At 74.9% G+C, this 107,883-nt stretch carries 106 protein-coding genes, 1 pseudogene and 2 riboswitches (2 of these 109 only partly in view); of the genes and pseudogenes, 51 read left to right on the forward strand and 56 right to left on the reverse strand.

From position 1 onward, the window contains the following. From ET526_RS01225 to ET526_RS01240, 4 genes are all read right to left on the reverse strand, one after another. Nucleotides 1-32, reverse strand: a protein-coding gene (locus tag ET526_RS01225) for an IS5 family transposase (protein WP_240048199.1); it reaches 765 nt to the left of the window's first position. Within the gene, nt 1-32 belong to an annotated coding region that runs on past the window's edge; the region does not span the whole gene. Nucleotides 33-103: 71 nt separating this feature from the next. Further along, nucleotides 104-1,003: a hydroxymethylglutaryl-CoA lyase gene (locus ET526_RS01230; protein ID WP_135465832.1), complete on the reverse strand. Its 900-nt coding sequence runs from the start codon at nt 1,001-1,003 to the stop codon at nt 104-106. After that, nucleotides 1,000-2,187, reverse strand: coding sequence for a CaiB/BaiF CoA transferase family protein (locus ET526_RS01235; RefSeq protein ID WP_240048200.1), 1,188 nt, complete (start codon nt 2,185-2,187; stop codon nt 1,000-1,002). Before ET526_RS01235 ends, ET526_RS01230 begins: the two co-directional genes overlap by 4 nt. Before the next feature lie 59 nt (nt 2,188-2,246). Further along, nucleotides 2,247-2,981: a class I SAM-dependent methyltransferase gene (locus tag ET526_RS01240; protein ID WP_135465834.1), complete on the reverse strand. Its 735-nt coding sequence runs from the start codon at nt 2,979-2,981 to the stop codon at nt 2,247-2,249. 61 nt (nt 2,982-3,042) lie between these two features. On the opposite strand from ET526_RS01240, the gene gloB reads away from it, so the two are divergent. Together gloB and ET526_RS01250 are read left to right on the forward strand one after the other, a co-directional pair. Continuing rightward, the gene (gene gloB, locus ET526_RS01245; RefSeq protein WP_135465835.1) at nt 3,043-3,771 is read left to right on the forward strand and encodes a hydroxyacylglutathione hydrolase; all 729 of its coding nucleotides are present in this window, start codon (nt 3,043-3,045) and stop codon (nt 3,769-3,771) included. 238 nt (nt 3,772-4,009) lie between these two features. Then, entirely contained in the window at nt 4,010-4,798 is a 789-nt protein-coding gene (locus tag ET526_RS01250) for a bestrophin-like domain (RefSeq protein WP_135465836.1), read from the forward strand. 27 nt (nt 4,799-4,825) lie between these two features. Here the strand turns inward: ET526_RS01250 and ET526_RS01255 are convergent, their stop codons facing one another. The 8 genes and pseudogenes from ET526_RS01255 to ET526_RS01290 all read right to left on the reverse strand — a co-directional run bounded on the left by ET526_RS01255 (nt 4,826) and on the right by ET526_RS01290 (nt 13,094). After that, on the reverse strand, nt 4,826-5,827 hold the full coding sequence (locus ET526_RS01255; RefSeq protein WP_135465837.1) for an NAD(P)H-dependent flavin oxidoreductase: 1,002 nt from the start codon (nt 5,825-5,827) through the stop codon (nt 4,826-4,828). Nucleotides 5,828-5,835: 8 nt separating this feature from the next. After that, nucleotides 5,836-6,813, reverse strand: a complete 978-nt coding sequence (locus ET526_RS01260; protein ID WP_135465838.1) for a tripartite tricarboxylate transporter substrate binding protein — start codon at nt 6,811-6,813, stop codon at nt 5,836-5,838. Further along, nucleotides 6,806-7,993, reverse strand: a complete 1,188-nt coding sequence (locus ET526_RS01265; protein ID WP_135465839.1) for an acyl-CoA dehydrogenase family protein — start codon at nt 7,991-7,993, stop codon at nt 6,806-6,808. The genes ET526_RS01260 and ET526_RS01265 overlap by 8 nt, the downstream gene beginning before the upstream one ends. 117 nt (nt 7,994-8,110) lie before the next feature. Continuing rightward, the gene (gene typA / locus ET526_RS01270) at nt 8,111-9,940 is read right to left on the reverse strand and encodes a translational GTPase TypA (RefSeq protein ID WP_135465840.1); all 1,830 of its coding nucleotides are present in this window, start codon (nt 9,938-9,940) and stop codon (nt 8,111-8,113) included. A gap of 186 nt (nt 9,941-10,126) precedes the next feature. Then, nucleotides 10,127-11,053, reverse strand: a complete 927-nt coding sequence (locus ET526_RS01275; RefSeq protein ID WP_135465841.1) for a hypothetical protein — start codon at nt 11,051-11,053, stop codon at nt 10,127-10,129. A gap of 154 nt (nt 11,054-11,207) precedes the next feature. Continuing rightward, on the reverse strand, nt 11,208-11,594 hold the full coding sequence (locus tag ET526_RS01280) for a hypothetical protein (RefSeq protein WP_135465842.1): 387 nt from the start codon (nt 11,592-11,594) through the stop codon (nt 11,208-11,210). Between the two features lie 98 nt (nt 11,595-11,692). Then, a pseudogene (locus tag ET526_RS01285) lies at nt 11,693-12,076 on the reverse strand (YkvA family protein); the annotation flags it as partial. A gap of 4 nt (nt 12,077-12,080) precedes the next feature. Continuing rightward, entirely contained in the window at nt 12,081-13,094 is a 1,014-nt protein-coding gene (locus tag ET526_RS01290; RefSeq protein ID WP_135465844.1) for an adenosine kinase, read from the reverse strand. A gap of 110 nt (nt 13,095-13,204) precedes the next feature. Here ET526_RS01290 and ET526_RS01295 point away from each other — a divergent pair, with 110 nt between their 5' ends. The 4 genes from ET526_RS01295 to ET526_RS01310 all read left to right on the forward strand — a co-directional run bounded on the left by ET526_RS01295 (nt 13,205) and on the right by ET526_RS01310 (nt 16,220). Beyond that, nucleotides 13,205-13,879, forward strand: coding sequence for an EI24 domain-containing protein (locus ET526_RS01295; protein WP_135465845.1), 675 nt, complete (start codon nt 13,205-13,207; stop codon nt 13,877-13,879). A gap of 148 nt (nt 13,880-14,027) precedes the next feature. Then, nucleotides 14,028-14,663 carry a polymer-forming cytoskeletal protein gene (locus ET526_RS01300; protein WP_135465846.1) on the forward strand — a complete coding sequence of 212 codons (636 nt, stop codon included), beginning with the start codon at nt 14,028-14,030 and terminating at the stop codon, nt 14,661-14,663. A 98-nt stretch (nt 14,664-14,761) separates the two neighbouring features. Beyond that, nucleotides 14,762-15,283 carry a hypothetical protein gene (locus ET526_RS01305; RefSeq protein WP_192898638.1) on the forward strand — a complete coding sequence of 174 codons (522 nt, stop codon included), beginning with the start codon at nt 14,762-14,764 and terminating at the stop codon, nt 15,281-15,283. Between the two features lie 13 nt (nt 15,284-15,296). Then, the gene (locus tag ET526_RS01310; protein WP_135465847.1) at nt 15,297-16,220 is read left to right on the forward strand and encodes an AEC family transporter; all 924 of its coding nucleotides are present in this window, start codon (nt 15,297-15,299) and stop codon (nt 16,218-16,220) included. 144 nt (nt 16,221-16,364) lie between these two features. Here ET526_RS01310 and ET526_RS01315 read toward each other — a convergent pair whose 3' ends face one another. Further along, nucleotides 16,365-16,766 (reverse strand): hypothetical protein, encoded by a 402-nt coding sequence (locus ET526_RS01315; RefSeq protein WP_135465848.1) that lies wholly within the window; start codon nt 16,764-16,766, stop codon nt 16,365-16,367. 55 nt (nt 16,767-16,821) lie between these two features. Further along, nucleotides 16,822-19,008: a tetratricopeptide repeat protein gene (locus ET526_RS01320; RefSeq protein WP_135465849.1), complete on the reverse strand. Its 2,187-nt coding sequence runs from the start codon at nt 19,006-19,008 to the stop codon at nt 16,822-16,824. A 104-nt stretch (nt 19,009-19,112) separates the two neighbouring features. Between ET526_RS01320 and ET526_RS01325 the strand changes: the two genes are divergently transcribed. Both ET526_RS01325 and ET526_RS01330 read left to right on the forward strand, forming a co-directional pair. After that, complete coding sequence (locus tag ET526_RS01325) at nt 19,113-20,471, forward strand: tripartite tricarboxylate transporter substrate-binding protein (protein WP_240048201.1); 1,359 nt, start codon at nt 19,113-19,115, stop codon at nt 20,469-20,471. Beyond that, nucleotides 20,468-21,529, forward strand: coding sequence for an SAM-dependent methyltransferase (locus ET526_RS01330; protein ID WP_240048202.1), 1,062 nt, complete (start codon nt 20,468-20,470; stop codon nt 21,527-21,529). Before ET526_RS01325 ends, ET526_RS01330 begins: the two co-directional genes overlap by 4 nt. A gap of 239 nt (nt 21,530-21,768) precedes the next feature. Here the strand turns inward: ET526_RS01330 and ET526_RS01335 are convergent, their stop codons facing one another. Continuing rightward, nucleotides 21,769-22,059, reverse strand: coding sequence for a hypothetical protein (locus ET526_RS01335; RefSeq protein WP_135465851.1), 291 nt, complete (start codon nt 22,057-22,059; stop codon nt 21,769-21,771). Between the two features lie 298 nt (nt 22,060-22,357). Then, a complete protein-coding gene (locus ET526_RS01340; RefSeq protein WP_192898639.1) occupies nt 22,358-24,673 on the reverse strand; it encodes an NADP-dependent malic enzyme in 2,316 nt (771 codons plus the stop codon). A gap of 191 nt (nt 24,674-24,864) precedes the next feature. Here ET526_RS01340 and mutS point away from each other — a divergent pair, with 191 nt between their 5' ends. The 6 genes from mutS (at nt 24,865) to ET526_RS01370 (ending at nt 34,234) form a co-directional block, all read left to right on the forward strand. Then, a complete protein-coding gene (gene mutS / locus ET526_RS01345) occupies nt 24,865-27,645 on the forward strand; it encodes a DNA mismatch repair protein MutS (RefSeq protein WP_135465852.1) in 2,781 nt (926 codons plus the stop codon). A 107-nt stretch (nt 27,646-27,752) separates the two neighbouring features. After that, the gene (locus ET526_RS01350) at nt 27,753-30,452 is read left to right on the forward strand and encodes a [protein-PII] uridylyltransferase (RefSeq protein ID WP_240048217.1); all 2,700 of its coding nucleotides are present in this window, start codon (nt 27,753-27,755) and stop codon (nt 30,450-30,452) included. A gap of 55 nt (nt 30,453-30,507) precedes the next feature. After that, nucleotides 30,508-30,777, forward strand: coding sequence for a hypothetical protein (locus ET526_RS01355; protein ID WP_135465854.1), 270 nt, complete (start codon nt 30,508-30,510; stop codon nt 30,775-30,777). Between the two features lie 210 nt (nt 30,778-30,987). Further along, nucleotides 30,988-32,532: a murein biosynthesis integral membrane protein MurJ gene (gene murJ / locus ET526_RS01360; protein WP_192898641.1), complete on the forward strand. Its 1,545-nt coding sequence runs from the start codon at nt 30,988-30,990 to the stop codon at nt 32,530-32,532. 76 nt (nt 32,533-32,608) lie between these two features. After that, nucleotides 32,609-33,805 carry a pyridoxal-phosphate-dependent aminotransferase family protein gene (locus ET526_RS01365; protein ID WP_135465855.1) on the forward strand — a complete coding sequence of 399 codons (1,197 nt, stop codon included), beginning with the start codon at nt 32,609-32,611 and terminating at the stop codon, nt 33,803-33,805. Nucleotides 33,806-33,970: 165 nt separating this feature from the next. Further along, nucleotides 33,971-34,234, forward strand: a complete 264-nt coding sequence (locus ET526_RS01370; protein WP_135465856.1) for a hypothetical protein — start codon at nt 33,971-33,973, stop codon at nt 34,232-34,234. A gap of 17 nt (nt 34,235-34,251) precedes the next feature. Here the strand turns inward: ET526_RS01370 and ET526_RS01375 are convergent, their stop codons facing one another. Then, nucleotides 34,252-35,505 carry an MFS transporter gene (locus ET526_RS01375; RefSeq protein WP_135465857.1) on the reverse strand — a complete coding sequence of 418 codons (1,254 nt, stop codon included), beginning with the start codon at nt 35,503-35,505 and terminating at the stop codon, nt 34,252-34,254. A gap of 21 nt (nt 35,506-35,526) precedes the next feature. After that, nucleotides 35,527-36,138 carry a glutathione S-transferase family protein gene (locus tag ET526_RS01380; RefSeq protein ID WP_135465858.1) on the reverse strand — a complete coding sequence of 204 codons (612 nt, stop codon included), beginning with the start codon at nt 36,136-36,138 and terminating at the stop codon, nt 35,527-35,529. A gap of 138 nt (nt 36,139-36,276) precedes the next feature. On the opposite strand from ET526_RS01380, the gene ET526_RS01385 reads away from it, so the two are divergent. The 3 genes from ET526_RS01385 (at nt 36,277) to ET526_RS01395 (ending at nt 39,147) form a co-directional block, all read left to right on the forward strand. After that, entirely contained in the window at nt 36,277-36,603 is a 327-nt protein-coding gene (locus ET526_RS01385) for an NIPSNAP family protein (protein ID WP_135465859.1), read from the forward strand. A gap of 18 nt (nt 36,604-36,621) precedes the next feature. After that, entirely contained in the window at nt 36,622-37,527 is a 906-nt protein-coding gene (speB, locus tag ET526_RS01390) for an agmatinase (RefSeq protein ID WP_135465860.1), read from the forward strand. Nucleotides 37,528-37,914: 387 nt separating this feature from the next. After that, nucleotides 37,915-39,147, forward strand: a complete 1,233-nt coding sequence (locus ET526_RS01395; protein ID WP_135465861.1) for a type III PLP-dependent enzyme — start codon at nt 37,915-37,917, stop codon at nt 39,145-39,147. A 31-nt stretch (nt 39,148-39,178) separates the two neighbouring features. Here ET526_RS01395 and ET526_RS01400 read toward each other — a convergent pair whose 3' ends face one another. Beyond that, nucleotides 39,179-40,312 carry a zinc-dependent alcohol dehydrogenase family protein gene (locus tag ET526_RS01400; RefSeq protein ID WP_135465862.1) on the reverse strand — a complete coding sequence of 378 codons (1,134 nt, stop codon included), beginning with the start codon at nt 40,310-40,312 and terminating at the stop codon, nt 39,179-39,181. A 12-nt stretch (nt 40,313-40,324) separates the two neighbouring features. Further along, nucleotides 40,325-41,290, reverse strand: coding sequence for a Bug family tripartite tricarboxylate transporter substrate binding protein (locus ET526_RS01405; protein ID WP_158295452.1), 966 nt, complete (start codon nt 41,288-41,290; stop codon nt 40,325-40,327). Nucleotides 41,291-41,420: 130 nt separating this feature from the next. Here ET526_RS01405 and ET526_RS01410 point away from each other — a divergent pair, with 130 nt between their 5' ends. Continuing rightward, nucleotides 41,421-41,987: a type 1 glutamine amidotransferase domain-containing protein gene (locus ET526_RS01410; protein WP_135465864.1), complete on the forward strand. Its 567-nt coding sequence runs from the start codon at nt 41,421-41,423 to the stop codon at nt 41,985-41,987. A gap of 23 nt (nt 41,988-42,010) precedes the next feature. On the opposite strand, the gene ET526_RS01415 is transcribed toward ET526_RS01410, so the two are convergent. The 4 genes from ET526_RS01415 to ET526_RS01430 form a co-directional block, all read right to left on the reverse strand. After that, complete coding sequence (locus ET526_RS01415; protein ID WP_135465865.1) at nt 42,011-42,649, reverse strand: MBL fold metallo-hydrolase; 639 nt, start codon at nt 42,647-42,649, stop codon at nt 42,011-42,013. A gap of 112 nt (nt 42,650-42,761) precedes the next feature. Continuing rightward, nucleotides 42,762-43,499 carry an enoyl-CoA hydratase/isomerase family protein gene (locus ET526_RS01420; RefSeq protein ID WP_135465866.1) on the reverse strand — a complete coding sequence of 246 codons (738 nt, stop codon included), beginning with the start codon at nt 43,497-43,499 and terminating at the stop codon, nt 42,762-42,764. Between the two features lie 4 nt (nt 43,500-43,503). Beyond that, nucleotides 43,504-44,478, reverse strand: a complete 975-nt coding sequence (locus ET526_RS21170; protein ID WP_158295453.1) for a tripartite tricarboxylate transporter substrate binding protein — start codon at nt 44,476-44,478, stop codon at nt 43,504-43,506. After that, nucleotides 44,475-46,643, reverse strand: a complete 2,169-nt coding sequence (locus ET526_RS01430; RefSeq protein ID WP_135465867.1) for an acetate--CoA ligase family protein — start codon at nt 46,641-46,643, stop codon at nt 44,475-44,477. Before ET526_RS01430 ends, ET526_RS21170 begins: the two co-directional genes overlap by 4 nt. A 172-nt stretch (nt 46,644-46,815) precedes the next feature. Here ET526_RS01430 and phnD point away from each other — a divergent pair, with 172 nt between their 5' ends. The 4 genes from phnD to phnE (ET526_RS01450) are packed head-to-tail and all read left to right on the forward strand — an operon-like array spanning nt 46,816 to nt 50,273. Next, on the forward strand, nt 46,816-47,808 hold the full coding sequence (gene phnD, locus ET526_RS01435) for a phosphate/phosphite/phosphonate ABC transporter substrate-binding protein (RefSeq protein ID WP_135465868.1): 993 nt from the start codon (nt 46,816-46,818) through the stop codon (nt 47,806-47,808). A gap of 13 nt (nt 47,809-47,821) precedes the next feature. Beyond that, nucleotides 47,822-48,640 carry a phosphonate ABC transporter ATP-binding protein gene (gene phnC, locus ET526_RS01440; RefSeq protein ID WP_408869751.1) on the forward strand — a complete coding sequence of 273 codons (819 nt, stop codon included), beginning with the start codon at nt 47,822-47,824 and terminating at the stop codon, nt 48,638-48,640. Continuing rightward, nucleotides 48,637-49,455 (forward strand): phosphonate ABC transporter, permease protein PhnE, encoded by an 819-nt coding sequence (phnE, locus tag ET526_RS01445; RefSeq protein ID WP_135465869.1) that lies wholly within the window; start codon nt 48,637-48,639, stop codon nt 49,453-49,455. Before phnC ends, phnE (ET526_RS01445) begins: the two co-directional genes overlap by 4 nt. Beyond that, nucleotides 49,455-50,273 carry a phosphonate ABC transporter, permease protein PhnE gene (gene phnE / locus ET526_RS01450; protein ID WP_135465870.1) on the forward strand — a complete coding sequence of 273 codons (819 nt, stop codon included), beginning with the start codon at nt 49,455-49,457 and terminating at the stop codon, nt 50,271-50,273. Before phnE (ET526_RS01445) ends, phnE (ET526_RS01450) begins: the two co-directional genes overlap by 1 nt. A gap of 9 nt (nt 50,274-50,282) precedes the next feature. Here phnE (ET526_RS01450) and ET526_RS01455 read toward each other — a convergent pair whose 3' ends face one another. Together ET526_RS01455 and ET526_RS01460 are read right to left on the reverse strand one after the other, a co-directional pair. Continuing rightward, a complete protein-coding gene (locus tag ET526_RS01455; RefSeq protein WP_135465871.1) occupies nt 50,283-51,452 on the reverse strand; it encodes an acyl-CoA dehydrogenase family protein in 1,170 nt (389 codons plus the stop codon). A 117-nt stretch (nt 51,453-51,569) separates the two neighbouring features. Continuing rightward, on the reverse strand, nt 51,570-53,009 hold the full coding sequence (locus tag ET526_RS01460) for a DegQ family serine endoprotease (protein WP_158295454.1): 1,440 nt from the start codon (nt 53,007-53,009) through the stop codon (nt 51,570-51,572). A gap of 221 nt (nt 53,010-53,230) precedes the next feature. Between ET526_RS01460 and ET526_RS01465 the strand changes: the two genes are divergently transcribed. Genes ET526_RS01465 through ET526_RS01475 form a run of 3 tightly spaced genes read left to right on the forward strand, consistent with a single transcriptional unit; the run spans nt 53,231 to nt 56,796 of the window. Continuing rightward, nucleotides 53,231-54,445, forward strand: coding sequence for a cell surface protein (locus ET526_RS01465; protein WP_135465873.1), 1,215 nt, complete (start codon nt 53,231-53,233; stop codon nt 54,443-54,445). Then, entirely contained in the window at nt 54,438-55,379 is a 942-nt protein-coding gene (locus ET526_RS01470) for a DUF6384 family protein (RefSeq protein ID WP_135465874.1), read from the forward strand. Before ET526_RS01465 ends, ET526_RS01470 begins: the two co-directional genes overlap by 8 nt. 7 nt (nt 55,380-55,386) lie before the next feature. Beyond that, nucleotides 55,387-56,796: a hypothetical protein gene (locus ET526_RS01475; protein WP_135465875.1), complete on the forward strand. Its 1,410-nt coding sequence runs from the start codon at nt 55,387-55,389 to the stop codon at nt 56,794-56,796. Between the two features lie 104 nt (nt 56,797-56,900). Here ET526_RS01475 and ET526_RS01480 read toward each other — a convergent pair whose 3' ends face one another. Next, entirely contained in the window at nt 56,901-57,374 is a 474-nt protein-coding gene (locus tag ET526_RS01480) for an Lrp/AsnC family transcriptional regulator (RefSeq protein ID WP_135465876.1), read from the reverse strand. Nucleotides 57,375-57,491: 117 nt separating this feature from the next. On the opposite strand from ET526_RS01480, the gene phhA reads away from it, so the two are divergent. Together phhA and hppD are read left to right on the forward strand one after the other, a co-directional pair. Then, entirely contained in the window at nt 57,492-58,337 is an 846-nt protein-coding gene (gene phhA / locus ET526_RS01485) for a phenylalanine 4-monooxygenase (RefSeq protein WP_204623437.1), read from the forward strand. A gap of 13 nt (nt 58,338-58,350) precedes the next feature. Then, nucleotides 58,351-59,466 carry a 4-hydroxyphenylpyruvate dioxygenase gene (gene hppD, locus ET526_RS01490; protein WP_204623438.1) on the forward strand — a complete coding sequence of 372 codons (1,116 nt, stop codon included), beginning with the start codon at nt 58,351-58,353 and terminating at the stop codon, nt 59,464-59,466. Between the two features lie 12 nt (nt 59,467-59,478). On the opposite strand, the gene ET526_RS01495 is transcribed toward hppD, so the two are convergent. From ET526_RS01495 to ET526_RS01505, 3 genes are all read right to left on the reverse strand, one after another. Then, a complete protein-coding gene (locus tag ET526_RS01495; protein WP_135465878.1) occupies nt 59,479-59,745 on the reverse strand; it encodes a hypothetical protein in 267 nt (88 codons plus the stop codon). A 70-nt stretch (nt 59,746-59,815) separates the two neighbouring features. Beyond that, nucleotides 59,816-60,214 carry a hypothetical protein gene (locus tag ET526_RS01500; protein WP_135465879.1) on the reverse strand — a complete coding sequence of 133 codons (399 nt, stop codon included), beginning with the start codon at nt 60,212-60,214 and terminating at the stop codon, nt 59,816-59,818. After that, on the reverse strand, nt 60,204-61,559 hold the full coding sequence (locus ET526_RS01505; protein ID WP_135465880.1) for a FliI/YscN family ATPase: 1,356 nt from the start codon (nt 61,557-61,559) through the stop codon (nt 60,204-60,206). Before ET526_RS01505 ends, ET526_RS01500 begins: the two co-directional genes overlap by 11 nt. A gap of 139 nt (nt 61,560-61,698) precedes the next feature. Here ET526_RS01505 and ctrA point away from each other — a divergent pair, with 139 nt between their 5' ends. Continuing rightward, nucleotides 61,699-62,436, forward strand: coding sequence for a response regulator transcription factor CtrA (gene ctrA / locus ET526_RS01510; RefSeq protein WP_135465881.1), 738 nt, complete (start codon nt 61,699-61,701; stop codon nt 62,434-62,436). A 339-nt stretch (nt 62,437-62,775) separates the two neighbouring features. Here ctrA and ET526_RS01515 read toward each other — a convergent pair whose 3' ends face one another. From ET526_RS01515 to ET526_RS01540, 6 genes are all read right to left on the reverse strand, one after another. Further along, complete coding sequence (locus ET526_RS01515) at nt 62,776-63,603, reverse strand: CheR family methyltransferase (protein WP_135465882.1); 828 nt, start codon at nt 63,601-63,603, stop codon at nt 62,776-62,778. After that, entirely contained in the window at nt 63,600-64,679 is a 1,080-nt protein-coding gene (gene cheB, locus ET526_RS01520; protein WP_135465883.1) for a chemotaxis-specific protein-glutamate methyltransferase CheB, read from the reverse strand. The genes ET526_RS01515 and cheB overlap by 4 nt, the downstream gene beginning before the upstream one ends. Then, nucleotides 64,676-65,077: a response regulator gene (locus tag ET526_RS01525; protein ID WP_135465884.1), complete on the reverse strand. Its 402-nt coding sequence runs from the start codon at nt 65,075-65,077 to the stop codon at nt 64,676-64,678. Before ET526_RS01525 ends, cheB begins: the two co-directional genes overlap by 4 nt. A 5-nt stretch (nt 65,078-65,082) precedes the next feature. After that, nucleotides 65,083-65,556 (reverse strand): chemotaxis protein CheW, encoded by a 474-nt coding sequence (locus ET526_RS01530; RefSeq protein ID WP_135465885.1) that lies wholly within the window; start codon nt 65,554-65,556, stop codon nt 65,083-65,085. Between the two features lie 10 nt (nt 65,557-65,566). Beyond that, entirely contained in the window at nt 65,567-68,095 is a 2,529-nt protein-coding gene (locus tag ET526_RS01535; protein ID WP_135465886.1) for a hybrid sensor histidine kinase/response regulator, read from the reverse strand. Between the two features lie 82 nt (nt 68,096-68,177). After that, complete coding sequence (locus ET526_RS01540) at nt 68,178-68,798, reverse strand: histidine phosphotransferase family protein (protein WP_135465887.1); 621 nt, start codon at nt 68,796-68,798, stop codon at nt 68,178-68,180. Nucleotides 68,799-68,909: 111 nt separating this feature from the next. Between ET526_RS01540 and ET526_RS01545 the strand changes: the two genes are divergently transcribed. From ET526_RS01545 to ET526_RS01555, 3 genes are all read left to right on the forward strand, one after another. Continuing rightward, nucleotides 68,910-69,065, forward strand: a complete 156-nt coding sequence (locus tag ET526_RS01545; RefSeq protein WP_204623448.1) for a DUF3553 domain-containing protein — start codon at nt 68,910-68,912, stop codon at nt 69,063-69,065. Between the two features lie 95 nt (nt 69,066-69,160). Continuing rightward, nucleotides 69,161-70,153 (forward strand): GTP 3',8-cyclase MoaA, encoded by a 993-nt coding sequence (gene moaA, locus ET526_RS01550; protein ID WP_135465889.1) that lies wholly within the window; start codon nt 69,161-69,163, stop codon nt 70,151-70,153. A 9-nt stretch (nt 70,154-70,162) separates the two neighbouring features. Further along, nucleotides 70,163-70,555: a hypothetical protein gene (locus ET526_RS01555; protein WP_135465890.1), complete on the forward strand. Its 393-nt coding sequence runs from the start codon at nt 70,163-70,165 to the stop codon at nt 70,553-70,555. A 15-nt stretch (nt 70,556-70,570) separates the two neighbouring features. On the opposite strand, the gene ET526_RS01560 is transcribed toward ET526_RS01555, so the two are convergent. From ET526_RS01560 to ET526_RS01585, 6 genes are all read right to left on the reverse strand, one after another. Continuing rightward, a complete protein-coding gene (locus ET526_RS01560) occupies nt 70,571-71,500 on the reverse strand; it encodes a branched-chain amino acid ABC transporter permease (protein WP_135465891.1) in 930 nt (309 codons plus the stop codon). Further along, complete coding sequence (locus ET526_RS01565; protein ID WP_135465892.1) at nt 71,500-72,384, reverse strand: branched-chain amino acid ABC transporter permease; 885 nt, start codon at nt 72,382-72,384, stop codon at nt 71,500-71,502. The genes ET526_RS01560 and ET526_RS01565 overlap by 1 nt, the downstream gene beginning before the upstream one ends. A 6-nt stretch (nt 72,385-72,390) precedes the next feature. After that, on the reverse strand, nt 72,391-73,095 hold the full coding sequence (locus ET526_RS01570; protein ID WP_135465893.1) for an ABC transporter ATP-binding protein: 705 nt from the start codon (nt 73,093-73,095) through the stop codon (nt 72,391-72,393). Beyond that, a complete protein-coding gene (locus tag ET526_RS01575) occupies nt 73,092-73,892 on the reverse strand; it encodes an ABC transporter ATP-binding protein (RefSeq protein WP_135465894.1) in 801 nt (266 codons plus the stop codon). The genes ET526_RS01570 and ET526_RS01575 overlap by 4 nt, the downstream gene beginning before the upstream one ends. Further along, nucleotides 73,889-75,124: an ABC transporter substrate-binding protein gene (locus tag ET526_RS01580; RefSeq protein WP_135465895.1), complete on the reverse strand. Its 1,236-nt coding sequence runs from the start codon at nt 75,122-75,124 to the stop codon at nt 73,889-73,891. The genes ET526_RS01575 and ET526_RS01580 overlap by 4 nt, the downstream gene beginning before the upstream one ends. Nucleotides 75,125-75,287: 163 nt before the next feature. After that, nucleotides 75,288-75,599, reverse strand: coding sequence for an HU family DNA-binding protein (locus ET526_RS01585; RefSeq protein WP_135465896.1), 312 nt, complete (start codon nt 75,597-75,599; stop codon nt 75,288-75,290). A gap of 233 nt (nt 75,600-75,832) precedes the next feature. Between ET526_RS01585 and ET526_RS01590 the strand changes: the two genes are divergently transcribed. From ET526_RS01590 to ET526_RS01605, 4 genes are read left to right on the forward strand one after another with little or no spacing between them, the layout of a single operon-like run. Next, nucleotides 75,833-76,873 (forward strand): ABC transporter substrate-binding protein, encoded by a 1,041-nt coding sequence (locus ET526_RS01590; RefSeq protein WP_135465897.1) that lies wholly within the window; start codon nt 75,833-75,835, stop codon nt 76,871-76,873. Continuing rightward, nucleotides 76,870-77,640, forward strand: coding sequence for an ABC transporter ATP-binding protein (locus ET526_RS01595; protein ID WP_204623439.1), 771 nt, complete (start codon nt 76,870-76,872; stop codon nt 77,638-77,640). Before ET526_RS01590 ends, ET526_RS01595 begins: the two co-directional genes overlap by 4 nt. Next, nucleotides 77,640-78,401 carry an ABC transporter permease gene (locus ET526_RS01600; RefSeq protein WP_204623440.1) on the forward strand — a complete coding sequence of 254 codons (762 nt, stop codon included), beginning with the start codon at nt 77,640-77,642 and terminating at the stop codon, nt 78,399-78,401. The genes ET526_RS01595 and ET526_RS01600 overlap by 1 nt, the downstream gene beginning before the upstream one ends. After that, nucleotides 78,398-79,159 carry an alkylmercury lyase family protein gene (locus ET526_RS01605; protein WP_135465898.1) on the forward strand — a complete coding sequence of 254 codons (762 nt, stop codon included), beginning with the start codon at nt 78,398-78,400 and terminating at the stop codon, nt 79,157-79,159. Before ET526_RS01600 ends, ET526_RS01605 begins: the two co-directional genes overlap by 4 nt. Before the next feature lie 6 nt (nt 79,160-79,165). Here the strand turns inward: ET526_RS01605 and ET526_RS01610 are convergent, their stop codons facing one another. The 5 genes from ET526_RS01610 to ET526_RS01630 all read right to left on the reverse strand — a co-directional run bounded on the left by ET526_RS01610 (nt 79,166) and on the right by ET526_RS01630 (nt 84,590). Beyond that, nucleotides 79,166-79,921: an SIR2 family NAD-dependent protein deacylase gene (locus ET526_RS01610; RefSeq protein ID WP_135465899.1), complete on the reverse strand. Its 756-nt coding sequence runs from the start codon at nt 79,919-79,921 to the stop codon at nt 79,166-79,168. Nucleotides 79,922-79,945: 24 nt separating this feature from the next. Further along, on the reverse strand, nt 79,946-81,538 hold the full coding sequence (locus tag ET526_RS01615; RefSeq protein ID WP_135465900.1) for a GMC family oxidoreductase: 1,593 nt from the start codon (nt 81,536-81,538) through the stop codon (nt 79,946-79,948). Between the two features lie 14 nt (nt 81,539-81,552). Continuing rightward, nucleotides 81,553-81,864, reverse strand: coding sequence for a putative quinol monooxygenase (locus ET526_RS01620; RefSeq protein ID WP_135465901.1), 312 nt, complete (start codon nt 81,862-81,864; stop codon nt 81,553-81,555). A gap of 168 nt (nt 81,865-82,032) precedes the next feature. After that, entirely contained in the window at nt 82,033-82,794 is a 762-nt protein-coding gene (locus ET526_RS01625) for a lipase family protein (RefSeq protein WP_135465902.1), read from the reverse strand. A gap of 26 nt (nt 82,795-82,820) precedes the next feature. Then, on the reverse strand, nt 82,821-84,590 hold the full coding sequence (locus ET526_RS01630) for an aminopeptidase P family protein (protein WP_135465903.1): 1,770 nt from the start codon (nt 84,588-84,590) through the stop codon (nt 82,821-82,823). A gap of 226 nt (nt 84,591-84,816) precedes the next feature. Here ET526_RS01630 and ET526_RS21645 point away from each other — a divergent pair, with 226 nt between their 5' ends. Next, entirely contained in the window at nt 84,817-85,149 is a 333-nt protein-coding gene (locus ET526_RS21645) for a DUF1127 domain-containing protein (RefSeq protein WP_204623441.1), read from the forward strand. Nucleotides 85,150-85,289: 140 nt separating this feature from the next. After that, nucleotides 85,290-86,483 (forward strand): MFS transporter, encoded by a 1,194-nt coding sequence (locus ET526_RS01640; protein ID WP_158295455.1) that lies wholly within the window; start codon nt 85,290-85,292, stop codon nt 86,481-86,483. Nucleotides 86,484-86,506: 23 nt separating this feature from the next. Here ET526_RS01640 and ispH read toward each other — a convergent pair whose 3' ends face one another. Continuing rightward, nucleotides 86,507-87,478, reverse strand: coding sequence for a 4-hydroxy-3-methylbut-2-enyl diphosphate reductase (gene ispH / locus ET526_RS01645; RefSeq protein WP_135465905.1), 972 nt, complete (start codon nt 87,476-87,478; stop codon nt 86,507-86,509). A gap of 156 nt (nt 87,479-87,634) precedes the next feature. On the opposite strand from ispH, the gene ET526_RS01650 reads away from it, so the two are divergent. From ET526_RS01650 to ET526_RS01670, 5 genes are all read left to right on the forward strand, one after another. Continuing rightward, entirely contained in the window at nt 87,635-88,183 is a 549-nt protein-coding gene (locus ET526_RS01650) for a hypothetical protein (RefSeq protein WP_135465906.1), read from the forward strand. Nucleotides 88,184-88,245: 62 nt separating this feature from the next. Then, a riboswitch (glycine riboswitch) is annotated at nt 88,246-88,351 on the forward strand. Between the two features lie 3 nt (nt 88,352-88,354). After that, a riboswitch (glycine riboswitch) is annotated at nt 88,355-88,456 on the forward strand. 44 nt (nt 88,457-88,500) lie between these two features. After that, on the forward strand, nt 88,501-89,622 hold the full coding sequence (gene gcvT, locus ET526_RS01655) for a glycine cleavage system aminomethyltransferase GcvT (protein ID WP_275668624.1): 1,122 nt from the start codon (nt 88,501-88,503) through the stop codon (nt 89,620-89,622). Between the two features lie 16 nt (nt 89,623-89,638). Next, nucleotides 89,639-90,016, forward strand: a complete 378-nt coding sequence (gene gcvH / locus ET526_RS01660) for a glycine cleavage system protein GcvH (protein WP_135465907.1) — start codon at nt 89,639-89,641, stop codon at nt 90,014-90,016. After that, the gene (gcvP, locus tag ET526_RS01665) at nt 90,013-92,913 is read left to right on the forward strand and encodes an aminomethyl-transferring glycine dehydrogenase (protein WP_135465908.1); all 2,901 of its coding nucleotides are present in this window, start codon (nt 90,013-90,015) and stop codon (nt 92,911-92,913) included. Before gcvH ends, gcvP begins: the two co-directional genes overlap by 4 nt. After that, nucleotides 92,910-93,479 carry an NUDIX hydrolase gene (locus ET526_RS01670; protein ID WP_135465909.1) on the forward strand — a complete coding sequence of 190 codons (570 nt, stop codon included), beginning with the start codon at nt 92,910-92,912 and terminating at the stop codon, nt 93,477-93,479. The genes gcvP and ET526_RS01670 overlap by 4 nt, the downstream gene beginning before the upstream one ends. Nucleotides 93,480-93,518: 39 nt before the next feature. On the opposite strand, the gene ET526_RS01675 is transcribed toward ET526_RS01670, so the two are convergent. Beyond that, nucleotides 93,519-94,670: a PQQ-dependent sugar dehydrogenase gene (locus tag ET526_RS01675; RefSeq protein ID WP_204623443.1), complete on the reverse strand. Its 1,152-nt coding sequence runs from the start codon at nt 94,668-94,670 to the stop codon at nt 93,519-93,521. 151 nt (nt 94,671-94,821) lie between these two features. Here ET526_RS01675 and ET526_RS01680 point away from each other — a divergent pair, with 151 nt between their 5' ends. Further along, nucleotides 94,822-95,550, forward strand: a complete 729-nt coding sequence (locus tag ET526_RS01680) for a phosphatase PAP2 family protein (protein ID WP_135465911.1) — start codon at nt 94,822-94,824, stop codon at nt 95,548-95,550. A 71-nt stretch (nt 95,551-95,621) separates the two neighbouring features. Further along, entirely contained in the window at nt 95,622-96,179 is a 558-nt protein-coding gene (locus ET526_RS01685) for a peptidoglycan-binding domain-containing protein (RefSeq protein ID WP_158295456.1), read from the forward strand. A gap of 124 nt (nt 96,180-96,303) precedes the next feature. Here ET526_RS01685 and ET526_RS01690 read toward each other — a convergent pair whose 3' ends face one another. From ET526_RS01690 to sdhC, 4 genes are read right to left on the reverse strand one after another with little or no spacing between them, the layout of a single operon-like run. Beyond that, entirely contained in the window at nt 96,304-97,086 is a 783-nt protein-coding gene (locus ET526_RS01690) for a succinate dehydrogenase iron-sulfur subunit (RefSeq protein WP_135465913.1), read from the reverse strand. Nucleotides 97,087-97,100: 14 nt separating this feature from the next. Further along, complete coding sequence (gene sdhA / locus ET526_RS01695) at nt 97,101-98,912, reverse strand: succinate dehydrogenase flavoprotein subunit (RefSeq protein ID WP_135465914.1); 1,812 nt, start codon at nt 98,910-98,912, stop codon at nt 97,101-97,103. A 28-nt stretch (nt 98,913-98,940) separates the two neighbouring features. Next, on the reverse strand, nt 98,941-99,339 hold the full coding sequence (gene sdhD / locus ET526_RS01700; protein WP_135465915.1) for a succinate dehydrogenase, hydrophobic membrane anchor protein: 399 nt from the start codon (nt 99,337-99,339) through the stop codon (nt 98,941-98,943). Nucleotides 99,340-99,349: 10 nt separating this feature from the next. Beyond that, nucleotides 99,350-99,796, reverse strand: coding sequence for a succinate dehydrogenase, cytochrome b556 subunit (gene sdhC / locus ET526_RS01705; RefSeq protein WP_135465916.1), 447 nt, complete (start codon nt 99,794-99,796; stop codon nt 99,350-99,352). A gap of 181 nt (nt 99,797-99,977) precedes the next feature. Here sdhC and ET526_RS21175 point away from each other — a divergent pair, with 181 nt between their 5' ends. After that, nucleotides 99,978-100,130 carry a hypothetical protein gene (locus tag ET526_RS21175; protein WP_158295457.1) on the forward strand — a complete coding sequence of 51 codons (153 nt, stop codon included), beginning with the start codon at nt 99,978-99,980 and terminating at the stop codon, nt 100,128-100,130. A gap of 20 nt (nt 100,131-100,150) precedes the next feature. On the opposite strand, the gene ET526_RS01710 is transcribed toward ET526_RS21175, so the two are convergent. Further along, on the reverse strand, nt 100,151-100,471 hold the full coding sequence (locus tag ET526_RS01710; protein ID WP_338025308.1) for a multidrug efflux SMR transporter: 321 nt from the start codon (nt 100,469-100,471) through the stop codon (nt 100,151-100,153). Nucleotides 100,472-100,562: 91 nt separating this feature from the next. Here ET526_RS01710 and ET526_RS01715 point away from each other — a divergent pair, with 91 nt between their 5' ends. The 4 genes from ET526_RS01715 (at nt 100,563) to ET526_RS01730 (ending at nt 103,819) form a co-directional block, all read left to right on the forward strand. Next, nucleotides 100,563-101,432 (forward strand): DMT family transporter, encoded by an 870-nt coding sequence (locus ET526_RS01715; RefSeq protein WP_158295458.1) that lies wholly within the window; start codon nt 100,563-100,565, stop codon nt 101,430-101,432. Nucleotides 101,433-101,434: 2 nt separating this feature from the next. Next, nucleotides 101,435-102,364, forward strand: coding sequence for an AEC family transporter (locus tag ET526_RS01720; protein WP_135465918.1), 930 nt, complete (start codon nt 101,435-101,437; stop codon nt 102,362-102,364). A gap of 48 nt (nt 102,365-102,412) precedes the next feature. Further along, nucleotides 102,413-103,357 (forward strand): restriction endonuclease, encoded by a 945-nt coding sequence (locus ET526_RS01725; RefSeq protein WP_135465919.1) that lies wholly within the window; start codon nt 102,413-102,415, stop codon nt 103,355-103,357. A 102-nt stretch (nt 103,358-103,459) separates the two neighbouring features. After that, nucleotides 103,460-103,819: a DUF952 domain-containing protein gene (locus ET526_RS01730; protein WP_135465920.1), complete on the forward strand. Its 360-nt coding sequence runs from the start codon at nt 103,460-103,462 to the stop codon at nt 103,817-103,819. On the opposite strand, the gene ET526_RS01735 is transcribed toward ET526_RS01730, so the two are convergent. Further along, complete coding sequence (locus ET526_RS01735; RefSeq protein WP_240048204.1) at nt 103,726-104,670, reverse strand: DMT family transporter; 945 nt, start codon at nt 104,668-104,670, stop codon at nt 103,726-103,728. The two genes, ET526_RS01730 and ET526_RS01735, sit on opposite strands and share 94 nt — an antisense overlap. A 109-nt stretch (nt 104,671-104,779) precedes the next feature. On the opposite strand from ET526_RS01735, the gene ET526_RS01740 reads away from it, so the two are divergent. Further along, complete coding sequence (locus ET526_RS01740) at nt 104,780-105,847, forward strand: quinone-dependent dihydroorotate dehydrogenase (protein WP_135465921.1); 1,068 nt, start codon at nt 104,780-104,782, stop codon at nt 105,845-105,847. A gap of 5 nt (nt 105,848-105,852) precedes the next feature. Continuing rightward, on the forward strand, nt 105,853-106,713 hold the full coding sequence (locus tag ET526_RS01745; RefSeq protein ID WP_135465922.1) for a TIGR01459 family HAD-type hydrolase: 861 nt from the start codon (nt 105,853-105,855) through the stop codon (nt 106,711-106,713). A 13-nt stretch (nt 106,714-106,726) separates the two neighbouring features. On the opposite strand, the gene ET526_RS01750 is transcribed toward ET526_RS01745, so the two are convergent. Continuing rightward, nucleotides 106,727-107,883, reverse strand: partial view of an AsmA family protein gene (locus tag ET526_RS01750; RefSeq protein ID WP_135465923.1) — the 3' portion only. It continues 787 nt past the right edge of the window; the window shows 1,157 of its 1,944 coding nt (coding positions 788-1,944); the start codon falls outside the window, past its right edge; it ends in the stop codon at nt 106,727-106,729.

Below are 107,883 nucleotides of genomic sequence, written 5' to 3' on the forward strand. Positions count from 1 at the left end.
TCAGACGTCCACGGATCAACGCCGATCTCCATGCCAGAGATCAGCTTGGAATCACGTCCGCAGTCCCTTGGGAATCCCCAGCCTACCGGTTTGTCCACGCGGCCTAGGCCGCCTGGCGCACCGCCGGCACGCGGCGCATCGCCCCGCCCGGCACCGCGCCGGGGATGCCGGCGGCGAGGTCGGCGGCGCGCAGCAGCCGCGCGAAATCCACCCCCGTCTCCACCCCCATGCGGTGGAACAGCCAGACCACGTCCTCCATGGCGACATTGCCGGTCGCCCCCGGCGCGAAGGGGCAGCCGCCGATCCCGCCCGAGGCGGCGTCGAAGACGCGGCAGCCCGCCTCGTAGGCGGCGGTGACGTTGGCGATGCCCATGCCGTAGGTGTCGTGGCCGTGATAGGCGAAGCGCCGCCCCCAGGCGCGGTGCGCCCGCTCGAACAGGCGGCGCACCTGGTCGGGCGCGGCATTGCCCGTGGTGTCGGCGAGCGCGATCTCCATGTCGGGGTCGAGCGCCACCACGCGCTCGATCCAGTCGAGCGCCTCCTCCTCCGGCACCACCCCCTCGAAGGGGCAGTGGAAGACGCAGGAGAGGTTGAAGCGCAGCCTCGTCCCCTTCGGCGTCTCGCGCACGATGGCGGCGAGGTCGGCGAAGCTCTCCTCGCGCCGGCGATTGACGTTGGCCCTGTTGTGACTCTCGGTCACCGACATGAACAGGCCGAGCCGGTCGGCGCCGGCGGCGACCGCCGCCTCGAAGCCGCGGCGGTTCGGCACCAGCACCGTGCATTCGAGGCCATCGAGCCGCTTCGCCGCCCGCAGCACCTCGGCCGTGTCGGCCATCTGCGGCACGGCGCGGGGCGAGACGAAGCTGCCCACCTCCATCCGCCGCAGCCCGGCCTCCCAGCAGGCGCGGACCAGGGCGATCTTGGTCTCGGTCGGCACGAAGGGGCCGATGGACTGCAGCCCGTCGCGCGGCGCGACCTCGGAAAGCTGCACGCGCTCGGTCATGGCCTGGGCTCCTCCTCTTCCTGCAGCAGCGCGTTGAAGACGTAGTCGTTGTGCGCGCCGGCCGCGGGGCCGGTCCAGCGCACCATCGCCTCCGGCGCCACCCCGTCCAGGCGGAAGGGCGCGGCCGGGTGCAGCACGCGGCCGAGCAGCGGGTCCTCCACCTCCATCACCAGGCGGCGGGCGCGGAAATGCGGGTCCTCGGCGCAGTCGCGGATGTCGTAGAGGCGCGAGCAGGGCACCTCCGCCGCCTCCAGGATCGCCTGCGCCTCGGCCGCGGTCCTCGCGCGCGTCCATTCGGCGATGGCGGCGTCGAGCGGCGCGACATTGGCGCAGCGCAGCCCGTTGGTGGCGAAGCGCGGGTCCTCGGCCAGCTCCGGCCGGCCGATCGCCGCCATCAGCCGGCGGAAGATCAGGTCGGAATTGCCGGCGATCGCCAGCCACTTGCCGTCCGCGCAGGGGTAGGTGTTGGTCGGCGCCGCGGTGGCGATGGCCGCGCCCGTCGGCTGGCGCACCCGGCCGAACAGCCCGTACTCCGGCAGCATCCCCTCCATCAGGCTGAACACGGAGGAAACGAGGTCGAGGTCGATGACCCGGCCCCTCCCCCCCTCCGCCCCCCCGCGGTCGCGCCCCCAGCAGGCGGAGACCACCGCCAGCGCCGCGTACATCCCGGCGAGGTCGTCGCTGATCGAGATGCCGCAGCGCGGCGGCGGCAGCTCGGTCTGCCCCGGATAGGCGGTGAGGTGCCGGAGCCCCCCCATCGCCTCCCCGATCGCGCCGAAGGCGGGCTTGTCGCGGTAGGGGCCGTCCTGGCCGTAGCCCGAGATGCGGGCGATGACGAGGCGGGGGTTGGCCTCCTGCAGCACCGCCGGCCCGAGGCCGATGCGCTCCAGGTAGCCGGGGCGGAAATTCTCCACCAGCGCGTCGGCCCGCCGTGCCAGGCGCAGCACCTTCGCCCTGCCCTCCTCGCTCTTCAGGTCGAGGGTGACGGAGAGCTTGTTGCGGCCGTGCACGCTGAACCAGACGGAGTGCCCCTCCACCTGGCTGCCCCAGCCGCGGAACGGATCGCCCTCGGGCGGCTCCACCTTGATCACCTCGGCGCCGAGATCGGCGAGCAGCCGGGTGGCGAAGGGGGCGGCGATGTAGTGGCCGAGTTCGAGGATCTTGAGGCCCGTCAGCGGCAGCATGGGTCGGTTCCCCGGGGCGGTCATGGCCAACCGATACCCCGTGCGCGCGCCGGCGGGAACTACACCCCCTCCGGCACCAGCACCCGCCGCCCGCGCGCCTGCGCCGCGCCGGCCATGGCGGGAATGGCGGCGAAGCAGTCCTTCCGCGCCTCCACCAGCGTCACCCCGGCGAGGCGAGGGAAGAGCCGCGGCCCCAGCCTCTCCCACGCCCCGGCGCTGCGCAGCAGCAGGCGGGAGCGGAAGGGGGGGACGAAGAGCGCCGCCTCGCGCCGCATCACCTGGAACATCTGCCGCCGCAGCAGCGCCTCGAGCTGGCCCAGCGTGTAGGGGTGGCCATGGCCAAAGGGCGTGCGCTCGAGATGCGCCCAGAGGCCGAGGCGGTTCGGCGCCACCACCAGCAGCCGCCCGTCATCCTTCAGCACCCGCCACGCCTCGCGCAGCAGGCGGCGGGCGTTCTCCGCGTGCTCCAGCCCGTGCACCAGCAGGATGCGGTCGAACAGCAGGTCGGGGAAGGGCAGCGCCTCCTCCTCCGCCACCACGGTGCGAGAGGGGGCGGCACGCGGCCAGCGCCAGCGCGGCAGGTGGTGCGGCACGAGCGAGATGCAGCGCGCCGCCCCGCCCGGCTCCCCCGGCCGCCACAGCCGCAGGAAGGGGCTGGCGTAGCCGAGGCCGAGCACGCAGCAGCCGCCGAGCCCGGGCCAGAGCAGGCGCAGCCGCTCGCGCAGCAGCCGCGCCGTCACCGCCCCGGTCGGGGTTGCGTAGAACCGCCCCAGGCCGTGGACCTCCTGCGCCATGGGGCGGATATTAGGCCCATCGGCGCCCCGGTTTCAGGGGGGTGCGGGAGGAGATCGAGCGATGCCGCTGTCCGTCGAGGCCGTGCCGTGTCTTTCCGACAACTACTGCTGGCTGCTGCGCGACGGGGCGAGCGGCGCCGTCGCCGTCTGCGACCCCGGCGAGGCGGCGCCGGTCGAGGCGGCGCTCGACAGGGCGGGGGGGCGGCTCGACCTGATCCTGCTCACCCACCATCACGGCGACCATGTGGGCGGGGTGGAGGCGCTGCGGGCCCGCTACGGGGCGAAGGTGGCGGGCGCGGCGGCGGACGCGCACCGGCTGCCGCCGCTCGACATCGCGGTGCGGCCGGGGGAGGGCGTCGCGCTCGGCGCCAGCCGCGCCGAGGTGATCGACACGCCGGGCCACACCCGCGGGCACATCGCCTACCACTTCCCGGAAGGGAAGGTGCTGCTCTGCGGCGACACGCTGTTCTCCCTCGGCTGCGGGCGGCTGCTCGAGGGCACGGCGGAGGAGATGTTCCGCTCGCTGCGCGCCCTGGCGGCGCTGCCGGACGAGACGCTGGTCTGCTGCGGCCATGAGTACACCGAGGGCAATGCCCGCTTCGCCCTGACGGTGGAGCCGGACAACGCGGCGCTGCAGGCCCGCGCGCGGGAGGTCGCGGCGCAGCGCGCCGCCGGCCGGCCGACGGTGCCGACCACCCTCGGCCAGGAGAAGGCGCAGAACCCCTTCCTGCGCGCCCCGGACGCGGCGCGGCTGGCCGAGATCCGGGCGGCCAAGGACGGCTTCCGCTGACCGCGCCGCCCGGGCGGCGGGCGAGTCCCCCTCCGCCGCTGCCTCCGGCGCCGGCCGGCCAGCCGAGGCGCATGGTGGATCTGCGCCACCCCGGCCTCGACCCGCAACTGGCCCGGCCGGGCGGCTGACGGCGCGCCCCGCTGCGGATCGCGCCGCGGCCCAGCGTCGGGAGGACCTCGGCCATCGCCCCGGCGGATCGGGCGCTGGCGGAAGCGTTCGTTATTCGCAATAATGGCGCATGGGCCTCACCGGATTCTTCCTGCTGGACACCGCCTGGCGCGTCCTCGGCATCGCGCTCCTCGTGCTGCTGCTCGCGGCGGCGGCCCACGCGCTGGTATTCCGCGCCGGGCTCGCGGGCGCGCTGGAGGGGAAGGCGCCGGTCGCGCCCTTCTTCACCTCGGTCACGGCGCTGTTCGCGCTGTTCGTCGCCTTCGCCGCCGCCGACGCCTGGAGCCGCGACGACCACGCGGCGGTGGCGCTCGGCCAGGAGAGCCGGGCGCTGAGTGCCGTCCGCGCCGCCGGCCGCGCGCTTGGCGAGCCGGGGGCGCCGCTCGGCGCCGCGCTCGCCGACTACCTCTCCGTCTCGCTGCGGGAGGAGTGGGGGGAGCTGCGCAACCTCCGCCCCTCCGCCGCGGCCGGGGCGGCCCTGCACCGGCTGGAGGAGGCGGCGCTGGCCGCGGCGCGCCCCGCCTTCGGCCCCGACGAGGCCGGCGCGATCCGCCACGAGCTGGTGCGCGGCGTGCACGCCCTGCAGGCGGCGCGCGACGCGCGGCTGCGCTTCGGCAGCGATTTCGGCCAGGGCTGGAAGTGGGGCGGGCTGCTGCTGCTCTGCTTCGCCTCCCAGCTTTCCATCGCCCTGGTGCATCTGGACCGGCCGCGCACCGCCCTGGTGACGCAGGCGCTGTTCGGCCTCGCCGCCACCACCGGCCTTGGCATCCTCGCCGGCTTCGAGGGGCCCTATGCCGGCATCGGCGCGGTGCTGCCGACCCCCCTGCTGACGCTGCAGGCGGCCCTCGCCGCCCCCTGAGGCCCGGAGCGTCTTCCGCCCCCGGCCTCACGCGCCCGGCCCGCCCCCCTCCCCGGCGATCCGCCCAAGCCGGCGCAGCACCGCCGCCGCCTCGGCCGCCATGCGCCGCACCACCGCGCCGGCCGGTTCCACCGCCCCGATCAGCCCGACGCACTGCCCCGCCCAGACATAGCTGCCCTCGAGGTCGCCGCGCTCGGTGCCGATCGCGTTCACCTCGCCGCGGATCAGGGCGAGGAGCTCCTCCTGCGGCGCGCCGGCGCGCTCGGCCTCGAGGATGCGCCGCGCATGGGCGCTCGCCAGCACGCGGCCGGGCTGGCCGAGGCTCCGCTTGATCAGCATCGTGTCCTCGGGCCGGGCCGCGACCAGCGCCTGCTTGTAGGCGGGGTGCGCCCGCGCCTCCTCGGTCGCGACGAAGCGCGTGCCCATCTCCACCCCCTCGGCGCCGAGCGCCAGCGCCGCCGCGAGGCCCGCCCCGGTGGCGATGCCGCCCGAGGCCAGCACCGGGATGCGCACCGCCGCGACGACGCGCGGCACCATCACCAGGGTGGTCTCGTCGGTGCGGCCGATATGTCCCCCGCCCTCGTAGCCGACCGTCGCCACCATGTCGGCCCCGGCCGCCTCGGCCTTGCGCGCGAGTTCCGGCCCCGCGGTCAGCACCAGCGTCCTCGCCCCGGCCTCCTGGCAGCGGCGGAGATAGGGGGCGGGGTTGCCGGCGGTGAGCGCGATGACGCGCACGCCCTCCTCGAGCGCGACGTCGAGCAGCGGCCACAGCGCCATCCGGCCGATCGGGAAGTTGACCCCGAAGGGCCGGTCGGTCATGGCGCGGCAGCGGCGGATCTCGGCGCGCAGCCGCTCCGGCGTGTCGAGCCCGGCGACGGCGATCTGCCCGAGGCCGCCGGCATTGGACACGGCGGCGGCGAGATCGGCGAAGGCGACGCGGGCGAGGCCGCCCTGCACGATCGGGTAGCGGATGCCGAGCAGCCTGGTCACCCGCGTTCCGAGGGCGGGCGGCGGGTCGGTCTCCTGCATGGGCGGGGTCACTCCACGGTGGCGCCGGAAAGGCGCACCGCCTCGCCCCAGCGCGCCACCTCGGCGACCAGGAAGGCGGCGAGCTCGCGCGGGTTCATCGGCCGCGGCAGGGCGCCGATGCGGCGCAGCGCCGCCTGCCCCTCCTCCGCCGCGAGCGCGGTGCGGATGGCGGTGGCGATCGCCTCCACGATCTCGGGCGGCGTGCCGGCCGGAGCGAGCAGCGCCTGCCAGGCCGTCACCTCGAAGCCCGGCAGCGGCACCGCCTCGGCGACCGTCGGCAGGTCCGGCCAGTCCGGGTGCCGCGCGGCGGTGGAGACGGCGAGCGCGCGCACCCGCCCCTCCCGCATCTGGCCGGCGAGCGGCGGCAGGTTCTCGAACAGCGCCTGCAGCCGCCCGCCGACGAGGTCGGCCACCGCCGGGGCGGAGCCGCGATAGGGCACGTGCACGCCCTGCGCGCCGATGCCGCGCAGGAACAGCTCCATCGTCAGGTGCGGCAGCGTGCCCACGCCCGCCGAGCCGTAGGTGATGCCGCCCGGCGCGGCGCGGGCGAAGGCGACGAACTCCCGCACCTCCCGCGCCGGCACCGCGGGATGCACGGCGAGCACGTTGGCGACCGCGCCGAGCAGGGTGATGGGCGCGAAGTCGCGCAGGAGGTCGAAGGAGAGGCTGCGGTAGAGCGTCTGGTTCACCGCCGCCGCGCCGGCGGCGACCACCAGCGTCTGCCCGTCCGGCGCCGCGCGCGCCACCGCCTCCATGCCGAGGTTGCCGCCCGCGCCGGGGCGGTTCTCCACCACGAAGGGCTGGCCGAAGGCGCTGGTCAGGATGCCCGCGGCCATGCGGCCGAGCAGGTCGTTCGCGCCCCCCGGGGCGAAGCAGGAGACGATGCGCACCGGACCGCGCGGCCAGCGCTGCGCGCGCGCCGGGCGCGGCGCCGCCAGCGCCGCGATGCCGCCCGCGAGCAGGGCGCGGCGCGCGACCTCAGCCATGCCGCGCCCCCCGGACCATGTCGCGCGCGATCAGGATCTGCTGGATCTGGCTCGCGCCCTCGAAGATGCGGAACAGCCGCACGTCGCGGTACAGCCGCTCCACCGCCGTGCCGCGCATGTAGCCGGCGCCGCCGTGGATCTGCACCGCGCGGTCGGCGACGCGGCAGACCATCTCCGAGGCGAAGAGCTTGCAGCAGGCGATGTCGGCGACGAGCGATCCCTGCGCCTCCCCCGCGCGGTCGAAGGCGCGCGCCGTCTCCAGCACCGCGCTCCGCGCCGCCAGGATCTCCGCCCGGCTGTCCGCGAGCATCGCCTGCACGAGCTGGAACTCCGCGAGCGGCTGGCCGAACTGGCGCCGGCGCAGCGCGTAGGAGAGCGCCTCGTCGAGCAGCCGCTGCGCCTGGCCGACGCAGGTGACCGCCACATGCAGCCTGGCGTGGTTGATGCCGCGCATCGCGGTCTTGAAGCCCTCGCCCTCGCGCCCTCCGATCAGGTTCTCCGCCGGCACCCGCACGCCGTCGAGGAACACCTCGCAGGTCGCGCTGCCGTCCTGGCCCATCTTGCGGTCAGCCGGGCCACAGCGGAGGCCGGGGGTGCCGGCGGGCACGATGAAGGCGCTGATGCCGGCGGCGTCGCGGCTCGCCGGGTCGGTGCGCGCCATGACGATGAACACCTGCGCCTGGCGGGCATTGGTGATGTAGCGCTTCACCCCGTCCAGCACGTACTCCCCGCCCTCGCGCCGCGCCCGCGTGGCGAGGCCGCCGGCGTCGGAGCCGTGCTCGGGCTCGGTCAGGCAGAAGGCGGCGGTCGCCTCGCCGCTCGCCATGCGCGGCAGCCATGCGCGGCGCTGCGCCTCGGTGCCGTTGTAGAGGATGGGCTGGCTGCCGAGGCCGATGGTGGTGGAGAAGCGCGCGCGATAGACGGCGGAGGCGCGCGTCACCTCCAGCATCACGCGCACCTGCTGCTCCATCGTCAGACCCGCCCCGCCGTAGCGGGCGGGGATGGAGATGCCGAACAGCCCGGCCTCGCGCAGCGCCTGCGTCAGATCCTGGGGCAGCGTCTCCTCGCCCTCGAGGCGCGGCTCGGCCGGGATCAGCCGCTGGTCCACCAGGCGGCGGATGCCGTCGAGATAGGCGTCGAACTCGGCGGCGGTCGGCCCGCCCCTCCCGGCATCCGTCATGCGCTGGCGCCTCCTCCCGCGGGGAGGATCGGCAAGGCGGGCGCGGGGGTCAAGGCGGGAGGGCCGCCGGCCCTCCTTGCGCGCGGGGAACGCCCGGGCCTCCGCGCCGCGACCCTGCTACGCCGCCTCGCTCTCCGCGCGCCTGGCGTGGCGCTTGCGCTCGTGCGGGTCGAGGTGGCGCTTGCGCAGCCTGACGGCGGAGGGCGTCACCTCCACCAGCTCGTCGTCCTCGATGTAGGCGATCGCCTGCTCCAGGCTCATCCGCCGCGGCGGCGTCAGCAGCAGCGCGTCGTCCTTGCCGGCGGCGCGGATGTTGGTGAGCTTCTTCTCCCGGATCGGGTTCACCTCCAGGTCCTCGGCGCGGGAGTTCTCGCCGATGATCATCCCGACATACACCTTCTCGCCCGGGCCGACGAACAGCGCGCCGCGCTCCTGCAGGTAGAACAGCGCGTACTGCACCGCCTCCCCGTCGGCGTTGGCGATCAGGCTGCCGTTGCGCCGCCCCTCGATCGGCCCGGCCCAGGGGCCGTAGCCGTGGAACAGCCGGTTCATGATGCCGGTGCCGCGCGTGTCGGTCAGGAACTCGCCGTGGTAGCCGATCAGGCCGCGGGAGGGGATCAGGAAGACGAGCCTGGTCTTGCCGCCGCCCGAGGGGCGCATGTCCTGCATCTGCCCCTTCCTGAGCGACATCTTCTCGACCACGGCGCCGGCATGGGCCTCGTCCACGTCCACCAGCACCTCCTCGTAGGGCTCCTCCCGCGCCCCCGTCTCCGGGTTCTCGCGCGTCAGCACGCGGGGGCGGCCGATGGTCAGCTCGAAGCCTTCACGGCGCATGGTCTCGATCAGCACGCCGAGCTGCAGCTCGCCGCGGCCCGCCACCTCGAAGGCGTCGCTCTCCTCGCTGTCGCGCACGCGGATCGCGACGTTGCCCTCGGCTTCGCGGAACAGCCGGTCGCGGATCTGGCGGGAGGTCACCTTCTTCCCCTCGCGCCCGCCGAGCGGCCCGTCATTGATGCGGAAGGTCATGGCGAGCGTCGGCGGGTCCACCGGGATGGCGGGCAGCGGCGCCTCCACCTCCGGCGCCGCCACCGTGTCCGGAATGGTGCCCTTCTCCAGACCGGCGATGGCGATGATGTCGCCGGCCGCCGCCTCCTCCACCGGCACGCGCTCGAGGCCGCGGAAGGAGAGCAGCTTGGTCAGCCGCCCCGTCTCCACCACCGCCCCGTCGGCGCGCAGGATGCGCACCGGCATGTTCACCCGCGCCGTGCCCTGCTCGATCCGCCCGGTCAGGATGCGGCCGAGGAAATTGTCGTATTCCAGGATGCTCGCCGTCATCGCGAAGGGCCGCTCCGCGTCCTTCCCCGGCGGCGGGACATGGCGCAGGATCAGCTCGAACAGCGCGGAGAGGTCCCGGCGCGGCCCCTCCATGCCCTCGTCCGCCCAGCCCTGGCGGCCGGAGGCGAACAGGGTCGGGAAGTCGAGCTGGGCGTCGTCGGCGCCGAGCGCGGCGAAGAGGTCGAACACCTCGTCGTGCACCTCGTGCGGGCGCGCATCCTGGCGGTCCACCTTGTTGATGACGACGATGGGCCGGAGGCCGCGCGCCAGCGCCTTGCCGACCACGAATTTGGTCTGCGGCAGCGGCCCCTCGGCGGCGTCCACCAGCACGATGGCGCCGTCCACCATGGAGAGGATGCGCTCCACCTCGCCGCCGAAATCGGCATGGCCGGGCGTGTCCACGATGTTGATCTTGGTGCCCCGCCACTCCACCGCCGTGCATTTGGCGAGGATGGTGATGCCCCGCTCGCGCTCGAGGTCGTTGCGGTCGAGCGCGCGCTCGGCCACCTGCTGGTTGGCGCGGAAGGCGCCGGCCTGCCTCAGCAGGCTGTCCACCAGCGTGGTCTTGCCATGATCGACATGCGCGATGATCGCGACGTTGCGGAGGTCCATGCGAGGGCTTCCCGGGGCGGCGCGCGGCGCCGCGGGCCGCGCCCGTGGGGGCGACCGTCCGGCGGGCGGCGCATGTTGCGCCGCACCACATAGGGGGTCACCGGCGCAAAAGCGAGCCCGAAGGCCGCGCGCGGCGCGCGAAAAAGGGGCCGCGCCCTGCCGGCGCGGCCCCTCCCGATGGGCGTGCTACTGGCTGCCGCCGGCGGCGCCGCCCGGGCCGCCGCCCAGCGTGTCCGGCCCGCCGGCCCGGCCGCCGAGCGTCGGATCGCCCGGCCGCACCTGACCCCAGCGGCTCATCGGATCCTGTTCGGAGGCGCCGGCGAAGGGCTGGCCGGGCGGCGGGGCGCCGCGCGGCATGGCGATCTGCCCCTGGACGTTGGGGAACTGGCTGGTGCCGGGCATCACCTGGCTCGGCATTTCGCGGGTGCCGCCGCTCGGCCCATACTGGGTGAAGCCGCCCGGCGTGCCCCAGCCGCCCTGCGCCTGCCAGCCGGGCTGCTGCTGGCCCCACTGCTGCTGGCCCCAGCCACCGGGCGCGGCCTGCTGGCCCCAGGGCTGCTGCCCCCACTGCTGCTGCTGGCCCCAGCCGGGACCGGCCTGATGGCCCCAGCCCGGACCGGCCTGCTGGCCCCAGCCTGGCCCGCGCTCGGCCATGCGGCCCATCGCCTGGGCATCGGCGATCGCGATCTGGGTGGCACGGCGCGCCCGGTCGATGTCGCGGTTCCACAGCGCCCGCCGCGCCTCGGAGATCGCCTCGGCGGCGTCGCTGTCGCGCGGGTCCATGCCGCCCTGGCGCATGGTGAAGCGCCGGTTCAGCACGCTGGTCTCGGCGCGCTCCAGATATTCGTTCGCGAGGCCGAAATTGTTGCGTTCCAGAGCGCTCTGCGCCTGGCGCAGCATCTGCTGGATGTTCTCGGTGTCCTGCGCCTGGCGGGCGGCCTGGTACTGCTGGGCCACGGGCGGGATCAGGCCGCGGTCGCGCGGCTCGCCGCCCTCGAGCGGGGTGCCCGGCGGGGGCTGGAAGCCGTAGGTGTAGGTGTGCTGCGCCGAGGCCGGCGCCGCGAGGAGCAGGGCCGCGCCGAGGGCGGTGGAAAGCATCAGGGTCTTGCGCATTCTCGCACCTCCGTCCTGACGATGGGGGTTGCGGACCGCCTGCCCGAGGCGTCCGCCACGCTGCGGTTGCAACACAAGGCCATGGCCCGGGTTCCCCCCGCCGCCGGGACCAGAGAGGGCCGGGCGCGGCCGGCGCCGCGCCCGGCGCCTGAGGTCAGCGGCTGCCGCCGGCGCTGCCGCCCGGGCCGCCGCCCAGCGTGTCGGGGCCGCCCGCGGCGGCACCGGTCGGGTCGCCCGGGCGGATCTGGCCACCGGTGCTGAGCTGCGAGCTGGTGCCGCCGGCCTGCGGATGCGGCTGGCCGGGCGCGGGCGCCCCGCGCGGTCCGGCGGCCTGGCCCTGCACGTTCGGCTGCGCGCTGGTGCCGGGCATCACCTGATTGGGCATGGTGCTGGTGCCGGCCTGCCCGCCATAGGTCGAGGCGCCACCCGGAGTGCCGAGGCCGCCCTGCGGCTGGGACTGGGCGCCGGCTTGGCCAATGACCAGGCCGCCGGCCAGAAGCGCCGCGCCGAGCGCGGTGGTGAGAAGGCGAGAGGATCGCATCGTCGTCTCCGCTGTTGGTGGAGGAGGGACCAGTCCTGGCCCACCCGCCAACACGGGCCGCCCGCGGAAGTTCCGCGGGCGCAGCAGGCCGCCTTCCCCTACCCGGCGCCTTTCGGCCACAGCCACCACAGCAGTACAAGCGCCGCCAGCAGCCACAGCGCCACGATCGCCGCGGCGCCGGCGCGGCTCACCGGCCGCCGCTGCGCCGCCCGCGCCGTGGCGCGGTGCTCCTCCATCACCTCCCTGGGCACCAGGCGGATGGCCAGCAGCAGCGCCAGCGGCAGCAGCACCAGCTCGTCGAGATAGCCGAGAACGGGGATGAAGTCCGGAATGAGGTCGATCGGCGAGAGCGCGTAGGCCGCCACCGCCAGCGCGAAGGCCCTGGCGTACCAGGGGGTGCGGGGATCGCGCGCGGCCAGCCACAGGGCGTGCACCTCCCGCCGGAGCGCGCGCGCCCAGTCGCGCAGGCGGCGCAGCACGCGTCCCTCAGCCGAGCAGGCCGGAGACGCCCCCCGCGCCGGCGCCAACCAGCGCCTTCAGGTCGGCCTGCGGCCTTGCGCCGAAATGCGAGATCGCCTCCGAGGCCGCGAGCGTGCCCCAGCGGCCGCATTCGGGCAGGGGCAGGCCACGGCCGAGCGCGGCGAGGAAGCCGGCGGCGTAGGCGTCGCCGGCGCCGGTGGTGTCCACCACCTTCACCGGCCGCGCCGGCACCTCGTGCGCCTCCTCCTCGGTCAGCACGATGCTGCCGCGCTCGCTCCGCGTCAGCACCGCGAGCGCCACCTCGCCGCGCACCAGCCGGATCGCGGCGGCGATATTGTCGGTTTCGTAGAGGGAGAGGAGCTCGGCTTCGTTGGCGAACAGGATGTCCGCCTCCTCCCGCACGAAGCGACGGAAGGCCTGGCGGTGGCGCTGCACGCAGAACGGGTCGGAGAGGGTGAGCGCGACCCGCCGCCCCGCCCGGTGCGCGGCGCGGGAGGCGGCGTAGAATGCCGCCTGCGCCGCCGGCGGGTCGAACAGGTAGCCTTCGAGGTAGGTGATGGCGGCCGCCGCCACCACCGCCTCGTCCACGTCGGCGGCGGAGAAGTGCACGCAGGCGCCGAGATGGGTGTTCATGGTGCGCTGCCCGTCCGGCGTCACCAGGATCAGGCAGCGCGCGGTGGGGGCGGCGCCATCGGGCAGCGGCCGGGTCGGGTAGTCCACGCCGGAGGCGCGGATGTCGTGGGCGAAGACGCGCCCGAGCTGGTCGTCCGCCACCTTGCCGAGGAAGCCGACGCGCGCGCCGAGCGAGGCCGCCACCGCGCAGGTGTTGGCCGCCGAGCCGCCCGAGCTCTCCACCCCCGGCCCCATCTCGGCGTAGAGGCGCTCCGCCTCCTCCGCGCCGATCAGCCGCATGGCGCCCTTGGTGAGGTTGCGCGCCTCGAGGAAGGCGTCGTCGGCGCGGGCGAGCACGTCCACGATGGCGTTGCCGATGCCGAGGAGGTCGAGGGCAGGTGCGCTCATGCGGGGACCTTTGGCGGGGCCGGGCGTTGCCCCCGGCGCGCGGAGCGGGATTGCTCGCGTTCCGGCCGCACCCGATAGCCGCCGCCCCGTCCCCCCGCAACCGAGACCGCATGCCCGCCGCCTTCCTGCTCACCCTCCGCCAGCTCGGCGACCCCGCCTTCCTCGGCCCGCTGCTCAAGGGCTTCCTCGGCGCGCTGCTCGCCTTCCTCGGCCTCGCCGCCCTCGCCGCCTGGGGGGTGGGGGAGCTGGCCGGGGGCAGCGGCTGGCTCGCCGCGCTGGCCGCCGCCGCGGGCGGGGTGCTCGCGCTCGGCCTCGCGGTGTGGCTGTTCGTGCCGGTGATGCTGGCGATCGCCGGCCTGTTCACCGACGCGGTGGCGGCGGCCGTGGAGCGGCGCTTCTACCCCGGCCTGCCGCCCGCCCGCGGCGCCGGCCTGGCCGCGCAGGCGCGGTTCAACCTCGGCCTCGCGCTGCGCATGGGGCTGCTGACGCTGCTCGTGCTGCCCGTCGGCCTGTTCCTGCCGCCGCTCGGCGCCGTGCTGTTCTGGGCGGTCTCGGCGGTGGCGCTCGGGCATGGGCTGTTCGAGGGGGTGGCGCAGCGGCGCATGGGCGTGGCCGAGGCACGGGCGCTGCGCCGCCGGCGCCAGGGCGCGGTGCTCGCCGCCGGCGGCGTGCTGGCGGCGCTCGCCCTGGTGCCCGGGCTCAACCTGCTGGTGCCGGTGCTCGGCACGGCGGCGATGACGCACCTACTGCACCGCGGCCCCGGCGGCGCCCCGGCGGCGCGCTGACGGAATATCCTCCGTTTTCCGCCTCCCGCCCCGCATCACCGGATTGTGCGGGCACGGCCGCGCGTGCTAGCCGGAGCAGTGGGCGGTCCGCCGGGGAGAGGCAGCGCGCCGCTCGCATGCCGCATCGCTGTCGGTCAGGGGGAACAGCATGGCCATCTTCGGACGCAAGCGAGAGGACGGGCCGGGCGCGCCCGCCGCCGACACCACCCTGGCGCCCGCGCAGGACACCGACTTTGGCGTCCCGCCCTTCCGCCCCGCACCGAAGGAAGCACCCGCCTTGAACACCCTCGCACCCAAGCCCACCGCCGCGCCCGCCACCCCGACGCTGGGCTCGCGCCCGGCCGCGCCCGCCCCGGTCGGCGTGCCCGCCCGGCCGCCCAAGGCCGACCCGGCGGACCGCCGCACCCTGGTGGTGGGGCGGGGCATCAGCCTGCAGGGCACCGTCGCCGACGCGGAGCGGCTGGTGGTCGAGGGCACGGTGCAGTCCGAGATGATCCACGCCGCCGAGCTCTTCGTCGCCCAGTCCGGCGTGTTCCGCGGCGAGGTGCAGGTCGAGGACGCCGAGATCGCCGGCCTGTTCGACGGCACGCTGACGGTGCGCGGCAGCCTGACCATCCGCGCCACCGGCAAGGTCAATGGCACGGCGCGTTACCGCCGCCTGTCGGTGGAGGAGGGCGGCCAGGTCTCCGGCCGGATGGAGATGCTCGGCGAGTCCCAGGCCGCGCCCCCCGCCGTGCCCGCCTGGTCGCCGACGAGCGAGCCGGTCGCACCCGCCGAATCCTGATCCGCCGCCCGCCGCCGGCCGGTGGCGCGCCGCCGCCCGGCCGACGGCCCCCGCCCCCGCGCGCCGGGATCCGCCCGGCGCCGCCGGATGCGCGCGCCATGGCGCCCCTTCGCCTGCTGCCGCTGCTCGTCCTTGCCGGCTGCGCCGCGCCGGAGGCGCGGGACGCGGCCTCGCTGCGCGCGGCGATGGCGAACAGCCAGGCGAGCCTCGCCGCGGTCTCTCCCTTCCCGCTCCTTCCCACCGCCGCCCCCCTCGCCGTCGCCGCGGCCGCACCGGAGCGCGCGCCCGCGGGCGCAGGCACGCCACCGGCGGAGGGCGCGCCGCGCGCCGCCGCCGCGCTGCTCGGCCTCGGGCCGCAGGCGCTGCGCCGCCATCTCGGCGAGCCGTCGCTGCGCCGGGCGGAGGGGGGGGCGGAGATCTGGCTCTACACCGCGGAGGGATGCGCCCTCGACCTGGTGCTCTACCCGGCCGGCGGCGGCCTGCGCGTCGCCCATGCCGCGGCGCGGGCGAGCGGCGTCGCCCTGCGCACCGAGGCGGAGTGCCTGCGCGAGATCGCCGGCACCGCGCCGCGCCCGCCCCCCGCCCTGATCGGCGCGGCGGCCGGGGCGGGGACGGGCTGAGCGCGCCGCCTCCGTGGCCCCCTATCTCGACGCCTTCGTGCCGGCCTTCGGCCTGCTCGCCCTCGGCGCCCTGCTGCGCCGCCGCCTGCTGCGCGAGGAGGCGCTGTGGGCCGGCATCGAGCGGCTGGTGTTCTGGGTGCTGATGCCGGCGCTGCTCGCCTCGGCGATCGCCTCGGTGGACCTCGCCGCCCTGCCGCTCGGGCGCATGGCGGTGGCGATCTGGCTGGCGCTGCTCGGCGGCACGGCGGCGAGCCTGCTGCTCGCGCGCGCCTTCGCCCTCTCCCACGCCTCCATGACCTCGGTGCTGCAGGGCGGCATCCGCTTCAACAACCTGATGGGCTTCGCCGTGGTGGGCGGCATCTACGGCGCCCCCGGCACCGCGCTCGGGGCGGTGGCGACGGGGCTGATCGTGCCGATGGTGCAGGCGGTGACGGTGCTCGCCTTCGCGCTCGGCCGGGACGGGGCCGGGCGGGTCTCGCCGCTGCGGGTGCTGGGGCAGGTGCTGGCGAACCCGCTGATCCTCGGCTGCCTCGCCGGCTTCGCGGCGGCGGCGCTGGGCGGGCTGCCGCCCGGGGTGCAGCCGCTGCTGCGCGCGCTCGGCCAGGCGGCGATCGCGCTCGGCCTGCTCTGCGTCGGCGCGGCGCTCACCTGGGGGGCGCTGCGCGGGCGGCCGGGCCTGCAGGCGGCGACCTGCCTCGTGAAGCTCGTGGTGGTGCCGGCGATGACCCTCGCCCTCGGCCGCGCCCTCGGCCTCGACCCGCTGCCGCTCGCCGTGGCGCTGGTGTTCATGGCGCTGCCGACGGCGACCACCAGCTACGTGATGACCCGCGCCATGGGCGGGGACGCGCCGCTGATGGCGGCGCTGATCACCACCGAGCACCTGCTGGCGATGCTCACCCTGCCGCTGTGGATCGCGCTGCTCGGCGCCGGCGGATAGGGCAGACCGCGGAGGGCCGAAGCCTTCGCCGCTCCCCGCCCGCGCCGGCGGCTGCAGCGCGATCCGTCTTGACGGATCGCGCGTCCGCCCGAGGAAGGGCGGCCGGTTCACCGCTCCGGCGCTCCCGCCTGCGCGGATCGGGCGCTACACCCAGCCGCGGATCTTCCCGACGAGCAGGATCACCGCCTCGGCGGCGGCAATGACGGCGGGGGCGGTCTTGCCGATCTCCTCCGCCCAGCCGCGCAGCGTCTTCGCGGCGACGGCGAAGAAGCCCTGCTGCCCCTCGGGCTTCGCCGCCTCCACCACCTTCCTGGCGCTCTCCGCCGCCTCCTTGGCCAGCGGCTGCTGCGCCTCCGGCAGCGTCTCGAGCAGCGCCGCGAGCTCGGCCAGCGCCTTCTCCAGCGCCTGCCGCTGCTCCGGCGCGGCCGGCAGCCCGGCGGCGATGGTCACCGCCTGCTGGAAGGTGTTTCTGACGAAGACCGGGCCGTGGAAGGTGCCGGAGAAGGTGTAGCTCTCGCCGGGGCCGGCGGGCGGGGGTTCGGGCATCGGGGCTCCTCTCTGTGGTCGGCGCCCGGAACGGCCGGGCGCGCGGGCTTGCGCCTCAGGCGCGGGGCAGGGCGTCCAGGTTGCCGCGTACCGTCCGCGTCCTCGGGTGCTCCGGCCCCAGCGCGCGGACGAAGATCGCCAGCGCCCGCTCGAACTGCGCGCGCGCCCCGGCGAGGTCGCCAAGGTCCTGCAGCACGAGGGCGAGGTTGTTGCGCCGGACCGCGACGTTCGGGTGCTCCTCGCCGAGGGTGGCGCAATCGATCGCCAGCGCCTGCTCGAAGCATGCGCGCGCCCCGGCGAGGTCGCCTTGCATGCGCAGCCCCTCGGCAAGGTTGTTGAGGCCCACGGCGACATTCGGGTGCTCCTCGCCGAGGGCGGCGCGGAAGATCGCCAGCGCCTGCTCGGCGCGCGCCTGCGACTCGGCGAGGTCGCCCTGCGCCCGCAGCACGGCGGCGAGGTTGCTGAGCCGGATGGCGATGGTCGGATGCTGCTCGCCGAAGGCGGCGCGGTCGATCGCCAGCGCCCGCTCGAAGCGCGCCCGCGCCCCGGCGAGGTCGCCCTGCTCGCGCAGCACCAGGGCAAGGTTGTTGAGTCGGATCGCGAGTCTCGGATGCTGCTCGCCGAAGGCGGCGCGGTCGATCGCCAGCGCCCGCTCGAACTGCGCGCGCGCCCCGGCGAGGTCGCCAAGGTCCTGCAGCACGAGGGCGAGGTTGTTGCGCCGGACCGCGACGTTCGGGTGCTGCTCGCCGAGGGCGGCGCAATCGATCGCCAGCGCCCGCTCGAAGCGCGCGCGCGCCCCGGCGAGGTCGCCGCGCAGGCGCTCATGGGAGCCCAGATTGTTCAGCAGCGGCGCGAGCCAGCCCGGTGCCGCCCCGGCCTCGAACCCGGCCAGGAGATGCACGGCGTGCGGCGCGAGGGGAAGCGCCCTCGCCGGCAGGCCGGTCTCGTTGGCCGCGAACAGCGCCTCGCCCAACGCCCTCCCGCACGCCGCCCGCGCCGCCTCCGCCTCCTCCGCCCGCGCCAGGACGAAGGCCGCCACCAGCCGGTGCAGCACCGGCTCGCCCGCCGCCTCCTCCGTCACCAGCCCGAGCGCCGCGAGCCGCGCCAGCGCCTGCCCGACCGGCGCCGCCTCGTCGCCCGCCAGCGCCCGCACCGCCCGCGCCAGCACCGCGCGCGGGATTGGCACCCGCGGCGCCATCCAGGCGGCGCAGGCCAGCACCCGCCGCGCCAGCGCGTCCACCGGCGCCGCCGGGTCCAGGCGGTTCCAGCTCAGCGCGAAGCTGCGCGCCACGTGCCGGTCATGCCCGGTGGGCGAGATGTCCGCCACGCCGGAGGCGCCGGGCACCCCGGCGAGGGAGGGCTCCTCCAGCCCCCGCGCGCGGAGCGCCGCCAGGTAGCGCGCCGGCTCGCCCGTCTCGTCCCGCCGGTTCTCGCGCAGGAAGGCACCGGCCAGGTGCAGCGCCAGCGGCAGGTCGCCCAGCGCCTCCGCGACCGCATCGAGCGCCGCCTGACCCGGCATCAGGTCGGGGCGGAACCGGCCGAGCAGCGCCACGCTCTCCGCCCGCGGCAGCGTCTCCACCGGCACCGGAAGCAGCCCGTGCGCCGCCGACCATTCGCCGCGCCGGCTCGTCACCAGCACGCGGCAGCCGCCCTGCTTCGGCCGCAGCGCGTGCAGCAGCGCATCCTCCTCCAGATTGTCGAACACCAGCAGGCGCGGCAGCGGGCTGCGCCACAGCCGCAGCACCAGCGCGCACTGCTCCTCCAGCGTCAGCGCGGCGAAGCCCTCCGGCGCCTCCAGCGCCGCCTCGGCGCCGAGGCGGGCCACCTGCGCGTCGATCGAGGCCGGCTCGGCGCAGTCCAGCCAGAACACCCCGCCGGCGAACCAGGGGCCGAAGCGGTGCGCCGCCTCCGCCGCGATCTGGCTCTTCCCCACCCCGCCGATGCCGGAGAGCCCGACGGGCGGGCAGAGCGCCGCCGCCTCCTTCTGCCGCAGCGCCGCCGCCACCGCGCGCAGCTCCGCCTCGCGCCCGACGAAGAGCGGGTTCGGCGCGTGCGGCACCCAGGAGCCCGCGGGCAGCGCCCCCGGCCCCGGCACGCGGTCGGTCGGCATCGCCGCCAGCAGGGCGAGCGCGGCGCGCAGCCGATCCTCCGCCACTGCCCAGGGGGGCGGCGGCCCCGCGAAGCTGCACTTCACGAAGACCGAGCCGAAATACTGGCCGCCGAGGTCGTAGCGCTCGTCCATCCGCGCCTCCCCCCGCCTTGCGGCATCCTCGCGCGGCGCGCGGCGCCGCGGCAAGCGTGGCGTGACCGTCGGTTTTTCTTGCGCGCGGCTAATGTTCGGTGTTTGTGCGCGCCGCACCGCCGCACAGGGAGCCCCGCCGATGCGCCGCTTCACCCCCGCCGGCCCTGGACCCCGCTCTCCGCGCCGAGTGGCAGGCGCTCCGCCCCTTCCGCCGCCACGAGCGCCGCCCGGGCCGCCCCCTCGGCACCGATCCGCGCCCCCGCCTCGACGCCAGGCTGCGCGCCGCCACCACCGGCCCGCCCTGGCGCGCCCGGCCCGAACACTACGGCCGCAGCACCACCATCGCCCGCCACTTCCGCCGCCTCGGCCGCCGCAGGCAGCAGGCGCGTCCGGTCAAGGAAGTTCGCCCCGCCGTGACGCCCGACATCCCCGGTGACGCGGCCCGCGCAGCCCCTATGATGCAGCCCGATTCCACCGGGGCGGGCGGCACGATGCTGGGACGACGCGGGCTGATCGGAGGCATGGCGGCGGCGGGGCTTGCCGCGGGCACGGCGCGCGCGCAGGCGCGCTTCCCGGAGCGGCCGCTGCGCTGGGTGGTGGGCTACCCGCCGGGTGGCGCCTCCGACCTCTTCGCGCGCCTCATCGCCGCGCAGATGGCGGTGAGCCTCGGCCAGCCGGTGGTGGTGGAGAACCGCCCGGGCGGCGGCGCGGTGGTGGCGAGCGAGACGGTGGCCCGCGCCGCGCCCGACGGCCACACCCTGCTCACCGTGGACAACGGCATCCTGGTCTACAACCCCGCCCTCTACGCCCGGCTACCCTACGATCCGGACCGCGACTTCCAGGGGGTGGGCTTCATCGGCCGCTTCCCGCTGTTCATCGTGGTGCGGCCGGACAACCCGGCACGGGACTTCGCCGACCTGGTCGCGCGCTCGAAGGTGCAGGCGCCGAATTACGGCTCGCCCGCCGTCGCCTCGCCGCACCACCTGGCGATGGAGATGGTCAAGCGCCGCACCGGCCTCGTCGCCACCCACGTGCCCTATCGCGGCGGGCCGGCGGCGATGCACGACCTGCTCGGCGGCGCGCTGGAGGTGGTGTGCATCGACACCTCCACCGGCCTGCCCTTCATCCGCGACGGCAAGGTGCGGGCGCTTTGCGTGCTGGGCGAGCGGCGCAGCCCCCGCGCGCCGGAGGTGCCGACGCTGCGCGAACTCGGCCACCCCGAGGCGGTGGCCTATGGCTGGCAGGGGGTGAGCGTGCCGGCCGGCACGCCCGCGCCGGTGCTGGCGCGGCTGCACGAGGCGCTGCTCGCCGGCGTGGCCGCGGAGGAGGTGCAGGCGCGCTTCCGCGACCTCGGCATCGAGGACGCGCCGCTCGACCCGGAGGCGTTCCAGGAGTTCGTGCGCCGGGAAAGCGCCCTCTGGCGGCCGCTGATCCGCGAGCTCGGCATCCGGCTCGACAGTTGAGCCGGCGCGTCGCCAGCCCCGGCGCGGCGGGGCTTCCCACCTGGCTGCGGCGGCTGCTGCCGCGCCCGCGCGCGGCGCGGGAGGACCGGGCGCCGCCGCGCGACTCGCGCGAGGATGCGCTGCTGCGCTGGAACGTGAAGGTGCTGGCGAGCGAGATCGCGCGCCGACGCTACGCCGAGGGGCTGGCCGGCCCCGAGGCGGCGCTGCCCGCCGCGCCGCTCCGCATCGGCCTGACCAGCCGCGTCTGCCGCCAGGCCGACATCGAGCATGACTGGCTGCGCCACTGGTGCGGGCGGCTGCGCATGGTGCCGTCCTACCACCGCAAGGTGTGGGAGGACTGCTTCGTGCTGCAGGCGCTGTGGGAGGCGGGGATGCTCGCCCCCGGCAGGCGCGCCCTCGGCTTCGCAGTGGGGCGGGAATGGCTGCCCGCCTTCTTCGCCGGCCTCGGCATCGAGGTGCTGGCGACCGACCTCGACCCGGCCGATGCCAGGGCGCGGGAGTGGATCGAGACTGGCCAGCACGCCCCGGCCAGCGACAAGCTGTTCCAGCCGCACCTGGTGGGGGAGGAGGCGTTCGCCCGCCTCGTGCGCCACCGCGCGGTGGACATGAACGCGATCCCGGAGGATCTGAAGCGGGGCCGCTTCGACTTCCTGTGGTCGGTCTGCTCGCTCGAGCATCTGGGCTCGCTGGAGCGCGGCGAGGATTTCGTGGTCGAGGCGATGCGCTGCCTCCGGCCCGGCGGGGTCGCGGTGCACACGACGGAGTTCAACCTCGACGCGGAGGGCGGCACGATCGAGCGCGGCCCGACCGTGCTCTACCAGCGCCGCCACCTCGACCGGCTGGCGGCGCGGCTGGCCGCGACGGGGCACCGGATGCTGCGCCTCGATTCGCATCCCGGCACGGGGGTGCTGGACCGCCTCGTGGACCTGCCCCCCTTCCCGCACGAGGCCGCCTCTCCCTTCGGAGTGGTGGAGGCGCCGCATCTCCGCCTGGCGCTGGACGGCTATCCGGTCACCTCGGTGGGGATTGTGGTGCGGGCGCGGCGTCCGGCGCCTTAACCGCGCCATAACGAAGCGGTTGGATACCTGCCGAGGCGCCCGGCGGGGAACCTCCGTGCCGGGGCCGCGTCGTTACGCCGAACGCCGAGATCGCCGGATGCGCATGATGCTGGCCGCCCTGCTCGACCGTCTCCGCCACTGGCTCCGCTACCGCCCCGAGCGCCGCTACATGCGCGGCCGGGGGTGAGCGGGGCCGCTCCGGAACGGTCCGCCGGCGCAGCGCGGCGCCCGTGGCCGCGTCAGCCCGCCGCCTCCCGGATCCAGCTCTCCCCCTCGGGCGGCAGGCCATGCGCGGCCAAGTCGTTGCCGACAGGCGTGACCAGCAGCAGCCGGAGCGACAGCCTGGCGTGGCGCATGGCACGGCGCAGATGGTCGAGCAGATAGCCGGGCGAAACCCCGGTCGCCACCAGGGTCGCCCCCTCGGTCAGGCGCCAGTGCTCGGGCGCGATCTCGAACACGGCGTGGAAGAACACCTGCTCGGCCTCCGGCGAGGGAGGGTCCAGTTCGTGCAGGACGAGGCAGAGGGGCATGTCGGGACCCGGCGCGGCTGGGCTCAGGCGGGCGGAGAGCCCAGCCATTGATGGACCGGCCAAGCGTAGGTTGCAACATAAATAAGTTATACAACCGGAAATCTGCCCTCCCCCTTCTCGGGGCAGGCGGGCACCGCGCCGGCCCACGGCACATGCTCCGGCCCGCTGGTGGCGCCGGCGGCACCGCGCGAAGACCGGCGCCGGGGCCGCGCCTGCCCGGATGCGCCGGGCCTCCGGCCGCTGGCATGAAGGTGACCTCATCCGCCGGATGAGGCCACCTGAACGGGACCCGCGCGCCCTACCGCGCGATGGCGGCGTGGGCAGCGAGGCAGGCCATGTCGAGGAGCTGGTTCACCCCGGCATCGGTCGGCACGATCTGCACCGGCGCCCCCATGCCCATCAGCAGCGGCCCGATGGTGGTGGCGCTGGTCAGCCTCGGCGTCGCCCGCGTCAGGATGTGCGCCGCGTGCAGCCCCGGCATGACCAGCACGTTGGCCGGGCCGGTCAGGCGGCAGAAGGGGTAGAGCCGCGCCCGGAGCTGCGGGTCGAGCGCCACGTCCGCCGCCATCTCGCCGTCGTACTCGAAATCCACCTTGCGCTGGTCGAGCAGCTTCACCGCCTCGCGGAGCGAGCCCGGGATCACCCCCTTGGGGTCCCCGAAGCTCGAGAAGGAGAGGAAGGCGACCCGCGGCTCGTGCCCGAGGCGCCGCGCAGCGGCGGCGGATTGCACCGCGATCTCGGCCAGCGTCGCCGCATCCGGCCGCTCGTGGATCGCGGTGTCGGCGACCAGCACGGTGCCGGAGACACGGGCGAGCAGCAGTGTCAGGCCGAACAGGATCTCCCCCGGCGCCGGGTCGATCGCCATGCGCACGCCCTCGAGCGCCACCGAGTAGCTGCGCGTCGCGCCGGTGACCATGGCGTCGGCGTCGCCGAGGGCGACCATGCAGGCGGCGAAGACGTTGCGGTCCTGGTTGACCAGGCGCTGGCAGTCGCGGAACAGGAAGCCCTCGCGCTGACGCTTGGCGTAGAGGAAGTCCGCGTAGCGGCGGTTGCTCTCCGAGATGCGGGCGTTGCGGATCTCGATCCCCTCCGGCAGCGGCAGGCCGAGCCCGGCCACGGTGGCGTGGATCCGCTCCTCGCGCCCGACCAGCACCGGGGTGCCGTAGCCGCTGTTGCGGAAGGCGATGGCGGCGCGGATCACCACCTCCTCCTCGCCCTCGGCGAACACCACCTTCTTCGGGTTGGCCCGCACCCGCTCGGTGATCAGCTCGAGCGCGTTGGCGGTGGGGTCGAGCCGGCCCGCCAGGCTGCGCGCGTAGCGGCCGAGATCCATGATCGGCTTGCGGGCGACGCCGCTGTCCATCGCCGCCTTGGCCACCGCGACCGGCACGCGCGAGATCAGCCGCGGGTCGAAGGCGTTGGGGATGATGTAGTCCGGCCCGTAGCGCAGGGACTTGCCGGCGCCCGCCGTGTTCACCTCCTCCGGCACATCCTCCCGCGCGAGCAGCGCCAGGGAGCGCGCGGCGGCGATCTTCATCGCGTCGTTGATCGTGCTCGCGCGCACGTCCAGCGCGCCGCGGAAGATGAAGGGGAAGCCGAGGACGTTGTTCACCTGGTTCGGGTAGTCGGAGCGGCCCGTGGCCACGATGCAGTCGGGCCGCGCCGCCTTCGCCTCCTCCGGCGTGATCTCGGGGTCGGGGTTGGCCATGGCGAAGATGATCGGCTTGTCCGCCATGGCGCGCACCATCTCCCGCGTCACCGCGCCCTTGACCGAGAGGCCGAAGAACACGTCCGCCCCCTCCAGCGCCTGCGCCAGGGTCCGCGCCCTGGTCTCGACCGCGTGGGCGGATTTCCACTGGTTCATGCCCTCGGTGCGGCCCCGCCAGATCACCCCCTTGGTGTCGCACATGACGATGTTCTCGGGCCGCATCCCCATCGCCTTCAGCAGCTCGGCGCAGGCGATGGAGGCGGCGCCGGCGCCGTTGATGACGAGCCTGGTCTCGGCGAGGTCGCGCCCGGTCAGGTGCGCGGCGTTGATCAGCCCGGCGGCGGCGACGATCGCGGTGCCGTGCTGGTCGTCGTGGAACACCGGGATGTCCATCAGCTCGCGCAGCCGCTGCTCGATGACGAAGCACTCGGGCGCCTTGATGTCCTCGAGGTTGATGCCGCCGAAGGAGGGAGCGAGGAAGCGCACCGCGTTGACGAACTCGTCCACGTCCTCGGTGGCGACGCAGAGGTCCATCCCGTCCACGTCGGCGAAGCGCTTGAACAGCGCGACCTTGCCCTCCATCACCGGCTTCGACGCCAGCGCGCCCAGGTTGCCGAGGCCGAGCACGGCCGTCCCGTTCGATACCACGGCGACAAAATTGCCGCGGCTCGTGTAGTCGTAGGCGAGGCTCGGGTCGCGCGCGATGTGCAGGCACGGCTCGGCCACGCCCGGGGAGTAGGCGAGGCTGAGGTCGCGGGCGGTGATCAGCGGCTTGGTCAGCCGGATCTCCAGCTTGCCCGGGCGTCCCTCGGCGTGCAGCGCCAGCGCCTCCTCCGGCGTCACGCGCGCCGTCCGCCCATCCGCCAGCCCGCCGGGGTGCAGCTCGCCCTTCCGCGCGTCGTCCATGGTCAGCTCCGCCTCTCGAAGCGGGGCGGCGATCGCGCCGCCTCCCGTTTTTGGGGCGCCATCCTCGCAGGCCGCGGGCGGTTCGCAAAGTCCGACGCGTTGCCCCCGCGGCGGCGGTCCCGGTCCGCCGCGGGCGGGGCCGCGCTCCCGGCTGTTCAGCCCTGCGCCATGTGCTCTAGAGGAAGGCCCCGATGCAGAGCCCCCCGCCCGCCTCCCGCCCGGCGACGGACCGCCTTCCCTCCGCCGAGGGAGCCTCCCCCGCCATGGCGCAGTGGTTCGCCGCCAAGGCCGAGCACCCGGACGCGCTGCTGTTCTTCCGCATGGGCGACTTCTTCGAGCTGTTCTTCGCCGACGCCGAGGCCGCCGCCGAGGCGCTCGACATCGCCCTCACCCATCGCGGCGAACACCAGGGCGTGCCGATCCCGATGTGCGGCGTGCCCGCGCATAGCCACGAGGGCTACCTCGCCCGCCTGATCCGCCGCGGCTTCCGGGTGGCGATCTGCGAGCAGATGGAGACGCCCGAGGAGGCGAAGCGCCGCCGCGCCCCCACCATCCGGCGCGAGGTGGTGCGCCTCGTCACCCCCGGCACGGTGACCGAGGAGGCGCTGCTCGAGGCGGCGCGGCCGGCCTGGCTGCTCGCCCTCGCCCCGGGGGAAGGCGGCATGGTCGGCGCCGCTTGGCTCGACATCTCGACCGGCGCCTTCGAGACCGAGGCGCTGCCCCGCGCCGAGCTCGCCGCCCTGCTCGCCCGGCTGGAACCGGCCGAGGTGCTGGCCCCCGGCCCGCTCGCCGCCGACCCGGCGCTCGCCGCCGGCCCGCCGGTGAGCGAGGCGCCGGCGCCGCGGGACGGGGCGCGGCGCCTCGCCGAGACCTTCGGCCTCGCCACGCTGGAGGGGTTCGGGGAGTTCGCGCCGGCCGAGCTCGCCGCCGCCGCCATGGCGGTGGACTACGTCCGCGCCACCCAGCGCGGCGCCCTGCCCCGCCTGTCCCATCCCCGCCCGCGTGGCGGGCAGGGCGTGCTGGCGATGGACGCCCCCACCCGCCGCAGCCTGGAGATCCTGCGCCCCGCGCGCGAAGGCGCGCCCGAGGGCCCGCGCGGCGGGCCGCGCGACTGCCTGCTCGGCGCCGTGGACCGCACGCTGACCGCCGCCGGGGCGCGGGAGCTCGCCGCCCGCCTCGCCTGCCCGCTGGCCGAGGCGGCCCCGATCGCCGCGCGGCACGACGCGGTGGGCGCGCTGCTGGCCGATGCGGCGCTGCGCGGGGCGGTGCGGGCGGCGCTGCGGGGCGCGCCGGACATGGCCCGCGCCCTCGCCCGGCTCTCGCTCGACCGCTTCGCGCCGCGCGACCTGGCCGCGATCCGCGACGGGCTCGCCCGCGCCGCCCGCATCGCCGCCTCGCTGGAGGCGCCGGCAGGGATCGCCGGGCTGCCGGCGCTGCTCGCCGCCGCCGCGCGGGCGCTCCGCCCCTCCCCCGACCCGGCGCCGGAGCTCGCCCGCGCGCTGGCGGAGACGCTGCCCGCCAGGATCGAGGACGGCGGCATCGTCGCCCCCGGCTATGACGGGCAGCTCGACGCGCTGCGCGGGCTGCGCGACGACGCGCGCGGCGCCATCGCGGCGCTGCAGCGCGACCTCGCCGAGGCCTGGGGGGTGGCGGCGCTGAAGATCCGCCACCACCAGCAGCTCGGCTACCTGGCGGAGCTGCCCGCCGCCGCCGGGGAGCGGCTGCTGCGCGCGCCGCCGCCGGCCGCGACCGGCGAACTCGCCCCGATCCACCGCCAGAGCATGGCGAACGCGCAGCGCTTCACCTGCGCCGCCCTCGCCGGACTCGACCGGCGCCTCGCCGAGGCGGCGGAGGAGGCGGCGCGGCGCGAGCGGCGGATCGTGCGCCACCTGCGCGAGCTGGTGCTCGCCGCCGCGCCGGGCATCGCCGCCGCCGCCGCCGCCATGGCCGAACTCGACGTGCATGCCGCCGCCGCCGAGCTCGCCGCCGAGGGGGGCTGGTGCCGGCCGGAGATGGTGGAGCGGCCGGAGTTCCGCATCACCGCCGGCCGCCACCCGGTGGTGGCGGCGGCGCTGCGCCGCGGCCGGGGCGGCGCCTTCGTGCCGAACGACTGCGACCTCTCCCCGGGGCGGCGGCTCTGCCTGCTTACCGGGCCGAACATGGCGGGGAAGTCCACCTTCCTGCGCCAGAACGCGCTGATGGCGGTGCTCGCCCAGGCGGGGCTGTTCGTGCCGGCGGAGGCGGCGCGCATCGGTCTCGTGGACCGGCTGTTCTCCCGCGTCGGCGCGGCCGATGACATCGCCGGCGGGCGATCCACATTCATGGTGGAGATGGCCGAGACGGCGGCGATCCTGAACCAGGCGGGCCCGCGCAGCCTGGTGGTGCTGGACGAGGTCGGCCGCGGCACCGCCACCTGGGACGGCCTGGCGATCGCCTGGGCGGTGCTGGAGGCGCTGCACGACCGCATCCGCTGCCGCACGATCTTCGCGACCCATTTCCACGAGCTGACGGCGCTGGCGGGCCGGCTGCCGGAACTGGCGCCCGCCCACATGCGGGTGCGGGAGTGGAAGGGAGAGGTGGTGTTCCTGCACAGCGTCGCGCCCGGCGCGGCGGAACGGAGCTGGGGGCTTCACGTGGCGAGGCTTGCCGGCGTGCCGCGCGCGGTGCTGGCGCGCGCGGGCCAGGTGCTGGCGGCGCTGGAGGCGCGCGCGCGGGGGCTCGAGCCGCTGTCGGACGAGTTGCCGCTCTTCGCCCGGAGGGTGCGCGGGGACGGGGAGGATGACGCTCCGGTGGCGCGCGCCGCCGGCGGCGCGCGCGGCGCGGGGCCGGAGCATCCCGCTCTCGCCGCGCTCGCCGCGCTCGACCCCGATACGCTCGCGCCACGGGAGGCGCTGGAGGCGCTCTACCGGCTGCGCGGCCTGCTGGAGGGTGCTGTTGCCGACGCGCCAACCGGTCTAGTGTCGGGGAGATGACCGCCGTGGCCGCCTCTTCGACCAGACCTCCGGAAGGGCGCCACCCGGCGCTCGCCGAGCCGCCCATCGTCGTGCCGGACCTCGTCGCCGCCCTGACGGAGGGGCCGATGCCGCGCGAGCAGGCGCTCGACCTGCTGCGCGGCCAGCTCGGCCGCATCCAGGCGCGGGTGCAGGACGCCTTCGAGGCGCACCAGCTCTCCGGCCTCGCCGCGGCGCGCTGGCTGGCGGCGCTGATGGACGGCGTGGTGCAGGCGCTGCACGCCTACGCGCTCGCCATGGTGCCCCCGCGCGGGGCGGAGCCGCCCTTCGCCCTGGTCGCCACCGGCGGCTACGGCCGCGGCGTGCTGGCGCCGCATTCGGACATCGACCTCCTGTTCCTGACCCGCGGGGAGGCTGGGCCGCGCGCGCAGCGGCTGGTGGAGTTCCTGCTCTACCTGCTGTGGGATCTCGGCCTGAAGGTCGGCCACGCCACGCGCAGCGTGCCCGCCTGCCTGGAGGCGGCGGGGCGCGACACCACCATCCTGACCGCGCTGGTGGATGCCCGGCTGCTCGCCGGCGACCGCGCCCTGTTCGACGAGTTCCAGGAGGCCTTCGCGGCGATGCGGCGGCAGCAGGGGCTCAGCCCCTTCCTCGCCGCCAAGCGGGCCGAGCGCGCGGCACGCCATGCCCGCTACGGCGACAGCCCCTACCTCGTCGAGCCGAACATCAAGGAGGGGCGGGGCGGGCTGCGCGACCTGCAGACCCTCTACTGGCTCGCCCGCTACGCCTTCGGCACCGAGCGGATGCCCGACCTGGTCGGCCCCGACAGCCCGGGCGGCGGGCTGCTCACCGAGCACGAGGCGCGCGCCATCCGCCGCGCCTGGAACTTCCTCTGGACCGTCCGCTTCCACCTCCACTACGTCGCCGGCCGCGCCGAGGAGCGCCTGACTTTCGACTTCCAGCCGGTGGTCGGCGCCCGCATGGGCTACACGCCGCACGGCCGCCAGGACGGCGTCGAGCGCTTCATGAAGCACCTGTTCCTGACGGTGCGCGACGTGCTGCGGCTGACGCGCGTGCTCGAGCCCGCGATCGAGCGCGCCGCCCTCGGCCCGCCGGCGCGGCGGCGCGAGGGCGACGCGGCGCTCGCCGGCCAGGGCCTCGCCTTCGCCGACGGCAAGCTGGTGGCCGCGCCCCCCAACCGGGACTTCTCGCGCGAGCCGGTGCTGATGCTGCGCATCCTGAAGGCGGCGCGCGACCGCAAGCTCGAGATCCACCCGCTGGCGATCCGCGCCATGATCCGCCACGCCGGCCACGCGGCGCGGCTGCGTGGGGAGGAGGAGGCGAACCGCATCTTCCTCGACCTGCTGAGCGGCCGCGACGCCGCCCTCTGGCTGCGGCTGATGAACGAGACCGGGTTCCTCTCCCGCTTCCTGCCGGAATGGGCGCGCATCGTCGGGCTGATGCAGTTCGACACCTACCACGTCTTCACCGTGGACGAGCACACGATCGAGGTGATCGGCGTCCTGCAGCAGCTCGAGCGCGGCGAGCTGGCCGAGATCGCGCCGGTGGCCTCCGAGATCATCGGCCACGTGCAGTCCCGCCGCGCCCTCTACGTCGCCGCCCTGCTGCACGACATCGCCAAGGGCCGCGGCGGCGACCATTCCGAGCTCGGCGCGCGCATCGCCCAGGAGGTCTGCCCCCGCCTCGGCCTCAGCCCGGAGGAGACGGAGACCGTCTCCTGGCTGGTGCTGCACCACCTGCTGCTGTCCCAGACCGCCTTCAAGCGCGACATCGAGGACCCCAAGACCATCCTCGACATCGCCGACCTGGTGCAGTCGCCCGAGCGCCTCCGCCTGCTGCTGGTGCTGACGGTGGCCGACATGCGCGGCGTCGGGCCCAAGGTGTGGAACGGCTGGAAGGCGACGCTGCTGCGCGAGGTGTACTGGCGCGTCGCCGAGGTGCTGGCCGGCGGCCTCTCCGTGCCGGAGCGGGACGTGCGCGTGGCGCGCGCCCGCGAGGCCGCCGCCGCCCTGCTCGCCGCCTGGCCGGAGGAGGACCGCGAGGCCTTCCTCGGCCTCGGCTATCCCGGCTACTGGCTCTCCTTCGATCCCGAGACCCATGCCCGCCACGCCGCCATGATCCGCGAGGCGGAGGCCGCCGGGGCGCCGCTCACCGTGCGCACGCGGGTGCTGGAATCCCGCGCCGTCACCGAGGTGACGGTCTACGCCGCCGACCATCCCGGCCTGTTCAGCCGCATCGCCGGGGCGCTGGCGGTGGCCGGCGCCTCCATCGTGGACGCGCGCATCCACACCCTCACCAACGGCATGGCGCTCGACACCTTCTGGGTGCAGGACGCGGCGGGGGGCGCCTTCGACGCGCCGCACCGCCTGGCCCGCCTCTCGGTGCTGATCGAGCAGTCGCTCTCCGGGCGCATCCGCCTCGCCGAGGAGATCGCCAAGGTGCGGCGGGAGCCGGCGCGGCTGCGCGCCGTCACCGTGCCGCCGCGGGTGGTGTTCGACAACCACGCCTCCAACACCCACACCATCATCGAGGTGAACGCGCGCGACCGCCCCGGCCTGCTGCACGACGTGACGGCGGCGATCAGCGCCGAGGGGCTGCAGATCGCCTCCGCGCACGTCACCACCTACGGCGTGCGGGCGGTGGACGTGTTCTACGTGAAGGACGTGTTCGGCCTGAAGGTGGAGAACGAGCGCCGCCTCGCCGCCCTGCGCCGGGCGATCGAGGCCGCCCTGGCGCCGCCCTCCGAGGCCGCGGCGGGCGGCGGGGAGGCCGCGGCGGGCAGCCGGGCGGCGGCGGCCCTCGCCTGATCCCGCGCGGGGCTCGCGCGTTCTTCCGCGACGCGACCAGCCCCACGGAGCCGCCATGCCCGCCGATCCCAGGACCAACAAGGAACCCGACGAGAACCTCCACTCCAGCCACGGCCCGCACGCGCCGGCGCGCGACAAGCGGCCGGAGCACCAGTACCCGGAGTTCGAGCGCAAGGATTCCACCAACCGCACCGACCCCGCCGCGCCGGGCGGGCCGGTGAACATCCCGGTCAAGGGCGGCGCCGCCCCCCCAGGGCCGGAGGAGGCCCCGCCGGCGAGCGGAGGCGGCAGCCGCGACCATTCCGGCACCCAGCCGCGGGAGTGACGCCAGCGGCGCCGGGGCCGCGACGATCGCCCGCCGAAGCGGGCGCGCCCGCCCGGATGCCGCCGGGGCCGCCGGCATGGCGCGCCCCGGCGTCGGGCCGCGGCATGAGCCGCGCCGGCGCTGCGGCCGATCCGCCACGCCGGCGGGGAATGCCGCGCCGCGGCCATGCCGCGCCTCGCCTGCGCCATGGTTCCCGGCTATGCCGCGCGCGTGCTGAAAAGCGTCCTCACGGTCGGCGGCTGGACCATGGCCAGCCGCGTGCTCGGCTTCGCCCGCGACATGCTGATCGCGGCCCGACTCGGCGCCGGCCCCATGGCCGACGCCTTCTTCGTGGCCCTGAAGCTGCCCAACCTGTTCCGCCGGCTGTTCGGCGAGGGGGCGTTCAACGCCGCCTTCGTGCCCGCCTTCGCCGGGGCGCTGGTGGTGCAGGGCCCGCAGGCGGCGCGGCTGCTGGCCGAGCGCATGGCCTCGATCATGACGCTCTGGCTGTCGCTGCTGGTGGTGCTCGGCCTGCTGTTCATGCCCCAGCTCATGCACGCGCTGGCCCCGGGCTTCGCCGCCGAGCCGGCGAAATTCGCCCTCGCCGTCGAGCTGACGCGGATCACCTTCCCCTACCTGCTGTTCATCTGCCTCACCGCCCTGGTCTCGGGCGTGCTGAACGGGCTCGACCGCTTCGCCGCCGCCGCCGCCGCGCCGGTGATGTTCAACCTGCTCTCCATGGCGGCGCTGGTCGGCCTCACCCCCTATGTCGCCACGCCGGCGCACGCCCTCTCCTGGGGGATCCTGGCCTCGGGGGTGGTGCAGCTCGGCCTCGTGCTCTGGGCCGCGGCGCGGGCGGGGATGGCGCTGAACATCCTGCGCCCGCCGGCGCTGGCGCCGGAGGTGCGGGAGGTGCTGCGGCGCATGGGGCCGGGCGTGATCGGCGCCGGGGTGACGCAGCTCAACCTGGCGGTGGACGTGATCATCGCCTCCTTCCTGCCGGCCGGCGCCGTCTCCTTCCTCTACTACGCCGACCGGGTGGGGCAGCTTCCGCTCGGCGTGATCGGGGCGGCGGTGGGCACGGCGCTGCTGCCGCTGCTGTCGCGCCAGCTCCGGGCGGGGGAGCGGCTGTCCGCCCACCGCACCATGAACCGGGCCATGGAGATGTCGCTGCTGCTCTGCCTGCCGGCGGCGGCGGGCCAGGCGGTGGCGGCGCTGCCGATCATCGACACGCTGTTCGCCCGCGGCGCCTTCGGCATCCCGGAGGCGCAGGCGACGGCGGCGGCGCTCGCCGCCTACGCGCTCGGCCTGCCGGCCTATGTGCTGGTGAAGGTGTTCGCGCCCGGCTTCTTCGCCCGGGGCGACACCGCCGCCCCGGTGAAGGTGGGGCTCGCCGCGGTGGCGCTGAACCTGGCGCTGAACCTGATCCTGACGCGCTACCTCTCGCATGTCGGTGTGGCGCTGGCGACCGCGCTCGCCGCCTGGTTCAACGCCGCGGCGCTGGCCTGGCTGCTGGCGCGGCGCGGGGCGCTGGTGCCGGACCGCCGGCTGCGGCGGCGGGCGCCGCGGCTGCTCGCGGCGGCGGCGGCGATGGCGGCGCTGCTGTGGGGGATGCAGGCGGCCTTCCCCCTGCTGCTGCCCGGCCTGCCGCGCTCGGCGGGGCTCGTGCTGCTCGTCGCGGCGGGCATGGCGGCCTATTTCGCCGCCGCGCACCTGCTCGGCGCGGTGGAGCTGCGGGAGCTCAAGGGCCTGCTGCGCCGGCGCCGGCGGGGATGAAGGCCGCCCCTGGGCAAGGCGGCGCGGGCATGGGAAAGACCCCGCCATCGGACGACGCGCCTGAGGGAGAGACGCCATGACCACCGCCGGGACCCCGAGGCCCCGGGGCCGCCAGTTCTTCGCCAATCCGGGGCCGACGAACATCCCGGATTCGGTGCTGCTGGCCTGCGCCCACCACAGCATGGACTTCAACGACCCCGCCTTCCTCGAGGTCTACGATGCCTGCGTCGAGGGGCTGAAGCGCGTGCTCGGGACGCGCCAGCACCTGTTCATGTACACGGGCTCCGGCCACGCGGCCTGGGAGGCGAGCCTGGTCAACCTGCTCTCCCCCGGCGACACGGTGCTGATCCTGGAGAGCGGCTACTTCTCCGAGGCCTGGTCCAGGATGGCGCGGGATCTCGGCCTCGAGGTGCGCACCGTCCCGGCCGACTGGCGCCAGGGCGTGGAGATCGAGGCGGTGCGGGCGGCGCTCGCCGCCGATGCGGGCCGCGCGGTCAAGGCGGTCTGCGTCGTGCACAACGAGACCGCGACCGGCATGCGGATCCCGGTGCAGGAGGTGCGCGCGGCGATGGACGCCGCCGGCCACCCGGCGCTGCTGCTGGTGGACACCATCTCCTCCCTCGGCTCCTTCGAGGTCCGCATGGACGAGTGGGGCGTGGACGCGGCGGTGGGCGGCAGCCAGAAGGGGCTGATGCTGCCGACGGGGATGAGCTTCACCGGCGTCTCCGAGAAGGCGATGGCGGCGCACCGCGAATCGCGCCTGCCGAAGCACTACTTCCACTGGACCAACATGCTGGCGCGGCGGCACCGCAGCTTCGTCGGCACCGTGCCGATCAGCCTGTTCTACGGCCTACGCGAGGCGCTGCGGCTGCTGGAGGAGGAGGGGCTGGAGAACGTCTTCGCCCGCCACGCGCGCCTCGGCGAGGCGGTGCGGCGCTGCGTGCGCCACTGGTCCGGCAATGACGGCCCGCGTCTCTTCTGCACCAATCCGGGCCGCTATTCCGACAGCGTGACCGCGGTGCTGATGCCCGAGGGACATGATGCCGAGGCGCTGCGCGCGGTGGCGCTGAACCGCTTCAACCTCTCGCTCGGCGGCGGGCTCGGGCTGCTCGGCGGCCGGGTGTTCCGCATCGGCCATCTCGGCGACCTGAACGAGCCGATGGTGCTCGGCACGCTCTCCACGGTCGAGCTGGCGATGCGGGTGGCCGGCGTGCCCCACGCCTCGGGCGGAGTGGAGGCGGCGATCGCCTGGCTGGCCGAGGCGGCGGGGTGAGGCTGCGGCGCCCGGAGCGGGCACGGCTCCCGGCGCGGAAGGCGATTGTATACTCACGCAAACGTGAGATATGATCCCGCCCCGTGCGCCCCGCCCCGTGGCGCGGCGCACGGCCTGACCCGGCAAGGGGGGCTTCCAATGGGGGAGCAGGAACGGGCGGCGGGGATGGACAGGGATCAGGTGATCACCAAGGCCGCGGAAGCCTATTTCGAGGCCTTCACCGGGGGCGAGGCGGCCTGGACCTCGGTGCCGGCGCATGGCCGGCCACGCTTCGTCCACCATGCCGGCGCCGCGGTGCTGGCCGCGCTGCGCCAGATGGTGGCCTGCGAGGAGGCGGCCGGCGCCACCCAGGGGGCGGCGGTGCTGCGCCACTGGCTGGAGGCGCTGGAGCCGCTGGTCGTGCCCTGGGAGCCCGGCGATGCGCGCTGATCCGCCGCCCCCCCCGCTCAGCGCCGCCCCTCCTCCGCCGCCGGCCGCAGCAGCGGCCACCAGAGGCGGCGCGTCAGCGCCAGGGCGAGCAGCCCCTCGACGCCGGTGATGGCGCAGGCCCAGCGCGCGCCGAGCGCCTCGGCCAGCAGGCCGATGTGCAGGAAGCCGACCGGGCCGAGGCCGATGCAGAGCGTCAGCACGCCGAGCGCGCGCGAGCGCAGCTCCGCCGGCGCGGCGAGGTAGACGAGCGTCGCCTGCATCACCGCGAAGCCCGCCTGGCCGATGCCGTTGGCGAGCAGCGCCAGCCCCGCCGGCACCGCCTGCGGCGCCAGAGCGAAGAGGGTGATGCTCGCCTGGTAGAGCACGACCCCGCCGAGGTAGCAGGCCCCGTAGCGGGCCGGGCGCGCCAGCGCCCCGATCAGCAGCGCGCCCAGGAAGGCGCCGGCGCCGTCCATGCTGGCCAGCACCCCGACCCCGCCCGGCGAGAGGCCGAGCGACTCCCGCCCGATCACCGGGATCAGCGCGCCGAAGGGCCAGCCGAAGACGTTGAACACGACGGTGACGACCAGCGTGCCGCGCAGCCGCGCATCCCGCCGCGCCAGCGCCAGCCCCTCGGAGAGCCGGGCGAGCATCCCCTCCCCCGCCGCGGCGGCGACGCCGCTGCGGTAGCGCAGGCCGAGCGCGGCGGCCAGCGCCGCCATCTGGAGCGCGGCGCCGAGGGCGAAGGCGCCGCCGATGCCCACCGCGGCGAACAGCGCGCCGCCGAGCGCCGGCCCCAGCATGCGGCTGGCGTTGGCGGTGCCGACATCCACCGACATCGCCTGGCCCATGCGCCCCGCGCCCACCACCTGGCCGATCATCAGCCGCCGCACCGGGTTGTCGGCCGCCCAGCCGAGGCCGCCGAGGAAGCTCGCCACCGCCAGGTGCCACGCCGCGAGCATCCCCGCCGAGGCCAGCAGGGCGAGGACGAGCGAGGTGAGCAGCCCGCCCCAGACCAGGACCAGCAGCGAGGTGCGCTGCTCCACCCGCTCCGCCCAGACGCCGAGGAAGGCGCCGAACAGCCCCATCGGCAGCAGGCGCAGCATGGTCATCATCGCGACCAGGAAGGCCGAGCCGGTGGCCTCGTGCACGAACAGCGCGGTGGCCAGCGTCTCCAGCCAGCGCACCACGGAGATCGCCAGGCCGACTGCCCAGAGGCGCAGGAAGTCCGCCTCGGCGAAGAGCCGCGCCACGCCTTCGCGCCGCGCCGGCGGGTCCCGCCCGGCGCCCATGGCGGCCGCCCCGCCCGCGGCTCAGGCGGCGGCGGAGGGCCGCGCCTTCATGCGCGCGTGGTGGGCGGTGACGTTGCGCAGCCCGGGGCTGACCGGCTGCCCCACCTGGGCGCCGAAATCGAGGAAGGCGAAGAGGAAGATGTCGGCGAGGGTCAGGCGGTCGCCGCAGATCCATTCCCGCCCCTCGATCAGCCCGTCGAGCCAAGCGAGCTTCTCCTGCGCGGTCCTCTTCAGGTCGTCCGCCGCCTGCGGGATGCAGCGGATGCGGTTCTGGAACAGCTTCAGCCCCTCGGCGAAGCGGAAGCCGTTGGCCATCGGCTCGACGATGTTGAGGTCGATGCGCCGGGTCCACATCCGCGTCTCCGCGCGCTCCTTCGGCGTGGCGCCGATCAGGGAGGGGCCGGGCGCGATCTCGTCGAGGTATTCGCAGATCGCGGTGACCTCGGTGATGACGGTGCCGTCGTCGAGCCGCAGCGCCGGAAGCTGGCCGGCGGGGTTGACCTTCAGGAAGGGCTCGCGCCGGTTCTCCCCGCCGCGCAGATCCACCTCCTGGCGGGGGATCTCGATCCCGCGCTCGGCCATGAAGATGCGCACCACGCGCGGGTTGGGGCCGATCGAGTTGTAGAGCAGCATCCGCATCCCTCCCTCGCGGGCCACGCGCCCGCCAAGGGATTGGGGCGCGGAAACGCCGCGCCGTAAAGCCCCGGGCGCGGCTTCCGCCCCGCGGCGCGGACAGGCTAGCATCGCCCGCCTTCACGGGAGGGACCGAGGATGATCCACGAGCTCCGCATCTACCACTGCGTGCCCGGGCGCCTGCCGGCGCTGCTCAGGCGGTTCGAGACCATCACGCTGAAGCTCTGGGAGAAGCACGGCATCCGCCAGGCGGGCTTCTGGACGGTGCTGGTCGGTTCCTCCAACCAGGACCTCTACTACCTCCTGGCCTGGGAGTCGCTCGCCGAGCGCGAGCGCAAGTGGAACGCCTTCCTCGCCGACCCGGACTGGCTCGCGGCGCGGGCGGAGACGGAGAAGGACGGGCAGATCGTCGCCTCGGTCGAGAACATGCTGCTCGCCCCCACCGCCTTCTCCTCGGTGAGGTAGGGGCATCCGGCGGCAGGCATGGCCGGCATCCCGACCTTCGCCGTGCCGGGGCGGTTCCTCGGCGTGGCGCGGCAGGATCGCGGCGCCGAGTACGTGGTGGCAGGCATCCCGCTCGACCTCGGCACCACCAACCGGGCGGGGGCGCGCGACGGGCCGGCGGCGATCCGCCGCGCCAGCCGCATGCTGGTGGACGGCGCGCACCCGCAGCACTGGGTGGAGCCGGCGGCGCTGCCGCTCGCCGACATCGGCGACTTCCCGCTCGTCCTCGGCGACCTGCGCGCCAGCCTCGCCCGCATCGAGGCGGAGGCCGCCACCTGCGCGCATCTGGTGGCGCTCGGCGGCGAGCACGGCATCACCCTGCCGCTGCTGCGCGCCCTGGCGAGGCGCCTCGGCGCGCCGGTGGGGCTGCTGCAGTTCGACGCGCATCTCGACACCTGGCCGGAGAATTTCGGCCAGCGCCTCGCCCATGGCACGGTGTTCCGCCACGCCATCGAGGAGCGGCTGGTGGACCCGCGGCGCATGGTGCAGATCGGCATCCGCTCGCCCGTGCAGCGGGAGGTGTGGGACTGGACCCTCTCCCGCGGGGTGCGGGTGATCACGGCGCAGGAGGCGCTGGAGGCCGGCCCGGCGGCGGTGGCGGCGGAGGCGCGCGCCGTGCTCGGCGACGGCCCCGCCTACCTCTCCTTCGACGTGGACGCGCTCGACCCTGCCTTCGCGCCCGGCACCGGCACGCCGGAGGCGGGGGGGCTCGCCACCTGGCAGGCGCAGGCGATCCTGCGCCGGCTCGGCGGCGTCGCCTTCGCCGGCATGGATGTGGTGGAGGTGGCGCCGGCGCATGACATGGCGGAGATCACCGCCCTCGCCGCCGCCACCATGGCCTGGGAGTACCTGGCGCTGCTCGGCGCCGCCACGGGGCGCGGCTGACGGGGCGCTTCCGGCAATTTTTCCGGCGCTTCGGCCGTGCGGCCGTCGGCCTGACGGCGTCCTGGCATCTGGGCCGCGGCTTCCTCTTGCAATTCGCAAGGTGCGCCGCCATTTCTCCGTCCGCGCCGTGCCCGGTGGCCGGCGTGACGCCATTGTGCGCGCCAAGGCCCGGCCGCCGCCGGGCTCCGTGACGGCGCGGCGTCCTTGTCATCCACGCCGCGGACGGGCCGGCCACCGGCCCGGCCGGGCTCGCAAGGGGGACGCGATGTCGCCAACCCCGTCCGGCGCGATGCGAAGGCATCGCCCCGCCCCGTAAGGCCCCCGGGCGCCGCCGCGCCCCGGCGGCCTGATCCCGTTGCCACCCTCTGCCTTCCGGGGGATGTTCCGATGCGCCTGCTGCCTTCCCGCGCCGCGGTCGCCCCGCTGCGCCACGCTCTCGATGCCCCTGCCGTCCTGCCCTCCGTCGCCGACCTGGTCGCGGTGGAGCGGCCGGAGGAGCCGATGCACTGCCTGCGCCCGGCGGCGATCGCCGCGGCCGCGCGCGGCTTCGTGCGCGGCTTCCCCGGCGCCACGCTCTACGCGGTGAAGGCGAATCCGGAGCCCGCGGTGCTGCGCGCGCTGTGGCGGGGCGGGGTGCGGCATTTCGACTGCGCCTCGATCGCCGAGGTGGCGCTGGTGCGCGGCCTGTTCCCGGCGGCGGCCATCCACTTCATGCACCCGGTCAAGGCCCGCGGTGCCATCCGCGAGGCCTGGGCGCGGCACGGCGTGCGCGACTTCGCGCTCGACCACGCCGACGAGCTGGCGAAGATCGTCGCCGAGACCGGCGCCGGGGCGGCGGAGGGGCTCGGCCTCGTCGTGCGCCTGGCGCTGCCGAGGGGCAACGCGGCCTACGACCTTTCCGGCAAGTTCGGCGCGACGCCGGAGGAGGCGGCGGCGCTGCTGCGCGCGGCGCGGCCGCATGCGGCGCGGCTCGGCCTCTGCTTCCATGTCGGCTCGCAGTGCCTCGACCCGCTGGCCTGGAAGCGCGCCATCGCGCTGGCCGGGACGGTGGCGCGCATGGCGGGCGTGCCGGTGGAGGTGCTCGATGTCGGCGGCGGCTTTCCCGCCGCCTATCCGGGCATGGCGCCGCCGCCGCTCGGCGCCTTCTTCGCCGCCATCCGCGAGGCGGTGGAGGAGGCGGGGCTCGCCGGCGCCGCCCTCTGGGCCGAGCCGGGCCGCGCCCTGGTCGCCGGCGGCGCCTCCGTCGTCGTGCAGGTGCAGCTTCGCCGCGGCGACGCGCTGTACGTGAACGACGGCGTCTATGGCGCGCTCTCCGACGCCGGGGCGCCCGGCTTCGCCTTCCCGGCGCGGCTGATCCGCCCGGAGGGGCCGCCGCCCGCCGCGGCGCTCCGCGGCTTCGCGCTGTTCGGCCCGACCTGCGACAGCGCCGACCGCATGCCGGGCCCCTTCCGGCTGCCCGAGGACGTGCGCGAGGGCGACTGGATCGAGATCGGCCAGCTCGGCGCCTATGGCGCCTGCCTGCGCACCGCCTTCAACGGCTTCGACCGGGCCCGCCTGGTCGAGGTCCGCGACCCGCCCATGCTGGGCGGCGCGGAGGAGGCGCCGGCGCGGGCGGCGTGAGAGGGAGGGGGGAGCCGCGAGGCTCCCCCCTTCACGCGTTCGGCCGCAGGATCTGGCGCAGCACGCCGCCCTCCGCCAGGCGGTCGAAGCCCTCGTTGATCGCGTCGAGGCCGAGGAAGCCGCTCTTCAGCCGCTCCACCGGCAGCCTGCCGCGCCGGTAGAGGCCGAGGAAGCGCGGGATGTCGCGCTCCGGCACGCAGCTTCCCATGTAGCTGCCGAGGATGCTCTTCTCGTCCGAGACGAGCTGCGCGTGCAGGTAGGAGAAGGCGGCGTCCGAGGCCGGCAGGCCGGCGCTGACGGTGCGCCCGCCGCGCGCGGTGATGGCGTGGGCGAGCTCCATGGCGCGGATGGTGCCCGCCGTCTCGATCACCGTATCGAGCCCGCCATCGGTCGCCGCCCGCACCTTCCCGGCGCAGTCGGGCTCGGTGGCGAGGAAGGTGTCGGTCGCGCCCCATTGCCGCGCCAGGCCGAGCTTCTCCGCATTGGCGTCCACCGCGACGATGCGCTCCGCCCCGGCGGCGAGGGCGGCGAAGAGGGCGTTCATGCCGACGCCGCCGAGGCCGACGATGGCGATCGCCTCCCCCGCCTCGAGCCGCGCCGTGTTCAGCACCGCGCCGGCGCCGGTCATCACCGCGCAGCCGAAGATGGCGGCGTCCTCCAGCGGCACGTCGGGGTCGATCCGCACCATCGCCCGCCGCGCCACCACGGCGTACTGCGCGAAGAGGGAAAGGCCGCTGCCGTGGTTCACCGCCTCCCCGTTCAGGCGGCGGATGCGCCTGGCGCCGGAGAGCAGCGTGCCCGCCGCGCGCGCGGCGAAGCCGCTCGGGCAGATGTTGGGCCGCCCGCGCACGCAGTAGCGGCAGGTGCCGCAGGAGGAGACGAAGACCGTCACCACATGGTCGCCGGGCCTGAGGTCCGTCACCCCCTGCCCGCATTCGCGCACGATCCCCGCGCCCTCGTGGCCGATGACGACGGGCAGCGGCCGCGGCCGGATCCCCTCGATCGCCGAGAGGTCGGAATGGCAGAGCCCGGCGGCGGCGACCTCGATCAGCACCTCGCCCCGCCCCGGCCCCTCCAGCGCCACCTCCTCGACCTGGAGCGGCCGGCTGGCCGCGTAGGGGCGGGGCCGCCCCTGCTCGAACAGGATCGCCGCCCTCATGCGCATCGCCCGCCTCCCTCACTCGATGCGGATGTTGGCGGCGCGCGCCACCTCGATGTTCGCCGCGATCTCGCGCCGGATGCGCTCGGCGAACTCCTCGGGGCCGGCGCCCTCGATGACGCCGCCCTGCTCCACGATCCGCCGCGCGAAGTCCGGGCGCCGCAGCAGCGCCTGCACGTCGGCGGTGATGCGCCGCACGATCGGCTCGGGCAGCCGCGCCGGGCCCATGATGGAGTACCAGGGGCTGGTGTCCGGGATCTCGAGCCCTACCTCGGCGAGGGTCGAGACGTCGGGCAGCGTCTCGACACGGTGCGACGCGGCGATGGCGAGCGCCCGCAGCTTGCCCTGGCGCGCCAGGCCGACCGCGCCCGAGAGGGTGCTGAAGGTGAAGGGCACGCGCCCGCCCACCACGTCCTGCAGCGCCGGCGCGGCGCCGCGATAGGCGACATGCGTGATCTCGATGCCGGCCTTGCGGCGGAACATCTCGAGCGCGAAATGCCCGGAGGAGCCGTTGCCGGAGGAGGCGAAGGCGACCCCCGGCTGCCGCCGCGCCGCCTCCACCACGTCCTGCGCCGTGCGGTAGGGCTGGTCGGCCCCGGTGAACAGCACGCTGGGCGAGGAGTAGATGATCACCACCGGCGTGAAGTCGGCCAGCGTGTCGTAGGGCAGGCGCGGATGGATCGCCGGGTTGCTGGTGTGGGTGCTGGCGGCGAGGAACAGCGTGTAGCCGTCGGGCGCGGCGCGCGCGACCGCCTCGCTGGCGATCACCTGGCTGGCGCCGGCGCGGTTCTCGATCACCAGCGGCTGGCCCCAGGCCTGCTGCAGCGGCTCCTGCAGGATGCGCGCCGCGAAGTCGGTCGGCCCGCCGGCCGGATAGCCGACGATGAGGCGCACCGGCCGTTCCGGCCAGCGCCCCTGCGCCCGCGCCACCGGCGCCGCGCCGGCCAGCAGGCCGGCCATGAGCAGGCCTCGACGATGGATCATCCGCCACCTCTCCCTTGGAGCACGTTTCCGGCGCGGATGGTGCCCGCTCGCGCGCGGGCGGTCCATGGGGCGCGGAACCCGCGGCCGCGGCGGGCGCTGAGGGCGCATCCCAGCGAAGGAGGTTCCGTCAATGGCCGCAGAGCTGCAGGGCCGCACCGTCGCCGTCCTCGCCACCGACGGCGTCGAGCAGGTGGAGCTGACCGAGCCGGTGCAGGCGCTCCGGGCCGCCGGCGCCGAGGTGCATGTGGTGGCGCCGAAGCCGGGCACCATCCAGGGCTGGAACCATTTCGACAAGGCGGACGCCCTGCCGGTGGACCGCACGCTCGACGAGGCCGACCCCGCGCGGTACCAGGCGCTGGTGCTGCCGGGCGGCGTGATCAACCCGGACCAGCTCCGGCTGGAGCCGAAGGCGATCGCCTTCGTCCGCCACTTCGTGCAGTCGGGCAAGCCGATCGCCGCCATCTGCCACGGCCCCTGGACGCTGATCGACGCCGGCGGCGCGCGCGGCCGGCGGATGACGAGCTGGCCCTCGCTGAAGACGGATCTGGCCAATGCCGGCGCGCACTGGGTGGATGAGGAGGTGGTCACCGACCAGGGCCTCGTCACCTCCCGCAGGCCCGACGACCTGCCCGCCTTCTGCCGCAAGATGATCGAGGAGTTCCGCGAGGGGCGGCACGCCGCCCGCGCCGCCGAGTAGCGCCCCGCGGGCGGGGCGGCGGGCTACTGGTTCAGGAACGGGTTGGTCCGCCGCTCCTGCCCGAAGGTCGAGGCCGGCCCGTGGCCGCAGAGGAAGGCGATGTCGTCGCCGAGCGGCAGCAGCTTGTCGTGGATGGCGGCGATCAGCGCCTCGTGGTCGCCATAAGGGAAGTCGGTGCGGCCGATCGAGCCGCGGAACAGCACGTCGCCGACCAGCGCCACGCGCAGCCCGGGGCTGACGAACACCACATGGCCGGGCGTGTGGCCGGGGCAGTGCAGCACCTCGAACCGCTCGCCCGCGATCTCCACCGCGTCCCCCTCGCGCAGCCAGCGATCGGGGGTGACGTTGCGCGCCGGGAAGCCCCAGCGCGCCGCCTGCTCCTCGAGCGTGTCGAGCAGGAAGCGGTCGCGCTCGTCCGGCCCCTCTATGGGCACGCCGCCGAGCGCCTCGCGCAGCTCGGCCGCGCCCGCGGCATGGTCGAGATGCCCGTGGGTGAGCAGGATGCGCTCCGGCGTCACCTTCAGCTCGGCGATGGCGGCGAGGATGCGGTCCACCTCGCCGCCCGGATCCACCACCACGCCCCTGCCCGTCTCCTCCTCCCACAGCAGGGCGCAATTCTGCTCGAAGGGCGTGACGGGAATGACGGCCGCCTTGAGGGCCATGCTGGGTCTCCTTCGCCTGCCGGACGCGCGGGTGGCGCCCAGGCTACAGCATGACCCGCCCCGGCGGATCATGCTTCCGCCTTTTGTTAGGCGGCCGATCGCGCGCAGGGCGTCAGCGGCCGCGGAACACCGGCTCGCGCCGCTCGCGGAAGGCGGCGACGCCCTCCCTGAAATCCTCGGAGTCGCGGATCGCGGCGAGGCGCGCGCCCTGCAGCGCCCAGCGTTCCGAGGGGCCGCGGGGCAGGATCTCGTCCACCACCATGCGCTTCAGGGCCGACATCACAAGCGGCGCGAAGCCGGCCATCTCCCTGCCCCACTCGACCGCCTTCGCCAGCGCCTGGCCCTCCGGCACCACCTCGTTCACCAGCCCGACCCGCGCGGCGCGCTCCGCCTCGACGGTGCGGCAGAGCAGCATGATCTCCATGGCGATCTTGTGCGGGATGCGCGAGGGCAGCGCCGCGATCATCCCGCCCGTCAGGCCGAGCTTGGCCTCCGGGTAGTAGAATTTCGCCCTGGCGCCGCAGACGCAGAGATCGGCCATCATCGCCAGCACCAGCGCGCCGCCGATGCACCAGCCCTCGACCGCGGCGATCAGCGGCTTGTCGGTCTGCCAGCCCACATTGGGCACGGCGCGCCACAGCTCCGGCGGCTCGGCGACGTCGGCGCCGAAGGAGAAGGCCTTGTCGCCCTCTCCCGTCAGCACCGCGACGCGCTGCTCCGAACGGTCGAATTCCAGCATCGCCTGCTGCACCTCCTCGGCCATCCGCCGGTTGATGGCGTTGCCCCTGTCGGGCCGGTTCAGCGAGACGATGCGCACGGGACCCTCGTCCCGCACCTTCACGTGTTCCATCCTGTCACTCCACCCTCGCGCCGGTGCGGCGGACCGCCTCGGCGAAGATCGCGCGGTCGTTCTCGATGCGGCGGCGGAAGGCCTCGCCCGCCTCCATCTGCGGCCGCAGCCCGACGGGGGCCATGGCGCGCGCCACCTCCGGCATCGCCAGCACCTTCTCGAGCGCCTCGACCAGCCGTGCCACCACCGCCTCCGGCAGCCCCGCCGGGCCGGCGAGGCCGAAGAAGGAGATGCCGCCCTCCCCGAACAGGCCGAGCTCGCGCAGCGTCGGCAGGTCGGGCAGTTCCTGGCTGCGGCGCTCGCCGGTGGTGGCGAGGCCGACCAGCCGCCCGTCCTTCACCGCCGGAATGGCGATCGGGTCGAATTGCAGTTCCACGTCGCCTGCCAGCAGCCCGGTCAGGGCGGGGGCGGAGCCGCGATAGGGCACGTGCTCGAGCGTGATGCCCGCCGCATGGGCGAAGATCTCGCCGGTGAGCTGGGTGATGGTGCCGTTGCCCGCCGAGGCGAAGCGCAGCCTGCCGGGGTTGGCGCGGGCATGGGCGAGGAACTCCTCCATGTTGCGCGCCGGCACGCGCGGGTGCATCGCCATCACCCCGTCGGAGACGGCGAGCATGCAGACGGGCGTGAAGTCGCGCTCGACGTCGTAGGGGAGGCGCATCATGTGCGGGCTGATGGTCATCACCGCGGTCGGGAAGACCAGCAGCGTGTAGCCGTCGGGCCTGGCCTGCGCCACCGCGGCCGAGCCGATGGTGCCGCCGGCGCCGCCGCGGTTCTCGATGATCACGTTCTGGCCCAGCACCTCGGCGAGCTTCGGCGCGATCGGGCGGGCGACGTTGTCGGTGCTGCCGCCGGGCGGGTAGGGCGCGACGAGCGTCACCTGCCGGCTCGGCCAGGCCTCGCGCGCCCGCGCCGCCGCGGGCAGGGCGAGCGCCGCGGCCAGCGCGGGCAGGCCGCGGCGGGGCAGCGTGATCCTCCTCATCCGGTGCCTCCTCTCTGGTGTCGGGCGCGCAGCGTGGCGCGCGCATCCACGGCGATGGCGCCGCCGCCGGCGGCGCGCAGCAGGATCGGGTTGAGGTCCATCTCGGCGAGGCGCGGCCCGAGATCGGCGGCGAGCCAGGAGAGCCGCACCAGCGCCTCCGCCGCCGCCGCCGCGTCCAGCGCCGGCCGTCCGCGCACGCCCTGCAGCACCGGCCACAGCGCCAGGCGGCGCAGCATGGCGAGCGCATCGTCGCGGCGCAGCGGCGCCGGGGCGAGCTGCACGTCGGCCAGCACCTCCACCAGCACCCCGCCCGCGCCCACCAGCACGAGCGGGCCGAACTCCGGGTCGTGGCGCGCGCCGAGGATCAGCTCCGCCTCGCCGCGCGCCATCTCCTGCACCAGCACGCCCTCCATGCCGCCGAGGCGTTCCAGGATGGCGGCGACCTCCGCGAAGGCGGCGCGCAGCGCGGCGGCGTCCGCGAGGTTCAGACGTACCAGGCCGAGATCGCTCTTGTGGACGACGCTGCGGCTGACGCCCTTCAGCGCCACGGGCCAGCCGATGGCCTCCGCCGCCGCCTCGGCCGCCGCCGCGTCGCGCGCCAGGCGCTCCCGCGTCACCGGGATGCCGTAGGCGGCGGCGAGGCGCTTCGCCTCCGCCTCGGTCAGCGCCCCCTCGGGCAGGTCCGCGGGCGGCGGCCCGGCGCCGGCGGGACGCTCGGGCGGCGCCAGGGCGGCGCGGCCGCGGCCCGCCGCCTCCGCCTCCAGCGCCCCGAGCACGGCGAGCGCGTCGGAGACCCGGTCGAGGAAGGGGAAGCCGGCCTCGCGCATCGCCGCCCGCGCCCCGTCGCCCACCGAGCCCGCCATCATCACGTAGAGCAGCGGCCGCCCGGCCTCGCGGCAGAGCGGCGGCAGCAGCGCCGCGCGCGCCGCCATGGCCGGCTGCGTCGTCATCGGCACGAGGACGGCGCCGATGTCGGGGTCGCGCAGGAAGGCGCGCAGGCACTCCCTGAGGCCCTCCTCGCTGGTGCCGTCGTCGAAGCTGCCGGTGTCGAGCGGCAGGTGGACATGGCTCTCCGGCATCCAGCGGCGCAGCACGGCGCGCGTCGCCTCCGACATCGCGGCGAGGCGCAGCCCGGCGGCGGGCAGCATGTCCGCCGTGGTCGCCGTGCTGCCGCCCGAGGAGGCGACGACGGCGAGCCCCATGCCGGCGCGCGGCAGGCGCGGCAGCCGGTCCAGCGCGTCGGCCGCCAGCACCATCGCCGCCGGATCCGCCATCACCACCGCGCCGGCGTCGCGGCAGGCGGCCTCGAAGGCGGCGAAGGAGCCGGCGAGGCTCGCGGTGTGGGAACGCGCGGCCTGCGCCCCCGCCTCCGACCGGCCGGCCTTGACGCAGAGCACGGGTTTGCCCGCCGCGCGGGCCCGGCGCAGCAGCTCCACGAAGCGGCGCGGCGCCTTCAGCCCCTCGGCGTAGAGGGCGATGACGCGCGTCGCCGGATCGGCGATCAGGTATTCGAGGAAGTCGCACAGATCGAGGTCGGCCTGGTTGCCGACCGAGATGCAGCGCGAGAACCCGGCGCCGTGATCGTGGCCGAGCGAGACCAGCGTGCCCATCAGCGCGCCGGACTGGCTCACCATGCCGATGCCGCCGGCGCGCAGCCCCTCCGCCTCCAGCGCCAGCGAGGAGGAGAGCATCGCCGCATCGGTCATGTTGAAGATGCCGAGGCAGTTCGGCCCGACCAGGCGCATCCCGGCGGCGCGCGCCACCTCCACCACCCGCCGCTCCAGCGCCGCGCCCTCCGGCCCCGCATCGGCGAGCTTGCCGGTGATGACGATGGCCGCCCCCACTCCGGCCGCGGCGCAGTCCTCGATCTGGCGCAGGAGATGCGCCGCCGGCACCGCCAGGATGGCGGCGTCCACCGGGCCGGGCGCGGCGCCTAGGCTCGGGAAAGCGGGCAGGCCGCGGATGGCGGCGCGGTTCGGGTTGACCGGCAGGATCCGCCCCGGGAAGCCGTGCCTGATCAGGTAGTGGAGGACGCGGCCGCCGAACTTGCCGACATCCTCCGAGGCGCCGATGACGGCGACGGAACGCGGGGCGACAATGCGTTCGAGCGGAATGCGGTCGGGCGCCGCCCGGCCCGCGCCATCCGTCCCGGCGGGGTGCAGCATGCTCTTGTCCGTTCCTCCGCGGCCAGCTTGGCACGCCTTGCCGCGGGGGAACAGCGGGGATGGCGGGCCGGCGCGACCGACATTGTCTTGTCATTTGAGCCGCCCCGCTGGCATTGCTAGTCGCGGCGGCGACGGCCGCCGGGCCGTCCAGGACAAGACCGGGAAAGACCCCATGCCCCTTCCCCGCCGTTCGTGGCTCGCCGCCACGCTGCTGGCCAGCCTCCTCGCCCTGCCCGCCACGGCCCGCGCGCAGCAGGGACAGGACTGCCCGCGCGGGACGCTCGATGCCCGCTACTGCGACCGCGACGGCGACCTGGTGGCCGACCCGCCGGCCGATCCGCGCCAGCTCGTGGACCCGCCGGTGCTGATCTTCGCCTACACGCCGGTCGAGGATCCTTCCGTGTACCGCAGGGTGTGGCAGGAATTCCTCGACCATCTCGCGCGCGAGACGGGCAAGCGCGTGCAGTTCTTCGCCGTGCAGTCCAATGCCGCGCAGATCGAGGCGATGCGCGCGGGGCGCCTGCACGTCGCCGGCTTCAACACCGGCTCCACGCCGCTCGCGGTGAACTGCGCGGGCTTCGTGCCCTTCGCCATGATGGCGAGCCGCGACGGCGCCTACGGCTACCAGATGGAGATCATCGTGCAGGCCGAGGGGCCGGTGCAGCGGATCGAGGACCTCAGGGGCCGCACCGTCGCCTTCACCGCCGAGACCTCGAATTCCGGCTTCAAGGCGCCCTCCGCCCTGCTCGCCAGCCAGTTCGGCATGCAGGCGGGGCGGGACTTCCGCGCCGCCTTCTCCGGCCGGCACGACAACAGCATCATCGGCGTCGCCAACCGCGACTACGACGCGGCGGCCATCGCCAACTCCGTGCTGACGCGCATGGTGGCGCGCAACGCCGTGGACCCGAACCGCCTGCGCTCGATCTACCGCAGCGATCCCTTCCCCACCACCGCCTACGGCCACGCCCACAACCTGCGCCCGGAGCTCGCACAGAAGGTCCGCGACGCCTTCTTCTCCTTCAACTGGGAGGGCACGGCGCTGCTCGAGGAGTTCCGCAAGAACGAACCGCCGGCCGAGAGCTTCATCCCCATCACCTACCGCCAGCACTGGACGGTGGTGCGGGAAATCGACCAGGCGATGAACGTCTCCTACGCCTGCCGCTGAGGGCGCGCCGCCCGTGCCCGGCGACGCCGCCCTGCTCTCGGTCGAGGGGCTGAGCAAGCGCTACCCGACCGGCGACCTCGCGCTCGACGACGTGGACCTGCAGGTGCCCGCGGGGCAGGTGATGGCGCTGATCGGCCCCTCCGGCGCCGGCAAGTCCACGCTGATCCGCTGCGTCAACCGGCTGGTGGAGCCGAGCGCGGGGCGGGTGCGGCTGGAGGGGGAGGAGATCACCGGCCTCGGCGCCACCGCGCTGCGCCGGGCGCGGCGGCGCATGGGCATGATCTTCCAGGAATACGCCCTGGTCGAGCGGCTGACGGTGATGGAGAACGTGCTCTCCGGCCGGCTCGGCTACACCGGCTTCTGGGCCTCCTGGTTCCGCCGCTTCCCCCGCCGCGACGTCGAGCAGGCCTTCCGCCTGCTCGACCGGGTCGGCCTCGCGCACATGGCGGACAAGCGGGCAGACGCGCTCTCCGGCGGGCAGCGCCAGCGCGTCGGCATCCTGCGCGCGCTGATGCAGGACCCGGCGCTGCTGCTGGTGGACGAGCCGACCGCGAGCCTGGACCCGCGCACCAGCCGCCAGATCATGCGCCTGCTGGTCGAGCTGTGCGAGGAGCGCGGCCTCGCCGCCATCATCAACATCCACGACGTGGCCCTGGCGCGGGACTTCGCGCGCCGCATCGTCGGGCTGCGCGCCGGGCGCATCGTCTTCGACGGCCCGCCGGAGGCGCTGGACGCGGAGGTGCTGACCCGCATCTACGGCGAGGAGGACTGGTCGCGCGCCCTGCGCCGCCCCGAGGAGGAGGACGCCGAGGAGGCGGCCACCGCGGCATGAGCGCCACCGCCTTCGATCCCGCCGCCGCCGCCCGCGCCTGGCGGCCGCCGGCGCTGATCGGCGACGCCAGGCTGCGCTGGGCGATCTACGCCGGCGCGCTGCTCTACGCGGCGCTCGCCCTCGGCTCGGTCGAGGTGAACTGGACCCGCGCGGCGGAGGGGCTGGAGCGCGGCGCCCGCTTCCTCGCCGGCTTCTTCCCGCCCGACTTCGTCAGCAAGCGCGAGGAGATCCTGGACGGGCTGCTCGAGAGCCTGACCATGACGGTGGTCGCGACCGCCCTCGGCATCGTGCTGTCGGTGCCGGTGGCGCTCGGCGCCGCGCGCAACCTGGCGCCGCTGCCCGTCTACCTGTTCTGCCGCGGCATCATCGCCGTCAGCCGCACCTTCCAGGAGATCATCATCGCCATCGTCTTCGTCGCCATGCTGGGCTTCGGGCCGCTGGCGGGGATGCTGACGCTCGCCTTCGCCACCATCGGCTTCCTCGGCAAGCTGCTGGCCGAGGACATCGAGGACATGCAGGCCGAGCAGGCGGAGGCGATCCGCGCCACCGGCGCGGGCTGGTTCCAGCTCCTCGCCTGGGCGGTGCTGCCGCAGGTGCGGCCGCGGCTGATCGGGCTGTCCGCCTACCGGCTCGACATCAACTTCCGCGAGAGCGCGGTGCTCGGCCTGGTCGGCGCGGGCGGCATCGGCGACACGCTGAACACCGCCTTCGACCGCTACGAGTTCGACACCGCGGCGGCGGTGCTGATCGTCATCGTCGCGATCGTGCTGGCCTGCGAGTACACGAGCGGCTGGATCCGCCGGGCGGTGCAGTGATGGCGGTGACCTGCGGCCCGGACGGCATCCCGCAATGGCGCCGCCGCACCCCGCGGGGCGACCTGCTGGCCTGGGCCGGCTGGCTCGGCGCGGTGGCGCTGACCATGCTCTGCTTCCACTACATCTCCGAGCGCACCATCTGGGCCTTCGTGTGGGACGCGCCGGCGCAGGGCGCCGACCTCGTGTCGCGCATGTTCCCGCCGCGCTGGTCCTACGCCGCGCAGCTCTGGCGGCCGCTCTGGGACACGATCAACATCGCCACGCTCGGCACCGCGCTCGCCGTGCTGCTCGGCGTGCCGGTCGCCTTCCTCGCCGCGCACAACACCACGCCGAGCCGGGCGCTGCTGCGCCCGGCGGCGCTGTTCGTCATCGTCGCCAGCCGCTCCATCAACTCGCTGATCTGGGCGCTGGTGCTGGTGATCGTGCTCGGACCGGGGATGCTGGCCGGCATTCTGGCGATCGCGCTGCGCTCCATCGGCTTCATCGCCAAGCTGCTCTACGAGGCGATCGAGGAGATCGACCCCACCCAGGTCGAGGCGGTGGAGGCGACCGGCGCCGGCCGGGCGCAGGTGCTGGCCTGGGGCATCGCGCCGCAGGTGCTGCCCGCCTTCGCCGGCATCTCCGTCTTCCGCTGGGACATCAACATCCGCGAGGCGACGGTGCTCGGCCTGGTCGGCGCGGGCGGCATCGGCATGCAGCTCCAGGCCTCGATCAACGTGCTCGCCTGGCCGCAGGTGACGATGATCTTCCTGCTGATCCTGGTGACGGTGCTGGTCAGCGAATGGGTCTCGGCCCGCGTGCGCCACGCGGTGATCTGAGGGGGGCGCTCAGCGCCCCCTGCCGTCGAGCCCCATGCGCCGGGCGATGATGGAGAGCATGATCTCGTCCGCCCCGCCGCCGATGGAGCCGAGGCGGAAGTCGCGCCAGGCGCGGCTGATCCAGTTCTCCCAGGCGTAGCCCATGCCGCCCATGAACTGCACGCACCAGTCCGCCACCTCGCGCGAGAGGCGCCCCGCCTTCAGCTTGCACATGGAGGCGAGCTCGGTCACGTCCTCGCCCGCCACGTAGCGCTCGGTGGTGTGGTAGACGAGGGCGCGCAGCGCCTCGATCTCGGTCTTCAGCTCGGCCAGCTTGAACTGGATCACCTGGTTGTCGAGCAGCGGCCGGCCGAAGGCGTGGCGGGCGCGCAGGTAGTCCGCCACGTGCTCGATCATCTGCCCCATCGCCAGGCGGCGGGCGGCGGCGTTCAGCCGCTCCTCCTGGAACTGGCGCATCTGGTAGGCGAAGCCCCTCCCCTCCTCGCCGATGCGGTTCCGCTTCGGCACCCTGACCCCGTCGAGGAAGAGCTGCGCCGTGTCGCTGCACCACATGCCGAGCTTGCGGATCTTGCGCCGCGACACGCCCGCGCGGTCCGGCCCGCCCGGACGCTCGCGCAGCGGCAGCACGATCAGCGACTTGTTGCGGTGCGGCGGCCCGTCCGAGGTGTTGGCCAGCAGGCAGACCCAGTCCGCCTCCATGCCGTTGGTGATCCACATCTTGCCGCCGCTGACGACGTAGTCGTCGCCGTCGGGGCGCGCCACGGTGCGGATCGAGGCGACGTCCGAGCCCGCCCCCTCCTCGGAGACGCCGATCGAGACCACCACCTCGCCGGCGATGGCCGGCGCCAGATACTCGCGGCGCAGCGCGTCGCTGCCGAACTCGGCCAGCGCCGGCGTCGCCATGTCGCTCTGCACCGAGAGCGCCATGCCCACGCCCTGCGCCTTCATCGTCCCCAGCGCCTCGCCGGCCGCGACCGCGAAGGAGAAGTCGAGGCCCGAGCCGCCATAAGCCACCGGCTTGGTGATGCCGAGCAGCCCGAGCGCGCCGGCCTTGCGGAACACCTCGCGCGAGGGGAAGCGCTCCGCCTCCTCCCAGGCGTCCACGTGGGGGTCTATCTCCTCCGCCACGAAGCGGCGGACGCTGTGCATCAGGCGATGGTGGTCCTCGGTGTAGAGCATGGGGCCTCCGGCCGGCGTGGCGGGGCAGGATAGCCGCCGCGCGCCCGCCCCCAAAGGCGGCGGGGGAGGGCCCGTCGCGGCGCCCTCCCCCGCCCTTCGCGCCCTCCGGCCGCCGGATCAGCCGGCCTGCAGCGGCAGGGCGACGAACAGCCGCGCGCCGTCGCGCTCGATCTGCAGCGCGATCGCCTGGCGCCCCTGCTGGCGCGCGGCGCGGACCGCCTGCGCCACATCCTCGGGCCCGTTCACGGCACGGTCGCCGGCGCGCAGGATCACGTCGCCCTGGCGCAGGCCGCGCGCCGCCGCGGCGCTGTCGGGCCGCACCTCGGCCACCACCGCGCCCTCGCCGCGCGGCCCCGGCGCCAGCGCCAGGCCGAGCGCGCCGCCCTCGGCGCCCTCGCGCTCCTCGGGGGAGGCGATCCGGCTTGCCGGGTGGCGGCCCACCGTCACCTGCCGCTCCACGCGCTCGCCGTTGCGCAGCACCACCACGGTCGCGGTGCCGCCCGGCCTCACCCCGGCCACCGCCTCGGCGAGGTCGCGCGGCGCCTCGATGGCCCGCTCGCCGAAGCCGACCACCACGTCGCCCGGCTGCAGCCCGGCCCGCTCGGCGGGCGAGCCCTCCTGCACCTGCGCCACCAGCGCGCCGCGGCGGTCCGGCGCGCCGACGGCGCGCGCCAGCTCCTCGTCGAGGCGCTGCATGGAGACGCCGAGCCAGCCCCGCTCCACCCGCCCGGTCGCGCGGAGCTGGTCCACCACCTGGCGTGCCAGGTTGGAGGGCACGGCGAAGCCGATGCCGGCATTGGCGCCGGAGGGCGAGTAGATGGCGGTGGCGATGCCGATCACGCCGCCCCTGACGTCGAACAGCGGCCCGCCGGAATTGCCGGGGTTGATCGGCGCGTCGGTCTGGATGAAGTCGTCATAGGGCCCGGCGCCGATCTGCCGGCCGCGCGCCGAGACGATGCCGGCGGTGGCGGTGCCGCCGAGGCCGAAGGGGTTGCCCATCGCCACCACCCATTCGCCGACGCGCAGCCGGTCGCTGTCGCCCCATTCGAGGGCGGGCAGCGGCGCCTCGGCCTCCACCTTCAGCAGGGCGAGGTCGGTCTGCGGGTCGGTGCCCACCACCCGCGCCGGCATCTCCCGCCCGTCGGCGAGCTGCACCGTCACCGAGGCGGCGTCGCCGACCACGTGGTTGTTGGTGACGATGTAGCCGGCCGGGTCGATGATGAAGCCCGAGCCGCGACCGGCGCGCGGGCGCGGCAGCGGCATCTGCTCGCGGAAGAAGCGCTCGAAGGGCGTGCCGCGGAATTGCGGCGGCAGCTCCGGCGCCCGCGGCGTCCGCCCGGTCACGGTCACGTTGACGACGGCGGGGGCGACGCGCGCCACCAGGTCGGCGAAGTCGGGCATGGCGGCGGCGCGCGGCAGCGCGACGGCGGTGCCCGCCGCCGGGGCATTCGCCGTCTGCGCCCAGGCCCCGGGCGTGAGCGCCGTGGTGGCCAGGGCGAGGGCGAGCGCGCCCACCACGCCGCGGGCGGCCAGGCCTGTCCTGCTCTTCCTCGTCATCTGCGGTCTCCGGCAGTTCGCCCGCCCGGACGGGGCGGGGGTTTCCGGCAGGAAAGCGCGCCCCGCCTGCCCGCGACCTCGCGCGGAGCATACGGATTCGTATGCCGGCGGGCCGGCGGGCGGCACCGCCCCGGTGACATCGCCGCCCTCCATCCCCACCTCCGCCGGCGGCGCGCCCCTTCCGGACGCGCCGCCGCCCCCGCCACGGAACAGGACCCGCCATGGACCAGCCGCAGACCCGGGTCGCGCAGCCGCTGCGCTACCTCGACAAGGCCCTCGGCGCGCTGCGCGAGCTCGGCCTGCCGCTCCCCGAGCCCGGGGCGCAGGAGAGCCCGGTCACCGCGCTGCTCGCCCGGCTCGGCGACCTCGACCAGGAGCGGGTGGTGCTGATCGCCCGCGTGCTCAACCAGGCGAGCACCTTCCACGAGGTGGTGCGCGAGCAGGTGCGGGGGATGCAGATCGCCGACCGCTACCAGGCGATCACCGACGCCTTCAACTCCATCCGCGACGACGCCCGCGCCATGGTCCGCCAGGTCGAGGACGGGCGGATCAGCACCATGGAGCGCCTCGCCAACATCTGGCAGAAGGCGACGCGCGGCGACATCGCCGACCGCTTCCAGAGGATCCGCGACACCTACCTCGAGGTCTCGCGCGACACCCGCGACCAGGTGGAGCGCGAGCACCGCATCCTCGAGGCCTACCGCGACTTCCGCGGCGCGCTGAAGGAGGCGGAGGTGCTGGCCTTCGAGGTGCTGAGGACCGCCGAGGGGAAGCTCGCCGAGGCCAGGGCGAAGGTGGAGGAGGCCTCCCGCGCCGTGGAGACGGCCGGCGCGGTCGAGCCCGCCGAGCGCGCGCGGCTCGAACTCGCCCGCGACGAGGCGGTGCGCGCCCTGCAGGCCGAGGAGGGGCGCTACCAGATCGCCAAGGACCTCTCGGACAACCTGACCGTTTCCTACAACACCTCCGAGGTGATCATGGCGCGGCTGGTGCAGACCACCTCCGCCAAGGAGCGGGTCTGGCAGCAGTCGGTCAGCTTCTTCTCGACCAACGAGGCGGTGCTGACGGCGCTGACCGCGAGCTTCACCGGCCTGACGGGGCTCGCCGAGAGCACGCGCACGCTCGAGGGGATGAAGGAGGGTGTCAGCCGCAGCCTGGAGACGCTGGCCGAGATCGGCGGCCAGGTGCAGGACGCGGCGCTGCGCGCCGGCTACGGCCCGACCATCCGCGCCGACGCGGTCAGGAAGCTGGTGGACAGCGTCGTCTCCTACCAGGAGCACGCGCGCGAGATCATCGAGGAGATGCGCGAGAGCGCCACGCGCAACAGCGAGGAGATCCGCCGCTCGGTCGAGGACGCGAAGCGCCGCATGGCCCGGCTGGCCCAGGACGCGGCCAGGGCGGCGGCGCCGGTCGCGGAGGCCGCGCCGGGGCATGCCTGACGCGCCCGGCGGGCGCGCCGCGCCGCCGCTCGACGACACCATGCTGGCGATGGACGTGGTGGACACGCTCCGCCACGCCGAGGCGCTGGTCGAGCGCGAACTGTCCGAGCCCGAGCGCGCCGCCGCGCTCAAGCGCCGGCTGCGCGAGATCTACGCCAGCCAGGGCATCGAGGTGCCGGACCACATCCTCGACCAGGGCGTGACGGCGCTGGCGGAGAGCCGCTTCACCTACCGCCCCACCCCGCCGGGCCCGGCGCGCAGCCTGGCGACGCTGTGGGTGACGCGGGGGCGCTGGGGGCGGCCGGCCGGGCTTGCCCTCGCCGCCCTGCTGCTGCTCGGCGGCGGCTGGTATCTCGGCGTCCGCCTGCCGGCGGAGCGCGCCCGCATCGCCGAGCAGCGGGAGCTGGCGGAGGGGCTGCCGCGCGCGCTCGCCGCCGAGCATGCGCGGGTGCGGGCCGCGACCCGCGCCGCGCCGGCGCTGGAGCGCGCCGACCGGCTGCTCGCCGAGGGCGAGGCCGCGGCCCGCGCCGGCGACCTCGCCGGCGGGCGGCAGCGCCTCGCCGCGCTGCAGGAGCTCGCGCGCGGCCTCTCGCAGGAATACCAGATCCGCATCGTCTCCCGCCCCGGCGAGCCCTCCGGCGTCTGGCGCGTGCCGGAGGCGAACCCGCAGGCGCGCAATTACTACCTGATCGTCGAGGCGGTGGGCCGCGACGGGCGGCCCGTGGAGATGACCGTCACCAGCGAGGAGGACGGGCGCACCGCCCGCGTCACCCGCTGGGGCCAGCGCGTGCCGCCCGAGGTGTTCGAACGGGTGCGCCGGGACAAGGAGCGCGACGGGGTGATCGACCAGCCGGTGGTGGGCGACAAGCGCGCCGGCGAGATGGAGCCGCAATGGACCATCCCGGTCCTCGGCGGCGCGATCCTGCAATGGTGAGGATGCGATGCTGAGCGGCGTGCAGCTCTTCGACAGCGTGGATGAGCGCCTGGCCCGGGCGCAGCGGGAGGCGCGGGCGGCGCAGGTGGAGGCCGAGGCGCTGGCGCAGCGCCGCGACGCCGCCCGCGCCGCCGAGGCCGAGGCATTGCGGGAACTCGCCCGGCTGCGGGTGCGCCAGATCGGCGATGGCGGCGCCGCGCTCGGCCAGCTCGACGCGGCGGAGCGGCGCATCCAGGCCCTGCTCGCCGAGCGCGCCGCGGCCCTCGCCGCCGCCGAGGCCGAGCTCCTGCGCCGGCGCGAGGCGCTGGAGGCGGCGCGCGCCGGGCGCGAACGCCATGCCGCCGCGCTGCGCGAGGCCGAGGCCGCCGAGGCGGCGGCGCTGGAGGCGGCGCGCGGGCGCATGGAGGCGGACCCGGACTGGCGCCGCCTGGCCGCAGCGGCGGAGGAGGCGGCGCGCATCGCCACCCATGCCACGCGCAAGGCCGAGCTGGCGCGCCAGGAGCTGGAGGAGAAGGGGCGGCCCTACCGCGAGGATCCGCTCTTCGCCTATCTCTGGGATCGCGGCTGGGGCACGGCGCGCTACCGCGCCGGCCCGATCGCCCGCCTGCTCGACGGCTGGACCGCGCGCGTCGCCCGCTTCGAGCCGGCGCGGCGCGACTACGCCCTGCTCTCCGAGCTGCCCGGCCGCCTCGCCGCCCATGCCGAACGGATGCGCGAGGCCGCGGCGGCGGCGGCGGCGGCGCTGGCGCGGGCGGAGCACCGCCTCGCCGGCCTGCCGGAGGAGGGCGGCGCCGCCGCGGCGCGGGACGCGCTGGACCAGGCGGAGGAGGCGCTGGAGGCCGCCGCCGCCGCGCTGCATGAGGCCGAGCGGCGCCGCGCCGCGCTCGCCGGCGAGGAGGATGCGGCGCTGCGCGAGGCCACGGCGCAGCTCGAAGCCGCCCTCGGCGCCGCCAGCCTGCGCAGCCTGCGCGAGGCCGCCCGCCGCACGCCGACCCCGGAGGACGACGCCATCGTCGCCCGGCTGGAGCGGGCCTCGGCCGAGCGCGCGGCGGTGGAGCGCGAGCTCGCCGCCGCCCGCGCCGAGGCCGAGGCGGCGCGCCGGCACCTCGCGGAGCTGCAGCAGCTCCGGCAGGAGATGCGCCGTCGCGGCTACGAGCGCGACCGCTGGGACTTCAAAGACGGCGCCATCATCGGCGTGCTGATCGGCGAGCTGCTGCGCGGCGGGCTCAGCCGCGACGGCTTCTGGGACCGCATGGGCCGCCACCGGCTGCCGGGCGGCGGCCCCTGGGGCGGCCCGCCGCCCGGCCCCTGGGGCGGTGGAGACGGCTTCCGCACCGGCGGCGGCATGGGCGGGGGCGGCTTCCGCACCGGCGGGCGGATGGGCGGAGGCGGCTTTCGCACCGGCGGGTCGTTCTGAGGCGGCCGGCGACCTCGCCGGGCGTCTCCGCGCGGCGGGCGGCATCCCGTCGCGGCCGGCCGCGACGGTGCCCTGGGGCGCGGCCGCAGCCGGCTCCGGCGGCCCTACACCGGCACCTCGCCCGGCGGCTTGAGCGTGGCCAGCACGAAGCTCGACCGCGTCTCCTTCACCCCGGGCAGGCGCAGCAGGGCCTTCAGGGCGAACTCGCCATAGGCGTCGAGATCCGCCGCCAGCACGTGCAGCAGGTAGTCCATCTCCCCGCTCATCGCGTAGGCGGCCAGCACCTCCGGCCGCTCGGCCAGGGCGGCGTGGAAGCGCGCCACCACCTCCTCGGCATGGCTTTCCAGCGCCACCATGACGAAGGCCTGCAGCGGCAGGCCGAGCCGCGCGGGGTCGAGCACCGCGGCGTAGCGGGCGATGACGCCCTCCTCCTCCAGCCGCCGCACCCGGCGCTGGCAGGGGGTGGGGGAGAGGCCGACCTGCTCGGCCAGCGCCACGATGGGCAGGCGGCCGTCGCGCTGCAGGGCGCGCAGGATGCGGCGGTCTATGGCATCGAGCTTCGGAGAGGATTTCGCCATGGTCCATCTCCTTGGGAGTGGAATGCGCCAAGCCTAGCGCCTCTCGGGCCGCAGATCGCCGAAAACCCCTCCCCCGTCTCGGGCATTGTCATGCTCATCGAGCCGCAGGAGGCAGGGATGGAGACGAGCGTTCCCGGTCTGCCGCAGGGCCTGCGCGGCGACTACGCGCGCGCCCGCCCCGACTTCACCCTCACCCAGGACATGGCCACCTACACGGAGGCCGACCACGCCACCTGGCGCACCCTCTACGAACGCCAGGCGGCGCTGCTGCCCCGCCACGCCGCCGCCGCCTTCCGGGAGGGGCTGGCGCGCCTGCCCTTCTTCGCCGAGGGCGTGCCGGACCTCGCGCGCGTCAGCCGCGTGCTGCGCGCGGCCACCGGCTGGTCGCTGGTGGCGGTGCCGGGCCTGATCCCGGACGACGCCTTCTTCGCCCATCTCGCCGCGCGCCGCTTCCCGGTGACGCACTGGATCCGCCGCCCCGAGGAGCTCGACTACATCGTCGAGCCCGACATCTTCCACGACGCCTTCGGCCATGTGCCGCTGCTGGCCCAGCCCGACTTCGCCGACTTCCTCGAGGCCTACGGGCGCCTCGGCGAGCAGGCGGCGCGCATCGGCGCGCTGAAGCCGCTGGCGCGTCTCTACTGGCACATGGTGGAGTTCGGCCTGATCCGGGAGAGCGGCGGCCTGCGCGCCTACGGCGCCGGCATCCTCTCCTCCCGGACCGAGACGGTCTACGCGACGGAGAGCGAGAAGCCGCGCCGGCTGCGCTTCGCCCTCTGGCGCGTGCTGCGCAGCGACTACTTCATCGACGACCTGCAGCCGACCTACTTCGTGATCTCCGACTACGCCGAGCTGTTCGCCGCCATGGAGCGGCTGCCCGAGCTGCTGCCCCTGGCGCGGGACGCCGCGCCGATCCCGCCCGGCGCCGCCGCCGAGGGCGACATCCCCCACCGCCTGGCCTGAAGGAGCGCACGCCATGGACATCCCGCCCGACCGCACCGCCTATGCCGGCGCGATCAGCGACGCCAACCCGATGGGCACCGACGGCTTCGAGTTCGTCGAATTCACCGGGCCGGACATCCCCTATCTGGAAGCGCTGTTCGAGCGCCTCGGCTTCGCCCCCGTGGCGCGGCACCGCAGCAAGCAGGTGACGCTGTGGCGCCAGGGGGACATCAACTTCATCCTGAACGCCGAGCCGGAGAGCTTCGCCCAGGCCTTCCAGCGCGTGCACGGCCCCTCGGCCTGCGCCATGGCCTTCCGCGTCGCGGACGCGAAGGCAGCCTATGAGCGCGCGGTCGCGCTCGGCGCGAAGCCGGTCACCGGCAAGGTCGGCCCGATGGAGCTGAACATCCCGGCGATCGAGGGCATCGGCGGCTCGCTGCTCTACCTGGTGGACCGCTACGGCCCGCGCGGCTCGATCTACGACGTGGACTTCCGCTGGATCGGCGAGCCCGATCCGCGCCCGCGCGGCCACGGGCTGACGGTGATCGACCACCTCACCCACAACGTGCACCGCGGCCGCATGGACGTGTGGTGGAAGTTCTACGAGAAGCTCTTCAATTTCCGCGAGATCCGCTACTTCGACATCGAGGGCAAGCTGACCGGGCTGCGCTCCCGCGCCCTGACCTCGCCCTGCGGCCAGATCCGCATCCCGATCAACGAGAGCGCCGACGACAAGAGCCAGATCGAGGAGTATCTCCGCGCCTACAACGGCGAGGGCATCCAGCACATCGCCCTCGGCACGCACGACATCTTCGCCTCGGTCGAGGGGATGCGGGAGCGCGGCGTGCAGTTCATGGACACGCCCGACACCTATTACGAGCTGCTGCCGAAGCGCATGCCGGACCTTGGCGCCGAGGAGATCGAGCGGCTGCGCCGCAACCGCATCCTGACCGACGGCGCGCCGACGCCGGAGGGCGGGCGGCTGCTGCAGATCTTCACCGGCACGGTGATCGGCCCGATCTTCTTCGAGCTGATCCAGCGCAAGGGCGACCAGGGCTTCGGCGAGGGCAATTTCCGGGCCCTGTTCGAGAGCATCGAACTCGACCAGATCCGCCGCGGCGTGCTCAGGCCCTCCGAGGCGGCGGAGTAGGGGCGGGCGGGCTCAGCGCCGCTCCGGCGCCACCTCCGGTGCCGGCACCGGCAGGTTTGGCGCCAGTTCGCGCGAGAGGGCGTTGAGCTCGCGGAGCTGCTCGCGGCGCTCGGTGGGGGGAAGCTCCACCCCCGCCTCCCGCTTCCGCGCCTCCGTCGCCTCCCGCGTGGGCTGCTGGGCGCTCCGGGCGCCGGCCGGCGGCGGCTCCTGCCCAGCGGCGCCGCCGGCGGCGCAGAGGAGGGCGAGGGCGAGGAGGCGGGGCAGGCGCGGGCTCGGCATCGCGGCATCTCCCATGGCGATGCGGGGTGAACGCCGCAGGCGGGCGGCGGCTGCGGGGCGGCCGGCGCCATCAGCCCTTCCGCCCGCGCGCCGCATGCGCGTCGAGCGCGGCCTGCGCGCGCCGCGCCGCCGCGAGCCGGGCGGCCGCGGCGCGGCGTTCCTGCAGCCGCTCCACCGCGCGCTCCGCGGTCCGTGCCGCCACCAGCGCCTCCCGCGCCGCCTCCGCCATCGCCTCGGCCGCCTGCCGGGCCCGCTCCGCCCGCTCGCGCTCGGCCAGCGCGCGCGGCAGCCAGGCGGCGAAGTCGGCCGGCGCTCCCGCGGCGGCCTCGGCGGCCGGGGCGCGCTCGGCCGCCTCGTGCCGCGCCTCGGCGAGGTCGAGGGCGGCCAGCCGCTCCGCCAGGTGGCGGCGCGCCGCGCGCATCTCCAGCCGCCGCAGCCGCGCCAGCACGGCGAGCGGATCATGCGCCATCGCCGCCATCCTCCATCGCGGCGGCGAGGGCGGCGAAGGCCTCCGTCACGCCGCTGCGCTCGCCCTTGCGCTGGGCGAGCATGGCCTCGATACGCGGCGCGAGGCGCAGCGCCTCGTCCACCGCCGGATCGGTGCCGGCGCGGTAGGCGCCGAGGCGCACCAGCTCCGCCATCTCCGCGGCCAGGGCGAGGATGCGGCGGGCACGCTGCGCGAGCGCCCACTCCTCCGGCCCGAGGCAGCCGGGCACGGTGCGGGAGAGGCTTCGCAGCACGTCCACCGCGGGGTAGCGCCCGGCCTCGCCGATGCGGCGGTCGAGCACGACATGGCCATCGAGGATGCCGCGCACCGCGTCGGCCACCGGCTCGTCATGGTCGTCGCCCTCGACAAGCACGGTGAACAGGCCGGTGATCATGCCGGGATTGCCCTCCTCGCGCGGCCCGGCGCGCTCCAGCAGCCGCGGCAGCTCGGCGAAGACGCCGGGCGTGTAGCCGCGGCTCGCCGGCGGCTCGCCGGCGGCGAGGCCGATCTCGCGCAGCGCCATGGCGAAGCGGGTGACGCTGTCCATCAGCAGCAGAACGTGCCGCCCTGCCTCGGCGAAGTGCTCGGCCACGGTCATGGCGGCGTAGGCGGCGTCGCGCCGCAGCAGCGGCGCGCTGTCGGAGGTGGCGCAGACCACGACGGAGCGCGCGAGCCCCTCCGGCCCGAGGTCGTCCTCGAGGAATTCGCGCAGTTCCCGCCCCCGCTCGCCAACCAGGGCGAGCACCGCGACGTCGCATTCGGCGCCGCGGGCAAGCATGGAAAGCAGCGTGGACTTGCCGACGCCGGAGGCCGCGAACAGGCCGAGGCGCTGGCCGCGCCGGCAGGTGGCGAAGGCGTCGAGCGCCCGCACCCCGAGATCGAGCCGCGGTCCGAGCCGGGCGCGGCGGCCGGCCTCCGGCGCGGCGGCGCGCAGCGGCCGGGGCAGCGGCCCGGGGGGCAGCGGCCCCCGGCCGTCGAGCGGCCGCCCCAGCGGATCGATCACCCGCCCGAGCCAGCCATCCCCGACCGCGAGGGCGGGCGGCTCCGCCAGGCGGAAGGGGGTGCCGGCGGCGACGCCATCCAGCGGCCCGAGGGCCAGCGCCTCGGCGCGGCCGTCGCGGAAGGCGACGATCTCGGCCGGGACCAGAGGCGCGCCGCCGGGGTCGAGCAGGACGCGGCTGCCGATATGCAACCATGGCGCGAGTCCCTCCAGCGAGACCCCGAGCCGCCCGCCGGCCGCGACATGGCCAAAGAATTGCTGCCGCGGGGCTCTGGCGAGCGCCGCGCTGGCTGCGTCCGCGACCTCAAGCCATTGATGCCTCTGCATTCCTTGCGCGGGCTCCCTGGATTAATCTCATTTTTACGAATCGTCGCTGATCTTAGTACGTCTCAAAGATGAAAAACCACTTCACATCACCCGCAAAAGTTGTAGATATGCAGGCGGATGGCGAAGCGGAGACCCCAAGATGCGTGTACTCCTGGTCGAAGATGATCTGGCCACCTCCCGCGGCCTGGTCGCCATGCTCAAGGCGGCGTCGATGATCGTCGACGCGGTGGACAGCGGCGAGGAGGCGCTCGACCTCGCCCGCCACTACGACTACGACATCGTGCTGCTCGACCTCGGCCTGCCGGACATGGAGGGCTACGAGGTGGTGCGCCGCCTGCGCGCGGCCCGCGTCGAGACGCCGGTGCTGATCCTCTCCGGCCTCAGCCGTCCCGGGGCGAAGGTGAAGGGGTTCAGCATGGGGGCGGACGACTTCATCACCAAGCCCTTCGACCCGCCGGAGCTCGTGGCGCGCATCCAGGCCGTGGTGCGGCGCGCCAAGGGCTTCGCCCAGCCCACCCTCTCGGTGGGGGACCTCACGCTCAACCTGGCCTCGCGGGAGGTCACCGTGGGCGGTGTGCCGGTGCACCTGACCGGCAAGGAATACGCGGTGCTGGAGCTGCTCACCCTGCGCAAGGGCACGGTGCTGACGAAGGAAGCCTTCCTGAACCACCTCTACGGCGGCATGGACGAGCCCGAGATCAAGATCATCGACGTCTTCATCTGCAAGCTGCGCAAGAAGCTGGCCCAGGCCGGGGCGGACAACCTGATCGGCACGGTCTGGGGGCGCGGCTACGTCTTGCGGGACCCGGCCCAGCCGGGGGGCCGCCCCGCCCTTGCCCCGAAGGCCATGGGCCTGTCCGCCGCCCACGCCGCGTGAGCCGCCGGCCGGCGCCGCACAAGGGGCCCGCCGGGCCTCGCCGCGATGGCGCCTGCGCTGCCCGATGGTGGGGGGAACCGGGCAGCGCGCCAGGGACGGAAGCGGCCCCGTGGTACCTGATCCACGGTGGTGGAAGGGCCGAAGCGGTGAACCGGTCGCCCGGCATGGAGCGGAAGCCTTGATCCACCGGAGCGGATCACGCGTGGCCCTCGCCGGTTGACGCCCCATCCGCGAAGGCGGAATGGCCGGAGCGGTGACTCAGCCACCCAGTGAAGGGCGGAAGCGCGATCCATCAAAGGGGATCCGCTGCAGCCGGGCCGCCCCCCGTTCCTCCGCCCCCTACACCGCCAGCGCCGCCACGCGCGGCAGCGCATAAGCGCCGCGGGCGCCGGAGACGGGGACCAGCCGGTCGGTCAGGCCGAGCACCGTCTCCGCCCCGCCCAGATACAGCACGCCATCGTCCGCCAGCCGCTCCGCCACCGCCGCCAGCACCCGCGCCTTGGTGGGCGGATCGAGATAGATCAGCACGTTGCGGCAGAAGATCACGTCGAACCGCCCAAGCGGGCGCAGATCGTCCAGCAGATTCCAGCGCAGGAAGCGGGCCATGGCGCGCAACTCGGGCGCGACCCGCCAGCGCCCGGCTTCCTGGCGGAAATGCCGCACCAAGCGCTGGATGGAAAGGCCGCGCTGCACCTCGAACTGGGTGAACAGCCCCTCGCGCGCCCGCGCCAGCACCTCCTGGGCGATGTCGGTGCCGAGAATCTCCACCTTGCGCCCGGCCAGCTCCGGCCCCAGCTCCTCCGCGATCATGGCGACCGAGTAGGCCTCCTGCCCGGTCGAGCAGGCGGCCGACCACACGCGCAGCACCGCCCCCGGCGGCCGCGCCGCGGCCAGGGCGGGCAGCAGGCCGCGCAGATGCTCGAAGGGTGCGCCGTCGCGGAAGAAGGAGGTCTCGTTGGTGGTCAGCGCCTCTGTCACCGCCTCGGCCAGCGGCCCGGAAGGGGCGTCGCGCAGCCGCGCCGCCAGCGCGTCCAGCGTCGGCAGGCCCTCCCGCCGCAGCAGCGGAGCGAGGCGCGTCTCCAGCATGTAGAGCTTGTCCGGCGTCAGGACCAGGCCGGAGCGGGCCTTCACCACCCGGGCGACCAGCTCGAAATTCCCGGCGATCACGCGGCCGCCCCCCGCCCCGCCACCATGGTGGCGATCTGCTCCCCGAGCGCCTCGGGCGGCAGCAGGGCGCGCGCCAGCCCGGCCCGGGCCACCGCGCCCGGCATGCCCCAGACCACGGAACTCGCCTCGTCCTGCGCCAGCACCGTCCCGCCCGCCGCCGCCACCGCGCGGCAGCCGGCGAGCCCGTCCTGTCCCATTCCGGTGAGGATCACCGCCAGCACCCGCCCGCCGCAGAGCGCAGCGAGGCTGCGCAGCATCGGGTCCACGGCGGGGCGGCAGAAATTCTCCGCCGGCCCGTCGGACAGGCGCGCCACCAGCGCCCCGTCGGGCAGGGCCTCGGCCAGCAGGTGCCGGTCGCCCGGCGCCAGGTAGAGGCGGCCGGGACGCAGCGCTTCCCCGTCCCGCGCCTCGGCACAGCCAGGGCCGCCGAGCCGGTCCAGGTGGTCGGCGAGCATCGCCGTGAAGCCCGCCGGCATGTGCTGCACCACCAGGACCGGCACCGGCAGCCCGCGCCCGAGGCGTCGGACCAGCGCCGAGAGCGCCTGCGGCCCGCCGGTGGAGCAGCCGATGCCGACCACGCGCGGCGCCGGGCCGCCAAGGCCCCACGCGGCGCGCCCCGGCCCCGGCGCGGGCACCTGCGGCCGGCGCATCCGCGCCCAGCCGCGGATCTTCGCCAGCAGCTCCGCCCGGAAGGCAGGATCGGCCAGGCCGCCGCCCGCCGCGCCGGGCTTCGGCACGTAGTCCACCGCCCCCGCGCGCAGCGCCGCCATGGCGGCCGCGGCGCCGCGCTGGGTCAGGCTGCTGGCGACGATCACCGCCGGCGGGGCGTGGCGCCGCAGGATCAGCGGCAGGGCCGTCATCCCGTCCATCACCGGCATCTCGAGATCAAGCAGGACCACCTCGGGCCGCTCGGCCTCCGGCAGCGAATCGAGCAGGGCCAGCGCCTCCCGCCCGTCCCGGGCGCGTCCCACGACGCGGATCCCCCCCTCCTGCTCCAGCACGCGCGCCAGGGCGGCGCGGACGGTGGCGCTGTCGTCGCACAGCAGCACCCGGACCGGCGCGGCGGCGAGGCTCATTCCTCCCCCCGCGGCAGCAGTCCCGCCTGGACGAGCTTGTCCCTGAGGATCGCCTCATCGAAGGGCTTCATCACGTATTCCTGCGCGCCGGCGGCCAGCGCCTCCAGGATGCGGGAAAGGTCGGACTCCGTGGTGCAGAGCACGACCACCGGCCGGTCCGGCCCGAACTCGGCCCGCGCCGCGCGCAGGAAGGCGAGGCCGTCCATCACCGGCATGTTCCAGTCGAGCAGCACGGCGCGCGGCAGGCTCGCCCGGCAGGCGGCCAGCGCCTCGGCGCCGTTGGCCGCCTCCTGCACCAGGAAGCCGTGGTTCTCCAGCATCCGGCGGGCCGCGCGGCGCACCACGCCGCTGTCGTCCACCACGAGGCAGGTCCCGAGGCTCGGCTGTGGCGCGGCCATCGTCCTCATCCGATCGCCAGCACCCGCTCGACATCGAGCAGGATGACGAGCCGGTCCCCCAGGCGGTGCACGCCCACCGCCACCTCCCGCCAGAGGGGGTCGAGCGTCGGCGGGTTGGCGGCGCGGTCGGCGCGCGGCAGGGGCACGACATCGCCCACCTGGTCCACGATCAGGCTGTAGAGCTCGGTCTCGCCCTCGACCACCACGCTCATGCCCGGGGCGCCGGCCGGCCGCGGCGGCAGGCCGAGGCGGCGGCGCAGATCGAGCGCGGTGACGATGCGACCGCGCAGGTTCAGGCTGCCCGCCACCTCGGGCGGCGCCAGCGGGATGCGGGTGATCGCCTGCGGGCCGAGCACGTCGCGTACCGCGAGCACCGGGACGGCGCAGAGCTGATCGGCGAGGGTCAGGGTCAGGAAGACCTCCGCCGCCTCGTCGCCGCGCGGCGCCTCCGCCGGCGCCGGCCGCTGCTGGATGCCCATCGTCACCTCCTCAGGCGGCGGCTGGCGCCGCCAGGCAGCGCTGCAGGCTCTCCAGCAGCGCGGAACGGTCGAACTTGGCGACGTAGTCGCTGAAGCCGGCCTCGCGCCCCTGCGCCACGTCCTCGGGGCCGCACCGCCCGGACAGGGCGATCATCGGCAGGTCGCGCCAGGCGCCGCCCTGACGCACCGCCCGCGCCAGCGCCAGCCCGTCCACCTCCGGCATCACGATGTCGGAGACGATGGCGTCGAACTCCGCCCCCGCGTCGCGCAGCCGCAGCGCCTCCTGCGCCGTCGGCACCGCGGTCACGGCATAGCCGGCGGCGCCGAGCGCGGGCACGACGAGGTTGCGGAAGAAGGCGCTGTCCTCGACCACCAGCACGCGCTGCCCGCCGCCCCGCCGCTGGCCGAACCAGTCCTGGCCCGCCTCGCGCAGCCACCAGGCGGTGTCCAGCACCTCCGTCACCCGCCCGCCCAGCACCGCGCTGCCGAGGAATCCGGGCCGCGCCCCGGCCGCGTCGATCGCCAGGCGCTCCTCGATCACGTCGAGGATCTCCTCCACCATCAGGCCCATGGCGCGGTCGTCCTCGCCGAACACCAGCACGCGCTGCTGCGCCGGCGCCGCGGCGAGGCTCCAGCCGGGATCGGCCGGCACCAGCGGCATCAGCCGGCCACGGTACTGCACCACCGGCCGCCCGCCCGCGCTCTCGATCTGCTCGCGCGCCACCGTCTCGATCCGCGCCACGAGGCCGAGCGGCACCGCCTTCGGCGTGGCGTCGCCGGCGCGGAACAGCAGCAGCGCCGAGCGCTGCGCCGAATGCGCGCCGCCCCCGAGGCGCGCCCCGCGCCCCGCCTCCTCGGCGCCCTCTCCGGCCATGCCGACGCTGCGCGCGATGCCGTTGAGGTCGAGGATCATGATGACGCTGCCGTCGCCGAGGATGGTGTTGCCGGAGAACAGCGTCAGGTCGCGCAGGATCGGCGCCACCGGCTTCACCACGATCTCCTCGGTGTCGAAGACGCGGTCCACGATGATGCCGAAGGTCTGGGCGCCGACCTGGGAGACGACGACGAAGCCCTGCTCCGCCGGCGCCTCCTCCAGGCGCAGCAGGCCGGCGAGGCCGACCAGGGGCAGCAGCCGCTCGCGCAGCCGCATCACCGGCGCGTCCTTGATGCGCTCGACGCGCGGCCCGTCCGCCCCGCCGAGGCGCACCAGCTCGACCACGCCGATCTGCGGGATGGCGAAGCGGTCGCCCCCCGCCTCCACGATCAGGGCGGAGACGATCGCCAGCGTCAGCGGGATCTTGACCACGAAGGTGGTGCCCTGGCCGGGGCGGGAGCGCACCTCGATGGTGCCGCCGATCCGCTCCATGTTGGTCTTGACCACGTCCATGCCGACGCCGCGGCCGGAAACGGCGGTGACGGCGGCGGCGGTCGAGAAGCCGGGGCGGAAGATGAAGCGCATGACCTCGCGCTCCGGCATGGAGGCGAGCTCGGCCTCCGTCGCCAGCCCCTGCGCCAGCGCCTTGGCGCGAATGCGCGCCACGTCGAGGCCGCGCCCGTCGTCGCCGATCTCGAGCAGGATGTGCCCGCCCTCGTGATAGGCGTTGAGCGTGATCCGCCCGGTCTCGGGCTTGCCGGCGGCCCGCCGCTCCTCCGGCCGCTCCAGCCCGTGGTCGGCGGAGTTGCGGACCATGTGGGTGAGCGGATCCTTGATCAGCTCCAGCACCTGGCGGTCGAGCTCGGTGTCGGCGCCGCGCATCTCGAGCTCGATGCGCTTGCCGAGCTCGACGCCGAGGTCGCGCACCAGGCGCGGCAGCTTGGCCCAGGCATTGCCGATCGGCTGCATGCGCGTCTTCATCACCCCCTCCTGCAGCTCGGAGGTGATCTGCGAGAGGCGCTGCAGCGGCGCGGCGAAGGCGGCATCGGTGCCCTGGCGCGCGGTCTGCAGGAGCTGGTTGCGCGTCAGCACCAGCTCCGAGACCAGGGTCATCAGGTCCTCGAGCACCTCCACCGCCACGCGGATCGTCTGCGGCGCGGCGGCGGCGCCCTCCGCCACGGGCTCGGGCGCAGGCGGCGACGCGGCGGGCGGAGGGGAAGCGGGCGGGGCCGCGGCGGCGGGGGGCGGGACGGGGGCGGGAGGGGCTTCCGGGGCGGGGGCGGGCCCCTCCCCGGCGGCGGCCGCGTCGAGTGCCGCGATCAGCGCCGCGTCGTCGCCCGCGGGCTCCGCGCCCGTGGCCTCGAGCCCCGCGACGATGCCGCGCATGGCGTCCAGCGCCCGCAGCGTCAGGGAGATGCCCGCCTGGGTCACCGGCAACGTGCCGTCGCGCCAGCGGCCGAGCACGTTCTCCGCCGCGTGCGCCACCGATTCGAGCCGCGGCAGCCCGAGGAAGCCGCAGGTGCCCTTCACGGTGTGGACGATGCGGAACACCTCGGCGAGCGTGCCCTGGTCCCCGGGATGGCGCTCCAGCCGCACCAGCGCCGCATCGAGCGCAGCCAGGCCCTCATTCGTCTCGGTCAGGAAGTCGGCGAGCAGATCGTCCATGGCGCCCCTCGTCACCCGTGGCCGGAGCGTGCGGCGAGGGGTCCGAAGATTCGGTAAAGCGGCGCACCCCGCCGGGGGCGGCTCAGGCCGGCTCCAGCAGCAGCAGCGGGCACCCGCCCTCCGGCGCGGCCGACAGGCCGAGGGAGAGGCGCCAGCCCTCCGCCCGCGCCAGCGCCAGCAGCAGCGGCACCAGCACCGCCCGTGGCCCGCCCTCCGGCAGGGCCGCCGGGGCCTCGTCCGCAAGCGCCGCCACGAGCCCCGAAGGCCAGGCGGCGGAGGTCCCCTCCGGCCGCACCGTCAGCCCCCGCGCCGCGTCGCCGGCGAGGTGGGCGGTGCCGCCGCGCGGCAGCGCCTCGGCCGCGAGCAGGAGGGCGTTGAGCACGAGGGGCACGAGCGCGCCCGGCAGCCTGCCGCCCGGGGCCGGCGCCTCCAGCGCGAACCGCACCCTCGGCGCGGCGGGCGCGCCCTGCAGCAGCGCCAGCAGCCCCTCCCGGTCGAGATCCTCCCCCGCCTCCCCCCAGGCCGCGGCGTAGAGCCGCAGGCGCTGGCGGAGCAGCGCCGCCGTCTCCCGCGCGAGGTCGAGCGTCGCCGGATCGTCGGGCTCGACCAGCGCCAGCGTGCCCTCGAGCGCGGCGACCGCCCCGCCGAGGTCATGGCACAGCCGGGCCGCGAGCAGGCGGGCGAGAGGCAGGTCGTGGCTCATGCGCGGCACCCTTCCATACGCAGCGCCCTGGCTTAGACTGATCCCCTGATCGGATGGTTACCACGGCCAGGGGACCGAGCCACGGCGGTGCCAAGCCTCATCGAGCCCGGCATGCGCGTCCGCCTTCCCGCCCGCCCCGACTGGGGGACGGGCCAGGTGCAGTCCGTGATCGGCGACCGGATCACCGTGAATTTCGAGCACGCGGGCAAGGTGCTGATCAACGGCGCGGTGGCGGAACTCGAGGTGGTGGAGGCCGACCGGGGCTGAGCGCATGGCCGCCACCCCTTCCAAGGGCTTGCGCTCGGCCGGGGTTGGGGACCAAATGCCCTGCGTCGCAGCATCGCCCCAGGGGGACCCGGTCCATGCTCGATCCGTTCGGCCGGCGGATCACCTATCTCCGCGTCTCGGTCACCGACCGCTGCGACCTCCGCTGCGTCTACTGCATGGCGGAGGACATGACCTTCCTGCCCAAGGCGGAGATCCTGACACTCGAGGAGCTGGACCGCCTCTGCGGTGCCTTCATCGGCCTCGGCGTGGAGAAGATCCGCCTGACCGGGGGGGAGCCGCTGGTCCGGCGCAACGTCATCTCGCTGTTCCGCAGCCTCGGCGCCCGGCTGGGCGGCGGCGGGCTCAGGGAGCTGACCGTCACCACCAACGGCACCCAGCTCGCGAAGCTCGCCGGGGAGCTGCACGCGGCGGGGGTGCGGCGGGTCAATGTCAGCCTCGACACGCTCGACCCCGCGACCTTCACCGCCATCACCCGCTGGGGGCGGATCGAGCAGACGCTGGACGGCATCTTCGCCGCCAGGGCCGCCGGCCTCGCCGTGAAGATCAACGCCGTCGCCCTCAAGGGCGTGAACGAACACGAATTCGACCGCATGATCGCCTGGTGCGGCGAGCATGGCTTCGACCTCTGCCTGATCGAGACCATGCCGCTCGGCGAGATCAGCGGCGACCGGACCGAGCAGTACCTGCCGCTCTCGCTCGTCCGCTCGCGCCTGAAGCGGTCCTGGACGCTGGAGGAGACCGACTACCGCACCGGCGGACCGGCCCGCTACTACACGGTGCGGGAGACCGGGCGGCGCATCGGCTTCATCACGCCGATGACGCATAATTTCTGCGAATCCTGCAACCGCGTGCGCCTGACCTGCACCGGCACCCTCTACATGTGCCTCGGCCAGGAGGACGCAGCCGACCTGCGCCGGCCGCTGCGCGACCCCGCGGTGGACGAGGAGGGGCTGCGCGAGGCCATCCTGGAGGCGATCGCCCGCAAGCCGAGGGGCCATGACTTCGTCATCGACCGCCGCCACAACCGCCCGGCGCTCGCCCGCCACATGAGCGTGACGGGGGGCTGAGGGCGGGGCATGGGCCAGCTTCAGGACCTCGCCGCGCGGCTGGCGCTGCCGGGCCTCCCGGAATGGACCGGGCTGCTCGCCCTGCTGGTGCTGATGCTGGCGGGTCTCGCCTACCTGCTGATGCCCTTCGCCGTGTTCGGCGTGAAGGGCCGGCTGGAGGGGATCGAGGCGCAGCTCGACGAGCTGCAGGCCGAGATCCGCAGCCTCTCGCTTCGCCTCACCGAGACGCCGCGCCGCGCCGCGGCGGTGGAGGACTGGGTCGAGCCACCCCCGCCCCGCCGCGCCGAGGAGCCGGCGCCCCGCGTCACGCCGCCCATTCCGCCCCCCGCCGCCTGGCCCGAGGGCGGGCGGCGGCGGGAGGAGCCGCGCCTCGACTGGCCCGGCCGCCGCGGACAGGGCTGAGCCGCGGCGGCGGCCTCAGGCCGGCCGTGGCGGCCGTTCGCCGATCAGCCCCTGCGGCCGGTAGAGCAGGATGAGCTGCAGGGCGAGCCCGATCAGGAACAGCCGCACATAGGCCGCGCGCGTCGCCAGCTCGCCCGGAAGCTGCCCCGCCAGCCAGTCGGTCGCCGCCCACAGCGCCCACACGGCGACGGCGCCGAGGATGGCGCCGAGGTTGTTGCCCGACCCGCCGGCGATCAGCATCACCCAGACCAGGAAGGTCGCGGTCACCGGGTCCAGCGCGTCCGGCCCCATGAACTTGAAGAAATGCGCGAGCATCGCGCCGGCCAGCCCCATGCAGGCGGCGCCGAGCACGAAGGCCTGCAGGCGGAAGGCGGCCGGGTTCTTGCCCGCGGCCTTGGCCGCCTCCTCGTCGTCGCGGATGGCGCGCAGCGTGCGGCCGAAGGGGGAGCGGGCCGTCGCCTGCGCCATGGCGTAGAGCCCGGCCACCACCGCCGCCACCAGCGCGAGATAGGCGAACTGCCCCCAGGGCAGGCCGAGCCCCTCGAAGGGGCGCGGGATGCCGGGGATGCCGAGCGGCCCGCCGGTCAGCCAGTCCTCGTTGCGCACGATGAGGCGTAGGATCTCGGCGATGCCGATGGTGGCGATCGCCAGGTAGTCGGCACGCAGCCGCAGGCTGATGGCGCCGATCGGCAGCGCCAGCAGCGCGCCGGCCAGCGCCGCCAGCGGCCAGGCCAGCCACCAGGGCCAGCCGAAGCCGCCGAGATGCTGCGCGCTGCCCCCCACGGTCAGGATCGCCGAGGTGTAGGCGCCGACCGCGACGAAGGCGAGCGGGCCGAAATTCATCAGCCCCGTCAGCCCCCACTGCAGGTTCAGCCCGAGCGTCAGCGCGGCGTAGATCCCGGCCAGCGTCAGGATGGTGGCGAAGTAGAGCGCGAACGGCTCCATCAGCCCATTCCCCGGAACAGCCCCTGCGGGCGGAAGATCAGCACCAGCACCAGCACGGCGAAGGCGACCGCGGTCTTGTAGGCGGGCTGCAGCAGCGGCTCCCCGGCCAGGAAGGGGTAGGAGGAAAGCTCCTCGGCCAGCCCCAGCAGCAGCCCGCCCAGCGCCGCGCCCCAGGGCCGGCCGATGCCGCCCAGGATCGCCGCGGCGAAGGCGGCGAGCAGCACGTTGAAACCGAGCATCGGCGTCAGCTCGGTGTCGATCGCAAGGAAGGTGCCGGCGATCGCCGCCAGCGCCGCCGCCACCGCCCAGGTGAGGCGGATCACGCCGGCCACCGGCACGCCGGTGACGCGCGCGAGGTCCGGGTCGTCCGCCATGGCGCGCATCGCCCGCCCGGCGCGGGTGCGCGCGAGCAGCAGGTGCAGCGCCAGCGCCGCCAGCGCTGCGCCGGCCAGGATGAACAGGTGGCGCTGCTGGATGCGCACCTCGCCGAACAGCAGCGGCGGCACCAGCCCCTGCCCGTAATTCTGCGGCGTCGGGCCGAAGACGAAGTAGACCACGGCGCGGATCATCAGCGCCGCGCCGAAGCTCGAGATCAGCAGCACCGCCGGCGCGGCGCGGCGCAGCCGCCCGAAGAAGGCCGCATCCGCCGCCCAGGCGACGGGGATCGTCGCCGCCACCGCGAAGGGCAGCGCCACCCAGGGGCTGATGCCGAGCGCCAGCACCGCCACCAGCGCCGCATAGGCGCCCCAGGTCATCATGTCGCCATGCATGAAATTGGCGAAGCGCATGACGCCGTAGACCAGCGACACCCCCGCCGCGGCGAGGGCGTAGATGGCCCCGAGCACCAGGCCGGGGATCAGGTAGAAGTTGAGGAGTTCCAGCACGCGCCCTCAGCCCCCGAGGAACAGCCGGCCGATCTCGGGGTTGGCGAGCAGCGCCGGCCCCGCATCCTCCGCCCGGTTGCGGCCCATCGCCAGCACCACGCCGCGATCGGCGATGGCGAGCGCGGGGCGCGCGTTCTGCTCCACCATCAGCACCGCCGTGCCGCCCGCCGCGATCTCGCGCACCTTGTCGAAGATCAGCCCGCAGAAGCGCGGCGAGAGGCCGGCCGTCGGCTCGTCCAGCATGATCAGCCGCGGCTCCAGCATCAGCGCGCGCCCGACCGCGACCATCTGCCGCTGCCCGCCGGAGAGGCTGCCGGCGGGCACGCGGCGCTTCTCGCGCAGCTCGGGGAAGATCGCGTGCACGCGCGCGATCCCCTCCGCCACGGCGGCGGGGCGGACGAAGGCGCCCATCGCCAGGTTCTCCTCCACGGTCAGGGAGGGGAAGACGTTGCGCTCCTGCGGCACGTAGGCGAGGCCGCGCGCCACCATCCCCTCCGCCGGGCGGTTGGCGATCTCCTCGCCGCCGAAGCGGATGCTGCCCTGGCGCACCCGCACGAGGCCGGCGACCGCCTTCATCAGCGTGCTCTTGCCGGCGCCGTTGGGGCCGATGACGACCACCACCTGCCCGGGCGCCACCGTCAGGTCCACGCCGTGCAGGATGTCCGCCTCGCCGTAGCCGCCGACCACGCCCCGCGCCTCGAGCAGGCTCATGACGCGTCGGGCTCCAGCGCCATGCCGAGATAGGCCTCGGCCACCGTCGGGTCGGCGCGCACCTCCGCCATGCTGCCGCTGGCGATGACGCGCCCCTCCGCCATGCAGTGGACGGGGTGGCAGAGCTCGGCCACCAGGTCGAGGTCGTGCTCGATGACGAGGAAGGTGATGCCGTCCTCGCGGTTCAGCCGGGCGATGGTGGCGGCGATCTCGCGCAGGAGGGTGCGGTTCACCCCCGCCGCGGGCTCGTCGAGCAGGATCAGGCTCGCCCCGCTCATCAGGGCGCGGCCGAGCTCGACCAGCTTCTTCTGCCCGCCGGACAGCGCCGTGGCCGGGGCGTCGGCGTGGCGCGCCAGGTTCAGCCGCTCCAGCACCGCCATGACGCGGGCGCGCAGCGCGCGCTCCTCCTCGCGGATGCGGCGCCGCGCGAACCAGGGGCGGGGCAGGCGCTCGCCCGGCTGGTCCGGCGCGGCGACGGCGAGGTTCTCCGCCACCGTCAGCCGCCCGAACAGGCGCGGGATCTGGAAGGTGCGGGCCAGCCCGGCGCGGTGCAGCCGCCAGGGGGGCGCGCCGGTCACTTCCTGTCCGCGCAGCCACACCCGCCCGCCATCGGGGCGGAGGAAGCCGGCCACGGTGGCGAAGAAGGTGGACTTGCCCGCGCCGTTCGGCCCGATCAGCCCGGTGATCGAGCCCTCCGGCACCGCGAGCGAGACGCCGTCGAGGGCGGTGAAGCCCCCGAAGCGCTTGGTCAGCCCCTCCGCCGCGAGCGCGGCCGGCGCTGTCGCCGCGCCGCTCACTCCGCCAGGTTGGCGACGACGGTGATGCGGCCGTCCTGCACCTCCCAGACCTCGATGCGGCCCTGGGCGTCGCCCTGCTGGTTGAACTCGATCGGGCCGGAGGCGCCTTCGTAGTTGACGGCCTGGCCCTGGGCGAGCAGGTCGCGCGCGCGGGCGAACTCGCCGGGCCCCACCACCTCCCCCGGCGCGTTCGCCACCTCGCGCAGCGCGCCGCGGATGGCGGCGCGATCCGGCGCGCCGGCGCGCTGGATGGCGAGCGCGATCACATAGGCGGCGTCATAGGCCTGGGCGACGAAGGCCGCGCCCGGGTCGAGGTTCGGGTTGGCGCGACGGAAGGCCTCCTCGTACTTCCGGCGCTGCTCGGGCGCGGCGGCAGTGCCCGGGGCGGTGCCGAAGCTGCCCTGCAGCGCCCGCGCCCCCACCGCCTCCACCACGGACTGGTCGCGCATGCCGTCGGTCAGCACGAAGCGGTTGAAGAACCCGTTCTCGATGGAGTTGCGGAGGATGGTGTTGCCGCCCGAGGCCGGGTAGCCGACCAGCATCAGCGCCTGCGGACTGCCGCGGCCAGCGAGCGTCTGCAGCTCGGCACGGTAGGAGGGGCGGTTCTCCTCGAAATTCTGCGTGGCGGTGACCGTGCCGCCATGGCCGCGGAAGGCCTCGGCGAAGGCGGCGGAGAGGCCGCGGCCGTAGTCGTTGTTGATCGCCATCACCGCCACGCGCTCGATGCCGCGCTCGCGCGTCACCCGCCCGAGCACCTGGCCCTGCAGCCCGTCGGGGACGGCGGTGCGGAACACCGTGTCGTTGTCCTGCAGCGCGCTGATCGCGGGCGCGGTCGCGGAGGGCGAGATGATGGGCACGCCGGCCGGGATGGTCACGGCGTTGGCGACGGCGATGGTGATGCCGGAGGCCATGGGCCCGATGATGGCGGCAACATTGTCGGCCTGCACGAGGCGGGTGGCCACCGTCACGCCGACCTGCGGATTGGTCTGGTCGTCCGCCTCCACGAGCTGGAGCCGGCGGCCGTTCAGCACGCCGCCCGCGGCGTTGATCTCCTCGAGCGCGAGCGCGATCCCGGCGCGGATCGGCGGCACGAAGGCGGCGAGGCCGCCCGAGGCGGACAGGATGGCGCCGATGCGCACCGCCTCGCCCTGCGCGCGGCCGGGGCGGGGCAGGATGAGGGTGGCGGCGCCCAGGGCAAGGGCGGCGCGCCGGCCGATGGTGGAATGGATCATGACGAGGCCTCCCGGTGCCGTCTTCTCCGACGCCGCGCCGTTCCGCAAGCGGGCAATGCGCGGCCGCCTTCAGATAAGTTCTTCCAGCGCCGCACCAAGCGGCGCGGACGGCGCCCGGGGCGGGGACCGCGGAGGCGGCCCGCGCACCCCCGCCTCCGGCCGCCTACTTGCTGCCGGCCTTGCGCCTCGCCTTCTTCAGCCCGGCAAGGGCGGCCTCCTTGAGGGCGGGGCTGGCCTTGAAGCGGACGGTGGCGCCGGCCTTGACGGCGACCTTCTCGCCGGTGCGCGGGTTGAGCGCGGTGCGCTTCGGGGTCTCGCGCACGATGAAGGCGCCGAACTCGGGCAGGGTGAAGCGGCCGGTCTCGACGATCTCGCGCTTGATCGCCTCGATCAGCTCGCCGGCCAGGCGGTTGGCGGCGACCGCGGGCATCTCGGTCGCCTGTACGATCACCTCGGTGAGGAACTTCTTCGACATGCGCGTTCTCCCTACGCAGCGCCGCCCCCATAGCCCGAGCCACGGCCCATGTCAGTGCGCATCCCCAACCGTGGGGAGGCGGATGATCCCGCCGCCACCCCGGGCGGAAAGAAAGCAATTCTCCAAAAAGCCCCAGAAACATAATTCCATGCTTTTGTTCGCGGGGATATTGCCGCCGGCGAGGAAAATCCTTTTCTAATGCCGCATCCGGGCGCCGGTGGAGGATTTCACGGATGGATTGCTGCCTGACGATCGGGGGCGGGGAGGCGCCGCGCTCCGGGCTCGACCGCCGCACGGCGCTGAAGGGCGCGGCCGCCGCCGCAGGCGGGCTGGCGCTGGCCACGCCGGCGCAGGCCCAGGGCGCCCAGCGCCTCCGCCTCGCCTTCTGCGGCCAGCTCCTCTGCGTCGTGCCCTACGAGGTGGCGCGGGAGCGCGGGCATTTCCGCGAGCAGGGCTTCGAGATCGAGCTGGTCTACACCCGCGGCGGCAACCAGGCGATGCAGGCGCTGGTCGGCGGCGCGGTGGACTATGCCGGCACCTCCTTCGACGTCGCGCTGCAGGCCTTCGCCAACGGCGCGCAGATCCGCCGCTTCGCCTCCACGGGCCGGCTGCCGCTCTTCGCGCTCGTCACCGCGCCGCGCACGGCGCAGCAGATCGCCGACGTGAAGGCGCTGGAGGGGCGGACGCTCGGCGTCTCCGCCCTCGGCAACGCCGACCACGTGCTGCTGCTCTACCTGATGCGTCAGGCCGGCGCCGACCCCGGGCGCGCGCGCTTCGCCGCCATCGGCACCAACCTGTTCGAGGCGCTGCGCCGCGGCCAGGTGGAGGCCGGCATGGTGCAGGAGCCGGCGCTGACCCTGGTGCAGGAGGCGGGCGGCAAGGTGCTGTTCAACGCCATGGACCTCGGCCACGCCCGCAGCATGCTCGGCGGCGCCTTCGAGTTCATGGGCGTCGCCTACCGCGCGGCAGAGCGCGAGCGCCGGCTGGAGGAGATGCGCCGCCTCGCCCGCGCCCTCGCCGCCGGGCTGCGCGACACCCGCGCCCTGCCGGTGGAGGAGGTGGTCGCCGCCCTGCCGCGGGAGCTCGTCGCCGGCGGCGACTGGGGACGCCTCGGCGTGATCCTGGAGCGCCACCGCGAGTCGCTCTACCCCGAGGATGTGCGCATCGACACCGAGGCCGCGCGGCGGGTCGAGGTGGCGCAGCGCGTCGCCGGGGTGCTGCAGAGGGAGGTCGAGTTGCCGGTCCTGCTCGACCGGGCCGTGCTGGAGGGATGAATTTGCTTCGCATCGAGAATCTGAGCCTCGGCTACGGGGGCGAGCCGGTCCTGGCCGACCTCGACCTCGCGCTCGGCGCCGGGGAGTTCGCCAGCCTCGTCGGGCCTTCCGGCTCGGGCAAGACCAGCGTGCTGCGCGCCATCGTCGGGCTGCAGCAGCGCCAGTCCGGGCTGATCGACCTGCGCACGGGGCCGGAGGAGATCGGCTTCCTGTTCCAGGACGACGCGCTGCTGCCCTGGCGCACGGCGCGGGAGAACGCCGCCCTCGGCCTGGTCATCCGCGGCACGCCGAAGGCCGAGGCGCTGGCCCAGGCCGATGCCTGGCTGGAGCGGCTCGGGCTCAAGGGGCTCGGCGGGCGCTATCCGCGCCAGCTCTCGGGCGGGCAGCGCAAGCGGGTGGCGATCGCGCAGGTGCTGGTGCTGCGCCCGCGGCTGCTGCTGATGGACGAGCCCTTCGCGGCGCTCGACGCCATCGTGCGCACGCGCATCACCCAGGACCTGCTCTCGCTGGTGGAGCGCGAGCGCATCTCCGTGCTGCTGGTCACGCACGACCTCGAGGAGGCGCTCTCCGTCTCCGACGTGGTGCACGTGCTCTCCAACGGCCCGCGGGCGCGCATCCTCGCCAGCCGCAGGGTGCCGATCCCGCGCCCGCGCGACCTGCTGGCGGCGCGCGGCCACCCGGCCTTCGCGCCGCTGCTGCGCCAGCTCTGGCGCGACCTCGCCGGGGAGACGGAAGGCGCGCCGGCGCGGCTGGAGGAGGCGGCCTGATGCGCGCCTTCCTCGACCGCCTCTGGATCCGCCGCCTGATCGCCCTGTCGCTGCTGATTGCGTTGTGGGAGCTCGCCGGCCGCGCCGGGCTGCTCGACCCGCTCTACTTCTCGACGCCAAGCGAGGTGGCGCTGGTCGGCGCCGGGCTGTTCCTCGACGGCAGCATCTGGCCGCACCTGCAGGCGACCTTCACCGCGGCGCTTCTCGGCCTCGGCGCCGGGCTTGCGATCGGCGTGGCGCTCGGCTTCGCCGCGGCGCTGGTGCGCCCGCTCGCCGACCTGCTCGAGCCGGTGATGATGCTGCTCAACGCCATCCCGCGCGTGATCCTGGCGCCGCTCTTCGTCATCTGGCTCGGCATCGACCTCGGCTCGAAGGTGGCGCTGGCGACGGTGCTGGTGGCGGTGCTGGTGTTCTTCGCCGTCTATGGCGGGGTGAAGGAGGTGGACCAGCGCCTGGTGGAGCGCGTCAGGACGCTCGGCGGCGGCCGCGCCGTGCTGGTGCGCGAGGTCTACATCCCCTCGGTCACCGCCTGGGTGATGGGCAACCTGAAGGTGGCGGTGGGCTTCGCCTTCACCGGCGCGGTGGTGGGGGAGTTCGTCGCCTCCGCCCGCGGCCTCGGCTACCTGCTGCAATTCGCCCAGAGCACCTACAACGCCAGCCTGAGCCTCGCCCTGGTGGTGATGATCATGGCCTTCGTGCTGGTGCTGTTCATGCTCTCCGAGGCGCTGGAGCGGCGCCTGCTGCGCTGGCGGCACCGGTGAGCGCGGCGGCGGCAGGCTTCGCGGAGGGCGAGGACTTCCCCCTCCGCCCCGGCGTGCGCATGCCGGACTGGTCGCTGGTGACCGACCCGGCCGCCCGCGCCGCCCTCGCCGAGAGCATGGCGGTGGCCGGGCGGCGGGAGAAATGGGCCGGCCTCTCCCCGGCCGAGGACCGCCTGTGGCAGGCGGTGCTGCGCGGCTTCGCCGCCACCGGGCGGGCGCCGGCGACGGCGACGCTGGCCGGGGAGGCGGGCCTCTCCGCGCCCGAGGTGGCGGAGCATCTGGCGGCGCTGCGGCGGCGCGACCTGCTGGTGCAGGACGCCTCGGGCGAGGTCTCCGCCGCCTATCCCTTCTCCGCCTGGGAGACGCCGCACCGCGTGGCGCTCGGGGTCGCGGCGCGGCCGGTCTTCGCGCTCTGCGCCATCGACGCGCTCGGCGCCGGCGCCATGCTCGGCCTCGAGTCGCGGGTGGACTCCGCCTGCGCCGCATGCGGCGCCCCGATCCGCATCCGCATCGCGGCGCGCGGCCGGGCGCTGGCGGCGGTGGCGCCCGAGGGCGCCGTCGTCTGGTGCGGCATCCGCTACGCGGGGGGCTGCGCCGCCACCTCGGGCTGCGCGCTCAAGCTGTTCTTCTGCTCCGAGGCGCATCTCGACGCCTGGCGGCAGCGGGCCGGACCGGACGCGCCGGGGCACCGCCTCGCGATCGGCGCGGCGCACCAGCTCGGCATGGCGCTGTTCGTGCCGATGCTGGCTCCGGGGTAGCGGGCCTCAATTCACCCCGACCGCGCCGCCCATGACGTCGCCGATGCCGCGGTGGATCACCAGGTCGGCGATGTCGTCGAGCCCCGTCTCCTCGTTGTTCACGATCACCAGCCGCGCCCCGTTGCGCTTCGCCATCTCCGGGAAGCCGGCGGCCGGATAGACGACGAGCGAGGAGCCGAGGACGATGCAGAGATCCGCGGCCAGGATCTCCGTCTCGGCGCGCCGCATCGCCGCCTCCGGCATCGCCTGGCCGAAGCTGATGGTGGCGGTCTTGATCAGCCCGCCGCAGGCATGGCAGTCGTGCACATCGCCCTCGCGCTCGAACGCCGCGCGCAGGTCGTCGATCTCGTAGCGGCGCCGGCAGTCCAGGCAGTGCGCGTAGGTGCCGTTGCCGTGCAGCTCGATCACCTTCTCCTCCGGGATGCCGGAGGCCTGGTGCAGCCCGTCTATGTTCTGGGTGATGACGGCGGAGACCCTGCCCTCGCGCACCAGCCGCGCCACGGCGCGGTGGCCGCGGTTCGGCTCGGCGGCGCGCATCACCGGCTCGCTGGCGAATTTCCGCCGCCAGGCCTCGCGCCGCGCCTCGCGCGAGGCGACGTATTCGTGGAAGTAGATCGGCCGCATCTGCGCCCAGATGCCGGTCGGGCTGCGGAAGTCGGGGATGCCGGATTCGGTGCTGATGCCCGCCCCGGTGAAGACCACGCCGCGCCGCGCCTCCGCGATCATGCGGCGCAGCGCCGCCACCTCCCGTTCCTGGTCCATGCGCTCCGTCCCCTCCTCCTGGGCTCAGGCGGCGGCGTCCTCCCGGATCATCGCCGCGCCCTTCTCGGCGATCATGATCGTCGGCGCGTTGGTGTTGCCCGTGGTCAGCGTCGGCATCACCGAGGCGTCCACCACCCGCAGCCCGCACACGCCGCGCACGCGCAGGCGGGAATCCACCACGCTCGCCGGATCCTCGCCCATGCGGCAGGTGCCGACCGGGTGATAGAGCGTGGTGCCGTGGCGGCGCGCGTAGTCGTGCAGCGCCTCCTCAGAGGTCACCCCCGGCCCCGGCGCGGTCTCGGCCACGCTGTGGCGGGCGATGGCTGGCGCGGCGAGGATCGCGCGCGTCAGGCGGATGCCGGCGGCCAGCACCTCCCGGTCCGAGCGCGCGGCGAGGTAGTTCGGCCGGATCTCCGGCTTCTCCAGCGGATCCGGGGAGCGGGCCATGATGGTGCCGCGGCTGTCCGGCCGCACCGGGCAGACGGCGACCGTCATGCCAGGCTCCCGCTCCAGCACGCCGAATTGCAGCGCGTCGTAGCTCGCCGGCGTGAACAGGAGCTGCAGGTCCGGGCTCGCCAGCCCCTCGCGCGAGCGGCAGAAGACCTGTGCGGTGGTGACGCCGAAGGTGAGCGCGCCGCGCCCGGCGAAAGCGAAGCGCGCGACCTCCCGCGCCAGCCTCCATCCGCGGGCGAGCTGGTTGGTGGAGACGGCGTCGCGCACCCGGTGCTGCACGCGGGCGACGTAATGGTCCTGCAGGTTCCGGCCGACCTGCGGCGCATCGTGCACCACCGCGATGCCGAGCGCGCGCAGATGCTCCGCCGGGCCGATGCCGGAGAGCTGCAGCAGGTGCGGCGAGTTCACCGCCCCGCCGCTCAGCACCACCTCGCGCGCGGCTCGAATCTCGCGGATCCGCTCGCCCTGGCGGAAGGCGGCGCCGACGCAGCGCCGCCCCTCGAACAGCAGCCGCGTCGCCTGCGCCCCGGTCACCACGCGCAGATTCGCCCGCCCCCGCGCCGCGGCGAGGAAGGTGCGCGCGGTGGAGCCGCGGAAGCGGCCGTTGCGCGTCATCTGCGAGTAGCCGACGCCCTCCTGCTCCGGCCCGTTCAGGTCCTCGCGGAAGACGTGGCCCGCCTGCTGCGCCGCCTCGACGAAGCGGTGGGTGAGCGGCAGGATGGTGCGGTAATCCTCGACGCGCAGCACCCCGCCCCGGCCGCGCCAGGCGGGGTCGCCCTTCGCGTAGTGCTCCGAGCGGCGGAAGAAGGGCAGCACCTCGTCATAGCTCCAGCCGCGGCAGCCCATCTGCGCCCACAGGTCGAAATCGGCCCGGTTGCCGCGCACGTAGAGCATGCCGTTGATGGAGCTCGATCCGCCGAGCACGCGCCCGCGCGGCCAGTGGATGGCGCGGCCGCCGCTGCCCGGCTCGGGTTCGGTCGCGTAGTTCCAGTTGACGCGCGGGTTGCGGACCAGCCGCAGCACGCCGGCGGGGATGTGGATCCAGGGCAGCCAGTCGCGCGGCCCGGCCTCGAGCAGCGTCACCCGCGCCCCGGTCTCGCTGAGGCGGCTGGCGACGACGCAGCCGGCGGAGCCGGCGCCGATCACCAGGTAGTCCGTCTCCATCCCCGCCGCCCGGGTCAGGCGGCCGGCGTCAGCACGTGGATGACGCGCTTCTCGATCATGTCCTTGGTCTTCGCGGCGTACTCCGCCATGTGCGGCGCCGCGGCATGGGCCTTCAGCGCCTCCGCGCTCTCCCACTTCTCGATCACCACGAAGGTGTCGGGGCCGAAGGGGGTCTGGAAGCGGCCCATGCCCTCCGCGTCCACGGCCGGGCCGTACTCGATGCAGCCCTTCTCGGCGTGCACCGCGGGCATGTTGGCGCGGAACGCCTTCAGCACCTCCTCGCGCATGCCGGGCTTGGCGGTGATGATGGCGATGACGTGGATCATGGGCGTCCCTCCGGTGTGCGCGGCCGATGCTAGGGCAGATCCCGTTCAGGCGGAATCACCCGGGCGGGTGACGATGCCCGCCCATCGAGGGGCCGGAGCAGCTGCCGCGGGGTGGCGCCAAGCCCCGCCGCAGCGGATCGCGCCGCGGGGCGTAAGGCGGCCTGGCGCTCACCCCAGCGCCAGGCGGAGTGCCCGGCGCAGCGCCCCGACCGGGTCGCGCCCGCCGCCCGAGGCGACCAGGGCGACATGCCCGCCCCGCTCCACCATGTGCCGCGCGCCGGGCAGCAGGGCGGAGGCGAGCGGCACCAGCCCGTCATTCGGCCCCGCCAGGCGCCACAGCCGCGCGGCGGCGACCGCGTAGGCGCGGTCCCTCCCCCGCGCCGCCGACGGGTCCAGCACCGTCGCCGCCGTCACCACCGGCAGGCGCCGCAGCAGCGCCGCCACCTCCGCGGCGTGCTCCTCCATCCAGAGGGCGCGGGCGGCGGTGGTGAGGTCCGGAACGCCCGCCCCGTCGCCGCAGCCGAGCAGACGCATCCAGCCAAGCGCCAGCGCGTGCAGCGGCCGCCGGCGCAGCACCGCATCGGCCACCGGCGTGCCGAGGAAGGGCGACTGGAAGGCGATGAAGGCGGCGCAGCGCGAGGCCGCCTCCGGATCCGTCAGCGCCGCCAGCGCCTCCAGCCCGCCCTTGCTGTGCGCGAACAGCAGCGCCGGCCGCGGCACCGCCAGCAGCGCCGCGCGCAGCCGTGTCGCGTTGGCGGCGACCGGCGCCGCGGTCGGCACCCGCACCACCTCCGGCACGGCGCCCATGGCGCGCAGCCAGTCCTGCTGCGCCCCCATGTAGTCCACGCCGAGGCGGCGCAGCCGCGCCGTCGCCTCGCCGATCAGCCCGTAGGCGAGCAGCGCCGGCCGCCCGGCGAGCCAGGCGCGCACCCCCTCCTCCCCTGCCGGCGCCTCCGTCACAGGGGCGCGCAGGCCTCGCGCAGCCAGGAGGCGGTGGCGGCATCGCAGCGCGGGGCGACCGCTTCCAGCACCCGCGCGTGGTAGGCATCCACCCAGGCGCGCTCGGCCGCGGTCAGCAGGGTGGGCTCGACCAGCCGCCGCTCGTAGGGGGCGAGGGTGAGGGTCTCGAACTCCAGGAAGGGCTTGGTCTGGTCGGGCTGCTCCGGCGCCTCGCGCACCAGCAGCAGGTTCTCGATGCGGATGCCATAGCGGCCCGGCAGGTAGAAGCCCGGCTCGTCGGAGAGGATCATGCCCGGCGCCAGCGGCACCGGCTTCGCCGTCCGGCTGAAGGCCGCCGGCCCCTCGTGCACGGAGAGGTAGCTGCCGACGCCGTGGCCGGTGCCGTGATCGTAGTCGAGCCCCATCTCCCACAGCGGGCGGCGGGCGACGGCGTCGAGGTGCGGCCCGGCGACGCCCTTCGGGAAGCGCAGCGTCGCCAGCGCGATGTGCCCGCGCAGCACCGCGGTGTAGCGGGCGCGCAGCGGGGCCGGCGCCTCGCCCGGCCCGGTCCAGAGGGTGCGGGTGACGTCGGTGGTGCCGTCCAGGTACTGGGCACCGGAATCGATCAGGTAGCACTCGTCGGGCCGGATCGGCCGGTCGCTCTCCGGCGTGGCGCGGTAGTGGACGATGGCGCCGTGCTCGCCGGCGCCGCTGATGGCGGGGAAGCTCTCGGCGCGGAACAGCGCCACCTCGCGCCGGAAGCCGAGCAGGCGCCCGGCGGCGGCGATCTCGGTCAGGCCGCCCCGCGGCGCCTCCTGCGCGAACCAGGCGAGGAAGCGGGCCAGGGCCACGGCGTCGCGGGCGTGCGCGGCGCGGGCGCCCGCCTGCTCGACGGGGTTCTTGCAGGCGCGCGGCAGGCGGCAGGGATCCTCGCCCTCCACCACCTCCGCCCCGGCCTCGCGCAGGGTCTCGGCGAACCAGGCCGGCGTCGCCTCCGGGTCCACGCGCACGCGCCGCCCGGCCAGGGCGCGCAGCGCGGCGGGCAGATCGGCGCGCGGGCGCACCATCACCGCGTTGCCGAGGTGGGCGCGCGTCTCGGGGGGCACCTTGCCCGGCTCAACGAACAGCTCCGCCGTGCCGTCGGCGCGGAGCAGGGCGAAGCCGAGCACCAGCGGCGTGTGCGCGAGGTCGCCGCCGCGGATGTTCAGCAGCCAGGCGATGGAATGCGCATCCGCCAGCACCGCCGCATCCTGCCCGGCCTCGCGCAGCGCGGCGGCGGTCTCGGCCCGCTTCTCCTCGGCCGGCCTGCCGGCGTATTCCAGGGGGTGGGGCCGGGCGGGGGCCATGGGCGGGGCGGGACGGTCGGTCCAGATGGCGTCGAGCGGGTTGGCGGGCAGCGGGACCAGGGTCACGCCCGCCTCGGCCAGCCGCTTCAGCCCCGCCTCCGGGTGCAGCCAGGGGTCGTAGCCGATCCGCCTGCCGGCGGCGTGCTGCCTCAGCCACCCGGCGGGCGGCTCCTCGGTGATGTGCCGGCGCTCCCACAGCGCCGGGTCGGTCTGCTGCGCGAGCTGGGTGGTGTAGCGCCCATCCGTGAACACCGCGGCACGATCCGCCAGCACCACGGCGAGGCCGGCGCTGCCGGTGAAGCCGGTGAGCCAGGCGAGGCGCTCGGCGGAGGGGGGGACGTACTCGCCGAGATGCTCGTCGGCGCGGGGGACGAGGAAGCCGTCCACCCCGGCGCGGGCCAGTTCGGCGCGGAGGGCGGCGAGGCGTTCGGCGGGCGTCACGGCAGGCGGGCCTCCATTTTCAAGAAAACATGCATCCACAGAAAGTCATGCTTCAGGCGCATGGCAATGCCTCGCCCTTCGCACGGGGACCGGATCGTTCCCGCGCCTATCTCATAGATGCGCAGCGCGGGCACGATCCGGCCCGGAGCCCGGTCCGGACGGGACCCGCGCCGCCCGCCCCGGCCGCCGCCCAGGCACCGGCGCGGCAGATGCTGGAACGCTAGCCATGGACGCCCGTATCACCAAGGCGGAGCTTGCCCGCCTTCTCCCCCGGCTGCACGGCCTCGACGCCGGCCGGCCGGAGAACCTGTTCCTCGCCGTGCTGCGGCTGCAGGACGCCCTGCTCGCCGCGATGGACGCGGTGGCCGGGCTCGCCCGGCGCCTCGGCGCCTGGTACCGCCGGCAGTGCACCATCGCCGAGCTGAGCGCGCTGTCGGACCGCGAGCTGGCCGATATCGGCCTCTCCCGCTTCGACATCGCCCGCCTCGCCGAGGCGGCGGAGGAGCCGCCGGAGCGGTCCGCCCGGCCGGCTCCCCGACCCGCCCGCGCCGCCGCCTGAGGCCCGCGGCCCGTGCCCGGATGCGCGGGCCGCCCGCGTGAGCCCCGGGGCCGGGCGCGCCCCGGCCCCTCACGCGGCGCATGACAGGGTCGGCGCAGCCGGCATTTGCCCATCCCGCTTCCCTCGACTCTGATGGCCCGATGCCAGCCGCCCTCTGGGCCGTGGTTGCCGCCGCGGCCGCCTCCATCAGCCTCGCCCTGGGCGTGAGGCAGACCTTCGGCCTGTTCCTGCTGCCGCTGGCGGCGGAGGAGGGGCTGTCGCCGGTCTGGCTCGGCACCGCGGTCGCCATCCACAACCTGGTCTGGGGCCTGGGCCAGCCCCTTTCCGGTGCCGTCGCGGACCGGCACGGCGCCGGGCGGGTGATGGCGGGGGGCGCGGTGCTGCTCGCGGCCGGGCTCGGCCTCGCGGCGCTGGTCCCGCACCCCGCCACCATCCTGTTCGGCATCGGCGTCCTGACCGGGCTCGGCGTCGCCTGCACCGGCACCGGCGCGGCGCTGGCCGCGGTGGGGCGCGCGGTGCCGCCGGAGAGGCGCGGCGAGATGATCGGGCTGGCGAGCGCCGGCGGCTCGCTCGGCCAGGCGGCGATGGTGCCGCTGGCGCAGAGCCTGATCGGCGGCGTCGGCGCAGTGGCGACGCTCGGCATCCTCGCCCTCTCCGTGCTGGTGATCCTGCCGGTGGCCCGCGGCGTGGAGTGGCGGGCGCCGGCGCGCACCGGCGGGCCGGCGCCGACCGGCCTCGCCGGCCTGCCGGGTCTCGCGCGCAGGGCGCTCGGCGAGCGGGACTACGCCCTGCTCACCGCCGGCTTCTTCGCCTGCGGCTTCCAGCTCGGCTTCCTGACCCTGCACCTGCCCTCGCACATCCAGCTCTGCGGCCTGCCGATGGAGCTCGGCGCCATGGCGCTGATGACGATCGGGCTGTTCAACATCCCCGGAAGCTGGCTGTGCGGGCGCGTGAGCAACCACGTCCGCCCGGAGCTGGCGCTGGGCTGGATCTACCTGCTGCGCAGCGCCGCCATCGCCGCCTACGTGCTGGCGCCGCCGAGCTACGGCGGCACGCTGGTCTTCGCCGCGGTGATGGGCTTCGTCTGGCTCGGCACCATCCCGCTGACCAGCGCGGCGATCGCGCGCCGCTTCGGGGTGCAGGATCTCGGCGCCCTCTACGGCGTGTGCTTCCTGTCGCACCAGATCGGCGGCTTCCTCGGCACCGCCGCCGGCGCCCTGCTGCTGGAGCGGGCGGGCAGCTACGACGCCTTCTGGCCGGTGATGATCGCGGTCGGCCTGGCGGCGACGGCGGCGAACTGGGCGACGCGCCCGCCGGCGCGGGCGCTGGCCTGACGCGGCGGCCCGCCCGCCGGGCGTCAGGCCTGCAGCGCCGCCGGCAGCTTGAAGGTGATGCGCTCCTCGGCCACCACCACCTCCTCGATCGCCAGCTCGAAGCGCTCGGCGAGACGGGCCAGCACCTCCTCCACCAGCACCTCCGGCGCGCTGGCGCCGGCGGTGACGCCGATGGCGCCGAGCCCCTCGGCGATGCCGGGGTCGAGGTCGCGCCCGCGCTGCACCATCACCGCCCGCGGGCAGCCGGCCCGCTCCGCCACCTCCACCAGCCGCAGCGAGTTGGAGGAGTTGGGGGCGCCCACCACCACCATCAGCGCCACCCGCGGCGCGATCGCCTTCACCGCCGCCTGGCGGTTCGTGGTGGCGTAGCAGATGTCCTCCTTCGCGGGGGCGTGGATGCCGGGGAAGCGCGCGCGCAGGGCGGCGACGATGCCGGCGGTATCGTCCACCGAAAGGGTCGTCTGGGTGATGAAGGCGAGCGGCCGGTCCTCCGGCACCGCGACGTCGCGCGCCTGCGCCTCGTCCTCCACCAGGGTCACCGCGCCCTCGGGAAGCTGGCCCATGGTGCCGATCACCTCCGGATGGCCGGCATGGCCGATCAGCAGGATGTGGCGGCCGCGGGCGAAATGGTGCTCGGCCTCCCGGTGCACCTTGCTGACCAGGGGGCAGGTGGCGTCCAGGTAGAAGAGCTTGCGCCGCTCCGCCTCCCTGGGCACGGATTTCGGCACGCCATGGGCGCTGAACACCACCGGCGCATCATCCGGCACCTCGTCCAGCTCCTCGACGAAGACGGCGCCCTGGCGCTCCAGCCGCTCGACCACGAAACGGTTGTGCACGATCTCGTGCCGGACATAGACGGGGGCGCCGTAGCGGCGGATCGCCTCCTCGACGATCTTGATCGCGCGGTCCACGCCGGCGCAGAAGCCGCGCGGGCCGGCGAGCAGGACGTTCAGCCGGGGCCTCGCGGCCGCGGCCGGGCTGGGGGTCTGGTCCATCGGGTGCCTTCCGGCTTCGGGCCATCGCGCCGCGCGGGCGGAGGGGGCGCTCCTACTGCGGCGCAGTACTATCGCATCGCGCGGTTTCGTGCCACGCCGCCGCCGGGACGGAGGGGCGCGCGACGGGCGCGGCCCGGCAGGGAACCAGGGAAGGGCATGGAACGAATGGGCAAGCAGGGCGGTCTGGTCCTCGGGGCGGCGGCGCTGCTGGCGGGATGCGCCGGCGGGCAGACGGGCGGGGTGCCGATCGCCTGCCCCACCCCGGCCATCCTGGCCGATGCGGCGGACCTCACCCGCCACCGGCCGGGACCGGTGCGCGACCTGACCACGCTCGAGTTCGACGCCCGCCTGGCCGGGCTGCGCGGGGGGTGCCGCGCCGGCCGCCGCGACCGCGCGGTGGAGATGGATTTGAGCCCGAGCTTCACCGTGGAGCGCGGCGCGGCGGCGCAGGGGCGCGTGGTGGACCTGCCCTGGACGGTGGCGGTGGTGGACGACCGCACCGAGGAGCCGATCGGCCGCCCGCAGCGCTTCGTGGAGCGGGTGGTGTTCGGCCCGAACCAGATCCGCGCCGAGATCGAGGGGCGGCGCGTCACCATCACCCTTCCCGCGACCGGGGAGCGGCGGGTGCAGGACTACCGCGTGCTGGTCTTCTTCCAACTCACCGAGGAGGAGCTGGCGCTGAACCGCCGCCGCGGCCCGCGCTGAGCGGGCGGGCCGCGAAGACCGTTGCGCCGGAGAGGGGCGCGGGCTAGACCGGGCCATCCCGCTGATCCCGCGCGGGAGAGAGCGGCCGGGGCGCCCTGCCCGCATGGCCGCCGCCGAAGGCGCAACCGGCCCCCGGAAACGCTCAGGCAGAAGGGCCGCGCGGGGAAGGGACCTCTGGAAAGCCCGGCGCCGCCAGGCGCCGGCACCGACGGAGTAAGGCCCGGCCGCCCGCACCCCGGGCGGGGCCGAATCTCTCAGGTCATGGGACAGAGGGGGGCCACGGATCCGAACCGCCGCCATCGCGGCAGGGAGCAGCCGTGGCCGCCCAGGACCAGCCCCCCCAGGACCAGCCCCTGCAAGAGACGCCGCTCGCCGCCCTGCACCGCGCGCTCGGCGCGCGCATGGTGCCCTTCGCGGGTTATGCGATGCCGGTGCAGTACCCGGACGGCATCATGGCCGAGCACCTGCACTGCCGCGCCGCCGCCGCCCTGTTCGACGTCTCCCACATGGGCCAGGCGGAGCTGGTGGGCGACGGCGCGGCCGCAGCGCTGGAGCGGCTGACGCCGGCCGACGTGCAGGGGCTGAAGCCGGGCCGGCAGCGCTACGGCCTGCTCACCACCATGGCCGGCGGCATCTTCGACGACGTCATGGTCGCCAACCTCGGCGACCGGCTGCACCTGGTGGTGAACGCCAGCCGCAAGGAGGAGGATTTCGCCCTCATCGAGGCGGCGCTGCCCGCCGGGGTGCGCCTGCGCCGCCTGCCCGACCGCGCGCTGGTGGCGCTGCAGGGGCCGAAGGCCGCCGAGGCGGTGGCGCCGCTCGCGCCCGACCTCGGCGCGCTCTCCTTCCTCGGCGTCGCCGAGACGGCGCTCGGCGGCATCCCCGCCCTGGTCTCGCGCTCCGGCTACACCGGCGAGGACGGGTTCGAGATCAGCATCCCCGCCGAGCGGGCGGAGGAGCTGGCGCGCGCCCTGCTGGCGCGGCCCGGCGTGCGGCCTGCCGGCCTCGGCGCCCGCGACTCGCTCCGGCTGGAGGCGGGGCTCTGCCTCTACGGCAGCGACATCGACGAGACGACGAGCCCGGTGGAGGCGGCGCTGACCTGGACCATCGGCAAGCGCCGCCGCATGGCCTGGGACTTCCCCGGCGCCGAGCGGGTGCGCGAGGAACTCGCCAACGGGGCGCGGCGCCTGCGCGTCGGCCTCCGCCCGGAGGGGCGCCAGCCCGCCCGCGCCGGCACCCCGATCCAGGACGGGGACACGGTGGTGGGCGAGGTGACCTCGGGCGGCTTCGGCCCCTCCCTCGGCGGGCCCATGGCCATGGGCTACGTCGCCCGCCCCCATGCCGCGGACGGCACCGCGCTGACCCTGCTGGTGCGCGGCAGGCCCCTGCCGGCGCGCACCGTCCCCCTGCCCTTCGTCCCCCACCGCTACGCCCGCTGACCGGAGACCCGCCCCGATGACCGAGCTGCGATTCACCAAGGACCATGAATGGGTGCGCCTCGAGGGCGAGGTCGCCACCGTGGGCATCACCGACCACGCGCAGAACGCGCTCGGCGACGTGGTCTTCGTGGACCTGCCGGAGCTCGGGCGCGAGGTCGCCGCCGGCGAGGCCTGCGCCGTGGTCGAGAGCGTGAAGGCCGCCTCCGACGTCTACGCCCCGGTCGCCGGGCGGGTGGTGGAGACCAATGCCCGCCTCGCCGAGGATCCCGGCCTGGTCAACCGCGAGCCGACCGGCGAGGGCTGGTTCTTCCGCATCGCGCCGAAGGACCCCGCCGAGGTCGCCGGGCTGATGGACGCGGCCGCCTACGCCGCCTTCGTGGAGAGCCAGTCGTGAGCGAGGCGCTGCGCGCGCTGCACGCGCTCGAGGACCATGGCGAGTTCATCCGCCGCCACATCGGCCCCTCCGAGGCCGAGGTGGCGGAGATGCTGGAGGTGGTCGGCTGCGCCAGCCTTGACGAGCTCTGCGCCCGCACCGTGCCGGCAGCGATCCGGGGCGCGGACCTTTCCGCCCTGCCGCCGCCCGCCACCCAGGACGAGGCGGTGGCGGAGCTGCGCGCGCTGTCCGAGCGCAACCGCCGCGTCAAGTCGCTCATCGGCCTCGGCTACCACGGCACCCACGTGCCGCCGGTGATCCTGCGCAACGTGCTGGAGAATCCCGGCTGGTACACCGCCTACACCCCCTACCAGGCGGAGATCGCGCAGGGGCGGCTGGAGGCGCTGGTCAACTTCCAGACCTTGGTGGCGGAGCTGGCCGGCCTGCCGGTCGCCAACGCCTCGCTGCTCGACGAGGGCACGGCGGCGGCCGAGGCGGTGGCGCTGGCGCACGCCGCGCACAAGGGCAAGGGCGCGGTGCTGCTCGCGGCCGCCGACCTGCACCCGCAGACCCTGGCCGTGGTGCGCGTGCGGGCCGAGCCGGTCGGCATCCGCGTGCTCGTGGTCCCGCCCGCGGAGATCGCGGCAGCCGCCAGCGACCAGAAACCCTTCGCGGTGCTGCTGCAATATCCCGGCACCACCGGCGAGGTGCGCGACCTCGCGCCCGAGATCGCCGCGGCGCAGGCGGAAGGGGCGCTCGCCATCGTCGCCGCCGACCCGCTCTCCCTCTGCCTGCTGACGCCGCCGGGCGAGATGGGCGCCGATGTGGTGGTGGGCAGCACGCAGCGCTTCGGCGTGCCGCTCGGCTATGGCGGCCCGCACGCCGCCTACATGGCGGTGAAGGACGGGCTGAAGCGGCTGCTGCCGGGGCGGCTGGTCGGCGTCTCGGTGGATGCCGCCGGCGCGCCCGCGATGCGCCTCGCGCTGCAGACGCGCGAGCAGCACATAAGGCGCGAGAAGGCGACCTCCAACATCTGCACCGCGCAGGTGCTGCTCGCCGTGATGGCCGGCATGTACGCGGTGTGGCACGGACCGGAGGGGCTGAAGCGCATCGCGCGGCGCGTCAGCCTGCAGGCGCGGCTGCTGGCCGGCGCGGCGCGGCGCGGCGGCTTCGCGCTGCGCCACGGCGCCTTCTTCGACACCATCGCCGTCGAGGCGGGGGAGAAGGCCGAGGCGCTGATGCGCGCGGCGCTCGCGCGCGGCTTCAACCTGCGCCGCGTGGACCAGGGCTGCGTCGGCATCGCGCTGGACGAGACGGTGACGCGCGCCGAGCTCGCCGCGCTGGCGGAGATCCTGGGCGGGGGCGCGCTCGAGGGGATCGCCCCCGAGGGCGGCATCCCGGCGGCGCTGGAGCGCCGCAGCGCCTTCCTCACCGCCGAGGTGTTCAACAGCCACCACAGCGAGCACGCGATGCTCCGCTACCTCCGCCGCCTGGAGGAGAAGGACATCGCGCTGAACCGCAGCATGATCCCGCTCGGTTCCTGCACGATGAAGCTGAACGCCACGGCGGAGATGATCCCGATCACCTTCCCGGGCTTCGCCGACATCCATCCCTTCGCCCCGGCGGACCAGGCCGAGGGCTACATCGAGATGATCCGCAGGCTCGAAGCCTGGCTCTGCGCCGTCACCGGCTTCGCCGCCGTGTCGCTGCAGCCGAACGCCGGCAGCCAGGGCGAGCTCGCCGGGCTGCTGGCGATCCGCGCCTGGCACCGGGCGCGCGGGGAGGGGCACCGCGACGTCTGCCTGATCCCCTCCTCCGCGCACGGCACCAACCCGGCCTCGGCGGTGATGGCGGGGATGAAGGTGGTCGTGGTCGGCTGCGACCGCGACGGCAACGTGGACCTCGCCGACCTGGAGGCGAAGGCCGCGCAGCATGCCGGGCGGCTGGCGGCGCTGATGGTGACCTACCCCTCCACCCACGGCGTGTTCGAGGAGCGGATCCGCGAGATCTGCGACCTGGTGCACCGTCATGGCGGGCAGGTCTACATGGACGGCGCCAACATGAACGCGCAGGTGGGGCTCACCTCGCCGGCGGCGATCGGCGCCGATGTCTGCCACCTCAACCTGCACAAGACCTTCTGCATCCCGCATGGCGGGGGCGGTCCCGGCGTGGGGCCGATCGGCGTCGCCGCGCATCTCGCGCCGCATCTGCCGAACCACCCGCTGCTGCCCGAGGCGGGGCCCGCCACCGGCTACGGCCCGGTCAGCGCCGCGCCCTTCGGCAGCGCCCTCATCCTGCCCATCAGCTACGCCTACATCCGCATGATGGGCGCGGAGGGGCTGACGCGCGCCACCCAGGTGGCGATCCTCTCCGCCAACTACATCGCCCGGCGGCTGGAGGGGCACTACCCCGTGCTCTACAGGGGCGCGCGCGGCATGGTGGCGCATGAGTGCATCCTCGACTGCCGCGGCTTCCAGCAGGGCGGCGGCGTGCTGGTCGAGGACATCGCCAAGCGGCTGCAGGATTACGGCTTCCACGCGCCGACCATGTCCTGGCCGGTCGCCGGCACGCTGATGGTGGAGCCGACCGAGAGCGAGCCCAAGGCCGAGCTCGACCGCTTCATCGAGGCGATGATCGCCATCCGCGCCGAGATCCGCGCGGTGGAGCAGGGCCGCATGGACAGGGCCGACAACCCGCTGAAGAACGCGCCCCACACCGCGGCGGAGATCGCCGCCGCGGAATGGACGCATCCCTACCCGCGCGAGCAGGCCGCCTTCCCGCTGCCTTTCGTGCGCGCGCACAAGTACTGGCCGCCGGTGAAGCGCGTGGACAACGTCCATGGCGACCGCAACCTGGTCTGCACCTGCGCGCCGCTCGAGGACTACGCGCAGCGCATGCAGCTCCGGGCGGCGGAATGACGCCCCCCGCGCCGGTGCGGCCCTGGCGCCGCGCCGGCGCGCGCACCCTGGTCCGCGACCGCTGGATCCATCTCCGCGCCGAGGCCTGGGAGACGGGCGTGGGCCTGCGCCTCGACCCCTGGTACATGCTGGACTGGCCCGACTGGGTGCATGTGGTCGCGCTGGACGCGGCGGACCGGCTGGTGCTGGTGCGCCAGTTCCGCCCGGGCGCCGGGGCGGCGATGCTGGAGCTGCCGGGCGGGGCGATGGAGCCAGGTGAGGCCGATCCCCTCGCCGCCGGGCGGCGCGAGCTGCTGGAGGAGACCGGCTTCGACGCCGCCGAATGGCACCCCGTGGCGGCGCTGTCGCCGGAGCCCGCGCACGCGACGAACCGCATCCACTTCCTGCTCGCCCTCGGCGCCGCGCCGGCGCGGCCGCAGCGCCTCGGCCCCGGCGAGGAGATCGCGGTGGAACTCCACCCGCTGGCGGCGGTCCTCGCCGGGCTGGAGGGCGGCCTGCTCGGCCATGCCGGGCATGTCGGCGGGCTGCTCCTGGCGCTGCGGCAGGCGGGCCGGATCCGGTTCTGACGGTGCCGGGGCGGCAGTCCGCCGCCCCGGCCAGCCGCATCACTGGCGCCGCGCCGTCACCCGCAGCACCTCGCCATCCTCATGCTCGGTGAGCAGCCACAGCGCACCCTCGCGGTCCACCCTCACGTCGCGGATCCGCCGGTCGAGGTCGCGCAGCATCCACTCCTCCTGCGTGACCCGGCCGTCCTCGATGCGGGTGCGCACCACCGCCCGGCCCCGCAGCGCGCCATGGAGCAGGTCGCCGCGCCATTCAGGAAACATCTCGCCCCGGTAGATGGCGAGGCCCGAGGGGGCGACGGTCTCCTCGAAGATGTGCAGGGCCGACTCCATCCCCTCCCTCTCGGTGCCGACGCCGATCGGGGCGCCGGAATAGTCCTTGCCGCCGGTCAGGAAGGGCCAGCCGTAATTCTTCCCCGCCTCGATGCGCTGGATCGTGTCGCCGCGCTGCGGGCCATGGTCGTTCAGCCACAGCGTGCCCGTCTCGGCATCCAGCGCCATGCCCTGCGGGTTGCGCAGGCCGATGGCATAGATGTGGGGGTCCCTGCCTTCCTGGCCGAGGAAGGGGTTGCCGGGCGCCGGCTCCCCGTCGAAGGTCATGCGGATGACCGAGCCGGCATGGTCGTCCGCCCTCTGCGCGCGGCCCATGTTGCGCCGGTCGCCGATGGTGAGCAGCAGCACGCCCTCGCGCGGGTCCACCGCCATCCGTCCGCCGAAATGCAGGCCGCTGCCGTCCGGATTGTTCTGCATGAAGATGACGCGCACATCCTCGAGCCGCGCCTGGCCGCCCTGCTCGGCCAGCCTGCCGCGGGCCACCGCGGTGCCGCCGCCCTCCTCGGTCCAGCGCGAGAAGCTGAGGAACAGGGTCCGGTTGCGCTCGAATTCGGGGTGCAGCACCACGTCGAACAGCCCGCCCTGGCTGCGGCCGGTGGGGCCGGGGTAGCGGTACACCTCCGGCACGCCCTGCACCGCGGGCGAGAGCGCGCCGTCGCGCCCGAGGATGCGCAGCCGGCCGGGGTTGCGCTCCGTCACCAGCACCCGGCCGTCGGGCAGGAAGGCCATGCCCCAGGGATGCTCGAGGCCGCGCGCCATGGTCTCGACGCTGACGGCGTGCTTCTCGGTCTCAAGATGGCGCGGCTGCGCGGCGGCGGGCGCGGCGAGCAGGCCGGCACCGAGCGCGGCGGCCGCCGCCACGCGAATGGATGCACTCAGGCTTGGCAACATCGAACGTCTCCCGGCAGCGTTGCGAAGGTATCGGGCCCGCGGGCCCGTTCGCGAACGCCGGCGGTGGCGGCGCGGTTCGGCGCCGCCCGGCGCGGCGGGAGGAAGGATGGCGGGGAACGGCATGGCGCCGCGACGCGGCGGGCTCCGGGACAGGCTGGCGCCGCTCGGGGAGCGGCTGGAACTCGGCAGCATCGTGCTGCTGCTGCTTCTGGTCACCGGCGTCTGGGGCTTCATCGAACTCGCGGGCGAGGTGGTGGAGGGAGAGACCGAGCGGCTCGACCGCGCGCTCCTGCTCGCGTTCCGCGCCCGCGACGACCCGGCGGAGCCGCTCGGCCCCCTCTGGCTGCAGGAGATGGGGCGGGACCTGACCGCGCTCGGCGGGGTGGCGGTGCTGAGCCTCGTGACCATCGGCGTCCTTGCCTTCCTGGCGATGCGCCGGCTCTGGGCCGCGGCGGGGCTGCTGCTGGTGGCGGTGCTCGGCGGCCTCGCGGTCAGCACGCTGCTGAAGGAGCATTTCGAGCGCCCCCGCCCCGACCTCGTGCCGCACGGCTCGATCGTGACCGACGCCAGCTTCCCGAGCGGCCATTCGATGATGGCGACGGTGGTCTACCTCACCCTCGGCGCGCTGCTCGCGCGGGTGGAGCCGGGGCTGCGCGTCAAGGTCTTCGTCCTTGGCTTCGCGGTGCTGCTGGCGCTGCTGGTCGGGGTGAGCCGCGTGTATCTCGGCGTGCACTGGCCGACCGACGTGCTGGCCGGCTGGGTGCTCGGCGCCGCCTGGGCGCTGCTGTTCTGGCTGATCGCGCGCTGGTTGCAGCACCGCGGGCGGCTGGAGGTGGACCGGGGAGAGTGAGCGCCGCGCCCGCGCGGGCGGCGCAACCGCGCGCGCCGTGCCGGGTTTCCGCCTGCACGGAGGACATGACGATGCGGAGGCTTCCTCTTGCCCTGGCCGCGGCGCTGCTGGCGGCGCCGCTGCCGGCGATGGCGCAGACATCGGCCGAGCTGGTCTATTCCCAGCCGCTGACGCAGGAGGCGATCCGGCAGGTGCAGGAGAGGCTGCGCGAGGCCGGCGCCTATGGCGGGCGCGCGGACGGCGTCTGGGGCCCGGAAAGCCGGGCGGCGCTGGAGCGCTTCCAGCAGAGCCGCGGCCTGCAGGTGACGGGCCAGCTCAACCCGGCGACGGCGGCGACGCTCGGCCTCAGCCCGGCGGCGCTGGTGGGCGATGGGCGCGAGCGCATCGCCGCTCCCGCCGCGGGCGCCATCGCCGGCGACACGCTGGGCGCCGAGGCGGTGCGGCAGGTGCAGTCCCGGCTGCGCAGCCTCGGCTACTACCGCGCCGAGGTGGACGGCATCTGGGGCCCGCGCACCCAGGCGGCGATCGAGGAGTTCCAGCAGGGGCGCGGCCTGCAGGCGACCGGCCAGCTCAATCCGGCGACCGTGCAGGCGCTGGGGCTCGACCCGAGCGCGCTGGCGGCCCGCTAGCGCCCGATCCGCGGAGGCGGGAGCGGCGGATCAGCCGCCCGGCAAGGAGCGGCGGCATGATCCGCCAGGGCAGATCACGCCGCGAGGCATTTTCCGCGGGCCGCGCCGCCCCGGAGCGGAGGCCTCAGCCCTGCCGCTCGACCAGAAGCTGCTTGATCTTGCCGATCGCCGCCGCCGGGTTCAGGCCCTTGGGGCAGGTGCGGGTGCAGTTCATGATGGTGTGGCAGCGGTAGAGGCGGAACGGATCCTCGAGCTGGTCCAGCCGCTCGCCCGTATGCTCGTCGCGCGAATCGGCGATCCAGCGATAGGCCTGCAGCAGCACCGCCGGGCCGAGATAGCGGTCGCCGTTCCACCAGTAGCTCGGGCAGGCGGTGGAGCAGCAGAAGCAGAGGATGCACTCCCACAGGCCGTCGAGCCGCGCGCGCTCCTCGCGGCTCTGCCGGCGCTCGGCGTCGGGCGGCGGCGGGGTGTCGGCCTTCAGCCAGGGTTCTATGGAGCGGAGCTGGGCGTAGAGCTGGGAGAGATCCGGCACCAAATCCTTCACCACCGGCATGTGCGGCAGCGGATAGATCCTGACCTCGCCCTTCACGTCCTCGATCGGCTTGAGGCAGGCCAGCGTGTTCAGCCCGTCGATGTTCATCGAGCAGGAACCGCAGATCCCCTCGCGGCAGGAGCGGCGGAAGGTGAGGGTGCTGTCCACCTCGTTCTTGATCTTGATCAGCGCGTCCAGGACCATCGGGCCGCACTGGTCGAGGTCGATCTCGTAGGTGTCGGTGCGCGGGTTCTCGCCCGAGTCCGGGTCCCAGCGGTAGATCCTGAACGCCTTGACGTTCTTCGCGCCGGGCGGCGCCTTGTAGGTCTTGCCCGGCTGGATGGTGCTGTTCCTGGGAAGGGTGAAGGTCGCCATTCGGCCGGATTCCCCTAGTAGACCCGCGCCTTGGGCGGGAAGACCTGCACCTCGTTGGTGAGGGTGCGCATCTTCACGTCGCGGTAGTCGAGGCGGGTGCGGTAGTTCTCGTCCACCCAGGCCAGGGTGTGCTTCATCCAGTTCTCGTCGTCGCGCTCGGGGTAGTCCTCGTGCGCGTGGGCGCCGCGGCTCTCCTTGCGCGCCTCGGCGCCGACGATGGTGGTGAGCGCGTTGCCGAGCAGGTTGTCGAGCTCCAGCGCCTCGACCAGGTCGCTGTTCCAGATCAGGCTGCGGTCGGTGACGCGGAGGTCGGCGTAGCCCGCGGCGATCTTCTCCATCTTCTCCACGCCCTCCTTCAGCAGTTCGGAGGTGCGGAAGACGGCGGCGTGGGCCTGCATGGTGCGCTGCATGGTCAGGCGCAGCTCCGCGGTCGGCGTGCCGCCCTTGGCGTGGCGGACGCGGTCGAAGCGGTCGAGCGCCTTCTCGCCGGCGCCCGGGGGCAGCGGCGGCTGGGAGGCGCTGGGGCGGAGCGTCTCGGCGGCGCGGTGCGCGGCGGCGCGGCCGAACACCACGAGGTCGAGCAGCGAGTTGGTGCCGAGGCGGTTGGCGCCGTGCACCGAGACGCAGGCCGCCTCGCCCACCGCCATCAGCCCGGGCACGACGCGGTCCTGGTCGTCCCGCGTCGGGTTCAGCACCTCGGTGTGGATGTTGGTCGGGATGCCGCCCATGTTGTAGTGCACGGTCGGCAGGATCGGGATCGGCTCCTTGGTCACGTCCACGCCGGCGAAGATCTTGGCGGTCTCGGAGATGCCGGGCAGCCGCTCGTGCAGGATGTCGGCGCCGAGATGCTCGAGGTGCAGGTGGATGTGGTCCTTCTGCGGGCCGCAGCCGCGCCCCTCGCGGATCTCCATGGACATGGCGCGGGAAACGACATCGCGCGAGGCGAGGTCCTTCGCCGTCGGGGCATAGCGCTCCATGAAGCGCTCGCCCTCGGAGTTGGTCAGGTAGCCGCCTTCGCCGCGCGCCCCTTCCGTGATCAGGCAACCCGCGCCGTAGATGCCGGTGGGGTGGAACTGCACGAATTCCTGGTCCTGCAGCGGCAGGCCGGCGCGCAGCACCATCCCGCCCCCGTCGCCGGTGCAGGTGTGGGCCGAGGTGCAGGAGAAGTAGGCGCGGCCGTAGCCGCCCGTGGCCAGCACCGTGGTCTGGGCGCGGAAGCGGTGGATGGTGCCGTCCTCGAGGTTCCAGGCGACGACGCCGCGGCAGGCGCCCTCGTCGTCCATGATCAGGTCGAGGGCGAAGTACTCGACGAAGAACTCGCAGCCGTGCTTGAGCGACTGCTGGTAGAGGGTGTGCAGGATGGCATGGCCGGTGCGGTCGGCGGCGGCGCAGGCGCGCATCGCCGGCGTCTTGCCGTAGTGCTGCATGTGGCCGCCGAAGGGGCGCTGGTAGATGCGCCCGTCCTCGGTGCGGCTGAACGGCACGCCGTAGTGCTCGAGCTCGATCACCGCCGGGATCGCCTCGCGGCACATGTACTCGATGGCGTCCTGGTCGCCGAGCCAGTCCGACCCCTTGACGGTGTCGTACATGTGCCAGCGCCAGTCGTCCTCGCCCATGTTGCCGAGCGCGGCGCCGATGCCGCCCTGCGCGGCGACGGTGTGGCTGCGCGTCGGGAAGACCTTGGTGATGCAGGCGGTCTTGAGGCCGGCGGCGCCCATGCCGAAGGTGGCGCGCAGGCCGGCGCCTCCCGCGCCGACCACCACGACGTCGTAGGTGTGGTCGACGATCCGGTATGCGCCCCGGGAGGGCTGGGTGATCGCGTTCATCGTTCCCGTTTCCGTTCCGCCCGCCGCCTCAGACCGCGATCCTGAGGACCGCCAGCGCGGCGGCGAGGCCGAGCAGCCAGCAGAGGGCCTTCACGCCGAGGATGTAGGCCATCCGCAGCCATTCCTGGTTGATGTAGTCCTCGAAGATCACCTGCGCGCCGAGCGCCGTGTGATAGAAGCTGAGCCCGATCGTCAGCAGCAGCAGCACCGCGTTCCAGGGCCGCGCGATCCAGGCCACCGTCTCGGCGTGCGTCGCCCCCGCCAGCAGCGCGGCGGAGATCACGAACCAGAGCGTCAGCGGCAGCAGGGCGGCGGAGGTGACGCGCTGCACCCACCAGTGGCGCACCCCGCTCTTCGCTGAGCCGAGGCCGCGCACCCGCCCGAGCGGGGTGCGCAGGGTGGTGGTCCGGACCTGGTCTTCGGCCATGACGTGCTCCTCAGCCCCAGAAGGCGATGGCGATGATCCAGGTCAGCACCGTCAGCACCGCAGTGCCGATCAGCACGGCGCGGCCGCTGCGGTAGGTGGCCGGGATGGTGTAGCCGTAGCCCGCGTCCCAGGCGAGGTGGCGGATGCCGTTCAGGGTGTGGAACCACGCCGCCGCGGACATGCCGAACAGGATCAGCAGCCCGAGGAAGGAGCCCAGGAAGCCCTGCACCCGGGCGAAGGCCTCCGGCCCCGCCGCGGCGGCGAGCAGCCACCAGACCAGCAGCAGCAGGCCGAGGCTCCAGATCACGCCGGTGATGCGACCGCTGATCGAGAGCGCGCTCGTCATCTGCAGCATGTCGTAGACCTGCAGGTGCGGCGAGAGGGGCCGGCGCACGGGCGTGCCGTCCGAACGGCGACCGATCATGGTCGCCTCGCGCGAATCCTGCATGATGGACATGGGCGGATGCTCCGGAGCTGCGGGGCGCCGGGCCCGCCCGGCGAGGCCCTCGGGTCCCGGCGGCGGCAGGCGGCGCGCTTGTGCCGGACCTTCTATGGTGGCGCGTGGCGGAGCGTCAATTCCACGGGACCAATGGAAGGAATTGCTGCCTCCGGGTTATAGGAAATATATCCTAAAACCCATGCCCGAACCCGCCCCGCGCCCCCCCGCCCGGCCGAGGAGGACGCCGCCGCGCCCCGGCCTGCCCCAGCGCCTGCTGCCCTGGCTCGACCTGATCGGCAAGCTGCTCGCTGCCATCGCCACGGCACTGGCGATCTGGAAGGGGCTGGGCTGAGCCCCGCACGGCCCCAAGGGTCACGAGGCGAGCTTCAGCCCCGCCACCCCGGCCAGGATCAGCGCCAGGCAGAGGATGCGGAGCGCGGTCGCCGGGTCGCCCTCCACCGCCATGCCCCATATCGCCGCCCCCGCCGCGCCGATGCCGGTCCAGACCGCATAAACCGTACCGATCGGGATGGTCTGCAGCGCACGCGACATGCAGTAGAAGCTGACCGCCATCGCCCCCACCGTGGCCAGGCTCGGCCCGAGGCGCGTGAAGCCCTGGGTGTATTTCAGCAGGATCGCCCACACGACCTCGAACAGCCCGGCCACGCCGAGCCACACCCAGGCCACCGCCATCCATCCCCTCTCCCGCTTCCTCGGCTTGACAGGCGCCGCCCGCTGCGGCGCGGTGCGGCGGAACGTTCAGGGCGCAGCGCGAACCGAGATGATGACAACCGCCATCCTGTTCCTGCTGCTCGCCAACCTCCTCTATGCCATCGGCTACGCGCTGGCGAAGCTGCTGGCGGCGGATCTCGACCCGATCGGGATCACCTTCCTGCGCAGCGGCCTCGTGCTGCTGGCCGCCGCGGGCCTCTCCTTCCGCCTGCCGGATCCGGCCGGCGCCTGGCGCCGCGCCGCCCGGCCGCCGCGGGCCTGGGACCAGCGCCTGGCGGCGGCGGCGCTGGTCGTCTCCAGCACCATCAGCGTGTTCGGCTATGCGCTGCTGCCCTTCACCGAGGCCTCGGCCCTCGGCTTCACCGGCCCGATCATCCTGACCGCCTGCGGCGCGCTGCTGCTGCGCGAGCGGGTGACGCCGCGCCGCTGGCTGGCCGTGGCCCTCGGCTTCGCCGGCATGCTGGCGATGCTGCGCCCGGGCGGGGAGCTGTTCCGCCCCGAGGCGGCGGTGCCGATCGCCGGGGCCCTGCTCTATGCGCTCTACCAGGTGCTGCTGCGCCGCCTGCGCGGGGCGGCGACGGAGACCGACGCCATGGTGCAGGGCGCCATCGCCGGCGTCGTGCTGCTCGGCCCGCTGATGCCGCTGGTCTGGCGCACGCCGGAGGGGGCGGTGCTGGCGCTGGTGCTGCTCTACACCGCGGTGCAGACAGCCGCGCTCGCCGCCCTCGCCGCGGCGATGCGCCGGGGCGAGGTCTCGGCGCTCGCGCCCTGGCACTATGCGCGCCTGGTCTTCGCCGTGGCGCTCGATGCGGTGCTGTTCGCCCGCTTCCCGCCCGCCGGGGCGCTGGCCGGCGCGGCGCTGATCGCCGCCGGGGGGCTGCTGCTGCTGGTGCCGGAGCGCCGGCGCAAGGCGGGGCGCTGACCATGCGGGTACTGCTCGAGGTGGTGGCGCCGGTCTTCGCGGTGATCGCCCTCGGCTGGGCGGCGGCGCGCTGGCGCCATGTGGACCAGGCGGGGTTCCGCGGCCTCAACGCCTTCACCTTCGGCCTCGCGGCGCCGGCGCTGCTGTTCCTCGGCGGCACCACCGGGCCGGGCGGGGGCGGGGCGGCGGCGCTCGCCTTCTTCCTCGGCACCGCGGTGCTCTACGCGGGCACGCTGTGGGCGGCGCGGCGCGGCGCGGGCATGGCGCTGGGGCCGGCGGGGATGCTGGCGCTCGACGCCACCTTCGGCAACACGGTGATGATGGGCATTCCCCTCGTCACCGCCGCCTTCGGGGCGGAGGCGCTGGCGGTGCTGCTGGCGATCCTGGCGCTGCACTCCATGCTGCTGCTCGGCACCGCGACGGTGGTGGCGGAGCTGGCGCTGCACGCGAACGCGCCGCTCGGCCGCGTGCTGCGCGCGACCGCGCTCGGCGTGCTGCGCAACCCGATCGTGATGGCGGTGGCGCTGGCGCTGGCCTGGCGCCTGCTCGGCCTGCCGGCGCCGGCGGGGGCCGCGCAGCGCACGCTGGAGCTGCTCGGCGCCGCCGGGCCGCCGGTGGCGCTGTTCTGCCTCGGCGGCAGCCTCGCCGGCTTCGACGCGCGCGGGATGTGGCGGGAGACGGCGCTGGCCTGCGCGCTGAAGCTGCTGGCGATGCCGCTGCTGGTCTGGGCGGCGGCCCGGCTGCTCGGCCTCTCCCCCTTCGAGACGGCGGTGACGGTGGTGGTGGCGGCGCTGCCCACGGGGGCCAACGCCTACCTGCTGGCGCAGCGCTACCGCATCGGCGCGGAGCGGTCGGGGGCAACGGTGCTGGTCAGCACCCTGCTGTCGCTGGCCACGCTGTCGGCGCTGCTGGCGTGGTTCGGGACGGGGTGAGGGAAAGACACTTGTGGGCCGAATCCGTCCGATGACATCCTTCGGCGCATGGGCATCCCCGATTACGAAACCCTGATGCTGCCGCTCCTCCGTCACGTCGCGGCGCAGGGCGAGGCTCATATCCGGGATCTGTCGGAGGCGCTGGCTCAGGAGTTCGGGCTGTCGGAAGCCGAACGGTCTCTCACGATCCCGAGCGGCAAGACGCCGGTGATCCGAAGCCGCGCAGGCTGGGCGCGAAGCTATCTCGTGCAGGCGGGGCTTCTCGAGGCGGTTCGCCGGGGCGTGGTCCGGCTCACCGAGCGGGGCCGGCAGGTGCTCGCCGCCGGGCCGCCGAGGATCGACACCGCCTTCCTCCTGCAGTTTCCCGAGTTCCGGGAGTTCAGGAGACGGTCGCGGCAGGATGCCGGAACAGATCCGGCCGGCGACCCCACTGCCCCGGCTCCGAACGGAATCGCCGCAGGCACGCCCGACGACCAGATCATGGCCGCTGTCGCAACGATCGAGGCCAAGGTTCGGGACGAGCTCCTGGAACGCCTGCTCGGATCGCCGCCGGCCTTTTTCGAGCAGGCCGTGGTCGATCTGCTGCTGGCCATGGGCTATGGCAGCACGGCCGAGGATGCCGGCACGGCGCTCGGCAGGTCCGGCGATGGCGGCGTGGACGGGGTGATCCGGGAGGACCGCCTCGGCCTCGACCTGATCTACATTCAAGCCAAGCGCTACCGGGACAGCGCGGTGACCGCCGACCAGCTTCGCTCCTTCGCCGGGGCGCTGGACGACAAGGGCGCGCGCAAGGGCGTCTTCATCACGACCAGCCGCTTCACCGCCGATGCCGAGCGCTTCGCCGAACGGCAGCAGATGAAGCGCATCGTCCTCATCGACGGCGAGAGACTCACGCGCCTGATGCTGCGGCACGATGTGGGCGTCCGCCCCGACCGCACCATCGTGCTCAAGCGGATCGACCTCGACTACTTCGAAGCCGACGACATCGCCTGAAACGACGTCCGGGTTGCGAAGACCGAGGACACTTGGTTTCCTGGCCGGAGAGCGCGGGAGGGCGGCGCCCTCTCGCATCCCCTTGCACCGCCCAAGCCTCCCATGCCCGACACCCTGATCTACACCCTGGTCCGCCGCGCCGAGTGGCGCGCCGCCGAGGCCGCCGGCGAGTACCGCGGCAGCACCGACGACGCGCGCGACGGCTTCCTGCACTTCTCCACCGCCGCGCAGGTGCGGGAGAGCGCGGCGAAGCACCGGCGGGGCGAGGCCGACCTGCTGCTGGTCGCGGTGGAGGCCGCCGTGCTCGGCCCGGCGCTGCGCTGGGAGCCGGCTGCGGGCGGCCGGCGCCCCGGGCTGTTCCCGCACCTCTACGGGCCGCTGCCGCTCTCCGCCGTGCGTTCGGTGGCGGCCCTGCCGCTCGGGGCGGATGGCGCCCACCTCTTTCCGCCCGGCTTCCCGTAGCCGGCGGCGCGCAGCCGCGCCCGCTCGCTCATCAGGCAGGCGACCACCACCACCGCGCCGCCGAGCAGCGTCATCGGGTCGGGCGGCGTGCCCCAGATCAGCAGGTCGAGCGCCACCGACACCGGCAGCGCCGCGTAGCCGTAGGTGCCGAGCCGCGCGGCGTCGGCATGGCGGAAGGCGGCCGCGGTCAGCGCCACCGCCGCGCCCGCCAGCACCCCGCTCGCCGCCAGCATGGCGAGATGCAGCGGCGGCGGCGCCACCCAGTCGCGCAGCGCGAAGGGACCGTAAAGCAGGATGCCGAGCAGGCTCGGCCAGAACAGGATGCGGGCGATGCCGGGCTCGTCGCGCAGCATGCGGTTCACCGTCTGCGTCACCGCGAAGCTCGCCGTGCCCATCAGCACGCTGAGATAGCCGAGCAGCGGCCCGCCGCCGGTCAGCTTCGGCGCCACCGCCAGCAGCACGCCGGCGAACCCCACGGCGCACCAGGCCCAGGCGGCCGGGGGCACCCGCTCGCGCAGCACGGTGGCGGCCAGCGCCAGCGTCATGAAGGGCGCGGTGAAGAAGACGAGATAGCCCTCGGCCAGCGGCAATTGCCGGAAGGCGAGGAAGAACCCGGCCGCGCCCACCATCATGGACAGCGCCCGCAGCAGGTGCAGCCACGGGCGGGTCGTGCCGATGGGCCCGAAGGCGCCGCGCCAGACCGCGCGCGCGGCCAGGAACAGGCCGATCAGCACCAGGTAGCGGAAGGCGATCACCTGGCCGAGCCCGTACTGGCCGGAGAGCAGCTTGTTGTTGGCGTCGAGAAGCCCGTAGACGACGATCCCGGCCAGCAGCAGCGCCGGACCCTTCACTGCGCCTCCTCCCGCCACGGTGCCCGTCCCTTGTCGCGGGGCGGCGGGGCGGCGTCAATCGCCGCCATGGCTTCCCTTGGCGCGGCGCCTCGGGCAGATGGGGCGCGCCATGATCCCCCGCCTCGCCTCCGCCCTCATGCCCCTGATGCGCGCCCTCGACGCCGAGACGGCGCACGGTCTCGCGCTGCGGGCGCTGGCGGCGGGGCTGGCGGGGCGAGAGGCGGGGCCGGACGATCCGGCGCTGGCCACCACCGCCTTCGGCCTCTCCTTCCGCAACCCGATCGGCCTCGCCGCCGGGTTCGACAAGGATGCGGTGGCGGTGCTGCCGCTGATGCGCCTCGGCTTCGGCTTCGTCGAGGCCGGCACGGTCACGCCGCGGCCGCAGGCGGGCAATCCCCGCCCGCGCCTGTTCCGCCTGGAGGAGGACCGCGCCGTCATCAACCGCATGGGCTTCAACAATGCCGGGCTGGAGGCGTATCGGGCGCGTCTCGCCGCGCTGCCCCGCCCGCTGCCGGCGGTGCTCGGCGCCAATATCGGGGTGAACAAGGAGGGGGCGGAGCCGGAGCGCGACTACCCCGCCCTCTACGCGGCGCTGGCCCCGTTCGCGGACTACGTGACGGTGAACGTCTCCTCCCCCAACACGCCGGGCTTCCGGGACCTGCAGGGGGAGGCGCGGCTGGCGGCGATCCTCGATGCCCTCGCCGCCGCGCGCGCCGGGCTCGCCAAGGCGCCGCCGCTGCTGGTGAAGATCGCGCCCGACCTGGCCGAGGACGCGCTCGGCCCGATCGTCGAGACCTGCGCGGCGCGCGGCGTCGCCGGGCTGATCGTCTCCAACACCACGGTGGCGCGGCCGGAAACGCTGCGCTCCCGCCATCGCGGCGAGGCGGGGGGGCTCTCCGGCGCGCCGCTCTTCGCCCGCTCGACCGAGGTGCTGCGGCGCTGCTTCCGCCTGGCGCGGGGGCGTCTCGCGCTGGTCGGGGTCGGCGGCGTCGCCACCGGCGCCGACGCCTACGCCAAGATCCGCGCCGGGGCCGCGCTGGTGCAGATCTACACCGCCTTCGCCTATGCCGGCCCGGCGCTGGTGCCGCGGATCAAGGCCGAGCTCGCCGCCCTGCTCCGGCGCGACGGCTTCGCCCGTGTCGCCGACGCGGTCGGCGCGGATGCCCAAGGGGGATAGGGACCATGCAGATACTCGACGGCATCGCGCCGATCGCCGACCGCTACGACGGCTGGGTGCTCGACCTCTGGGGCGTGGTGCATGACGGGCGCCGCCCCTACCCCGGCGTGGCGGAGGCGCTGGCGGAGCTGAAGCGGCGCGGCAGGCGGGTGGCGTTCCTCACCAATGCGCCGCGCCGCTCCTGGTTCGTGCAGGGGATGCTGGACCGGATGGGGCTGGATCGCGGCCTCTACGACGGCATCGTCTCCTCCGGCGAGATCGCCTGGCGGATGCTGCGGGAGCGGACGCATCCCTGGTTCGCCCGCCTCGGCCGCCGCGCCTTCCACATCGGCCCCGAGCGCGACCTCTCCGTGGTCGAGGAAGGGGTGGCGGAGCTGGTCGCCGACCCCGCCGAGGCCGACTTCCTGCTCAACACCGGCCCCGACCCGGAGCGCGGCGCGCACGACGCCGGCCGCTACCGCCCGGCGCTCGAGGCCTGCGCCCGGCACCGCCTGCCCATGCTCTGCGTCAACCCCGACCGGCACGTGATGGTGGGCGGCGAGAAGCTGATCTGCGCCGGGGCCCTCGCCGACATCTACCGCGCGATCGAGGGCGACGTCTTCGAGGTCGGCAAGCCGGATCCCGCCGTCTACGACCCGGTGCTGGAGCTGCTCGGCACGCCCGACCGGGCGCGGGTGGTGGCGGTGGGGGACAGCCCGCACACCGACCTCGCCGGGGCGCGCGCCGCCGGGCTCGATGCGGTCTGGGCGCTCACCGGCCTCGCCGCCGAGGCGCATGGCGAGGCGCCCTCGGCCGAGCTGCTGGCGGCGGTGGCGGCGCGAGAGGGGGTGGACCCGGTGGCGGCGCTGCGCGCGCTGCGCTGGTAGGGCAGGCCGGGGCTCAGCGCCGGCCGCCGCCCTCGCCACGCCCGCCGCCCTCGGGGCGCTGCTCGCCGCGGGCGCGGCGCACCATGCTCTCGCAGCGCGGGTCGTCGCCCACGCCGAACTGGATCAGCGGCAGCGCGGCGAGCGGCGGGGCGATCGCCGCCAGCGCCCCGGCGATGCCGCCGCGCGCGATCAGCTCCGACGGGTCCGGCGCGACGCGCGGCGCGCGCAGCGTGCCGCTGATCACGATCGGTGTCGGCACGGCGCCGACGGTGAGATGCTTGGAGTCCGTCCGCAGCCGGATCTCCAGCCGCTCGCGGCCGAGGTCCACCACCCCCTGCCCTTCCGTGATGGTCCGCTCGGTCTCGAGCAGCAGGGCGCGGCTGATCAGCCTGCCGTCGCGCAGCACGGCGTCGGTGACGAAGCACTCCACCGCCGCCCGCTCCGGCAGGCCGAGCGCGGAGAGCAGCGCATTGGCGAGGCGCAGGCCGGAGAGGTCCACCAGCAGCGCGCTGAGGTTGCCGCCCGCCATGATCAGGGTCAGCCCGCCCCGGCCACGGGCGAGGAGGTCGGCGAAGGAGGTGCCCTCCCCCTCGATCCGCGCCGCGCCGGCAAGCCCCCCCGCGCCCTCGAACACCGTCACCTGCATCAGCCGCGCCAGATCCACCTGCCGGAACTGCAGCTCGGCCGTGGCGCGCACACCGCCCTCCGGCCGCGGCGCCAGGGCAAGCTCGACGAGGATGCGGCCGCGCCCGACCCCGAAGCGCAGCGGGTGCAGGGGGAGATCGCCCCCCACGAGCTCGAGCCGCGCCTCCAGATCGTCGAGCGGCACGGCATCCGGGCGCTGGATGCGCTCGGCGCGGTAGAGCAGGAAGACGTCGGCCATCTCCAGCTTCGGCAGGTTGAAGGGCGCATCCGGCAGCACCCGTTCCCGCGCCGGCCGCGCCTGCCGTCCCGGCTCGCCGCCGATGAAGCCGGCGAGGTCGGCGAGGTCCACGCTGCGCGAGCGGAGCTCGGCCCGCACCTCGGGCCGCTGCGCCCCCGGGGCGACGGTGATCGCGCCCTCCAGCTCGCTGTTGCCGACCCGGCCGGCGATGTTGGTGAAGCGGAACCGCCCCTCGGCGTAGTCGAGGTCGCCGGCCAGCCGGCAGGGGGGCGTCGCCGGCACCGGCA

This window comes from Crenalkalicoccus roseus (assembly GCF_004761865.1).
Classification (GTDB): Bacteria; Pseudomonadota; Alphaproteobacteria; order Acetobacterales; family Acetobacteraceae; genus Crenalkalicoccus; species Crenalkalicoccus roseus.

What these genes read in the sequence shown, in the direction of transcription:
- ET526_RS01670 (WP_135465909.1), top strand. Translation starts at nt 92,910, where the DNA reads ATGACGCCCCCCGCGCCGGTGCGGCCCTGGCGCCGCGCCGGCGCGCGC.
- ET526_RS01620 (WP_135465901.1), bottom strand. Translation starts at nt 81,864, where the DNA reads ATGATCCACGTCATCGCCATCATCACCGCCAAGCCCGGCATGCGCGAG.
- ET526_RS01340 (WP_192898639.1), bottom strand. Translation starts at nt 24,673, where the DNA reads ATGGACGACGCGCGGAAGGGCGAGCTGCACCCCGGCGGGCTGGCGGAT.
- ET526_RS01495 (WP_135465878.1), bottom strand. Translation starts at nt 59,745, where the DNA reads ATGCCGAGCCCGCGCCTGCCCCGCCTCCTCGCCCTCGCCCTCCTCTGC.
- phnE (WP_135465870.1), top strand. Translation starts at nt 49,455, where the DNA reads ATGGCGGTGACCTGCGGCCCGGACGGCATCCCGCAATGGCGCCGCCGC.
- hppD (WP_204623438.1), top strand. Translation starts at nt 58,351, where the DNA reads ATGGACATCCCGCCCGACCGCACCGCCTATGCCGGCGCGATCAGCGAC.
- ET526_RS01545 (WP_204623448.1), top strand. Translation starts at nt 68,910, where the DNA reads ATGCGCGTCCGCCTTCCCGCCCGCCCCGACTGGGGGACGGGCCAGGTG.
- ET526_RS01290 (WP_135465844.1), bottom strand. Translation starts at nt 13,094, where the DNA reads ATGAGCGCACCTGCCCTCGACCTCCTCGGCATCGGCAACGCCATCGTG.
- ET526_RS01250 (WP_135465836.1), top strand. Translation starts at nt 4,010, where the DNA reads ATGGGCCTCACCGGATTCTTCCTGCTGGACACCGCCTGGCGCGTCCTC.
- ET526_RS01410 (WP_135465864.1), top strand. Translation starts at nt 41,421, where the DNA reads ATGGCCGCAGAGCTGCAGGGCCGCACCGTCGCCGTCCTCGCCACCGAC.
- ET526_RS01370 (WP_135465856.1), top strand. Translation starts at nt 33,971, where the DNA reads ATGGACAGGGATCAGGTGATCACCAAGGCCGCGGAAGCCTATTTCGAG.
- ET526_RS01500 (WP_135465879.1), bottom strand. Translation starts at nt 60,214, where the DNA reads ATGGCGCATGATCCGCTCGCCGTGCTGGCGCGGCTGCGGCGGCTGGAG.
- ET526_RS01475 (WP_135465875.1), top strand. Translation starts at nt 55,387, where the DNA reads ATGCTGAGCGGCGTGCAGCTCTTCGACAGCGTGGATGAGCGCCTGGCC.
- ET526_RS01350 (WP_240048217.1), top strand. Translation starts at nt 27,753, where the DNA reads ATGCCGCGCGAGCAGGCGCTCGACCTGCTGCGCGGCCAGCTCGGCCGC.
- ET526_RS21170 (WP_158295453.1), bottom strand. Translation starts at nt 44,478, where the DNA reads ATGAGGAGGATCACGCTGCCCCGCCGCGGCCTGCCCGCGCTGGCCGCG.
- phnD (WP_135465868.1), top strand. Translation starts at nt 46,816, where the DNA reads ATGCCCCTTCCCCGCCGTTCGTGGCTCGCCGCCACGCTGCTGGCCAGC.
- ispH (WP_135465905.1), bottom strand. Translation starts at nt 87,478, where the DNA reads ATGGACCAGACCCCCAGCCCGGCCGCGGCCGCGAGGCCCCGGCTGAAC.
- ET526_RS01540 (WP_135465887.1), bottom strand. Translation starts at nt 68,798, where the DNA reads ATGAGCCACGACCTGCCTCTCGCCCGCCTGCTCGCGGCCCGGCTGTGC.
- ctrA (WP_135465881.1), top strand. Translation starts at nt 61,699, where the DNA reads ATGCGTGTACTCCTGGTCGAAGATGATCTGGCCACCTCCCGCGGCCTG.
- ET526_RS01260 (WP_135465838.1), bottom strand. Translation starts at nt 6,813, where the DNA reads ATGGCTGAGGTCGCGCGCCGCGCCCTGCTCGCGGGCGGCATCGCGGCG.
- ET526_RS01595 (WP_204623439.1), top strand. Translation starts at nt 76,870, where the DNA reads ATGAATTTGCTTCGCATCGAGAATCTGAGCCTCGGCTACGGGGGCGAG.
- ET526_RS01380 (WP_135465858.1), bottom strand. Translation starts at nt 36,138, where the DNA reads ATGCTGCTCTACAACTCGATCGGCCCCAACCCGCGCGTGGTGCGCATC.
- moaA (WP_135465889.1), top strand. Translation starts at nt 69,161, where the DNA reads ATGCTCGATCCGTTCGGCCGGCGGATCACCTATCTCCGCGTCTCGGTC.
- ET526_RS01405 (WP_158295452.1), bottom strand. Translation starts at nt 41,290, where the DNA reads ATGATCCATCGTCGAGGCCTGCTCATGGCCGGCCTGCTGGCCGGCGCG.
- ET526_RS01555 (WP_135465890.1), top strand. Translation starts at nt 70,163, where the DNA reads ATGGGCCAGCTTCAGGACCTCGCCGCGCGGCTGGCGCTGCCGGGCCTC.
- ET526_RS01580 (WP_135465895.1), bottom strand. Translation starts at nt 75,124, where the DNA reads ATGATCCATTCCACCATCGGCCGGCGCGCCGCCCTTGCCCTGGGCGCC.
- ET526_RS01240 (WP_135465834.1), bottom strand. Translation starts at nt 2,981, where the DNA reads ATGGCGCAGGAGGTCCACGGCCTGGGGCGGTTCTACGCAACCCCGACC.
- ET526_RS01745 (WP_135465922.1), top strand. Translation starts at nt 105,853, where the DNA reads ATGCAGATACTCGACGGCATCGCGCCGATCGCCGACCGCTACGACGGC.
- ET526_RS01385 (WP_135465859.1), top strand. Translation starts at nt 36,277, where the DNA reads ATGATCCACGAGCTCCGCATCTACCACTGCGTGCCCGGGCGCCTGCCG.
- ET526_RS01275 (WP_135465841.1), bottom strand. Translation starts at nt 11,053, where the DNA reads ATGCGCAAGACCCTGATGCTTTCCACCGCCCTCGGCGCGGCCCTGCTC.
- ET526_RS01470 (WP_135465874.1), top strand. Translation starts at nt 54,438, where the DNA reads ATGCCTGACGCGCCCGGCGGGCGCGCCGCGCCGCCGCTCGACGACACC.
- phnE (WP_135465869.1), top strand. Translation starts at nt 48,637, where the DNA reads ATGAGCGCCACCGCCTTCGATCCCGCCGCCGCCGCCCGCGCCTGGCGG.
- ET526_RS01465 (WP_135465873.1), top strand. Translation starts at nt 53,231, where the DNA reads ATGGACCAGCCGCAGACCCGGGTCGCGCAGCCGCTGCGCTACCTCGAC.
- ET526_RS01530 (WP_135465885.1), bottom strand. Translation starts at nt 65,556, where the DNA reads ATGGGCATCCAGCAGCGGCCGGCGCCGGCGGAGGCGCCGCGCGGCGAC.
- ET526_RS01685 (WP_158295456.1), top strand. Translation starts at nt 95,622, where the DNA reads ATGCGGAGGCTTCCTCTTGCCCTGGCCGCGGCGCTGCTGGCGGCGCCG.
- ET526_RS01715 (WP_158295458.1), top strand. Translation starts at nt 100,563, where the DNA reads ATGACAACCGCCATCCTGTTCCTGCTGCTCGCCAACCTCCTCTATGCC.
- ET526_RS01395 (WP_135465861.1), top strand. Translation starts at nt 37,915, where the DNA reads ATGCGCCTGCTGCCTTCCCGCGCCGCGGTCGCCCCGCTGCGCCACGCT.
- ET526_RS01690 (WP_135465913.1), bottom strand. Translation starts at nt 97,086, where the DNA reads ATGGCGACCTTCACCCTTCCCAGGAACAGCACCATCCAGCCGGGCAAG.
- ET526_RS01650 (WP_135465906.1), top strand. Translation starts at nt 87,635, where the DNA reads ATGGAACGAATGGGCAAGCAGGGCGGTCTGGTCCTCGGGGCGGCGGCG.
- ET526_RS01680 (WP_135465911.1), top strand. Translation starts at nt 94,822, where the DNA reads ATGGCGCCGCGACGCGGCGGGCTCCGGGACAGGCTGGCGCCGCTCGGG.
- ET526_RS01375 (WP_135465857.1), bottom strand. Translation starts at nt 35,505, where the DNA reads ATGGGCGCCGGGCGGGACCCGCCGGCGCGGCGCGAAGGCGTGGCGCGG.
- sdhD (WP_135465915.1), bottom strand. Translation starts at nt 99,339, where the DNA reads ATGGCCGAAGACCAGGTCCGGACCACCACCCTGCGCACCCCGCTCGGG.
- typA (WP_135465840.1), bottom strand. Translation starts at nt 9,940, where the DNA reads ATGGACCTCCGCAACGTCGCGATCATCGCGCATGTCGATCATGGCAAG.
- ET526_RS01720 (WP_135465918.1), top strand. Translation starts at nt 101,435, where the DNA reads ATGCGGGTACTGCTCGAGGTGGTGGCGCCGGTCTTCGCGGTGATCGCC.
- ET526_RS01480 (WP_135465876.1), bottom strand. Translation starts at nt 57,374, where the DNA reads ATGGCGAAATCCTCTCCGAAGCTCGATGCCATAGACCGCCGCATCCTG.
- gcvH (WP_135465907.1), top strand. Translation starts at nt 89,639, where the DNA reads ATGACCGAGCTGCGATTCACCAAGGACCATGAATGGGTGCGCCTCGAG.
- ET526_RS01235 (WP_240048200.1), bottom strand. Translation starts at nt 2,187, where the DNA reads ATGCTGCCGCTGACGGGCCTCAAGATCCTCGAACTCGGCCACTACATC.
- ET526_RS01710 (WP_338025308.1), bottom strand. Translation starts at nt 100,471, where the DNA reads ATGGCGGTGGCCTGGGTGTGGCTCGGCGTGGCCGGGCTGTTCGAGGTC.
- ET526_RS01300 (WP_135465846.1), top strand. Translation starts at nt 14,028, where the DNA reads ATGGCCATCTTCGGACGCAAGCGAGAGGACGGGCCGGGCGCGCCCGCC.
- ET526_RS01615 (WP_135465900.1), bottom strand. Translation starts at nt 81,538, where the DNA reads ATGGAGACGGACTACCTGGTGATCGGCGCCGGCTCCGCCGGCTGCGTC.
- sdhC (WP_135465916.1), bottom strand. Translation starts at nt 99,796, where the DNA reads ATGTCCATCATGCAGGATTCGCGCGAGGCGACCATGATCGGTCGCCGT.
- ET526_RS01590 (WP_135465897.1), top strand. Translation starts at nt 75,833, where the DNA reads ATGGATTGCTGCCTGACGATCGGGGGCGGGGAGGCGCCGCGCTCCGGG.
- ET526_RS01295 (WP_135465845.1), top strand. Translation starts at nt 13,205, where the DNA reads ATGCCCGCCGCCTTCCTGCTCACCCTCCGCCAGCTCGGCGACCCCGCC.
- ET526_RS01280 (WP_135465842.1), bottom strand. Translation starts at nt 11,594, where the DNA reads ATGCGATCCTCTCGCCTTCTCACCACCGCGCTCGGCGCGGCGCTTCTG.
- ET526_RS01305 (WP_192898638.1), top strand. Translation starts at nt 14,762, where the DNA reads ATGGCGCCCCTTCGCCTGCTGCCGCTGCTCGTCCTTGCCGGCTGCGCC.
- ET526_RS01725 (WP_135465919.1), top strand. Translation starts at nt 102,413, where the DNA reads ATGGGCATCCCCGATTACGAAACCCTGATGCTGCCGCTCCTCCGTCAC.
- ET526_RS01415 (WP_135465865.1), bottom strand. Translation starts at nt 42,649, where the DNA reads ATGGCCCTCAAGGCGGCCGTCATTCCCGTCACGCCCTTCGAGCAGAAT.
- gloB (WP_135465835.1), top strand. Translation starts at nt 3,043, where the DNA reads ATGCCGCTGTCCGTCGAGGCCGTGCCGTGTCTTTCCGACAACTACTGC.
- ET526_RS01335 (WP_135465851.1), bottom strand. Translation starts at nt 22,059, where the DNA reads ATGCCCCTCTGCCTCGTCCTGCACGAACTGGACCCTCCCTCGCCGGAG.
- ET526_RS01315 (WP_135465848.1), bottom strand. Translation starts at nt 16,766, where the DNA reads ATGCCCGAACCCCCGCCCGCCGGCCCCGGCGAGAGCTACACCTTCTCC.
- ET526_RS01560 (WP_135465891.1), bottom strand. Translation starts at nt 71,500, where the DNA reads ATGGAGCCGTTCGCGCTCTACTTCGCCACCATCCTGACGCTGGCCGGG.
- ET526_RS21175 (WP_158295457.1), top strand. Translation starts at nt 99,978, where the DNA reads ATGCCCGAACCCGCCCCGCGCCCCCCCGCCCGGCCGAGGAGGACGCCG.
- ET526_RS01265 (WP_135465839.1), bottom strand. Translation starts at nt 7,993, where the DNA reads ATGACGGATGCCGGGAGGGGCGGGCCGACCGCCGCCGAGTTCGACGCC.
- ET526_RS01400 (WP_135465862.1), bottom strand. Translation starts at nt 40,312, where the DNA reads ATGCGCATGAGGGCGGCGATCCTGTTCGAGCAGGGGCGGCCCCGCCCC.
- ET526_RS01505 (WP_135465880.1), bottom strand. Translation starts at nt 61,559, where the DNA reads ATGCAGAGGCATCAATGGCTTGAGGTCGCGGACGCAGCCAGCGCGGCG.
- ET526_RS01570 (WP_135465893.1), bottom strand. Translation starts at nt 73,095, where the DNA reads ATGAGCCTGCTCGAGGCGCGGGGCGTGGTCGGCGGCTACGGCGAGGCG.
- ET526_RS01255 (WP_135465837.1), bottom strand. Translation starts at nt 5,827, where the DNA reads ATGCAGGAGACCGACCCGCCGCCCGCCCTCGGAACGCGGGTGACCAGG.
- ET526_RS01455 (WP_135465871.1), bottom strand. Translation starts at nt 51,452, where the DNA reads ATGCTCTACACCGAGGACCACCATCGCCTGATGCACAGCGTCCGCCGC.
- phhA (WP_204623437.1), top strand. Translation starts at nt 57,492, where the DNA reads ATGGAGACGAGCGTTCCCGGTCTGCCGCAGGGCCTGCGCGGCGACTAC.
- ET526_RS01585 (WP_135465896.1), bottom strand. Translation starts at nt 75,599, where the DNA reads ATGTCGAAGAAGTTCCTCACCGAGGTGATCGTACAGGCGACCGAGATG.
- ET526_RS01740 (WP_135465921.1), top strand. Translation starts at nt 104,780, where the DNA reads ATGATCCCCCGCCTCGCCTCCGCCCTCATGCCCCTGATGCGCGCCCTC.
- ET526_RS01460 (WP_158295454.1), bottom strand. Translation starts at nt 53,009, where the DNA reads ATGACGAGGAAGAGCAGGACAGGCCTGGCCGCCCGCGGCGTGGTGGGC.
- ET526_RS01610 (WP_135465899.1), bottom strand. Translation starts at nt 79,921, where the DNA reads ATGGACCAGGAACGGGAGGTGGCGGCGCTGCGCCGCATGATCGCGGAG.
- ET526_RS01320 (WP_135465849.1), bottom strand. Translation starts at nt 19,008, where the DNA reads ATGGACGAGCGCTACGACCTCGGCGGCCAGTATTTCGGCTCGGTCTTC.
- ET526_RS21645 (WP_204623441.1), top strand. Translation starts at nt 84,817, where the DNA reads ATGGACGCCCGTATCACCAAGGCGGAGCTTGCCCGCCTTCTCCCCCGG.
- ET526_RS01730 (WP_135465920.1), top strand. Translation starts at nt 103,460, where the DNA reads ATGCCCGACACCCTGATCTACACCCTGGTCCGCCGCGCCGAGTGGCGC.
- ET526_RS01355 (WP_135465854.1), top strand. Translation starts at nt 30,508, where the DNA reads ATGCCCGCCGATCCCAGGACCAACAAGGAACCCGACGAGAACCTCCAC.
- speB (WP_135465860.1), top strand. Translation starts at nt 36,622, where the DNA reads ATGGCCGGCATCCCGACCTTCGCCGTGCCGGGGCGGTTCCTCGGCGTG.
- ET526_RS01420 (WP_135465866.1), bottom strand. Translation starts at nt 43,499, where the DNA reads ATGGAACACGTGAAGGTGCGGGACGAGGGTCCCGTGCGCATCGTCTCG.
- cheB (WP_135465883.1), bottom strand. Translation starts at nt 64,679, where the DNA reads ATGAGCCTCGCCGCCGCGCCGGTCCGGGTGCTGCTGTGCGACGACAGC.
- ET526_RS01600 (WP_204623440.1), top strand. Translation starts at nt 77,640, where the DNA reads ATGCGCGCCTTCCTCGACCGCCTCTGGATCCGCCGCCTGATCGCCCTG.
- ET526_RS01535 (WP_135465886.1), bottom strand. Translation starts at nt 68,095, where the DNA reads ATGGACGATCTGCTCGCCGACTTCCTGACCGAGACGAATGAGGGCCTG.
- ET526_RS01525 (WP_135465884.1), bottom strand. Translation starts at nt 65,077, where the DNA reads ATGGCCGCGCCACAGCCGAGCCTCGGGACCTGCCTCGTGGTGGACGAC.
- ET526_RS01230 (WP_135465832.1), bottom strand. Translation starts at nt 1,003, where the DNA reads ATGACCGAGCGCGTGCAGCTTTCCGAGGTCGCGCCGCGCGACGGGCTG.
- sdhA (WP_135465914.1), bottom strand. Translation starts at nt 98,912, where the DNA reads ATGAACGCGATCACCCAGCCCTCCCGGGGCGCATACCGGATCGTCGAC.
- ET526_RS01430 (WP_135465867.1), bottom strand. Translation starts at nt 46,643, where the DNA reads ATGCTGCACCCCGCCGGGACGGATGGCGCGGGCCGGGCGGCGCCCGAC.
- ET526_RS01640 (WP_158295455.1), top strand. Translation starts at nt 85,290, where the DNA reads ATGCCAGCCGCCCTCTGGGCCGTGGTTGCCGCCGCGGCCGCCTCCATC.
- ET526_RS01365 (WP_135465855.1), top strand. Translation starts at nt 32,609, where the DNA reads ATGACCACCGCCGGGACCCCGAGGCCCCGGGGCCGCCAGTTCTTCGCC.
- mutS (WP_135465852.1), top strand. Translation starts at nt 24,865, where the DNA reads ATGCAGAGCCCCCCGCCCGCCTCCCGCCCGGCGACGGACCGCCTTCCC.